The following is a 115,343-nucleotide window of genomic DNA, read 5'->3' as shown; positions in this document are numbered from 1 at the left end:
GATAGATGCTTCGCAGGATGAGATTGAAACAAATATTCGTCGTTCAAAAGCAATTACGGAATATGCTCATGAAAGAGGCGTTGTGGTAGAGGCTGAGATTGGACACGTGGGAACGGGAAATAGTTATGAATTTAAGGAAACCACGGACACCATTTATACCGAAGTGGAGGAAGCAGCACGTTTTGCGAAAGAAACCGGCGTCGATTCATTGGCAGTTTCGATAGGTACAGCTCATGGGCAATACAAAGGAACACCGAAAATCAGCTTTGAGCGGTTGGAAGAAATTAAAAATGAAGTTTCAATTCCATTAGTGTTGCATGGGGGCTCATCATCTGGTGATGAAAATCTCCACAAATGTGCTGTTTCAGGGATCAATAAAATTAATATCTTTACTGATTTTATCACAGCAGCAATGGATGTAATTAACGAAGAAAAACCAGAGGATTATTTTACACTTAAACGATTAGCGAACCAAGCGATTGCGGATACGTTAGCGCATTATTACAAAGTATTTGCAACAAAATAGAGGAGGGTTCTCATGAGAACAGTAAGAAAACCATTTTTTGTGGTTAATCCTAAATCTTATTTGTATGGTGAACAGGCATTGGAACTAGCAAAAACAGCGGATCAATTAGCTGCAGCATACGATATTGATATCATTTTTACTTGTCAACATGTTGATGTTCGGCTAATTAAAGAACAGACAACGCAGTTGATTGTGAGTGTTCAACATATCGATGGGATAGTCCCTGGTAGAGGGATGGGACACGTTTTACCTGAAGGCGTTGTAGCGGCTGGAGCAGAAGCGACCTTCCTTAATCATGCAGAACGTCCTTTATCGGTTAGTGAGCTGTGTGATGCCGTCAAGCGAGCAAAGGAACTTGGTCTATTGACTATTGTCTGTGCGAATTCTTTAGAAGAGGCGAAGCTCGTAGCTTCATTGAAGCCGGATGTAATGGTTTGTGAGCCTACGGAATTAATAGGCACAGGTCAAGCAAGTGACATTTCTTATATGATTCAAACCAATGAAGCTGTACGTAAGATGGATCCTGAAATTTTTGTTCTGCAGGCAGCAGGGATTTCAACGGTAGCAGATGTTCGCAAAGCACTTGATTCGGGGGCTGATGCAACGGGTGGAACCAGCGGGATTGTTTGTGCCAAAGATCCTGTGGACACATTGAAAGCGATGATTGAAGAAGTAAGTAAATGGAAAAAGGAGCAATCGACAAAATGATAACTTATACTGAGCAACTTGTTTTGACTTCAAATGGACAGCGAGTGACGTATCATAATATTACCGAACAAGTAAAAGAAATTGTGGCAAAAAGTGGGATAAAAAATGGCATTTGTCTTGTTCAGTCGCCACATACTACTTGTTCAGTTATTTTTGAGGAATTCATGCACGATTTAGATTTTAATGGGGATGAATTTTTACAGGTTGATTTAAATCGGATTCTTGATCGGATCATTCCTCGAGAATTAACGGAAAATACCGATTATCGTTATCCTGGTCCGAAGCATCTTGATTTCTTGCTGTCCTTAGATGATCCAGACTATGCTGGTGATGCTGGAACGATTTTAAATGGAGATGCACATATCCGAGCATCATTCTTCGGAGCAAGTGAAAATTTCATTGTCAAAGAGGAAACACTAATGACAGGAGCTGTCGGCTCCATTTATTTCATTGATTTTGATCAAAATCGTGTTAGAAATCGGAAATGCCATATTTTAGTAATGGGCGAATAGAAAAGTAATAAGAAACAAACATTTGGGAAACTAATTGAATGATCACACCTATAAAAATTAATACGAAAGATAATAGTTAGTTCATTCCGTTTTTTTGGTTAAACTACTAAAATTCATCATAGAGAAAACTATAGGGAAACAAAAACTATTTAGTTTAGAAAAAGTATAGCCAGTTATCTGATCGGTAAATAAGATCATTGGGAAGACCTTGCTTAAGGCGTTCTTCTCAGTGATCTTAATTTGTTGTTATTTAAATCCATCCTTGCTTTATTGCAAAATTTATCGCTTCAATTCGTGAACGTGATGCTGTTTTGCTTAGAATAGCAGAGATGTAATTACGTACAGTTCCCTCACTCAAAAATAGAGTTTGGGCAATTTGTTGGGTGCTGATGCCGGTTTTTAACAACGTTAAAATTTCAAGCTCTCTTGGGGTTAAAGGGTTTTTTTGAGTAATGAATGATTGAATAACCAATTCAGGTGAAAAAATCGTATCACCCGCCATGATTGAGCGGATCGAACGAATAAGTTCTTCACTGGGACTATCTTTTAGCATATAACCGTTGACATTGTTCTGTAAAGCTTGCTGAAAATAGTGTTCTTGCGCAAAGGTAGTCAGAACCATAATTCTCACATCCTGTTTTAATAAACGAAGCTGCTTAGCAATTTCCAAGCCAGTCAACTTAGGCATTTCAATGTCTAATAAAACGATATTTGGTTTCAATTTGATGATGTCAGATAATGCCGTATCACCATCTGTTGCAGAACCAATAACTTCAAAATCTGTTTCAAGATTCAAAATCATCGTTAATGCAGTGTTCAATAATTGTTGATCCTCTGCCAAATACAATTTAATCATGCTCATTCTCCTTAGGCAACGAGATGACAATCTTTACTCCTTGTGTTCCAGTGATCGTCAACTGTCCTTTTTCAGTTTGAATCCGTTCTTTCATTCCGCTGATTCCATAGCCGGTTGATTTTAGTTGAGTGAATCCTTGTCCATTATCTTGAATGGTAATAAAATAGGTGTCTATATTCTCGGTAAAATCAATCATCGCAATACTAGCTTTGCTGTGACGAATCATATTTGTGATGGCTTCTTTAATAACTGCGGATACTGTATGTTGAATGTTCGTCGGCCATTTTTCGGCTAGTTCCTCTCCTACAGAATGAAGCTGAATATTGGTAAGGACTAAATTTTTTTCTTCTTCTAGCATCGTTTGGGCAATTGTTCGCTCTTGTAAATTTGAAACGATCCCACGAACTAATGATAAGTTTTTTCGGGAAGTCTCAGCAATATCATGTAATTCATTGGTTGCTTGGCGTGAATCAATTGCTATTAATTTCTCCGCTAATTCAGCCTTTAATGAAATGATGGAAAACGCTTGGCCTAAATGATCATGGAGATCACGAGCAATACGATCTCGTTCATTTTGGCGCACAACTGCTTCTAAACGTTTATTTTGTTGGTTGAGGCGATAGATCCGCCGATAAGATTCCCCTACCGACTTAGCTGCTAGTGGTGTAATAATAGCAGCTATGATAGTGATACCTACATTAATGTAACTGGATGAATGGGTGAAACGAGTGGTCCACAACATAGCGCCAAGACTAATCATGACGCTTACATAATAACCAGTCAAATAATGATAGAATAAACGTTTGGTTACTGGCAGGGAGCCAATCTCCCAGGCAACGAAAATAAAGAGATATCCATTTTTTTGAAAGATACCAAATAAGCAGGCAATCAATAATTGAAGGAAAACGTCCCATGTTAAAAATTTATGAACTTCATAGCCATCTCGGTAAGCTTTTAAAAAAATAACTAAAAGTAATATAAATAACCAGTCAAACCAAGAATTAAGGGGGAACAATGAATAGATCGTCGGTATTAAAAATACTAACCAGAAATAAGGTGCAATGCCGAATCGTTTTGGGAAAAATATGTGCTTTTCGAAAAAACTCATATGGTAGAAACCTCACTTTTACTTTGAAAAAAGACGACTACTTTGAACAGTACGAATAAAATAATCGTCCAAACTAAGAGTACCCCAAAACTAACAAAATTAAAACGTTGATAATTGATAAATCTTCTTAAAATTACAGCTGTTTGATAAGTTGGTAGCCAGTGTCCAACCTTTTGTACCCATGGGGGCATTATGCTAAGTGGCCACCATAGTCCGCTTAAAATTGCCATGGGAAAAACGATGAGATTACTAAGCAAATTTACTACGTTATCTGAACCTAATAGAGAGATGATCATTCCAATCAATATAAGTGGGAATGATAACAATGGAATGAGGAATAAAAGACCTATTAAATGAAACCAATTAATTGTTAGCTGATTTACTAAAAGTCCAGTCATTATTAGTGCCAAAACCGAAAGTATATTTAACGATAGAAAGACGATTAACATCGATAGATAATATTGTGATTTTGAACCTGGACGTAGTGCTACAAATAAATCGAACTTTCTAGTATGATCTTCTAACAGAGTATGTGCGACTGTCATAACAGAACTAATCAATGAGCTATACACAATCATACTAATCATATAAGCGATATTCCATGTTTTCGAAGCTACTGGTTGTGTTATTACCTGAGTAAATATAAGGTAAAAGCCTGTTGGCATGGCGATACTGAATAAGAGGAAGCGCAAGTTACGGAATACGATGCGTTTATAGTTGATTTGAACTTGAAACAAGAATTTTTTCATTTACTGCTACCTCCAATTACTTTTTGAAATAAAGAAGCCAACGAATTTTGCTGAATGGCTAATTCGTCTAATTGATTAAGATAAGGAATTAAAGCTTCCATCACTACGTTTGGCTCATCAGTTATTAATTGAATATGCTGATTAGTTTTGGAACATTCTTTAACAGCTGAAATGGATGTGAATGTTTCTTTTGGTAATGGAGTGGTAAATTGGATGGTTATATGACCACTTTTTTTCCGCAATGATTTCAAGGTACCATCGTATACTAACCTAGTATCTTTTAAAATAAGGATTCGATCTGCAATCTGATCTAGTTCCTCCAGATAATGGTTAGTGATAAAAAAAGTCTTTCCATTTTGCTTCAAACGGTCAATACTTTCCCAGAATGATTGTCGACTATTACTATCCATTCCAGCAGTCGGCTCATCTAAAAAAATTAGTTGAGGGTTTCCTGCCATAGTTGTTGCAAAAGTCAACCGACGTTTTTGTCCGCCAGACAATTGATCTAAGTAACACTTCTCCTTTTCTTTTAAGTTGGCTAAGCGAATCAAGGCTTCATAAGATAATGGGTTGTGATAGTAACTACGAGCAAGATTTAAACACTCTTTGACGGTGACTCGTTCGAGTGATAAGTTTTGTTGCAACATTACACCGACTTTGTCACGGACTTTCCTGATATCTTGGGTTCCCATCACATAAGTAGTTCCTGAATTTGGTTGAATCAATTGGTTAAGTAGATTGATCAGAGTGGATTTTCCTGCACCATTTTCTCCTAATAGTGCGACAGTCTCTCCGGGTGCAATCTGAAATGAGATATTATCTAAAACGGTTGTCCTGTTATACACCTTCGATAAGTTTTGTACATCGATTATTGGATTCATATTCTTTCCTCCTGCTGATGTTATCTTAGCTATTTTTTGAGTTGTAAAACAGTCATGGATGTCATCAGTTGGACATGACAATTGTCATGTCTAAAGAACACAGAAATGTAGACTGCTGACTGAATAGTCAAAAAGTTGTTATTATTAATTAAAGAAGTGGAGAAAAGCTAAACTACCTTGTTGATTGTTCATTATGGAAACTCTTTTCACTTATATCTACTATTAAATTTCGCTAATTTTGATGTGGGGGAGGACTTTTGTTACTTGGCAACCAACTGATTTTTTTTGGAAGTTTGTGATTCATGGGGCACGTAAATTACTTTTATCAGACGTTCTACGGTATAATAAATGACGAACATGTTTCATTCATTTTCCTCTTACAACCAATTGAAAGCGTTTGTATTTTTGATTCAAGAAAGATACTTAGATGCTTGGAGTATACTTTCGTTGATATCATTGATTGGAAAACGATACCTGATGCGCTTGTCACTAAAGTTTTTCCTGACAAGTGTGCATTTGGTGGTGTTCTAACTTCGTTTACTAAAGCAATTGAAATAAATTTGAGATGAAAAAGGAGCGGATAGGATGGCTTTTCCAGAGAATTTTTTATGGGGCGGTGCATTAGCAGCCCATCAATTTGAAGGTGGTGTAATTGGAATATCAAAAGGGCTTTCGGTGGCTGACGTGATGACGGCTGGCTCACATGGTGTACCTCGAGTGATCACGGATGGAGTTGTGGAAGGTAATTATTATCCCAACCATGTAGGGATTGATTTTTATCATCGCTATAAAGAAGATATTGCACTGTTTGCTGATCTTGGGTTCAAATGTTTTCGTACATCGATTGCTTGGTCACGTATTTTTCCAAATGGAGATGAGCTGGAACCTAATGAAGAAGGGCTTCAATTTTATGACGATGTCTTTGACGAGCTGTTGAAATATGGAATCGAACCGGTTATTACATTGTCCCATTTTGAAATGCCCTATCATATTGCCAAAGAATATGGTGGATTTATGAATCGTCAAACGATCGATTTCTTTCTTAAGTTTGCAGAAGTGGTATTTAAGCGCTATCAAAATAAGGTGAAATACTGGATGACATTCAACGAGATCAACAACCAAATGAACTATTCAAATGATATTTTTGGTTGGACCAACTCAGGTGTTCATTTTGGCGATTATGAAAATCCAGAGGAGGCGATGTACATTTGTGGCCATCATACGTTAGTTGCTTCTGCTAAGGCGGTTAAACTAGGAAAATCAATTAATCCAGATTTCGAGATTGGGAATATGATTGCGATGGTGCCTATTTATCCGTTTTCTTCTCGACCAGCGGATCAAATCTTAGCGCAACAGATGATGCATGATCGTTGGTTTTTCTGTGATGTACAAGTTCGTGGACACTATCCAAATTATGCCCTTAAAATGTTTGAGCGTAAAGGGTACCAGATCGATATAACAGAAGCAGATCGACAAGCACTCGCTGAAGGCACAGTGGATTATATCGGTTTTTCATACTACATGAGTAATACGGTCGATTCGCAAGTCCATCAAGATGTTTCAACGAATGTTAGTGGTGGAAGTACGTACTCCGTAACGAATCCATTTATTAAGGAATCTGACTGGGGGTGGGCGATCGATCCAGAAGGTCTCCGCTATTCATTGAATGCTTTTTATGAGCGTTATGAACTCCCATTATTTATTGTTGAAAATGGGTTTGGTGCCATTGATGTTCTGGAGGCGGATCACACGATTCATGATCCTTACCGTATCGAATATTTACGTAGTCATATCCAAGAGATGGAAAAGGCGATCAATGAAGATGGTGTCGTGCTTTTGGGTTACACGCCGTGGGGTTGTATTGATTGCGTGTCATTTACAACAGGGGAGATGAAAAAGCGTTACGGTTTTATCTATGTTGATCGGAACAATGATGGTTCTGGTACGCTAGAAAGGTATGAAAAAGACTCCTATGATTGGTATAAGCGGGTAACAACCTCTAATGGAACAGAGCTTTAGACGAGCAAACATGTAAATAGACCACAAAAAATCAGCTGGTTGTTTTCAAATCAGCTGATTTACTATTTATTTGTATTAAATTGAGAGAGAGTAAAAAGTTTATGAAAGTTGACCAACCTTATTTATAGAACCGTTTTTATTTTTTCCCATAAGTGATCCAGATCCATTGTTCCGTACTCTGCTTTAGAAATAGCTATCACTGGTATCTGAGGGAATTTCTTCTCAATTTCTTCTTTGGCATAGGCAAACGTTGGGGTTAGTAAAATAATATCTGCTTCCGAGGCGTGTTCGTCTATCTGACTTGCTTCATATATTTTAAGAGCCCAAGATTGATTTTTTTCTCTTAAAAACTTCGCTAATTTCATTTCTAAGAACTGGGTTTGCAAACTACCATTGGTAGAAATAAAATTAAAAGACAGATCAAAAATGACAATAGTTTTCATTTTTTGTTCCGCATGTTTTTGAGGATTGTTCATCGAAGTAGTAGCCATTTGTTTTCTTCCTTTCGTTTCACCTATTCGTTATCTCTAGTATACGACAATTATTTTGTAAGCGCTATTTTAAGTTGGTGGAAATAAGTGTGCTTTTTCTTTTAATTTCATTTCACATAGCTACATAGTGAATAAATTGAATAAATATGAATAAACAGCTATTTTATGTTGAACTTTCATTATTCAGCTCATAAAAGGGGTCAAACAATGCTATACTTTATCCAATGGAAAACAGAATAGGAGAAAAATGTATGGATCAAAAAACATTTATTGTGCTATTGATTTGTGGCGTGATCGTTTTGCTCATTGCTCTAGATTTCAATGCGCGTCGAAAATTAAAAGAAAGTGTCCATCAGAAGTGGGGAAGAGTGCCTTATCAACCTCGATTTGATAAAGAAAAAAGTTTAAAGGAAGCGTGGCTCACAGAAAAAGAATTTCGTTCATGGTCAAGTGAAGTGGATGACTTGACGTGGTACGATTTGGATATGTTTGAAGTTTTTGAAGGCATCAACCTGACATACTCTAGTATTGGTTCGGAAGCTTTATATCAACGGCTGAGGAGCTTTAACTTTGGGGAAGATCAACGATTAGAAAAGTTAATTGCTTTTTACCAAGAAAACCCTCAAACAAGAGAAAAAATCCAATATCAATTTGCACGACTAGGGAAAAAAGATGGTAATTTTACGAAGCAATATTTAGCGGATGGCCAAAGTAAACAGATCGGACATGTCGGCTTTTATACTTTTTTAGGTCTCTTACCGATCATTGGTTTAATTTTATTATTATTTGGACAAGTCTTAGGTATCTATCTAGCGATTGGTAGTTTAATTTTTAACACACTTCATTATCAAGTCAAGAAACAGACATTAGAAACTGAGATCAATAGTATGGGTTACCTAGTCTCAACGATCTCAACAGCGAATCAAGTAGCAAAGATTGCTACACCGGTTCAAGATGAATTACGGCAAAATGTTAAACCGTTAAAAGATATTCCTAAATTTGGTTTTTCTTTTCGAGTTAAGAGTGGGTCGGAAGCAGAAATTTTATTTGATTATGTCAATATGATGTTCATGTTGCCGTTTATTTCTTATCACTTTGTTATTAGCAGGTTAGAGAAAAAAACGAAAGAAGCAATGAAGGTTTGGGAATTATTGGGAGAAATGGAAGTAGCGGCTGCGGTTCTCAACTATCGTACTTACATGCCCATTACCTGTCAGCCAGAATTTACGGACAATGGCGTAGAGGCAGAAGATCTCTATCATCCTCTCTTGAAGGAAGCGGTAGTGAACCCAGTAGATTGGCACCAGAACATTTTAGTGACGGGCTCGAATGCTTCAGGTAAATCTACTTATGTGAAAAGTATTGCGATCAATTGTATCTTAGCACAGACGATCCAAACAGCCCTCGCAGAAAAATTCACCTTGCAGCATGGTCACGTACTGACTTCTATGGCGATCGAAGATGACTTGTTTGCAGGAGATAGTTACTTTGTTTCAGAAATCAAATCGATTAAAAGACTACTAGATCAAGTAGAAAAAGGGGAAAGATGTTATTGTTTTGTGGATGAGATTTTAAAGGGAACCAATACGATCGAACGGATTGCTTCTTCTGCAGCAGTAGTAAGATGGTTGTCAGACTATCCATCACTAGCTTTTGTGGCGACTCACGATATTGAATTGACTGAGATCTTGAAAAATGAATGTGAGAATGTCCATTTTGAGGAACAGGTCACAGCAGAAAAAGGAATCAGTTTTGATTTTAAATTAAAGCAAGGTCCAGCAAAAACCAGAAATGCGATTGCATTATTGAAAGTCTTAAATTATCCGGAAAAACTAGTTGCGGATGCAAAAGAAGCAGCAACATTTTTTGATCAACATCGAAAATGGGAGATTTTTGACTAAAACGTACGGACTTAATATGTCAGGCTTGAATGGTTTGTCGCAAACTCATTTATATTAAAAAAGGAAGAAAGCGTGCCTTTTCCTGATGGAGAAATCATGCTTTCTTCCTTTTTGGACATGGATAAAAGAATTCATTTATTTTAGTAGAACAACTGATCGAAAGAAGATGAAATGATTGATTTTATATTGGATGCTCGAATACATAAAATTCTATTTTTATTTTGAAAACTTTATTCATTTTCTTTCAATCATTCCATGTTACAATAGAGAATCAGATGGAAAAAAGGAGATCGTTAAAAAAATGACACAGGCTCTTGAAATAAAGAATTTAAAAAAAGTATACGCAACGGGAGTTGAAGCGTTGCGAGGGATTGATTTAACGGTGGAAGAGGGCGATTTTTATGCCTTGCTTGGTCCTAATGGTGCGGGGAAATCTACGACAATTGGGATCATCACTTCACTTGTGAATAAAACTTCTGGTGAAGTAAAAGTGTTTGGTTATGACTTGGATACTGATTTGGTTCGTGCCAAACAACAAATCGGATTAGTACCGCAAGAATTCAATTTTAATCCTTTTGAAACAGTTCAACAGATCGTAGTGAATCAAGCAGGATATTATGGTGTTTCACGACAAGAAGCAATCAAGCGTAGTGAAAAATACCTTAAGCAATCCAATCTATGGGAAAAAAGAAATGTTCGTGCACGCATGCTTTCTGGTGGGATGAAACGGCGACTGATGATTGCTAGAGCATTGATGCATGAACCGAAACTATTGATTTTAGATGAACCTACTGCAGGTGTAGATATTGAACTAAGACGTGAAATGTGGGAATTCTTGCGAGAATTAAATGAACAAGGTACCACGATTATTCTAACGACTCATTATTTGGAAGAAGCCGAAATGTTGTGTCGGAATATCGGGATTATCCAATCAGGTGAATTGATTGAAAATACAAGTATGAAATCATTACTTTCTAAATTACAATTTGAAACGTTTATTTTTGACTTAGCACCGTATGAACAAGCGCCAGTTCTACAAGGGTACACTAGTACGTTTGAAGATGAGCGGACCCTTGCTGTTGAAGTAGAACGGGATCAAGGGGTCAACGGAATCTTTGATCAATTAAGTGAACAAGGGATAAAAGTGCTTTCGATGAGAAATAAATCGAATCGCTTAGAAGAATTATTCTTGAAAATCACGGAAGAAAATGGTCATGTGGAGGAAAAAAATGTTTAGTCTTTATTTTACAGCTTTAAAAAGTTTAGCCATCAAGGAAACCAATCGCTACTTGCGGATTTGGGTCCAAACACTGGTTCCACCAGTGATTACCACCTCACTTTATTTTGTGATCTTTGGGAAAATGATTGGCGGACGTATTGGTGATATGGGTGGATTTTCCTACATGGAATTTATCGTTCCAGGGTTGATCATGATGTCCGTTATCACTAGTTCTTATTCCAATGTTTCGTCCTCATTTTTTTCTCAAAAATTCCAGAAAAATATTGAAGAAATTTTAGTTGCGCCCGTTCCCACACATGTGATTATTTGGGGATTTGTGATTGGCGGACTGGGACGTAGTATCTTGGTCGGGGCGTTGGTAACGATGATTTCGCTATTCTTCGTTCCGCTAAATGTCTTCTCTTGGGGCATCGTGATTGTTACTTTGCTGATGACATCGATTTTATTTTCACTAGCGGGTTTGATCAATGGGATTTTCGCACAGTCGTATGATGATGTGTCGATCGTGCCGACCTTTGTCCTTCAGCCATTGACATACCTCGGTGGTGTCTTTTATTCGATCTCTATGTTGCCACCGATCTGGCAGGCAATTTCTAAAGTTAATCCGATCGTTTACATGATTTCAGGATTTCGTTATGGGTTCCTTGGAACGACAGATGTACCCATCATGGTTTCGATCACGATTCTTGTGTTATTTAGTTTAGTGCTTTATTCACTATGCTGGTATTTAATCAATAAAGGTAGAGGGTTAAGAAGCTAGAGTTTGTGGAATGATCAAAAAAACTTATTCGGTTTTCTACAGAAACGGATTGATTTGATCAAATTTTTGGTAATAGACAAGAAATAGTTGAGTCTAGGATAGATGCTTATCCTAGACTTTTTTTGTTCGATTAAAGGACTTCCTCATACAAATTTAGACGATCTACTCTTAAATTAACTAAATATAATATGTTAAAATGATAACTAAACTTTAGTTTTTAGTGTTTTATCTAGTATAGAAAAATAAAAAGGGGATATGGAATGACAATTGAATTTCGCGAAACGACGTTAACTGATGTGCCAGCCGTCATGAAAATCATTAATGAAGCAAAACGGTTATTAGCTTCCGCTGATAGTCCGCAATGGCAAAATGGTTATCCAAATGAAGAAACGATCAGGCAAGATATCGATAAAACATGGTCTTATGTTTTGGTAGTCGATGGAATCATTGCTGGAACATTAGCCTTACAAAAAACACCTGATAAAAATTATCAAGAAATCTTTGAAGGAAGTTGGGAAAAAGCTGATGCGCCCTATACAACAATCCATCGCATTGCACTAGCTGATGCATTTCGCGGACAAAAGCTGGCTTACCGACTCGTTGAGTATGCAGAAGCAGAAACAAAGGCCTTAGGAATGGCACAAGTAAGAGTTGATACGCACAAAAAGAATACTAGTATGCAACGTATCATGGCTCATTGTGGGTTTGAGTTACGTGGTATCGTCTATGTCGACGATGAGATAGACAATGAACGATTGGCGTATCAAAAATTGCTTTAGTAAAGGAAGCAGTGGTTTTGCTTCTTTTGTTGATTCCTAGTATAATGACTCTGTTTTTTAGAATAGTGAACGAAGAGTATTACATGGCGAAACTACAATGAAATGGAGAGTTATCAGTGAAAGAAAATTTTTGGGCAGAATTACCGAAGCCCTTTTTTATATTAGCACCAATGGAGGATGTCACAGATGTGGTGTTTCGACATGTTGTGCAGGCGGCAGGAGCGCCCGATGTGTTTTTTACAGAATTTACAAATTCCGATAGTTTCTGCCATCCTGATGGTAAAGAAAGTGTCAGAGGTCGCTTGACATTTACCGAAGATGAACAGCCGATGGTTGCTCATATCTGGGGTGATAAACCAGAATTTTTTAGACAAATGAGTATCGAACTAGCAGAAATGGGTTTTAAAGGGATCGATTTGAATATGGGATGTCCGGTTCCTAACGTTGCTGAACGTGGGAAAGGGAGTGGCTTGATTCTTCGTCCGGAAGTTGCAGCGGAACTTATCGAAGCAGCGAAAGCAGGAGGATTACCTGTAAGCGTCAAGACAAGAATCGGCTATACAGAACAAGAAGAGTTGGAAGGTTGGTTGAGTCATTTATTGAAACAAGATATCGCCAATCTTTCTGTTCATTTACGTACGAGAAAAGAAATGAGTAAAGTAGATGCGCATTGGGAGTTGATCCCTCAAATCGTAGCATTAAGAGATCAACTTGCGCCACAAACGTTGCTTACGATCAATGGCGACATTCCTGATCGGCAAACGGGCTTGGAATTAGTTGAAAAATATGGCGTAGACGGGATTATGATCGGTCGTGGGATCTTTAAAAATCCTTTTGCTTTTGAAAAAGAACCAAGGGAACATTCAGCAACTGAATTGATTGATCTTTTACGTCTGCAATTAGATCTCCAAGACCAATATGCCAAAGAAATCCCCCGTTCAATGACTGGGCTACATCGTTTCTTTAAAATCTATATCAAAGGATTTCCGGGCGCAAGTGACTTACGTGTTCAATTAATGAATACTAAATCGACCGACGAAGTCAGAGCGCTTTTAAATGCTTTTTCTAATCAAGAGTAACCGATGAAAATTTCAAGAATACTGTATTCTGTTTGTATTTTTGAATCTTATAAAAGAAATCAGAGGTAGATAAAACGCCGAATGATCCGAATGAATTTTCGTGATCATTGGGCTTTTTTTGTAAAAGTAGTTATTTAATGAGAAAATTGAATGGCAAATGAGACAAAACTTGTCACAGTCTCTTCTAGTATCTCTAAAAACGAATAAACGAAGTTCAAACATCAGCTCCTTGAAATAAGCCTGAATTTTTCAAAACATGAGAAGCTGTTTCAAAAAATTCTTTCTTATTGTCATCAGAGCTACCCGATGTTTTCACGACCTCTGATTCACGGTGTTCAAAGAGCTGACCTTCGGCGATAAGTCAAAAAATCTCAAAACATGGGAAGCTGTTTCGAGATTTCCATCCTTAATGCTCCTGCGATTACTCGTCGCAGTTTTTACTCGGTGAGCGCTCAGGTCAAAACACTCTTTTCACGACCTCTTGTTCACGGTGAGACAAAAGTAGCATCTTCGGAAAATTTGCTGAAATTTACCAAAAATTTGAGAAGCACCAAGTAGGTAACAATCAACATCAAAAACGAGTTTTTGTGTTTCTTGTCAATTTTCGGAAATTCCTTCTTATTTCTTGAGGCTAAACACTTTTGTCTCAACCTCTTTGAGCATATTATTTTATCACTTGATAAATTTTGCGTTATCATTAAATTTATCAAGTGATAAAAAAGGTAAGTAGGTGATCCCATGAAAAAAATTATTGTCATTGGGGCGGGAGTAGCTGGATTAAGTGCCGCAGTTCGGTTGCAAAAGCTAGGATATGAAGTCACACTGTACGAAAAAGATCGTCAAGTTGGCGGGAAAATGAATCAAATCAAAACGGCAGGATTTACCTTTGATTTAGGACCAACGATTGTGATGATGCCAGAAATTTATCGGGAAGTATTTGAATTTTGTGGGAAAGACCCCGATGACTACATTCCAATGAAAAAAGTTGATCCAATGTTAAAACTGTATTTCAACAAAGAGGAACCAATCGAGTTTTCCAATGATTTAATTGAATTGACAAAGACGTTGGAAAACATTTCGCCAGAAGATACACAAGGTTATTTCGCATTTTTAGCAGATATCTATCAGCGATATACGATCGCAAAAGAAGCCTTTATCACGAAATCATTTCGTGGTTTTTGGGATTTTTATAATCCTAAATCATTATGGGCAGGGATCCGCTTGCGGACATTCAGCGATGCGTATACGTCTATTTCTAAATTTGTGAAGGATGACCGTTTGCGTAAATCATTGGCTTTTCAAACACTTTATATCGGGGTATCGCCTTATCAAGGACCCTCTTTATATACGATTATTCCAATGATCGAATTATTTTATGGCGTTTATTTTATTGAAGGTGGAATGTATACGTTAGCGACTTCATTGGCTCGATTGTTTGAAGAATTAGGTGGAAAGATCGTTTACGAAACATCAGTAGATGAAATCCTAATTGACAATAAGATTGCTAAAGGGATCCGAATCGGGAAAGAACAAGTGATGGCTGATGCTATTGTATGTGGCGCTGATTTTCCTTATGCGATGAAGGAATTAATTCCTGATGAAAGAAAACGGGGAAAGTATACAAATAAAAAAATCGCTAAATTTGAATATTCATGTTCTTGTTTTTTGATGTATCTTGGCTTAGACAAGAAATACCCAGAGGAACACTTGCATAGTATTTATTTTGCAGAAGACTTTAAACAAAATGTTGATGATCTCTTTGAACGAGGAAATTTACCAGATGATCCATCTTTTTATTTGTACCGACCGTCATTGATGGATGATTCGCTTGCACCTGAGGGTCAGGAAGGCTTATATGTCTTAGTACCAGTGCCAGAATTGTCAAAATATGAGAAGTGGACGGAACAAACGATGCAAGCCTATCGCCAAAAAATCATCCGATTGCTCAAAGAAAAGACGATTTTTAAGGATATCGATGAGCATATCGTATCCGAAACATTGATCACGCCCAAAGATTTTTCTGAACGTTTCAATGCTTATAATGGAGCGACTTTTGGCTTAAAACCGACATTGAAACAAAGTAATTATTACCGCCCGCATAACAAATTTTCTGCAGCAGAAAATTTATATTTTTGTGGGAGTAGTACCCATCCTGGCGCAGGGGTACCAATTGTTATGCAAAGCGCAAAATTAGCGGTAGAGGAGCTGTTGAGAGATGATAACCATTAACAATGATCCTTTTCAAGAATACCAAAAAGATTTTGCCTATTGTGAATCAATCATCAAGAAAAATTCAAAATCGTTTTACCTGGCTTTCTCACAGTTGCCTAAACGAAAAGCTCAAAGTGTCTATGCCGTGTATGCGTTTTGCCGACGTGCAGATGATTTGATTGATCGCGACAACAATCAAGCGGGATTGAGACAGTTAGAACGGCAATTGCTAGATTTTAATGAGGGAAAGGTTCCCAACGATCCAGTCTGGCGTGCGCTATCAGTGGTCTTTGACAATTTCCCCATGGTAACCGCTCCTTTTTTTGATATGCTGACTGGTCAACGAAAAGATGCTGATTTTAAGCAACCAGAAACAAGAAAAGATCTTGAAGAATATTGTTATTACGTTGCAGGTAGTGTAGGTTTGATGTTGCTTCCGCTTTTAACTGAGCGCCCAGCTGACATCGTTGTACCAGCTAAAAAATTAGGAGAAGCGATGCAGTTAACGAATATTTTACGAGATGTTGGAGAAGATTATCAAATGGGGCGAATCTACCTGACAAAAGAAGACATGACTAGATTTGGGGTAGCAACTACCATGTTAAAAGAAAAGCAAGCCCAAACACAATTAGTCGCTTTATGGGAGTCACTGGCTCAGCAGGCTGAAACCTTATATGAAGAATCTTTTGAAATGTTTCCTCTTATTACAGAAGATTGTCGTCAAGCACTTGCCAGTGCTGCGTTTATTTATCGTGAGCAATTAAATATCGTGAGAAAACAGCATTATTCTTTATTTGATAATAAGAATAAAGTTAGTCATTATCGAAAAGTACAGCTTTTAAAAGAGGTCAAAAGTTATCTCAAAAGCTATTGAACCGTCTGATTATTAAAGAACCGAATATAAATTCAATATTGTTGTTTTCAAACGATCATTAGTTGAAAAAATTGAAAGCAATGAGCCCGAGACCAAATGATATGCTCCCCCTATATAGGACACTGAAATATAAAAGTCCTGTATAGGGGGGATTTTGTATGCCGAAAAGAAAGATGAAACTCACTCCAGAAAAACGAGTAGAACTAGTAGAAAGCTATTTGAATGGTGAAGACAGTATGACCAGCCTAGCTCGCACTGCAGGCATTAGTTGGGCTGCTTTAAGTAACTGGGTTATGCTTTATGAGAATGAGGGGCCTACTGGCTTATTAGCAAGACGAAAGAATACACACTATACGATTGAAACAAAGATTCAGGCTGTAAATGATTACCTAAATGGTTTAGGGAGTCTGTCGGAAATTACTAAGAAATACGGACTAAGACAGTCTAAACAACTACGAAATTGGATAAAGATATATAATACTCATGGAAACTTCAAAACAGAAAGCGGTGGAAGTCAAATGAGTCAATCAAGAAAAACAACCTTCAAAGAACGGGTGGAAATTGTCCACTATTGTATTGTGCATGATCATAACTATGGCAAAACGGCTATCAAGTATCAGGTATCGTACCAACAAGTACGTAATTGGGTACTAAAATATAAGGAAATGGGCGAAGCCGGCTTAAAAGATCGTCGAGGACATCGAGCTGGAACAGAACCCAGTCGGACACCAGAAGAAGAAATGCGTGATCGACTGGCTGAACAAGAACGCAAAATTAAACTGTTAGAAATGGAAAATGACCTCTTAAAAAAAGTCAGGGAGTTAGAAAGGAAGTGGGACTAGACCTCATCCGTCATATCTTTGAATACCAAGCAATTAAGGAACTCCATGATCTCAAAAATTATTCGATAAAATTAATGTGTGATTTTTTACACGTCTCCAGATCAGCGTATTACCGTTGGTTAAAGCAACCAAAATCAGCTCAAACTATCTTTAACGAGCACCTGGCAGACCTAATAAGATACATCTATGAAGCAGATAACGACAAGGGGTATCGGAGAATCCGTGACGATTTGGTTCAAAACTTTGGTTTGCACGTCAATGACAAAAGAGTCTTGCGGATTTGTCGTAGTCTTCAAATTAAATCTACCGTCAAACACCAGCCAAGCGGAATTACTAAAGCGTCCAATAATCCTTATCATATTGCCAAGAACTATCTAAATAGAAATTTCCATGCAGATAAACCAAATGAAAAATGGCTAACTGATATCAGTGAATTCAAGTACACTCTAGGAAACCAAGTAAAAAAAATTTATCTTAGTGCCATTCTAGACTTAGCAGATCGGCGTATTGTTTCTTTCGTCATTAGCGATAGAAATGATAATAAGTTGGTTTTTGATACCTTTGACGAAGCGATTCGACTTGAACCTGTGGCTCATCCGCTATTCCATAGCGATCGAGGGTTTCAGTACACCAGTAAAAACATGAGAAATAAAATCAAAAATCAAGGGATGAAACAAAGCATGTCTCGTGTAGCCCATTGTATTGATAATGGGCCAATGGAAGGGTTCTGGGGAACATTGAAACGTGAAAAATACTATCGTCGTAAATTTACAAGACGCGAAGATCTCGTATCGATGATCGAAGATTACATCAACTACTATAACAATGGCCGTTATCAACGATGCTTGAAATCCAAAACGCCATTACAAGTTCACCAACAGCTTTTAATGGCAGCGTAATAATCGTATCTCTTAGATGGGTGAAATGTCCTTTGTTTCGCACATCTGAGGGATACGCCAACCAAGCGCAGCCGAGGTTTAAACAATGAAAAACAAAAGAACTGTTTGCCACAAAATTAGCAAACAGCTCTCTAAAAATTTTATTATATTTCCGTGTCCACTTGACGGGGAGCCAACCAAAAAAGGTTGTCGGGCTTTTTATCACTGTTTTGTTACATAGGTCTTTCTATGCGAGAAAAATTTTCAGATAAAAATAAAGATTTAGCGGAATATTTTAGAACTTGTCGTATATTATTCATGACCAAGGTAATAGTTTTACCAACTAAATGCTAGGAGGATGGAAGAATGGGACCAATTGCAGTTACGCCTGATCAATTAAAATCACAAGCGAAGATCTATCAGCAATCAGCGCTCCAAATACAAGAGGCTATCCGAAAAGTAAATACGATGAACCAGCAAATTGCTCATAATTGGAAAGGACAAGCTTTTCAAGCATATCTTGATCAGTATCACCAGTTAGAAGGTAGCGTTAAACAAATGACACAATTATTTGAAAGTATTTATGAGCAACTCAACAACTATGCGAATACCGTTTCAGAACGGGATCGTCAAGATGCTCGGAATTTTGGGTTGCTATAGCGTTTATCAGTAAAAACCAATCTTCGTTTGACTTGTACCCATTAAAGCAGCAAATGTCAGTTGTTTTTTAGCTATTTTCATTTGGTTTTTGTTTTGATTCCTTGACTTTAAATGTAAAAAATAAGCCATACATGAAAAAAGGGGTAACTCAATGAAACAGGGAATAGTCATTGATATTTGTTTGCAAATCGAACAGCAAACGATCGACTTGCAAATACCTAGGGAAATAACCATTAGGCGCTTAAAGGAATTATTTGTGAACGCACTTCAGGTTTCTTCGATCGTGCTACCGGCTGCGTTCGATTTAGAAGTGACAAATAAATCAATACGATTGAATGAAGAATTTCTTTTATCAGATTATCCAATTAGTCATGGTGACCAACTGTTAATCAAGCCACGTATCCTTAATGGTGGTGACAACAAGTAATTGAAGAGCGAAAAGGATGTATTTAAAAAAGAAGGTATTAAAATAACCGATGAACGAGTGGAAATTCAGCTACAAGCGAATCAATATGCGCTGGATCAGATCGAACAATATACATTTTTTTTAAAACCTAAAAGAAATTTACTGGCAGGTGACGTTAGCCATTTATCTACAGAAAAATTAATCATTCAATACAAAAAAACAAATCAAATGAAGTGTTTCTCACAGGTTTTGATTAAATTAGATTTTTACCAACGATTATTGCTTGCCCAAAAAGTCAATCAATTGTGTGATTTTATGAATGGACCGATCCAACCATTGTTTCATCCCGATAATTTGTTTCTGTTTGGAGAAGAGATTTTTCTTGCACATCGAGGGTTTATGCAAGTTATCGCTCCATATACGGTCACTGAAAATGATTTTCTGAAGCAATATCGGGCACTGGTGTTGGCTATCTTATATCCTAATTTGAGTTATGAGAGTTTAAATGGAGGAAGTGAAGGATTAACAGATGACTTGTCGAAATTGCTCCATGGAGCAAAAAATGTAACAGAAATCAATCAGATTATTAGCGACCAAATCGAAACACAAAAGGAGATTCGAGCGACAGAATTACGTGTGGTCAGTAGGAAAAATTACTTTATTTTTAAATGGGGTAGCCTTTTATTCAGCTTGTTAACCATCCTTTTTGCTTTATTAACAGGAAATTATGCGTTTTATCAATTACCACAGATAGAACGGAGCGTGGATGCACAAGCAAAATATATAGCCAAGGATTATGCAGGTGTTTTAACGGCTTTAGCAGATGTAACCCCCAGTTTGTTTTCTCAAAGTATCAAATATATAGTGGCTGTTAGTGTCATTCAATTAGATCATTTAACTTCATTAGAAAAAACAGCTATTTTAAATCAATTATCTCAAGAGTCAAGTGAGAATCGTTTGCTTTATTGGATTTACATTGACAGAAATAATCTCCAACAGGCATTGGATATCGCTCAAAATATAGGAGATGAGCAGTATCTTTTGCATGTCTATACTAAGTTATATCTGACAGTGAAAATGAACGATCAAATGAGTGGTGAAAAAAAGCAAAAATTACTAAAAAACTATCAAGAAAAAATTAGTCAATATAGCAAAAAGCCAGGAGAGAATAAATCTGAAAATCCCACAAAATAAGACACTATGCACCGAAAATCAGATGAATATCAGTCTTTCCATCCTTTTTGATCTCTTTTATTTTGGGGAGATGTTTATTCATGAAGTATTTACTCAAAATGATAAAGAGCTGGTGATCGCCGGCAAAAAAATCTGTTATATCAAACAGCATATAAATTTTTCAGACTCTTCGATCAAAGATGATCCGAGGTTTCTGATATTAAAGCATGAAACATTGCAGAGAAAGTGGATCGATCCACCGAATCAATTGATTGATATTTCATGTGCAACGACCTCTGCTTTGATGATTGAATCAGATGCAATGATTGCGATAGATTATCAGGATAATAACTATCAATTGAGTATATATCCTAGTAAAGCACCCGTTTATTATAACCAGCAACTTGTAACAAAAGGTGTATTTACTTTCCAAGTAGGTGATCAGATCGTAGTGGATCAGTGGATTATCGAAAGGCGGGAAAAGCAGTGGCAGATCATCGGTTTAGGTCAAGCGATCCAATTAAATCCATGGGTACTTTCTGAAGTCCCTTATATACCTGAATATCCTAAGCACTTCCCCTTTTTTAGAAGAAGCCCTAGAATCTATCTGGAAGAGCCAAAAGTACAAGTGGAGGTTCGATTACCGAGACACGAAGCAGCTCAGGAGAAACAATCCTTTTTTAAATTGGTTCTCCCGTCTTTAGGTATATTTATCTTAAGCGGAATGTTTCTATTTTTTAGCAATCGAAACCTGCTTCTGATACTAGGTATGTATGGACTTAATTTATTGACGTCCAGTATCTCTACTATCAATTATTTATTAAATAAAAAGAAAATAAAACGAAAAAAAAGTGAACAAAAAATAACTATCCAACAATATAGAATCAAAAAAGCTTTTGAATTAAACAGGTTACAGCAAAGACAAAAAGAAGTTTTACAGTACATGTATCCTTCTAATGATCAATTAGCACGAATGACAAAGGAATGTCATCCAAGAATCTATGAACGTCGACCAAAGGATAAAGATTTTTTAACTGTTTGCTTAGGAATAGGCGAACGTCCATCCAGTTTTAAAATTGTTAGTTCTCATTTGGATGAGGATCAATGGAACGATGAAGTTCTATCCGATTTTATTCGTCCTTATCAGAAATTAAAGAACGCACCTATTGCGATTTCGTTTGCAACTCAGTCAGTGGGGCTTGTCGGTCCATCGAATGTTTTGCAGGAAGCTCTTCAATCTTTACTATTTCAAATTTCTGTCTTGCACTCTTACCAAGAGGTTGAGTTTATCACTCTTCTTCAAGAAAAAGAATATGAAAAAACATGGAAAAATTGGCGTTGGTTACCACATCATACGTTGCGATCCTTTCCACTTAAACAAAGAGGGCTCCTATTCAATTTAAAAAATCGAGAGTTGGTTTTAAGTGCATTTTATAAGATCCTTTCTAAAAGGAAGCAAAAACTACAACATGCTGATTATCAGAAGATAGCTTTTAAACCAACTTATGTTTTTTCAATTATCACAGAAGAAGGCTTGTGGGAGCATGAAATCAGTGAGTTTTTAACGGAAGAATTAAATCGGTATGGTGTCGTAGTTATTTGGGCGAAGGAATCTATCGATCAGTTGCCTGAAACTGTAACGACGTTAATAGCGTATCAAAGTCAAGATATTGCTATGTTGATCAATCATAAAGAACAACACATTAATCAACCATTTACACCTAATCGTTTACCAACTAGTTATCCACTTGAACAAGCAATTTTTCGCTTAGCTAACTTATTCCATGAAGAAATTGAAAATCAAAATCTGCCAGAAAAAATCAATTTATTAGAGCAATATCAAGTTCAGACTGTTGAGGAGTTAATGATTTCTAAGCGCTGGTTGAACGCAGAGCCAAGTAAGACATTACGTTCATTGATCGGCTGGCAGAGAAAAAATCAGGGAATCTACTGGGATCTCCATGAACAGGCACATGGACCTCATGCTTTAATTGGTGGCACGACTGGTTCAGGGAAGTCAGAATTTCTGATTACTTATTTAGTGGGATTAGCCATCAATTTTTCTCCTGAAGATGTAGGGATTCTAGTGATTGATTGGAAAGGTGGCGGCCTCGCACAAACAGTAAGTAAGTTGCCACATTTTATGGGTGCGATCACTAATTTAGACCGAGTTGGTACGTCCCGTGCATTGATCAGTATCAAAGCGGAGCTGGAAAAGCGACAAAGGTTACTTGCGACCTATGAAGTAAACAACATCAATGAGTATATGCAGTTATACAAACAACGAAAACAAAGGAACGTTTCTGCGTACCCTGATCAGCCGCTGCCTCATCTTTTTCTAGTATCCGATGAGTTTGCCGAATTAAAAGTCAATGTGCCAGAATTTTTGGAGGAGCTGACTTCAGTAGCGCGGATTGGTCGTTCACTTGGCGTCCATTTAATTTTAGCTACCCAAAAACCAGCTAGAGTAGTCAACGACCAAATCGAGGCGAATAGTAAAAGTAAAGTGGCATTGAAAATGGCAAGTGTTCAAGACTCAAATGAACTTTTACAAACAACAGATGCAGCTTATGTATCAAGTCCAGGGTGGGGTTATCTTAAGGTAGGAGAAAATGACGTCTATGAATTGTTCCAAAGTGGTTATACAAAAGCACCTTACGCACCAAACCAATCTCTTGAAGATGAACGGATCGTTGTTGTGAATGAATTTGGTCAAAAGGAAGCCCTCTTTGCTCCTACAGAAAAAGATTCGAGGAAAGCAGCGGGCAGTATAGTTACGCAATATGAGGCAGTCAGAAGGTTGATTGTACAAACTTTTCAACAATCAACATTTAGCCAACCATCACAACCTTGGTTACCAGAATTACCAACGTGGTTAGTAATGCCTGTCTTTAAAGGAAATGAGCGGAATACATTAAAGGTTCCCATAGGCTTGTTAGATGTACCTCATGAGCAAAAGCAAAGTCATTATTACTATGATTGCGAGAAAAGTAGTCATACCGTTGTATTCGCTAGTTCTGGATATGGAAAATCTACGTTATTACAAACAATTGTTTTAAGTCTTGCAAGACAAAATACTCCGAATCAAGTATGGTTTCATCTAGTTGATTTTGGTACTAATGGCCTTTTACCGTTGAAGAAGTTGCCACATGTCGTTGACATCGTCACTTTAGAAGAAGAAGAAAAAAGACAAAAAATGTTTGTGAGAATCAATCGATCATTGGCGGAGAGAAAACAACTGTTTAAAGAAAAGGGTGCCACAAATCTCTACCAATACCAAGAAAAAACGAGCATCCAACTACCGATCATTTTTATTATATTAGATAGCTACGAGAGTTTGGGGATAGAGGATAAACGAAAAGATTCCATCGATGAAACAATCGTGCATTTACTAAGAGATGGTGCAAGTTTAGGGATTTATCTTATTCTATCTGCCAATCGTGTCGGGAGTATTCGCCTAAATATGATGAGTCAATTTGCAACAAAGCTATTTATGTATTTACATGATGAAAGTGAAATCAAACAAGTGCTGGGAAGAGAAGCGATTGTTGCGTTACCTATTAAAGGAAGAGGTCAAGTGATGCTTGATCGACCAACGATATTACAATTTTATTTACCCACTAATGGTCGAAATGAATCAGAAATATTCGAAAAAATGGCAGAAGAAATAACAAATATAGATCAAGACTGGGTAGGAAAACGTCCTGAAAAAATCCTGATGGTGCCCGAACGGTTAACGCCAAAAATTTTCAGTCAGTTTGTGCGCAATAAAGAAAAAGACTTGGTGTATCTAGGTTTGAATAAGCAAACAGTTGAGGTGGAATCATTTGCATTTTTTCTTGGAAAGCAGCTAGGTTTATTTTTTACTTCCAATGTACAATTGCAGAGGATGTTTTCATGGTGGCTGTCACAAATGATGGATGTGGAAGAAAATGTTATTTTAATCGATGTTTCTGGAACATTGGAGCAAATAAAAAACGAAGTGACTTCGTATTTTAGCTTGCATGATGTCGCAAAACGAAGTGAGAAATTTACTCATTTCTGGGATGAACTGTGGTTCACGCCAAAAACGAGAAAAATCGTAGTTCTTAATGGACTGGCTGATTTCGTGGAAGAAATGGAGTTACTCTCGGGAGAAGTGGGCAAGTTATTAAATAGAGGAAATTCGTGTTTTCAATTCATTTTTATTGATCTGTTAGCGAAAACTGGCAATTTTTATGGTGGAATGACTCAAATAGTAAAAGAAAATGTTTCTCAGATCCTTTTTGATGGGAGTCTCCAAACTCAAGGATTTGTTGATGATTTTACATTTACAAGAGAAAATAACCCAAATAATAAAAATAGTTTTTACAGTTTAAAGGATGGAAAGTTGGAAATCATAGTAGTTCCTGTCGAAGAAGAGTGAGGGTAAAAATGATACCGCACTAAAAATAATGTACCCGAACAAGAGGGCACGGGTGCAAGGGTTAGCTCCAACAACAGAAGGAAGAATTTTTTGTAATAGCTTCTCAAGTGTTCGAAAATTCATGCGATTTCGAGGAATTAATTCTGGAATGTCTATTTGGCAAGAAGGTATGCTCACCATTTATTCATTTTTACACCTAAAAGAGTCTGGGAAGTCCTTTTTTGTCCCAGACTCTTAACGGTAATTTTTTTGAAAACTTCTTCTTATTATTGAAGTTTAAAGCATTTTTTTCTGTCTTTGGCAAAAAACTCAGGATCACTCGTAAATAACGTTGGCATAATAAATAGTTACATTTTTTTTTCGAGTAATTTTAATTCTTGGATCATTGCTTTTTTTCGCGGGTATTTTTCTTTTAATTCTTTGATCAACAATTGAACCGAGATCATGCTGTTTGGTAAAGTAGCCATTTCTTCAATATATCTCACCAGTTTATGATAATGATTCCGAGTAGTCATAGTGTGGGCTATTTTCCGCAATTCATATTCATATTTCTGTAATAGTGCTTCGGGAGTCTGTTTTTTTAAAATATTGAAATAACGATTAGCTTCTTTGATTCCAGAGGTCTCTAACACACGATTCAATAATAGATCATAGCATTTTTCCTGTGAATAAAGTAAGCCAATGTCTTGATGATTATGTAATTCTTGGAACAAACGGTTTCGCAACGATATCCATTCGTCTTTTGAACAAGTTTTTTTCAATTGGTGAACTAGATTCATATCTAATGCATCATTCTCAATCAATAACTTAAAAACTTGATTTATGTATGCTTCTTTTTTTCCTAATTTATAATAGAGTTTTTTTAGAGAATAACGATGAAGTTGAACGAGATCAGGAGATTGACGATCCAAAAGCAGACTCTCCTGTAATACTTTTTCTGCTTCTTTGTATATTCTGTTTTTAAGTAAGTAATTAACATATTGTGTCCTGATAGTAGGGGAGTGCCAGTTTTCTTGGATAGTATGTTGAATTTTTTGCTTGGAATAGTTTAAGTACTCCATTTGTTTAACAGATAAAATTTGTTTCTTTTTTTTCAATCCTCTTTTTTTGTCTGCGGGTTCTTTCTTCAACGAGGAAGCAGATTGTTTCTCATAGTATGCTTGATATTTATTGATATCAAAAGAAGCATCTGAATAAATATATTGTTGAAAACGTTTTGCTAAGTGGTCATTTTCCTTTAAAATCATCTTTAAAAAAGGACGGATTTGTGAATCTTCCGCGTAGGAAACCAAATATGCGCTGTTATTTGCATCTTTCTTTTGTAAGTATTTATTGTATTCGAATAAAACGGCTACTAAATGGGGACAATGATCGTTCGATAAGCAGGGGCAGCTACAAACCATTTTTTCTAAATAAAAGTGGTCAACGAGGTCAATGATTGCATGATAGTTTTCATTACTAGTAATGTTGGCAGTAATCTGTTTTTGCTTAACCTTAAAGTTTTTTACCTGTTCCCCAATAAAATAGGAGTATCCTAAATCTATTGTAGTTTCTAAAAAATATTCTTTCCAGTTGTTCACCTAATCTCCTCCTTTATATTAATTCTTACTTAATAAGTTTAACGGATAAATGAATGAAAAACAGTATTTTTTTGTTGATACGTAAGTTATTTAATTTTAATATAAATGGCTATTTTTAGGTATATTTTTTATAGTAAAATAATTACCAATTGTTGTTTAAAGAAATTTTTTTATTCTTTCGTGATTGTGAGGGCGTTTTTCAATTTCTAATACAGCAATTTTGTGTAGCAAAGAGTCTAACGTGATATGTGACATTTCTTCCTCTACTTTTGCTTGGAGTTGGGTATAGCTTGCCGTCAATGTTTCTTGAATATTCGCACCAACGATACAATTTGGGTTTGTTTTCGGATCCACTTGAATGAGATTAGTATTTCCTTCAATACTTTTATAAATATCTAAAAGTGAAATTTTTTCAGGAGAACGAGCTAAAGAAGGTGCAGCTTTTCCGACTTGCGTAATAATCAAATTCGCTTTTTTTAGTCGGCTCATGATTTTACGGACATTAGCTGCACTGGTTTCAATACTTTTCGCAATCATCTCACTAGATAACATATCGCTATCTTGAAAAATTGCTATGTAGGCTAAGATGTGGATCGCATCGCTCAATTGTAAAGAATATTTCATACTATCCCATTCCTTTCGACGTTTATTCTTGACTTATTTTAACATACTCTTTAAGATAATGGTGTAACTTAAAAATGTACAGGTTTTATTTAAAAAATTTATCAATGTGAAAAAAGGAGTGGTTAGAATGAATTATCTCATTACTGGAGCAACTGGTGGTTTTGGTAACTATGCTATGGAGTACTTAAAACAGCTCGTTCCTCAGGAAAATATCTATGTGTTGGCGCGGAATGAAGAAAAGGGAAAAACACTTGAAGAAAAGGGTTGGAATGTCCGTTTCGGAGATTATGCTGATTATTCTTCTATGAAAAATGCCTTACAGGGAATTGATCGCTTGTTGTTTGTGTCTGGTGCACCTGGTAATCGGCAAGCTGAGCATGAAAATGTTGTGAAGGCCGCAAAAGCAACTGGTGTTTCTTACATTGCTTATACTAGTTTTGCTGATGCCGATCACTCGACCAGTATTCTAGCGCCAGATCATCAGTTTACAGAGAAAGTAATTGCTGATTCTGGAATCGCACATACTTTTTTACGTAATAATTGGTACTTAGAAAATGAATGGCCACTCATTGAACTTGCCTTAAAGAATGGGCGCTTTATTTATTCAGCAGGTGAAGGTAAAACTGGCTGGGCATTAAAACGAGAATATGCCGAAGTTGCAGCAAAAGCACTAGCGAACTTGAACTTTCCAGAAGTTCTTGAATTATCGGGTAAACCGATTACGTATGAAGAACTAGCTAAAGAATTAAAAAAAGTGACAGGCAAACCTATTGATATTGTAGCTACCAATGACCATGAGTTCATCAAAAATTTAGAGGAGGCTGGTTATCCTGAATCTGCTGCACAAATGTTTGCAGCTATTCAAAAAGATATCAAGAATAATCAACTCGATGTTTCCTCAAAAGATTTTGAACAAGCTTTGGGACATCCACTTGTCTCTTTAAAAGATGGACTAGAAGAACTGTTGAATCAATAGTTGTAAAAAGCGGTTGAGACAACGTTATTAATTTTATGAAACAAGGGTAAATTCTCGCAAGTGACAAGAAGTATAAAAATAAGGTTTTTACGGTTGACACTTACCTGCTTACTGTTTCTTATTGAGTTTATTGCTGAAAGTTTAGTCAGTGAAAACCGTGAACAAAAGGTCGTGAAGCATCGTTTAGCTCTGATAACCATAAGAAAGATTTTTTGGAACCAGTTTTTTGGTTTTGAAAAATTCGGACTTATTTCAAAGAGTAGCTGGTTGAACACTGTTTATTCGTTTTCACACCTATTTAAAGAGTCTGGAATCAGGCTCTTTTTTTGCATTTAAGTGATAAGTAGAAGATTGACTTTTTTGAATGTAATAAAAAAAACACTTACGAGAAAATGAGAAATATGCTACGATACTTTTCGTGACAAATTTAAAGGAGTGGTATAGTTGCCTACAAACAAAAAAGAAGGAATTATTTTTACATCACTAATGTGTTTTCTCATGGTCTTAGGAATGAGTGTGTATAATCTCTGGCTTCATGGGGATTTATATTTTTCAAATCTATTGATTGGTTTAGTTCCAGGATTCATCGTGGCTTTTATTCTAGATGTCTTTATTGTTGGTGTGATTGCGAAAAAAATAGCTTTCAAGTTGCCAGTAAATTCAGAAAGTAAATTTCAAATGATCGTAACGATTTCTTGTCTGATGGTCTTAGGAATGGTTACCTGTATGTCGTTGTTTGGTGTTGTGATTGAGCAGGGAATACCTGACCAATTACTTTCAGCGTACCTTACCGCATGGAAAATGAATGTGATTGTTGCATTGCCTTTGCAATTACTAATCGTAGGTCCTATCTCTCGATTGGTATTAAGCACGATCCAAAACTAAAAAGATCTTTTAGATTATAAAAAAAGAGGATGCGACTTGTATAGCATCAAGAGATAAAAGAACTTGCCTAAAATTGCGTATACGCTTATTAGGAAGTTTCGTTTATTTTTTGAATGAGCTACTTCAGTCACATGCTCTTTTTTTTAAGAACAATTAATCAAAAAATGTTTGCATCATTTCACGAACCTGTGTACACCATTGTAGTTCTTGCTGGCAAAGTAAAATTCTTCGTTGAATAACGACATAGCGTCCAAATTCTTCTTTTTTATTTACTGAAAGATCTGCTAGTTTTGCTTGGTTTTTTTGCATGATTTTGTTTAATTGTTGTTCTCTTGTAAATAAAAGACCCGTCGCTGTTGTTTTATCTAAGGTAGAAAAAGCGTACAGTTTGGCTAAAAATTCATCTTTTTGAGTAGGAGCAGGGGTCTCTTCTTTGATCCATTCTTCTACGATCGCTTTTCCTTCATTGGTGAGGGTATAAATTTTTTTCTGCGAATGTTCTTCGATTTCCAGGACAGAAATATAACCTTTCTGGTCTAATTTAGCCAGTGTCGTGTAAATCTGACTGTGGTGAGCTTCCCAGAAAATGGTGATTAATTGTTTTAGTTCATAACCGGAACGAGGTTTAGACAAAAGAACGCATAATAAGATATAGGCTAAAGTATTCATACGATACCTCCTGACTGATTTTCTCTTATTATAGCATATTTTTTATTTTTGTTTTTACATGTGCATATTGACATGTAAAATAAATCATGTATGATGCTAGATAGAGAAAGGAATGGGGAATTTGGAGAATCAAATAGAAATCAAAGAAGAACTAACAGAGAAAGGACAGGAACAAAGTAAAGGAAAGAATTCAGCGTTAGTAGTCGCTGCGACTTGTATGTTTGCATTTATGGGAGTCGGCTTAGTAGATCCTATTTTAAAAACGATTGCTGCTCAATTAGATGCAACACCTGCCCAAACGACATTATTATTTACGAGCTACATGTTGGTAACGGGAGTAGTGATGTTGTTTACAGGTTTTTTATCGAGTCGAATTGGTTTGAAAAAAACATTGATGGCAGGTTTGGTCATTATTGTTGTATTTGCTGGCTTAGGTGGATTGTCCAATGATATTGGTACATTGATCGGATTGCGTGCTGGTTGGGGTGTAGGGAATGCTTTATTTGTTTCAACAGCACTTGCGACTATTGTAAGTATTTTAGTGGGGAACACTGAAAAAGCTATTATGATGTATGAAGCAGCACTAGGCTGTGGGATGGCTGTTGGACCATTAGTTGGCGGCATACTAGGAAGTGGCTCGTGGCGGTATCCTTTTTATGGGGTAGCTACGTTGATGTTTATTGGCTTTTTAGCATTGGCGATCCTTCTTCCAGAGGCAGGAAAACCACAAAGAAAGGTTGGTTTTTGGGAAGGGGTCAAGGCATTAAGTAATCACAAATTGCGTTCCGTTGGTCTGATTGCCTTATTATATAATTTTGGTTTCTTTACGTTACTTGCCTATGCACCATTCTTATTAGTGGGGTATAGTGAGTTAGAGGTCGGTTTTGTTTTCTTTGGTTGGGGCGTTTTATTAGCAATTGCTTCGATTTTTGTCGCACCAGTACTAGAACAAAAATTCACTACTTACCGAACGATTTTAGCAGCGTTTGTTTTCTTTATTATTTGTTTGGCGTTACTAGGTGCCGGTTCAACTATCCAAATTTTAGTGCCAATCAGCATTGTACTTTCAGGTTTTTTCCAAGGGATCATCAATACATTATTGACAACGATTGCTATGGAGATACCAGGTTTACCAAGAAATGTGGCTTCTTCAAGTTATAGCTTTGTTCGTTTCTTTGGTGGGGCATTAGCGCCATTTATTGCAGGGATCATTGGCGAAAAACTAGGTGAAAGTTATGCTTTTTATTTTGCTGCGATCATTGTCGTAATTAGTGTCTTTTGTATTATTCATCATCAAAATTATTTTGTAACAGATGAAGATCAATAAAAATGAGGTTTTGAAAGAAAGAATAAAAACCGAAAAAATAGTTAATGATGAATCAATAAAACCTTGAATTTCACATACTGTGTTTCAAGGTTTTTTTTCTGTTATTTGTGACGTTCGATCTACAGTTCTGGTAACTGGTATCGTGAGAGGATTTATTTTTAACATGTGTTTCAACGAAAAAGGTCAATGAATACACTGTTTTTGTCATAAATCATGTTATGATGAGAATAAGACACAGCCAGTAAAAAGTGAGGAAAAGCGATGATTGAAGAATATTTCAAAGAAGTAGGTATCACGTTGGTTGAACTTCCCATCGAGTTGGTGGATGATCGACCCGTTTATGGTGGTTATCTAAAAGAGCTGCCTGTAATCAATGCGACAGGAGAATCTCGAAAAATCATGCACCAGAAACTAGCGAGTATGTATCAAGCCTATCGTGAACAACTACTTACAGATATGGAAATAGAAAAAGAAAAAACAATGAATCTGTCGACAGAAGAATTGTTAAGATATTATGATGGTGAGACATTCGATGGGTTTGCTATTTTTTCTAACGATAATGAAGATCATCTTGGCTAAAATAAGCTATTATCGACTTAAAGTTACGCTAAATGCGTTTCTTTTAGTCGATAATAGCTTATTTCAATCATTGTAGTTATGAGGCATTCTAGTTAAAGCGCTTGGGTAAGTTATTTTTGTTTAATTGATATTTGAAAGACAAATGGAAAATCCCGGCAATCAATAAAGTGATCGTATAAGCAATCGAATGGTGGAACGCTAGATTGTAATTGATCACAGCTAAAATGCCTAAAGCGAGCATATAACTAACATGTAGCCTTTGAACAATGCCTTTAGGACCAATTTTTTGAAGATAAACTTGCCATTTTTCCTGAGTGGGATTAAAATTTCTTTTTTTTATTTGGAAAAAAGTGGCTAAAATCATCACTCCTATAAAGGCAGCGATGTTTAAAGAAATCAAGTATACTAAAAATATCGTGAAAATTTCGAACATAAAAGTAACCTTTCTAACTAAAAAACTTTTCAAGAATCAAAAAATAAAGAAAAATTTTGTCATATTTTTATTGTGAAGACTAAAATGTTTCGTGTGAAACATTTTAGCGGATTTGACCTTCGCCGTAAATGATATATTTCGTAGAGGTCAGTTCATTCAATCCCATCGGACCTCGAGCATGTAATTTCTGAGTAGAAATACCGATTTCAGCACCAAAACCAAAAACAGCTCCGTCAGTAAAACGAGTTGAGGCATTCACATAAACCGCAGCGGCGTCCACTTCGTTCAAGAAACGTTGGCTTGCTTGGTAACTATCCGTAACGATGGCTTCAGAATGTTTTGTATTATGGCGATTGATATGGTCGATCGCTTCATCTAAAGAATCAACGACTTTCACAGCCAGAATATAGTCTAGATATTCCGTATCCCAATCAGCTTTTTCTGCAAGGGTTGCAGTTTCTAAATATTCCATGGCACGCGTATCTGCACGTAGAGAAACCCCATGTTCTACTAATGCTTTTTCAATAACAGGTAAAAAGAAAGGGGCGATCTCTGAATGGATCAACAATGTTTCTGCAGCATTACAAACAGATGGACGAGAAGCTTTTGCATTGACGATGATATTCGTTGCCATGGTCAACTGAGCATCTTTATCGATATAAATATGATTGTTACCAGTGCCAGTCTCAATGATTGGGACTGTGGCTTGTTCCTTCACTCTTCTGATCAAATTTGCGCCGCCTCGAGGAATCAACACATCTAAGTACTCTGTTAATTTCATTAATTCAGCAGCCGTTTCATGAGATGTATCGTCCACAAATTGAACAGCGTAAGGAGACAGGCCAGCATCAGTTAACGTTTGTTGCAGAAGCTTCACTAATAATTGATTGGAAAAGAAAGCTTCCTTTCCGCCTCTAAGAATAACGGCATTTCCTGATTTAAAAGCCAAGCTGGCTGCATCAGTCGTCACATTCGGTCTAGATTCATAAATGATTCCGATGACACCAAGTGGGACACGTTTTTTTCCAATCAGTAACCCATCAGCATTCTTCCACATTTGTTCTACTTTTCCAATTGGATCCTCTAATGAAGCGATTTTACTGATTTCTTCAGCCATATCATGGATACGCTCAGGCGTTAATCGTAAGCGGTCAAGCATCGTTTCGCTCATCTGATTTTCGGTTGCTTGCTCTAAATCTTTCTGATTGGCTTCAAGTATCGCTCCTTGATTTTTTTTGAGCATCAATGCCATCTGTTTGAGAAGGTCATTTTTCTGTTCTGTGCTCATCAAGGCAAGAGTTTGGGCGCTTTGTTTTGCATTTTTTCCAAGTTGATTTAAATCAGTCATACGTGTTCCTCCTTAAATAAGGTTCCAAGTTCTTTACCGGCTAAAAGATCGAAAATAATGGTAGGATTTTTTCCGTTTGCCAGGATCATTGTACTGTTGGCTTCAAAAATACGTAATGCTGCTTGTAACTTACTAGACATTCCTCCTGTTCCAAAGGTGCTGCCAGCACCACCCGCTTGTGCCATTAAACACTCGTCAATGACCGAAACGGTTTGATACATCTTTGCATCTGGATTTTTTGAAGGATCGGCGGAATAAAATCCGTCAATATCAGATAAAACAATTAATAAATCTGCTGTGATCAATTTTGTAACGATCGCAGATAGTTGATCATTATCACCAAATTTCGTTGTATGTTCAAGTTCATCGACTGCTACAGTATCATTTTCATTAACGATCGGGATGGTTCCCATTGCTAATAACTGTTCAAGTGTGTTGATTACATTGACTCGACTTTGAGGAAAATCGATCACATCCCGAGTAACGAGGATCTGAGCTGTTTGCTGATTGTAAACACTGAAACGTTGATTATAAATGTTCATCAATTCTGCCTGCCCGATCGCAGCGATTGCTTGTTGTTCCGGGATCGTTGTGGGGCGTGTAGCTTGATTCATTTTGTGCATCCCGACACCAACAGCGCCGGATGAAACTAATACGACTTCTTTCCCTTGATTCCGAAGATCAGACAAGACAAAGGCAAGCTGATCAATCGCAGCGAGGTTGATGTTTCCATTGGGATAGATTAAAGTACTCGTTCCCACTTTAATAACAATTCGTTTGGCTTTTGTAACTTCTTTTCGCATGTGACACCTCTAACTAAATACACGTTTTGATTTCGTTCTATTCTACTTGTTTTACACCATAAAGTCATGTATAAAATTTATTTTTTTATGACAGCAGTATTTTATTCATCTTAACATAAATTAATGAAGAATTTTTTAAGTCGTCCTTTTGGTATCATGAATATGGTAAAATAAATATAGTCTATTTTGGGAGGAAATTCGGTGAGAAAAAGAGGATTTGAAGTTATTTCAACATATGCACAACAAAAGATACAATTACCTCAACGAGCAACTCATCATGCTGCTGGATATGATTTTGAGGCGGCAGAAGATATTGTTATTCCAAGTATTTGGAAAGCTGGATTAAAACAAGGGATAACAGCTCTTTCAGAGGTATTGAAAAATGAAGAAACAACAGTCGACGAGAAAAAATTAAAACCAGTTCTTGTTCCTACTGGGATCAAAGCCTATATGGGAGAAGATGAATTTTTACAATTAGCCAATCGTTCAAGTAATCCGTTGAAGCGTTTTTTAGTTTTAAGTAACGGAGTAGGTGTCATTGATAGTGATTACTATAATAATGATGCAAATGAAGGGCATATCATGTTCCAATTTACTAATTTTGGTTTGAAGGATGTTGTCATCAAAAAAGGTGAGCGAATTGGACAAGGAATTTTCTTACCATTCTTAAAAGCAGATCAAGACCAAACAGAACAGGCCCGTAAAGGTGGCTTTGGTTCATCAGATGTATAACTACTCAAGGTTTATTTAATTCAAAAATAATTATTTAAAGGAGGCGGGACAATGGCAAAAAAAGCGAAAGTCCAGTTTGTTTGCCAAAATTGTGGCTATGTTTCGCCTAAATTCTTAGGGCGTTGCCCAAATTGCGGGAAATGGAACACGATGGTCGAGGAAATCGAGCAAGATACGACTGACCGTAGAACACGAACAAGTTTGACTGGAGAAAAAGCCAAACCAACGAAAATTGCAGAAGTGATTCCTAAAAAGGAACCACGAGTCAAAACAAAATTAGATGAATTGAATCGAGTTTTGGGTGGGGGCGTAGTTCCGGGGTCAATGATTTTGATTGGTGGCGATCCAGGCATCGGCAAATCCACATTACTTTTACAAGTATCCCAACAATTAGCTGATATCGGCGGGAAAGTATTATATGTTTCTGGAGAAGAAAGTGCAGAACAAATTAAATTACGTGCCGAGCGTTTGGGCTCAATCAATACAGAATTTTACTTGTATGCTGAAACTGATATGAATGAAATTAGCCGTGCCATCGAACAGATTTCACCAGATTATGTGATCATTGATTCGATTCAAACGATGACACAACCTGATATTACGAGTGTAGCAGGGAGTGTCAGTCAAGTGAGAGAAACGACTGCTGAGTTGTTGAAAATAGCGAAAACAAATGGGATTGCGATTTTTATCGTAGGACATGTAACGAAAGAAGGATCGATTGCGGGTCCACGTATGCTTGAACATATGGTTGATACTGTTTTGTATTTTGAAGGAGAACAGCATCATAGTTTTCGTATTTTGAGAGCAGTAAAGAATCGATTTGGTTCAACAAATGAAATTGGTATATTTGAAATGCATGAACATGGATTAGAAGAAGTTGCGAATCCTTCCCAAATCTTTTTGGAAGAACGATTAGAAGGAGCAACAGGCTCAGCGATTGTTGTGGCGATGGAAGGTACCCGCCCAATTTTAGTGGAAATCCAAGCACTGGTAACACCAACAATGTATGGAAATGCTAAACGAACCACTACTGGCTTAGATTTTAACCGAGTATCATTGATCATGGCAGTTCTCGAAAAACGAGCAGGCTTACTGTTGCAGAATCAAGATGCTTACTTAAAAGCAGCAGGTGGGGTAAAATTAAATGAACCAGCCATTGATTTAGCGATTGCTGTGAGTATTGCTTCCAGTTACAAAGAAAAAGGGACACAACCGACAGAATGTTTTATTGGCGAAATCGGGTTGACGGGCGAAATTCGCCGTGTCAGTCATATTGAACAGCGTGTCAAAGAAGTACAAAAGCTGGGTTTCACAAAAGTTTATTTGCCAAAGAACAATCTAGGAGGGTGGAATCCTCCGACTGGCATTGAAGTCGTAGGTGTCGCTACCTTGGCGGAAACGTTAAAACGTGTCTTTCGTTAAAAATAGTAAAATTAAAGAAATGGAGGAAAGAGTATGCAAAAACGTGTCATCACCTTGCTGATGATTATTGTCGGTGCCAGCTTAGGTATTTCTTTTTTACCAATGGCTTGGCAGACAATTGGTCAGCAAACAAATGGATGGCTGAATAATACATTTACCAATAGCCTGTTAGGTGCACTTATTTTCTTTTTATTGTCTTTGCTATTGGCAAAACATATCTCAGCTGTTATCAAGCAAATTGAGGAAAAATTAAGTGAGGTTAGTTTAACTTACCTATTGTTTGGTGCAATTGGTGGGATTATCGGGCTAACTTTAGGTGTAATTATTTCAACGCCACTATATAATTTGAAAATTCCGTTTGTAAATAGTGTTCTTCCCATCTTATTAATGGTTATTTTAGGCTATTTAGGATTCAGGATGGGAACCACTCGAATCGATGAATGGAAAAAAATCTTTGGTTCAAGAAACAAGAAAGTGGAACAAGAAACACCTAGTCAAGTGGAGAGCCAAATACTGGAACGGAAATTAGGCGAGAACTTTCATAAATACAAGATCTTAGATACTAGCGTGATCATTGACGGACGAATCTATGACATCACCAAAACTGGTTTTTTAGAAGGCACACTGATGATTCCGAATTTTGTGCTTTATGAATTACAGTATATTGCTGATTCTGGCGATAGCCTAAAACGTGTTCGCGGACGCCGCGGGCTGGATATCCTCAATGCTTTGCAAAAAGAAGAAGGAATCTCTGTTGAAATGTATGACGGTGATTTTGAAGATATCACTGAAGTGGACAGCAAATTGATCAAATTAGCGAAACTTTTAGATGGTGTCATCGTGACAAATGATTATAACTTAAATAAAGTCTCAGAGTTTCAAAATGTACCAGTGTTGAATATCAATGCTTTAGCGAATGCAGTAAAACCGGTAGTTATTCCAGGTGAAAACATGAATGTTTTAGTCGTAAAAGCAGGAACAGAACGTCAACAAGGGGTTGCTTATCTCGATGATGGCACCATGGTGGTCGTGGAAGATGGACAGCATTATATGAACGAACATATCGAAGTGGTTGTTACAAGTGCCTTACAAACAGCTGCCGGGCGGATGATTTTTGCAAAACCAGCCCATGCAGGTCGTGGGATCGATAATAAAGACAATAAAAAAGAAACTGAAAAAAGTAAACATGCTTAACGAAAGAAAAATCGGAATATGAGTATAAAAAGTAGCCAACTGGTAAGGAAATTCAACCAGTTGGCTTTACTATTTCCCATATTAAAGGTAAAATTTGTGCTGAGTGGCTTTCATTTTAATGAAAAAGCCTTTAAGAAATATGAGGATGTAAAACAGAACATGTTTTTCGTGTTTTGTCTCATATTTTAAAGTCTAGTTTGAAAGAAGAGGAAGAAAATGACGAAAGTACGCGTACGCTATGCACCAAGTCCAACTGGGCACTTACATATTGGGAATGCTCGAACAGCATTGTTCAATTATCTATTTGCTCGCCACAACGATGGAGACTTTATTATTCGTATTGAGGACACAGACCAAAAACGAAACATTGAAGATGGTGAAAAGAGCCAATTGGAAAATTTGGCTTGGTTAGGTATCGATTGGGATGAATCTCCTGAAAATCCTGGAGAATATGGTCCTTATCGTCAATCTGAAAGAAAAGAAATTTATCAGCCTTTGATTGATCAACTTCTTGCAAGTAATCGGGCATACAAATGTTACTGTACAGAAGAAGAGTTAGAAGCAACTCGTGAAGAACAACGTGCACGTGGAGAAATGCCTCATTATGCGGGTACTTGTGCAAATCTAACACCAGAAGAACAAGCAGAAAAAGAAGCGCAAGGGATTGAACCAGTGATCCGATTCCGTGTACCACGTAATACGGAATATGCGTTCAAAGATATGGTCAAAGGGGATATCACCTTTGAATCAGATAATATCGGTGGCGACTATGTCATTCAAAAACGTGATGGTATGCCAACATATAACTTTGCTGTAGCTGTAGATGATCATATGATGAAGATTACTCATGTCTTACGTGGGGATGACCATATTGCAAATACACCTAAACAATTGATGATCTATGAAGCTTTTGGTTGGACACCACCAACATTCGGTCACATGACATTGATCATCAATACAGAAACTGGGAAAAAACTAAGTAAACGTGATGAATCGATTTTACAATTTATCGAACAGTATCGTGAATTAGGTTACTTACCAGAAGCAATGTTCAACTTTATTGCATTATTAGGTTGGTCACCAGTAGGCGAAGACGAAATTTTCAACCAAGAAGAATTGATCAACATGTTTGATCCAAATCGTTTGAGTAAATCACCTGCAGCCTTCGATGCGAAGAAATTACAATGGGTGAATAACCATTACATGAAAGAAATGGATTTAGATAAGTTAACAGACATGTGCTTGCCTTACTTGATCGCTGACGGTCGAGTACAAGAAAATCCTGATGAAAAAACGATCGAATGGGTCAAAAGAATCGTTAGTCTGTATCAACCACAAATGAGTTACGCAGCTGAAATCGTAGAAGCTTCTTCCTTATTCTTCAATGAACATCCTGTATTGAACGATGCGGCTAAAGAAGTATTAGCAGGCGAAACTGTTCCACTTGTTCTTAATGCGTTTAAAGCACAACTAGAACAAATGGAAGTCGTGGATGCCCCAACCGTAAAAGCAGCAATCAAAGCTGTCCAAAAAGAAACTGGCGTTAAAGGTAAAAATCTTTTCATGCCAATCCGAGTAGCTGTTTCAGGACAAATGCACGGACCAGAATTACCAGATACGATCGAATTGCTTGGTCGTGAAAAATCATTAGCACATTTAAATCAAGTCATCAACTAAACACGATGAACAGAAAGAAGTAAGTAATCATTGATCTCAAGAGAGGTGACGGGCGGTGGAAGTCACTGATCGATGTTTACTGAAATGCCTCTGGGAGTGGTTTCGGCGAGTGAAATAGACACATCTCTTTGTGACGAATTTCAGGTAGTCGAGAACGTATAAGCTTACGTTAACAGCTAGAGGTAATCATATCTGATTATAAATAAAAGTGGAACCACGCCAATTAGCGTCTTTTAATAAGGAAACTTGTTAAAGGCGCTTCTTTATTTGTCAGAGAACTACATAAATTATTGAGAGGAAGGAGCGATGACGATGGGGTGGTTTGCCCGAGCGGTAGAGGCAGCTAAAAAAAATGACCCGGCTGCTCGTTCAACATTAGAAATCGTTTTGACATATCCAGGGTTTCATGCCTTATTTTGGCATCGGGTGTCACATTACTTATATCAGCATAAACTTTACTTGCTGGCAAAAATCAATGCACAATTTTGGCGATTTATAACAGGAATCGAGATACATCCTGGAGCCCAGATCGGACAAGGTGTTTTTATCGATCATGGGATGGGGATCGTGATTGGAGAAACCGCAGAGGTCGCTGATGATGTAGTTCTTTTTCATGGAGTTACGTTAGGTGGTACAGGTAAAGAAACGGGCAAAAGGCATCCCACAGTGAAACAAGGGGCAATGCTTTCTGCCAATGCTCAAATATTAGGACCGGTCACGATTGGGAAACATACGAAGATTGGTGCCGGTGCAGTCGTTTTAAAAGACATTCCAGATTATGCTACAGCCGTGGGGGTTCCTGCAAAAGTAGTACGGATTAATGGAGAAAAAGTGAGGAGATCAGAATGATAAAAATTTACAATACATTGACTAGACAAAAAGAGGAATTTGTACCGATTCAAGCAGGAAAAGTCGGTATGTACGTGTGTGGTCCGACTGTTTATAACTATATTCATATTGGAAATGCCCGCAGCACGATTGCTTTTGACACGATTCGACGCTACTTTGAATATCGGGGATATCAAGTCGATTATGTTTCCAATTTCACTGATGTAGATGATAAAATCATTCGTGCTGCTAATGAATTAGGGATCACGGCGCCAGAAGTAGCCAACCGTTTTATCCAAGCATTTGAAGAAGATACCAAGGCGTTGAATGTGGAGCCAGCTACAGCGCATCCTCGTGTGATGGATCATATGTCAGATATTATTTCTTTCATCCAAGTATTGATCGAAAAAGGTTATGGATATGAATCAAATGGCGATGTCTACTACCGTACAAGAAAATTTTCAACCTATGGACAACTTAGTGATCAATCGATTGATGAGTTAGAAGTGGGCGCGAGTCAACGGACGGGAGCAGAACAAAGTCAGAAAGAAGATCCGCTTGATTTTGCACTATGGAAAAAAGCAAAACCTAATGAGATCTCTTGGGATTCTCCATGGGGACCCGGACGTCCAGGATGGCACATCGAATGTTCCGTTATGGCAACGAAACATTTAGGGGAAACAATTGATATCCATGGTGGTGGGCAAGATTTAGAGTTTCCACATCATGAAAATGAGATTGCCCAAAGCGAAGCAAAAACGGGAAAGAAATTTGCCAATTATTGGATGCACAATGGTTACGTCACGATTGGCGATGATGATCAGAAAATGAGTAAATCATTAGGTAACTTTATTACTGTCCATGAAATGATCCAAACGGTAGATCCACAAGTGTTACGCTTCTTCATGGCAACAACTCAATATCGCCGACCGATTCGTTATAGTGAGGCAACGATGAAGGAAGCAGCGACAAACTTGCAACGCTTAAGAAATACATTTGATAATCTTAAATTCCGCCTAGCAACAGCAGAAAAATCTCTGGCGGATGACACAAAGTATTTAGCTGAGCTTGAACAAATCGAACAACGTTTTATTGAAGAAATGGACGACGATTTTAATGCTGCGAATGGAATTACCGTCGTTTATGAATTGGCAAAATGGTTAAACACATATTTGGAGAAAACAACTGTTTCAGCGGATGTTCTAGCAAAAGGGGAAGCATTATTTACCCAATGGTTGGCTATTTTTGGTATTTTATTTACATCTGAGGAATTACTTGATGAAGAGATCGAGCAGTTGATCGAAGAACGTACGCAAGCAAGAAAAAATCGTGATTTTGCCCGTAGTGACGAAATCCGTGACCAATTAAAAGAAAAAGGGATCTTGCTTGATGACACACCGCAAGGAACTCGTTGGAGAAGAGAAGCATGAAAGACTATACACAATTAAACGGACTAGCTTTAGCTTATGTAGGGGATGCCATCTATGAGATCTATATCCGTGACTATTTGATCGAACAAGGGGCGACTAAACCGAATAAACTTCATAAAGCAGCCACGAATTATGTTTCAGCAAAAGCACAAGCTTATCTGATTAAAGAGATGCTAGAAGAAAAATTGATGACACCAGAAGAAGAAACTTTTTATCGTCGTGGTAGAAATGCCAAAAGTCATACAAGTGCAAAAAATGCAGATGTCACAACTTATCGAATTGCCACAGGTTTTGAAGCTTTGATGGGGTATCTGCATTTGACGAAACAAACAGAACGGTTAGAAGAATTAATTGAATGGTGTATCCAGAAAGTCGGTGAAAAAAATGGGTAGAGAACAAAAGGAACGTCATTATAACAAACGTAAAAAAGCAACGAAACAGCCAATGAACGCTTCATCACAGAAAAAATCGCAAAAAAAGCGAAACCATTATGACACTTCCTATGAACCTGTAGTTGGGGAGAAAAAAGAGGAAGCAATCGAAGATAATTTTGTCTTTGGTCATCATGCAGCAGTAGAAGCCTTACAACAAGGTAGAGGGAATAAGTTATTTTTACAAGAGGACTCACGGGGAGAAAAAACCGAAGAGTTAAAGAACATTGCTAGAGATCAAGCTGTACCAGTTAAATGGGTTCCAAAACAAAAATTAGATACCTTAAGTGATCATGGTGTACATCAAGGAGTAGTTTTAGCGATTACCCCGTATGAATATTTATCTTTAGACCAGCTTCTTCAGCAAACCAAAGAAAAAACAGAAACACCTTTCTTTGTCATTTTAGATAGTATTGAAGATCCTCACAATTTTGGTTCGATCCTACGAACAGCGGATGCAAGTGGGGTAGATGGCGTAATCATTCCTAAGCATCGGGCGGTAGGCATTACGCCAATCGTTACAAAAACCTCTACTGGAGCAGTCGAACATGTACCTGTAGCACGAGTGACCAATCTTGTTCAAGCAGTCCAACAACTAAAAGAAGCCGGTTTTTGGGTTTTTGGGACAGATATGGATGGTACAAATTTCCAAAAATGGAATGCAAAAGGCGCTATTGCTTTAGTGATTGGTAACGAAGGACGAGGAATGAGTCCTGGATTGAAAAAAGAAATGGACGAACTTTTGACCATTCCAATGGTCGGTCACGTTCAAAGTTTGAATGCGAGTGTTGCTGCTGGATTGTTGATGTATCAAGCTTTTTCTCAACGTCAAGGAGAGTGATCAGATGAAAAAGCAGCTCCTAATTGTTGATGGTTATAACATGATCGGTTCTTGGCCAGAACTCGTTTTGTTGAAAAAACAAGAAAAGATGGCGGATGCTAGAGAAGCTTTGTTGCATCGTTTGTCAAATTATGCCAAATACGAAGGAATTGAAGTGATAGTTGTTTTTGATGCACAATTGGTTCCAGGTATTCAGCAAAACTACAAGAAATACCAATTAGAAGTCGTCTTTACAAAAGAAGATGAAACGGCAGATAGTTATATTGAACGTATTGCTGGCCAATTGAATGATCGTTTAACGCAAGTAACTGTTGCCACGAGTGACTTAGCCGAGCAATGGATGATCTTTTCACAAGGGGCTTTGCGGACTTCTGCCTATGAATTATATAAAACGATCCAGAAAACAGAGAAAAACATTGCACAAGATAATATAAATATGCAATTTGATAATTTTCGTCGTAATTCGCCTTGGAGTAAAGAACAATTAGAAAAATTGTCCCAAAAGTTAGACGATTTAATGCGAAAAGATAGATAACACAGTTATATGATTAGTCAATCGGATGATTGATGGTAAGATTCCTCCATAATCGAAAGAGATGGAGGAATTATTTTATGTCTGAGGAGTTATTGCGCGCCGCACGTGACGGTGATGAAGAAGCATTCGCTATCCTATATCAAAAATATTTTCCACTTTTGTTACGTTTAAAAAATATGTACTACCTAAGAAATTATGTGTATGAAGATTGGGAACAAGAAGCAAGGATCGCCTTATACCAAGCTTTAAAGACTTATGAAAATAACAAAGGCGTTAGCTTTGGCAGCTATTATAAAAGCATTATCAGTAATCAAATTTATTCATTATTAAGAAAACAAAATGCCTTGAAACGCAGAGACCAAAAAGATGAATTATCGATTGATCAGAAGGTTGAAACAGAAGGTCCGGACTTTTTAGCAGAAATCACTACTCAAGAACCACTTGCGATGCAACGATTACTGTTAAATGAAGCCATTGAAGATTGTGAAATCAAATTTTCAAAAAAGGAAGCAAAAATATTTTATTATTATATGCAAGGAACCGATTTCAAGAGGATGGCAGAGGAACTTTCAATGGATGTCAAACAAGTCAAGAGTGCGTATAGCCGTGTGAAATTTAAAATAAAACAACATCTCAAAAATTATCATGAGGAATAATTTATAAAATTATTAATGTTTTTCTTATTTGTTTTTATTGCATTTCTTTTTTTTATATGGTAAACTTGAAAATTTTTAGAAAGTGTGGTATATTGGGTAATGAGGTGAACTGTATGCCAACAACTTTAGCTACAATCAAAAAAGATTTAGAAGGTCGTATCGGCAGCCCAATCATGCTGGTTGCTCAGACAGGAAGAAAGCGTCAAACAGAACGCCGAGGCGTTTTAACAGAAACCTATCCTTCAGTATTCGTTGTTGATTTGGATCCTGAAGAAAATTCTTTTGAACGAGTATCGTATAGCTATTCAGATGTACTTACTCGAACAGTCGAGATTGAATTTTTAACTGAAGCAGTTTAAAAAGCAAGCGAGCCTAGTTTTTTATAAGGTTCGTTTGCTTTTTTGTTTGGAAATAGGTATGCTGAAAAAAAGAGAATTGGAGGCACTTTCAAATGGAACATTATGTAAAAAAATTTGCGGATTTGACCACTCAAGAATTTTATGAGATTGTCAAAGAACGCATTGCTGTTTTTGTCGTAGAACAAAATTGTCCCTACCAAGAAGTGGATGAAATTGATAGCCAAGCTTGGCATACGTATTTCAAAGATGAAGCAGGGAAAATTTCTGCTTATACACGTATTTTTGAAGAAGATGGAACCATTCATTTTGGTCGAGTGTTGGTCAATAGTGAACATCGTAAAGAAGGGTTGGGACGTAAGATCGTGCAACGTACGATGGAAGTAATTGAAGCCAATTACCCGCAACGACCGATCGTCATTGGGGCGCAAGTCTATCTTCAATCTTTTTATGAGTCATTTGGATTCGAGGCCATTTCAGATGTTTATTTAGAAGATGACATTCCCCATATCGATATGAAAAAATCGAGCTAAAGTGATCATGACGATAGGTAGCGCAATACAAAAAGAGGTTGAGACAAAAGTGTTCAGCATCAAGAAATAAGAAGGAATTTCCGAAAATTGCTTCTCAAATTTTTGGTAAATTTCGGCTTATTTCCGAAGATGCTACTTTTGTCTCACCGTTTATTCGTTTTTAGAGATACTAGAAGAGACTGAGACAACTTTTGTCCCAGTCCCTTTTTGTATCATTTAGTTTTCTTTATTTTTCAGTTGTCTGATCAACGGTTGCTTGTGTAGTTGGTCGTCCGTTGTTTTCTGCTGTTTGTTGTGCAAGTAGATCACGAATGTCGCTCAAATAATCTTCAGCAGTTGGTTTGGCAGGTGCTTCTTCTGTTTCTTTTTCAGGACGTAATCTTTTAGCGTGGTTGGCTGCTTTCACAACTAAGAATAAGACAAACCCTGTAATAATAAATGTTATGATTGCACTAATAACATTGCCGAAAGCAAACGTAACTCCTTTAGTAGGTGACCAGTCCAAGATAGAAAGGGCGCCTTCCAAATCAGACGTGCCAGTAATCATCGCTACAACCCAGCCTACAAGAGGTGTGATCAAACCTTGAACGATCTGATTGACAATGCTAGTAAATGCACTCCCGATAACAACCCCAACGGCTAAATCTAATACGTCGCCACGCATAATAAACTCTTTAAATTCTTTAATCATTTTTCTCCTCCTTTCACTTATCCTTAGTATAACGAAGAATAAAAAAATATAAAAACGACATGCATTTATGGCTAAGGTCTGTCGTTCAAGTACTTATATGCTATACTAGAAGGTGACTCTTAAGTGATGCAAGAGAGAATTAAAGCAGTAAAAAATAGTAGCCACATATTCTTTTATCCTCCAAGATAAAATCAACCATGTCGGAGAACGAACTGCTAATAAAGGAGCATGTACTATGACATATCAACTGGCAGAAGGTGTAAACCTCCACGTCTTGCAAACAAAACAATATAAAACGGTTCGTATCTTTGTTCGCTTTACTACGCGTTTAAAAAAAGAAGTCATCACGAAACGTTCCCTTTTAAGTAGCTTGTTAGAAACGAACAGTTTAAATTATCCTGACCAGACTCAGTTAAGTGCAAAATTGGCGGATCTTTATGGTGCTAGTTTTGGAACGTCCGTGAGAAAAAAAGGCAATCTTCACTGGTTGGATGCTAGCATCAACTTTGTCAATGGCAAGTATATCAACGATACCAGCATTTTAAACCAAGCTGTTGCTTTTTTGAAAGAAGTTCTCTTTTATCCAAACATTACGGGGAAAAAATTTGATCCAGCCACTTTTGCTTTAGAAAAAAACAATTTGAAACTTTATTTAGAGAGCTTAAATGAAGACAAGCAAACGATGGCTTCACTGGCGCTTCAAGAGTTGTATTTTGATCTGTCGGAGGCGCAGAAAATACCAAGTTTTGGAACAATCGAAGATCTAGATGAACTCACAGCTGAAGTGTTAGCTGACTATTATCATCAGATGATCACAGAAGATCAGATCGATATCTTCGTAGTGGGAGATGTCTCTCCTGCAGAAGTCCAAGCAGCTTTTAGTGAATGGGCATTTCCAGAGCGAGAAAGATTACACCCGGAAATTTTTTATAGCCAACCGCAAGAAAATATCATCAAAGAGCGACAGATCGAAGAACCAGTGACTCAGGCGAAATTAAATTTGGCTTATCAAACCAATGTCTATTATGACCAACCGGATCGTTTTTCATTGATGGTCTTCAATGGATTATTTGGCGGTTTCCCACACTCTAAATTATTTATGAATGTTCGTGAAAAAGAGAGCCTAGCTTACTATGCTTCCAGCAGCATTGATACTTTTCGTGGGTTCCTAAGTGTACAAACAGGAATTGATGGACGTAAACGTAACCAAGTATTGCATCTGATCCATGAACAATTAGAAAGTCTACGAAATGGGGAAGTCACAGAACTTGAATTGACACAAACTAAGGCTATGTTACGAAACCAATATCTATTATCATTAGATGCCCCGCAAGTAGCTGTCGAGACTGCCTATTTAGAGAATTGGTTGCCAGAAACGAAATTAACAGCTGACGAATGGTTAAAACGGATGGAAAAAGTAACGGTCGAAGACATCCAAAAAATAGCTCGACAAATCGAGTTGCAGGCAATTTTCTTTTTAGACGGAGGTACAACAAATGAATAAAACAGAATATGATCAAATCAACGAAACACTGTACCATGAAGTATTACCAAATGGTTTGACTGTTTATTTATTACCTAAAAATGATTACCATAAGACATATGGTTTATTTAGTACAAATTACGGTTCGATCGATAATGAATTTATTCCATATGGTTCAGATAAAAAGATAAAAGTTCCAGATGGTATTGCCCATTTCTTGGAACATAAATTGTTTGAAAAAGAGGATGGCGATGTCTTTCAATTATTTGGACAACAAGGGGCCTCAGCTAACGCGTTTACCAGTTTTACCAAAACAAGTTATTTATTTTCAACGACAGATCAAGTTGAAAAAAATTTGACGACTTTACTTGATTTTGTCCAAGCACCTTATTTTACGGAAGAAACTGTTAATAAAGAAAAAGGGATCATTGGACAAGAAATACAAATGTATGAAGATGATCCAAATTGGCGGATGTTTTTTGGCATTTTGAATAATTTATACCCTGAACATCCTTTGCATATCGATATAGCTGGCACAGTTGAAAGTATTGAAGCAATCACTGCTGATGATTTATACACCTGCTATCGGACATTTTATCAGCCAAGTAATATGGTCTTGTTCGTAGTAGGAAAATTAGAGCCGGAAAAGTTGATGGAATTGATTCGAACCAATCAAAATGCTAAGGATTTTCCACCAGCTCAAAAAATCAAACGTTATTTCCCTGACAATAATGGTGATATTATTGCGAAAAGCTCAATGCGCTCAGCAATCACTAGAGATAAGTTTGTCTTGGGAATCAAAGGGCTAGATGTTTTACCAGCAGAAGGGAAGGAATTATTGAGATACAAGACCGCTCTCAATCTTTTATTCCAATTGTTATTAGGGAATACTTCTCAAAATTATTTGAAAATGTACAATGATGGTTTAATTGATGACAGCTTCGGTTTTGAATTTAGTTTAGATCGAGAATTTCATTTTGCTGACTTTAGCGGAGACACGGATCAGCCAGAAAAAGCAGCTGAAAAAGTGAAAGAAATTCTTCTGCATTTTGAAGAGGATCAAGAACTGTCTGAAGAAAATCTAACATTGTTGAAGAAAAAGATGTTAGGACAATATTTCCAAACATTAAATTCACTGGAATACATTGCAAACCAATTCACGCAAAGCCTATTTGGGGATCAAACATTATTTGATTTACCAGAAATTATTGAATCCATTCAATTAGCAGATGTATTAAAAGTAGGTCGTTCTTTTATCAAAGAAGAAGCGTTCAGTGAGTTTTATATGCAGCCAAATGTCTGATATAGAAGTAGAGATGACGAATGGGAAAGTAGTTAAACTCTTAAATTTCGTTATAGAGTGCATTCAATGTTACCCTAAGATAACTTCGTTTATGGTATTCTTAAGAAGATAAAGAATAAAAAATGGGCGTTGGTGTATGGCGTGTTACATTCTTAACGAAAAGGAACAATTAGACGACTAGCGTTTATACAATTGCTGGTTAGAATAAAAAGACTGGAGAAGATGAACGAGTGGCTTTTGAAACCATCGGAGAAACATTAAGGCAAGCTCGCCTAAATAAGAAAATATCTTTAGATGAATTACAGCAGATTACGAAAATTCAAAAACGTTATCTAGAAGCAATCGATAATGATGATTTTGATCAACTACCTGGAAAATTTTATGTTCGGGCATTTATTCGTCAATATGCAGAAGCTGTCGGTGAAGATGGCGATCATTTAGTTGATGTATTTGATGGGAAAAGCAAATTATCAGCTGGAGAAGTTGTCGCACGTCCTGAACCAGAAACAGTGAGTGGTTCGAGAAAAGCGATGCATCAGGAAGAAGCCAATCCAAGTAAGTTTTGGACAAGTCTACCGGTTATTTTACTTGGTTTAGTCGCTTTAGCAATTATTACTGTTGTGGGTTATATGACTTGGCAGGATCGAAAATCTGACCCGATTATTGATACAACGGCAACTTCAGTTTCGGTTGACGGTGCAATTACACAAACGACATCTAGCACTAAGAAAGAGCGTGAATCCTCTTCTTCAACAAGTACGACAACCACTTCAACAACACAAGAAGAGAAAAAGATGGCGATTACGGCTGGTGAAGACACAGGTAGTACGATCGCAGTGAATGTTACGGATGCGAAAAAACCTGTTACACTTGAATTTGCAGCGACTAACCGAATTTGGATCGGTGTATTAGTGGATAATGCCTATGTTTATCAAGGGACATTAGCAGCAAATGAAACACAAAGCACGCAATTACCGGAAACGGCAACCAATGCAACGATTCGATTAGGAGCTGCAAGTAATGCAACGGTTAAGATAAACGGGGAAGAAATCCCTGTTAATCCAGGAGCGAATAATCAAAATCCTAAAAATGTCACATTGACACTACAGTATGCAGAGTAAATCGCTTAAAATCGCTTATAAGTAGAATGATGTGAAAAAAGAAAACAAGATAAGTACCTGGGAAGGCAGATTCATCTTAGGTGCTTATCTTTTTTCACGACTGCTGATAAAAACTGATCATTATCGGTGGAAAGTTTAGAACGAGTCACGTAGAATAGGGAAGAAAGGAGTCGATAGTGTGAATTTACCAAATAAATTAACTGTACTTAGAATTTGTATGATCCCGATTTTTATTTTAGTTGTCGGATTACCCTTAGATTGGGGACAAGTAACCGTAGGAACAACATCACTTGCTGTAACACAATTAGTAGGAGCGATTATTTTTGCTTTAGCAAGTATTACCGATTGGCTCGATGGAAAAATTGCTCGTGCCAGAGGATTAGTTACCAATTTTGGAAAGTTTGCTGATCCATTAGCAGATAAAATGTTAGTGATGACCGCTTTTATCATGTTGGTGGGGCAAGGTAAGGCACCAGGATGGGTAGTTGCGATTATCGTTTGTCGAGAACTAGCTGTTACCGGTCTGCGACTATTGTTAGTCGAAGATGGGGAAGTCATGGCAGCAGCGTGGCCAGGAAAAGTAAAAACGGCTACGCAAATGGTGGCTATTATTTTATTATTCATCAATAATATTCCATTTAATCTGATCAATTTACCGATGGATCAAATCATGTTGTATGCTTGTTTGATCTTCACGATTTATTCAGGTGTTGATTATTTTATGAAAAATAGTGGTGTGTTCAAAGGTTCGATGTAAGATTCCTTACAAAGATGTACCATTTCGATAATTCGTCTTACCCCAAAATAACATTTTATATTTTGGGATAAGACGAATTTATTTATGCTGATTCACGTTTCAATCATTTATTTGATCGCCATTTTTCTAAACTAGCTAGATGCCTAGCTATCTTATGATGAAGATGAAAATGAAAATGATGAAACTCTTTATCAGAAAATGAGCAAATGATAAATGAAACGTTTAGCAAATGGCGTATACTATTAGTAGATAAAAAGAGATTGAGAAGAGACCAAAACAGGCCAACGAGAATTCGTCTGTTGTAATGAAGGAAGCGAAAAAATGAAATCAGAAATCATAGCAGTAGGGACAGAGCTTTTACTAGGACAAGTAGTCAACACGAATGCCACGTTTTTATCCGAACAGTTAGCAGACCTCGGGATTGATGTGTATTATCAAACGGTGGTTGGTGATAATCCCGACCGTTTAGAATCATTACTCCAATTAGCAGAAACTAGAAGTGACTTGATCATTTTATGTGGAGGGTTGGGACCGACAGAAGACGACCTGACGAAAGAAGTTACTGCGAAACATCTAGGGAAAGAATTGATCCAAAACACCGAAGGCTATAAAAAATTGTTAGCATTTTTTGAAACGACCAAGCGTAAAATGACTGAAAATAATTTACAACAATCACAAATCATCGATGGGGGGATTGCTTTACCTAATCGCACAGGCTTAGCATTAGGTACGTTCTATCAAACAGCGGACCATGTCTATCTCTTGTTACCTGGACCACCGAGCGAATTAAAGCCAATGTTCATTGAACAAGCTCGCCCATTATTGGAGCAAAACTTTCCATCTGAAGAAATGCTGATCTCAAAAGTTTTACGTTTTTACGGTATCGGGGAATCCCAACTAGTCACAGAATTAAAAGACTTGATTGAAACACAGATCAACCCAACGATTGCCCCTTACGCAAAAACTAACGAAGTCACTTTACGATTAACTGTGAAGACCAAAGACAAACATGCAGGAAACCAAGCTTTACTTGCTTTGGAAGAAAAAGTATTGGCGAGAGTAGGTGAGTACTTCTATGGATATGGTGATGATAATTCATTGCCTAAAGTGGTCGTAGAATTATTAAAGGAAAGAAACCAAACAATTACTGCAGCAGAAAGTTTGACTGCTGGAGCCTTTCAATCAGCTTTGGGAGAGATCTCTGGTGTTTCTCAAGTCTTCCCAGGAGGCTTCATTACCTATTCTTTAGAAACTAAAGCAGAATTTTTACACATCGATGATGCACTATTGAAGCAGCATGGAACCGTCAGCCAAGAATGTGCAGAACAAATGGCTATCCAAGCACGTAATTTAGCAAAAACAGATTATGCGATTTCGTTTACTGGAGTGGCTGGACCAGATACCTTAGAAGGACAGCCAGCTGGAACAGTTTGGATCGCGGTTGCAACAAGTGAAGGGGAGGTCATTTCGCAGAAATACCAATTTACCAGAGACCGTTCTCATATAAGGAATAGCGCAGTAATGCAAGGATTTGATCTCATTAGAAGACAACTATTAAGAAAAAAATAAATGCGAATATTTGTTCGGTTTTTTCTTGCTTTTTGTCATTAAAAACGATATGATTAGTACAATGAAATGTCGCACTGATTTGTGAATATAAGGAGGATTATCGTATTGGCAGATGATCGTAAAGCAGCCTTAGATGCTGCGTTGAAAAAAATTGAAAAGAACTATGGGAAAGGCTCGATCATGAAACTTGGCGAAAAAATCGACCAACAAGTTTCGACTATCCCAAGTGGTTCTCTTGCATTAGATGTTGCTTTAGGTGTTGGTGGTTACCCACGAGGACGTATCATTGAAGTATATGGTCCTGAAAGTTCAGGTAAGACAACCGTTGCCTTACATGCAATCGCTGAAGTACAAAAAAATGGCGGAACAGCCGCTTTTATCGATGCTGAGCACGCTTTAGACCCACAATATGCTCAAAAATTAGGGGTAAACATTGACGAATTACTTCTTTCACAACCAGATACTGGGGAACAAGGACTAGAAATCGCTGATGCGCTTGTATCAAGTGGTGCAGTAGATATCGTAGTAGTCGATTCGGTTGCCGCTTTAGTTCCACGTGCTGAAATCGATGGAGAAATGGGTGACTCTCACGTAGGGTTACAAGCTCGATTAATGTCACAAGCATTGCGTAAACTATCTGGGTCGATCAATAAAACCAAAACGATTGCTATTTTCATTAACCAAATTCGTGAAAAAGTTGGAGTGATGTTCGGTAATCCTGAAATCACACCTGGTGGACGTGCATTAAAATTCTATGCAACGATTCGTTTAGAAGTGCGCCGTGCGGAACAATTGAAACAAGGAACAGACATTGTTGGTAACCGTACGAAGATCAAAGTAGTTAAAAATAAAGTAGCGCCACCATTCAAAATTGCTGAAGTCGATGTGATGTATGGGCAAGGAATTTCTCAAGAAGGAGAATTGCTTGATATGGCGGTTGAAAAAGATATCGTTGATAAAAGTGGTGCTTGGTATTCTTACAAAGAAGATCGTATTGGACAAGGTCGTGAGAATGCAAAAAATTACATGTCCACTCATCCTGAAATGATGGCAGAAGTTTCTGCTTTAGTCCGGGCGGCTTATGGGATCGGTGAAGATGTAGAAATACCCGAAGAAACGCAAGCAGAACTTCCTTTAGAGGAATAAGACGAAGTAAGAATAGAAATAATCGAATAACTATTCAAAGGATGTTTGAGCCTCGAGAGAACTCGCATCGTTCAGAGAAAGTGTTTTCCTTTGATATGTTGTCGATTGAATCTAATAAGCCGAAATTTTTTAAAATTTCGGCTTATTTTTTGTTCTTAATTTTCATTAATGCAAAATTATTTGTTCTTAATATGTTTTGGTTATTATTTAATATTATCTTTTATTCATAAAATGACCTTTAAATGAAAATCGAGAAAGCCGTTTCTTATGTATTTAAAGTTGACACTACGGGGTACAAACATTAGAATAAACTTGTGCATGTTTTTGTACACCTATGCATAAAGCATATTAACAAGTTTAGAGTACTTTATCATAAAAGTTATATAGATGATAAAAATGAAAAAGATAGTATGGAGGTGGATTTTATGGTATTCAATATTCTCCTCGCTATCATCGGTTTAATTGTCGGTCTTGGTTTAGGGTTTATGGTTGCAAAGTCACGTCATGAAAAAGAAATTGCAGGTGCTCAATCATCAGCAGCTGGAATTATTGATAGTGCAAAGAAAGAAGCAGAAACTCTAAAAAAAGAAGCATTGTTAGAAGCTAAGGAGGAAAACCAGAAATATCGTTCTGAAGTGGAGAGTGAGTTGAGAGAAAGCAAGTTAGAATTAAAATCTCAAGAAAATCGTTTAATTCAGCGTGAACAAACGTTGAATCGTAAGGATGACTCATTGGAAAAACGTGAGACCTCACTTGAAAGCAAAGAAGAAGCACTTAGTTCAAAACAGCAATTGATTGAAGAGCGAGAAAAAGACGTTGAAAAGTTGATTGAAGAACAACAAAGAGAATTAGAAAAAATTGCTGGTTTATCTAAAGAAGATGCAAAAGATGTCATCATGAAATCAACTGAAGAAGAATTGAATCATGAATTGACGTTAATGGTCAAAGAATCGGAACAACGTGCAAAAGAAGAAGCAGATCGTAAAGCCAAAAATCTTTTATCGTTAGCGATTCAGCGCTGTGCGGCAGACCAAGTATCTGAAACAACTGTATCTGTAGTAACTTTACCAAATGATGAAATGAAAGGACGCATCATTGGTCGAGAAGGACGAAATATCCGTACACTAGAAACATTGACTGGAATTGACTTGATCATTGATGATACACCAGAAGCAGTGGTCCTTTCAGGTTTTGATCCAATTCGTAGAGAAATCGCTCGGATGACTTTAGAAAAACTGATCCAAGATGGACGGATCCATCCTGCACGAATCGAAGAAATGGTCGAAAAATCGCGTAAAGAAATGGATGAACGAATCCGTGAGTATGGGGAAGAAGCGGCGTTTGAAGTTGGTGCGCATACCCTTCATCCAGATTTGATCAAAATCATGGGTCGTCTTCATTTTAGAACTAGCTATGGACAAAATGTTTTGAAACATTCAGTAGAGGTTGCTAAATTGTCAGGTATACTAGCCGCTGAGTTAGGCGAAGATATCCAATTAGCTAAACGAGCTGGTTTGCTTCATGATATCGGGAAAGCATTAGATCATGAAATCGAAGGTTCTCACGTAGAGATCGGCGCAGAGTTAGCTGCTAAATACAAAGAAAATCCTGTAGTGATCAATGCGATTGCATCTCATCATGGAGATGTTGAAGCAACGTCAGTTATTTCTGTCTTGGTAGCTGCTGCAGATGCCTTATCCGCTGCACGACCAGGAGCTAGAAGTGAATCCTTGGAAAATTATATCCGTCGCTTAAGAAGCTTAGAAAACATTTCAAATAGCTTTGCCGGAGTAGAATCTAGTTTTGCTGTTCAAGCTGGACGAGAAGTTCGGGTTATGGTAAAACCAGAAGAGATCTCTGATTTAGATGCAGTTCGTTTAGTACGAGATATCCGTAAACGAATTGAAGAAGAATTAGATTATCCAGGGCATATCAAAGTCATCGTTATTCGTGAAACGCGTGCGACAGACTACGCTAAGTAAAAAATAAAAGAACGTTACGATTAGTTAGGATAATCGTAGCGTCTTTTTTTTTTAAACCACTATTTAATCAAGCTTGATCGTTTTAACATTATTTTGATAAGAGGTTGAGCAGCTATAAACATGGTGTGTTAACTTTGAGTTCTAAATTAGCTTCTTAATAAGAAGTAGGCATAATCTAACTAGAGACGATTATTCTATCATTAAAGTAGATCAAAATTATTCTTAATGACTACTAGAAAATCAAACTAGGATGAAGAATAGTTAGGAAATAAAATTTGTTGCATTAGTGTACATTTTGTTAACGAGAAATAAAAGTTGTATAAACTAGTAATATATTGATCTATGAGTTTGAAATCAATTTTATGTACAATTTTTTACTAGGATTTATTGGGTAGAAAGATATAGTTTTTGTTCTTGAAAACACAAGTAATTGATTCTATATGATCTAAATATAGATGAGGTGGGGTAAGCAGATGGATAATTATGAGTTGTTGGAATACAATTTAGCAGAATTTATGACTTCAGATATGCAAGAGGAATTTTTACAATTTTTTCATTTTCAGAATATTAATGAATTTAAGGAACAGTATGTTCATTCAAAAAAACTGCTAAAAGATCAGAACGAAGAGATGTTGAATGAACTAAAAGAATGGAGACAAGTTGATTCAATTGAAAAATTCTCGCAACAAGTAACAATAAAGCTAACTGAGCAATATTTTATGAAGTACCCAAATCTAATAAAATACAAAAATGTTAGCAATAACATTAATGAAAACCTTTGCAAAGATATTCATGAGATTCTTTTGCGAACGATTGTTTATGACTTTAATCTATTAAAGTCACAGTTACAAAAACTCTCTGTGAAAAGTTATATTAGAAATTATTTATCTAATGAGAAATACGTCACAGGTTTGTTTCAAAGATTTCCTGTTTTATTCAATTTAATAGATAAAAAAATCAAAGAAACAATCTGTTACATTTCTGAAGTTATCCAACATGTAGAGTATGATTCAAAGGAAATTAACGAATTGTTTGGTATTCAACTTGATCAAGAAATAGGAGTTGAATTTTCTTCGGGTGATCCGCATCTGTCAGGAAAATTTCCACTCGTGATAACAGGTAAAAAGAATAAAATTATTTATAAACCACGAAGTAATTACAATGATTTATTATTTGGAGAATGCGTTGCTTTATTTAATAAAATTAATTTTAACAAACAACTAGCACAAATAAAATTATTGAATCGTAAAACGTATTCTTGGTCAGAATTTATTGTAAGTGATCCTTGTCAATCAGAAGAAGAAGTTCAAGATTTCTATTATAAAATGGGGGCAATTATTGCAATTCTTTTCTATTTAAATGCTTCGGATATTCATCTTGAAAATCTAATTGCAAGTGGTGGTTCACCCATGCTCATTGATTTAGAATGCTTGTTTAACAATTTAGATCGTATGGAAGCATTATCTGTAAATGATAAGATACATGAAATTTTGACTAATTCTGTTCTTAATTCTGGAATTGTACCTATGTACAACGAATTTTTTAAAGATGATATTTCGGCTTTAGGAAGCCATGAAAACTTATTCCAACGTTTTTCAGTACCACAATTGATTGTTTCAGAAGATGATTTAGAAATTAAATTCACTGAAAATTCTGATGAATTTAAATATTCATATTCTAATGTTCCGATGTATCATGGACAAAATTATCGTTTTTTAGACTATAAGCAACAGATCTATCAAGGATTTACAGAAACATTTCACCTATTTTTGGATAAAAAATCAGAGCTGATTGATATTGTTGAGCGCTATAAAAATGATATTACTATCCGACATTTAATAAAACCAACAGCAACTTACAGTAAAATAGCGACTTTAAGTTATCATCCTAGGTTCTTGACAGCACCGTTTGATCGCTTGTTATTTGTCTATTCTCAAATGGCAAGATTTGGTTCTACACCATTTCTTACCTATGAAATTGAGGACATACTAGAGGGGGATATCCCTTATGTTTTTTCAAAACTTAACTCAAATACACTTAACATTTCAAAAAAAATGACATTTACGAATAACAGTCGTATAGATTTCTTAACACTATGGAAAAAAAAGATCCATTCTCTTAGTGAGAAAGATTTAAACTACCAATTAAATATTTTGCAAAAAAGCTTTGGAGATAAAAATATTACGTTAGAAGATCTTTTTATAATTGGAGAAAAAAATGATGAGATCAAGACTTTAGAATCTTACATCCATAGTAAAAGGATAGTACACAATAAGCAGGTGACGTGGCTTCATACCGGTTATGAAGATTTAACAAAAGACAAAGATTTTAAAATTCGTTTAAAACTGCAGCCAATGAATAACAGTTTGTATAATGGGAAAATTGGTGTAGCAATCACTTACTATTATTTATGGAAAACAAAAAATGATTTTGATTACAAAAACAGATTTCTATTAATATTGAATGATTTACTTGATCATTTTGATTTATCTAATCAAAAAAATTATGATATAGGGGTTTTTTCTGGATTAGGTGGTTATATCTATTTATTTAATTTGATTGCTCCATCCTTGCGAACATCAAAACTGATCGCAATTGAGCAAGATATCCTTCAATATCTGGGACAAAAAATAAAAAAAGACAAAATTCTGGATATTATGAGTGGTACGGCGGGGTTATTACTACTTTTTTGTAATATTTATAAAAAGAGCCCTAATAAAGAATTAAAAAAATTAATTGGACTTTGTGTGGAGAATTTATTAAATAATTTAATAGAATCAGAGGGAAAAGGAAGTTATTGGGAATCCTCTGTAGAAAAGAAACTTATTTTAGGTTTTTCTCACGGAACATCAGGTATTCTTTATGCTTTAGCGATTTATGAAGAGTTATTTTCGGTAACCAAAATAAAAGAAACGATTGGCGCAGTTACCTTATTTGAAAACCAACATCGTAAAAACGGTGTGTGGTTTGATACAAGAGGAGAAAAATGGATTGAGCAAAATACTTTTTATTGTAATGGTCTTGTAGGAATGCTTACTCATCGATATCTTATGGAAGGAGAAAGCCCAGAGGAGCTATTATATTTTGCTCGATTAAAAGAAGAATTAAACAAAGAACGTGTAGATAGTTGCTTATGTCATGGCTTTTTAGGAAATATGTGGCTTTACCGTCATTTCTTCATTCATCATAATATAAAGTCATATGCGTTCTTACTCGATGATTGGAATGCATACTTAGACAAACGAACAATTAATGAAAGTTGTTTAGAAGACGAGTTTCTAGATGTTGGTTTGATGACCGGTCTTTCCGGGGTGATTTTGGGATTGTTAGCGTTGGAGAACCCTAACATACCAAACATACTTTTATTCGATTTATAGATAAATCCTTCAATCGAAAATACGAATGAAGAGATAGGATCTGATTGAATAATAGATTGATAAGTGTAACAAACAGTTGATGACAATAAAAAATGATTGATCAACTTGAAAGGAGGTGAAGAAAATGGCAGTAGGACTATTAATGAAAGCAGGCAATGTTTCTGAAGAATTAGCAGTATTAAACAACGAACATAGTTTGAATGCTTCGCTAGATACCATCTGCGGAACAATGGGTAGCCTTGGTTGTGGTAGTTTTGGTTGTGGCTCTTTATCTAGCTGTTGCTAAAATATATACGGATGAAAGGTTTCAGAGGTTTTATTGTGAATATTGAAAAATAATAATTCAGAATGAAGAGTCTGAATCTGGGACATTAATCAGAAAAAATCTGATTAATGTCCTACTTTTTTTAGTAAAAAGATTCCTTCAGACTCATTCGTTTTATTTCTTATCCAGCATTTCTCGATCTTTTTCGATCGTTGTATTGATCCCTTTGATAATAGCAGGAATGAAGCCAGCTTCTTCTAAAGCCACAACACCTGCAACGGTTGTTCCGCCAGGGGAAGAAACCTGGTCAACTAGCTCCCAAGGGTTTTCATCACTTGCTAGGAATTTTTGACAAGATCCCATAATAGCTTTGGCAGCGATCTCGGTTGCCATTTTTTTAGGTAAGCCATTAAAGACACCCGCACGACCCATGGCATCGATCAACATATAAATAAATGCTGGTGAACTACCGGCTAACCCAATAAACGTACTGAAATCACCTTCTGCCAGTGGATAGACACTGCCGATCGCTTCAAAGATTTGCGTTGCTTCTTTGAATTCCTCATATGTGACATGATGATTTTTACAGATAGCAGAGACACCTGCACCCACACTAACGTTTACGTTTGGCATGACACGAATGATTTTCGCTTCGGGGTCATTTAGGGCTTTTTCCAGATCATGTAATGATTTTCCTGAAGCAATTGAAATAAAGAGACATTTCTGACTATATTTTCTTAAATCCTTCAGTACTTGGTCAATGATTTTAGGTTTGACTGCCAGTAAAATGACATCTACTTGTTTTGCGACTTCTTGATTTGTTTGACAGGCGGTTACACCAGTTGCTTCTGCAAAACGTTGTGCATTTTCGAAATGACCACTTGAGACAAAAATATCTTCTTTAGCCACTGTTTCGTGTTCAATCAAGCCGTTAATGATTGCTTGCGCCATATTACCTGTTCCAATGAATCCAATTTTCATGTTATCCTCTCCTTTTGTTTTAGCATAGCTTTCTTTTCAATGAAGGGCAAGCAAAGAATAAAGCGTGTGGATAGATACATAAACAGGTGAAACTAGTGCATAAGTGGTAAAAATAAGGTAAATAAGCTAACATTGATTTATAAATTGAAAGTTTTCAAGTAAGGATGGTAAAGTGTGAAAAATAAAAGTCATACGGCATTTCAGTGGTTGAAAAATCATAGCTTGATTTTAAAAATGATTTTTTTTGGATCTATTATAGTTTTCGTTGCCAATCAAGTCGTAAATATTGCAAATGGAATGAGTTGGCAAGATATTTGGCAAACTATGCGACAACAAAGTTATGTTACGCTGTGTTTAATGGTTTTAGTGGGGTTGATCGGTGTTTTGCCAATGTTGTTGTATGACTGGGTGACGATTCGCGTGTTGGAAAAACAAGGGAAACCTAAAATGAAGCGTCACGATTTTTTCTTAGCTGCTTTTATTACGAATACAATTAATAATTTAGCGGGCTTTGGAGGAATTGTTGGAGCTAGTCTTAGAGCAAATTTTTATGGAAAAGAAACAAATCGGAAAATGGTACTTGCTACTGTTTCTAAAGTTGCATTATTTATGTTGACTGGTTTATCATTATGGTCATTTCTAACGTTCATTGATGTTTTTTTTCTACAAACTACTAGTATTTTTAGAAGTTATTGGATTTGGTTACTTGGCGGTAGTGTGATAGCACCGGCTATTTTTTTCTTTGCTTATTTAAAAAGAAGAACATTATTTGCGGAATTCTATCCTAAGGGTCTAGTCGGGTTACTGTTAGCTTCTGTGGGGCAATGGACTGGAGCATTGGTCGTTTTTTTAGCGATTGGTTATTTGATGGATGTAGATATTTCCTTATTTTCGATTTATCCAATGTTTATTATCGCTACGTTAATCGGTATGTTGACAATGGTTCCTGGGGGTGTCGGGACATTTGATGTGTTGATGATCTTAGGTATGAGTCAGTTAGCTGTTCGACAAGATATTGCAGTGGTTTGGTTACTTTATTACCGTTTGTTTTATTATGTGGTTCCTTTTGCGGTTGGCTTATTTTTATTTCTGTCACATACTGGAGTAAAAGTGAATCGTTTTTTAGACAATATACCACGACTGCTCTTTCAAAAAATCGCGCATTTTATTTTGGTCACAGCCGTTTATTTTGCAGGGATCATGATGGTGTTACTATCTACGATTACGAATCTTTCTGCGATCAGTCGATTGTTTCAGATTTTATTACCTTTCTCGTTTAATTTTTTAGACCAAACGTTGAATCTATTGATTGGATTCTTATTGCTTGGGTTGGGAAGAGCGTTAGCAATGAAAGTGAAGAAGGCTTTTTTACCAACTATTGCTTTATTAGCTTTTGGAATCATTAACACAGTTACTCGAACATTATCTTGGCAATTGATTTTAGTGTATATCTTGATTCTTCTGGCTGTCTGGCTAGCTCGGAAAGAATTTTACCGTAAGAAATTTGTTTATTCATGGGGTGCCATTCTTTTTGATCTATGTTTGTTTGGGTTTCTATTTATCGTCTATGCAATTGCAGGGTATCATAGTGGACGTTTTTGGGTAAATCGATTGACAGCTGATCGCTTTCTCCTGTTCCCATCCGATGAAGTTTGGTTTTCAGGCTTGATTGGTCTAGGGATCTCGCTGTTGGCATTAGTAGCATTGTATCAGTACCTTGCTTCTGAAACGAATGAGTTAGGGTCAGATTTACAAATCGAAAGATTCAAACAGATGTTGACCGTCTATCAGGGGACATCTGCTAGTCATTATCTTCGTTTACCAGGATATAAATATTATTACTATCAACAAAATGGAGAGGATCAAGTCGTCTTTGGTTACCAGATCAAAGGAAATAAATGCTTTGTTTTGGGAGACCCGATTGGCAACCCACAAATGATTCGTCCTGCTATTACAGAATTTATGCAAAAAGCTGATTGCTTAGGGTATCAAATTGCTTTTTACAAGATCTCAGAAAAATATGTGGTAATGTTGCATGAATTAGGTTTTCATTTTACAAAAGTCGGCGAGGTAGGAATGGCAGATTTGACTACAGAAGAAATGCCTTGGGTCAATCAACAGCTAGAGTACCAGCGTCTAACTAATGAAGGCTATCATTTCACTTGGTACGAACAATTACCTGAGGAACTATTAGCTGCGGTGAGTGAGGTTTCGGATCAGTGGTTACATGGTGCGAGAGAAAAGCATTTTTCTGTTGGCCGTTTTGACGAATCTTATCTGTTAGCCAGTGGTGTTGGAGTGGTACGCAAAGAACAAAAAGTGGTCGGATTTATTACAGAGCAACCAATATCTGAGAGCCAAGCAGGCTATGATCTATTACGTGTATTGCCAGATGAACCTGCTGAACTATCCGATTATTTATTAGTCAATCTATTTGTTGTCTACCAAGAAAAGGGCTATCTTGAGGCAAATCTTGGTTTAGCTCCGTTAGCAAATGTAGGGGAAACAGACTTTGCATTCTTTCAAGAGCGCATCATGCATATTGTTTATAATTATGGTAGTTTCTTTTACTCCTTTCAATCGACCTATGAAGAAAAACTGCGCTATGTCACTCGCTGGGAAGGTCGCTATTTTGCTTACATGAAGGGAAGCAGTTTTACATTTGCCACATTACAGTTGTTTATACTAATTGGGAAGGGAAAAGAAAAAAGTATCAGTTTTGCAGAAGAAGTATTAACGGAATTGTAAATTGCGTAAATAGAGGAATAACTGGTGACGTGTTTTAGCTACCTATAGTTTAAAACGTGAAAAAGCGATTGACGGTAGCTAGAGAAAATGAATGTGGTCGAAGGATGGTTTGTTTTATCTGTAGACAGAAAAGGTCTGAGAAAACCGCTAAGATCGTAAACACGTCACTCGTATGAGCTATACTTTTATTTTTCTCTGTGATAGAATACTTGCGACTTAGACTTTTTGAATGGGTGAGAGGATGGAACTGATAGAAAAAGCACCAGCTAAGATCAATTTGGGATTAGATGTCTTGTACAAGCGTCCCGATGAGTATCACGAGCTGGAAATGGTAATGTCGAGTGTAGATTTAGCAGATCACTTATTCTTTGAAGAGATACCTGAGGATCGAATCATCGTAGAAACGAATAAGGCATTTTTGCCAGTAGATCAACGAAATAACGTTTATCAAGCAGCAACATTGCTTAAGAATAAGTATCATATCAAAAAAGGCGTAAAAATATTTGTGAAAAAAAATATTCCAGTTGCAGCTGGACTGGGTGGGGGCAGCACAGATTGTGCAGCTGCACTGAGAGGGATCAATCAACTATGGAATCTCGGTTGTTCTCTGGAAGAATTAGCTGAGATTGGTTTGGAAGTTGGTACGGATGTGCCTTATTGTGTTTATGGTAATACTGCGTTTGTTGGCGGCAAAGGAGAAGTGGTCCAAGTTCTCCCTTCAATGCCTCAGTGTTGGGTAATCTTGGTGAAACCTAAAATGAGTGTTTCGACTAGGACCGTCTTCAAAGAAGTAGATGCGCAAAAAATCCAGCATCAGAACATTCCTAGACTAGTGGAGGCAATCCAGCAACAAGATTACCATACGATGATTCAATACATGGGAAATAGTTTAGAAGATGTTACCGGCAAACGTCATCCAATTATCCATCAAATCAAAGAACGCATGTTAAAGTATGGGGCAGATGCCGCTTTGATGAGCGGAAGCGGACCGACAGTCTTTGCCTTATGTCAACATTATTCAAGAGCACAAAGAGTCTATAACGGGCTGAAAGGTTTCTGTGATGAAGTATATTTAGTACGCACGTTGTAAAATAGGCCAGAACTAGTTGTTGCTAAGAGATGAAGAATAAAAAATCTCAAAACAGAAGAAGCTGTTTTGAGATTTTTTTGAGTTGGTTGCAGCTTAGCTACTCTAAACGTTATTTATTCTATTTAGAAATTGGAAAAAATGGACTAGAAAGCTTGTTTTGCTCTCAGTAACATGAACAAACTATCATTCATTTTACGGTTTACATTGAATTTGTTCGTATAAATCAGAAATTGAAGGATTTCTATTGACTCTATTTTTTTATTCTGATACATTAAGTTCCGTTGATAAATCGTAATTTTACGATTTGTTCGAAAGGAGAGTCTTATGAAAAAATATATGATTGGTATAACACTAGCTGTAGGGATGTTTTTATTAGCGGCTTGTGGTGGTACGAACCAAAAGGATTCAAAGAAAAATGAGTTAACGATTGTTACGACCTTTTATCCGATGTATGAATTTACGAAAGAAGTAGTTGGAAATGAAGGAAACGTCAAGTTGTTGATCCCGTCTGGGACTGAACCGCATGATTTTGAACCTAGTGCAAAACAACAAGCAGAAATCGCTGATGCGGATGTGTTTGTTTATAATAGTCCAGATATGGAATTTTTTGTTGACTCATTGAAAGATTCTGTCGATACGAATAAAACATTGATGATTGAAGCAGCTAAAGGAATTGATCGTCTGAAATCAGCAGAAGAAGACCATGACCATGATCATGAACATGAAGAAGCTTCTTCTGAAAGTCATTCGCATGAGTATGATCCACATATTTGGTTAGATCCTGTGTTAGCAATCAAAGAGGTCAAAACAATTGCTTCAGAGCTTGGGAAAAAGTATCCTGATAAAAAGGCAACTTTTGATAAAAATGCGGATGCTTATATCAAAAAATTAGAAAACCTGAACCAAAAATATACGGATGCACTCAAAGATGCCAAAAACCGCACGTTTGTGACGCAACATGCCGCATTTGCGTATTTAGCGAATCAATATGATTTACACCAACAAGCGATTGCAGGGGTAACGCCTGATCAAGAACCCACACCAAGCCGCTTAGCTGAACTAAAAGATTTTGTGAACAAAAATAAGATTAAAGTGATTTATTTTGAAGAAAATGCGTCATCCAAAGTGGCGGAAACATTGTCGAAAGAAACGGGTGTTAAATTAGAAGTATTGAATCCATTAGAGAGTTTGACAAGTGAACAAATCAAAGCCGGCGAAAATTATATTTCGGTAATGGAAGAGAACTTAAAAGCGTTAAAAGAAAGTATTAATTAAGAACGGAGGCATTTCGCGTGCATTATATCGAAATATCCGATTTGACTTTTTATTATGATGAAGAACCTGTATTAGAAGATGTGTCTTATCACGTTGATGCAGGAGAGTTCGTTATTCTAACAGGAGAAAACGGTGCAGCAAAATCAACATTGATCAAAGCTTCCTTAGGCTTGTTAAAACCTTCTAAGGGAACAGTGAAAATCGCCCCCAAAAATCAAGAAGGACAAAAATTAAGTATTGGTTACATTCCCCAACAAGTGGCATCTTTTAATGCTGGCTTTCCAAGTACAGTCTTAGAATTGGTTCGTTCGGGTCGCTATCCGAGAGGACGTTGGTTCAAACGACTTTCTGAAAAAGATCATCAGCATGTTAAACGAGCTTTAGAATCTGTTGGAATGTGGGAGATGCGTCATCGACGGATCGGAGAATTATCCGGTGGACAGAAACAACGGATTAGCTTAGCCCGTATTTTTGCGACTGACCCAGATTTATTTATATTGGATGAACCGACAACGGGAATGGATGAAGAATCTCGTAATGAATTTTATCGACTATTGCGTCATAGTGCCCATGAACATGGCAAGGCAATTTTGATGATTACTCATGATCATGAGGATATCAAGCAATATGCAGATCGACAAATTCGTTTGGTAAGAAAGGAGGATTCTCCATGGCGTTGCTTTCATATGAATTCATGAGACGAGCTTTTTTAGCAGCCATTTTTATTGCGGGGATTGCTCCAATGTTAGGTGTCTTTTTAGTGATCCGAAGACAATCATTGATGGCAGATACACTGTCACACGTTTCACTGGCAGGGGTGGCATTGGGTTTCTTTTTGAATATCAATCCAACGTTGACTACGATGTTCGTAGTAATATTAGCTGCGGTGATTTTAGAATATTTACGTACGATTTATCGTACTTACTCAGAAATTTCAATTGCGATCTTAATGGCTGGCGGACTGGCGCTGGCATTAGTTTTGATGAATCTTAGTGGTGGAAACTCAGCCACAAGTATCCAATCGTACCTCTTTGGCTCGATTGTGACGATTACTTGGGATCAAGTTATCTTTTTGGGTGTATTATTTGTTATTATTGGTTTCTTATTCTTTTTGTTCAAGCGACCAATGTACGTGCTGACTTTTGATGAAGATACCGCCCATGTTGATGGTCTGCCTGTTCACCGTATGTCAATGCTGTTCAACGTGATCACGGGTGTTGCGATTGCTGTCATGATCCCAATTGCCGGGGCATTATTGATTTCAGCAATTATGGTCCTGCCTGCAGCGATCGGTATGCGCTTAGGCAAAAGTTTCAATGTGGTGATTGCCATTAGTATCGGTGTTGGCTTTATCGGCATGTTATCGGGACTAACAAGTTCCTTTTATCTAGATACGCCACCGGGTGCGACGATCACACTAGTCTTTATCGTGTTGTTTCTTGTGGTCAATTTGTTCAAGCGGGTGCTTGTTTCCATTAAGCGAAAAAATAAATAAAAAATCAAAAAGAAAAGCGATGAAAACGAAAAATTTTCATTGCTTTTTCTTATATTTAGATAAATACCGAACTATTTAACTTATTTTCTTACAAAATGCTCGAATTTTTAAATGAAAACTTATATAATGTAAAACGATATAATTTCTTAAAAGGAGCTGAAATATGTGAAAGTACGTCGCAGTGAACGTCTTGTTGATATGACTCAGTATTTATTAGATCATCCTCACGAATTAATTTCATTGACAAGTTTTGCCGAACGTTATGAATCTGCTAAATCTTCGATCAGTGAAGACTTGGCAATTATCAAAAAAACATTTAAGGAACGAGGGTATGGTACCCTAGAAACAATTCCAGGTGCCGCTGGTGGGGTTTTATTTATACCAGAGATTTCTTACGAAGAAGCCAAAAAATACATTGAGTCGTTAGCTGAACGATTGTCTGAACAAGATCGTTTGTTGCCTGGAGGTTATGTTTATCTATCCGATTTACTAGGTGAGCCCGAATTATTGCGCCAAGTTGGAAAAATCATTGCTTCTAAGTATTTAGGTGAAAAAATCGATGCAGTGATGACAGTTGCTACGAAAGGCGTACCGATCGCGCAAGCTGTGTCCTATTATTTAAATGCACCGTTTGTTATCGTACGCCGTGATTCAAAGATCACAGAAGGATCGACAGTTAGTGTGAATTATGTTTCTGGTTCTTCTGAACGAATCGAAAAGATGGAATTATCAAAAAGAAGTCTTAAACGTGGTTCTCGTGTCCTAGTCGTTGATGATTTTATGAAAGGCGGCGGCACGGTCAATGGAATGAAGAGCTTGATCGAAGAGTTTGAATCTGAACTTGTAGGAATCACCGTTTTTGCAGAATCCAAATTTAATGGTCATCGTGCAATTGACGATTATACTTCATTACTATACGTGAAAGATGTCGACACGAAGACCAAAAACATTACAGTTGTACCAGGAAATTATTTCAAAGATTAGAGATTGAAAATTTATCTATTTGCCGATCAATAATAGCTGGAAGAGATTGTGACAGAAGTGTCCAGCTCTGAGAAATAAGCCGGAGAATCCGAAAATAGTTTCACCTATTTTGGGAATTCTTTGGCTTATTTTCGATAGAAACACTACAGCAACCAGCAACAACAAATCAGATATCCAGCTGTTATCTGTCAGATGAGAGAAATTCGTTCTCCTTTTTCATACAACCCTATTTTTCTCTCACTATTGTTGATTGACTAATTGATTTTTGAACCCCCAAGATAAAAATGGTCTAGTTACAAATATAGTCTGCTTGGTTGAAAAATTGAGTAGAGTGGGCTAAACTTAAAACCATCAAATACAATTAGGAGTGACGCAGTTGGACGCACGTTATGCAATCATTTTGGCAGCGGGAAAAGGAACTCGCATGAAGTCAAAATTATATAAAGTTTTACATCCAGTTTCAGGACAGCCGATGGTGGAACATATTATCAATCGAGTAAGTGAAACCAACCCAGATCAAATCATCACGATCGTCGGGCATGGCGCTGAGCAAGTAAAGGCACAGTTGGGTGAACGTAGTGAATACGCTCTGCAAGCAGAACAACTTGGTACAGGTCATGCAGTATTACAAGCCGCATCTTTTTTACAAGGGAAAGAAGGCACGACACTGGTGATCAGTGGCGACACACCACTTTTAACCACTGAAACATTGAACAATTTATTTGAGTATCACCAAGGAAAAAATGCGAGTGCCACGATTCTAACCGCACAAGCCGAAGATCCAACTGGATATGGCCGTATCATTCGTGACCATATTGGGATCGTTGAAAAAATCGTTGAGCAAAAAGATACTACACCAGAAGAAGCATTGGTCCAAGAAATCAATACAGGAACTTATTGTTTTGACAATCAAGCTCTGTTTGAAGCATTGAACAAAGTAGGAACAGACAATGCACAAGGGGAGTACTACTTGACCGATATCATTGAAATCCTCAAAGATGCTGGAAAAACAGTAGCAGCTTATCAGACAGAAGACTTTGATGAATCAATGGGAGTCAATGATCGTATTGCATTAGCTAAAGCTAATGAATTGATGCGCCAAAGAATCAACAAAATGCATATGGTCAATGGTGTAAGTTTTGTTGATCCAGCAACGACTTATATTGATGCCGGGGTAGAGATTGGTTCTGATACAGTGATCGAAGCAGGCGTCCAACTTCAAGGTAAAACCGTCATTGGATCAGATTGCGTGATCGGTGCCCATTCTCGAATCGTAGATAGTGTGATTGAAGATCATGTGGTAGTTGAACATTCTGTGATCGAAAAAAGTCTTGTGAAAAGTCATGCGGACGTGGGACCATTTGCTCATTTACGACCAAAAGCAGAAATTGGTGAAGGTGTCCATATTGGTAATTTTGTGGAAGTCAAAAATGCTGAAATTGGTAAAAATACCAAAGTTGGTCATTTGACTTATGTCGGTGATGCCACATTAGGCGAAGAAATCAATGTTGGTTGTGGCGTGGTCTTTGTGAATTACGATGGGAAAAACAAGCACCGCACGACAATTGGTGATCATAGTTTTATCGGTTCTAATGCAAATATCATTGCCCCAGTGGAAATTGCTAAAAATACATCAGTAGCTGCAGGGTCAACAATCACAGAGGATATCCCTGAATATGCTATGGCAATTGCCCGTGCAAGACAGGTCAATAAAGAAGATTATGCTAAAAAACTCCCTTATTTAAACTAAGACTTTTGTAAAACCCCTTGATTTATTCAGAAAATATGACTAGTATTTAATAGGTAGAATTCTAGAGTTGTGAAAAAGAAAGTGGAGGTCCCCATGTCAAAACATTACTTTGACCCAAGATTAAAAATTTTTGCGTTAAATTCAAATCGCCCGTTAGCAGAAAAAATTGCTGCAGCTGTCGGTGTCGAATTGGGTAAATCATCGGTTACTCAATTTAGTGATGGAGAAATCCAAGTGAATATTGAAGAAAGTATTCGCGGATCACATGTTTATGTTATTCAGTCAACGAGTAGTCCTGTAAATGATAATTTAATGGAATTGCTGATCATGATTGATGCCTTGAAACGTGCCAGTGCAAAAACGATTAACGTAGTAATGCCTTACTATGGATATGCACGTCAAGATCGTAAAGCTCGTGCCAGAGAACCAATCACTGCAAAACTTGTGGCGAACATGATTCAAAAAGCTGGAGCAACTAGAATGTTGACGCTAGATTTGCATGCTGTCCAAATCCAAGGATTCTTTGATATTCCTGTTGATCACTTGATGGGTGCACCATTGATTGCAAATTATTTCTTAGAAAAAGGGATTAAAGGGGACGATGTAGTAGTTGTATCACCTGACCATGGTGGTGTAACTCGTGCGCGTAAATTGGCTGAATTTTTAAAAGCACCAATTGCGATCATTGATAAACGCCGTCCAAAAGCAAACGTAGCAGAAGTAATGAATATTATTGGGCAAGTAGAAGGAAAAACTTGTGTATTGATTGATGATATGATCGATACAGCAGGGACGATTACCTTAGCGGCTAATGCACTAAAAGAAGCAGGCGCAGTAAGTGTCTACGCATCATGTACACATCCAGTATTATCTGGACCAGCTTTACAGCGTATTGAAGATTCTGCGATTGAACGCTTAGTTGTAACAGATTCGATCTATCTGCCAGATGACCGTAAGATCGAAAAAATCGATGAAGTAAGTGTCGGTGGTTTGATGGGTGATGCAATTAAACGTATCCACGAAAACAAACCTGTTAGTCCATTGTTTGAAACAAAAAAATAAGAATTAAAAAATTGAATAGTATCACAAAGGGGAGCCTTATGAGGCTGAGATTGAAGTTTTTCTAAACCCTTCGTACCTGTATCGGTTATGCGAGCGTAGGAATTGTGACGATCAATTGACGTTAGTCATGTAACGTTAGTTGTAGAAGTATGTTGTATTTACTTCCTCCTTTGTGATTTCAAATGAACGGAGGAAGTTTTTTTATGGAGAAAAAATATAAAGTATGGATTGAGGGGACACTTGTAGCTGCACTAGCGATGGTGTTATCCTTTATTCCTCTTCAAATAGGTAGTAGCTTTGAGATTTCATTAGGACAGATTCCACTGACATTGTTTGCGTTAAGAAGAGGCTGGAAGGCAGGGATTTTATCAGGATTTATTTGGGGGATTTTACATTTTCCAACAGGACAAGTGTATTATCTCAGTGTCATTCAAGTATTGATCGAGTATCCGATTGCTTTTACCTTTGCAGGATTTACAGGAGTGTTCGCTAAAAGGCTGCAAAACAGTCTAACGATGGGCAATAAAAAAGGGATGACAACCACTATTATATTAGGAACTTTAGTTGGTGTTGGTGCTAGATATTTCTGGCATTTTGTCGCAGGCGTCGTTTTTTGGGGAAGTTATGCTTTGTGGGGAATGAATCCATGGCTCTTTTCTTTAGTCATGAATGGTGCAAGTGCCTTGGCTACAGGAATTGTTACAATGGTTGTTTTGCTTGGGATCGGTCGGACAGTTCCAGCTTTGTTCATCGGGAAAAAATAAACGAAAAGAGCCTCAGTCACTATAAAAGTGTCTAGGCTCTTTTTTTATAAGTATAAAATGATGGAACATCCAAGCATCAGCTTAAAGGAGTATAGTTGAGTTCCGCAGCTTCTCCTACAAGCTCCCAGCGTTTTTCTTCTGCATGATAAACTAAGGTGCCAATTGCTTCTTCATCAAGGTATCTTGTTCCTTTTAGCTTCCAAATATAATCTTCAATGACATAGATCGGGATATGATAATCGTTATCGATCAATCCACCTTGTTCAAAAGAAAAAATGATTCCTTCTTGCATCAAATTACGCATATTCTTCAGTAATTCCACACTAATTTTTTCGACCGGAATATCTCGTTTGAAAAACGATTTTTTCTCATTGATTTTTTTTGACAAGATGATACTTAGTTTATTGGCAAAGATCCGATAAAATTCATCTAAATAGCGATAATAGATTCGTTCTAGTTGATCGTTAAGATCGAAGTAGACGAAATTATTTTGTAATTTATAAAAAAATGGGGAGTGAAGATGGGTCTTCATGTGTCCAAAATATAACAATTCTGAAATTTCTAATGGCGTTAATTCTTTCAGCATCGTTAAGTCGTTAAAATCGATCCATTTTAAATCACTCGAATGATTACGATTACGTGCAGAAGAGAAAAAGCGTTGGATATTTTCTGTTCCACGAATCACTTTCAACCCAGTATGGGATTCGTATTCACCAGCATTTTCTGAAGGATCTAATAACAATAAATTTTGTGGGAAATGCACGATGTTGTTTGAAAAATCACTAATAGTCAGCCCCTTAGTCACAACCGCATTGCTAGTAGTATCAATATGTACATAAACTGACTCAGACATCATGCTCCTCCTCTCACTCATTATCACTTTCATTTTACAACATTTATTAAAAAAAAGCTTGTTTCTTTTATTTTAAAATTCCATTACAAAATCACTTTTTTTGTGATAAACATGGACATTTTCATTGTTTTTGTATAAATGGATGGAATGGATTTTGTTATAGCTTTTACAAGAACAATGTATTCATTTTAGTATTTCTCAAAAAAATAGTATACTTTAAAAGAATATATTTGTCTTGTTATAATAAAAAAGGAGAAGATTATGCTGATTCAACAAGTGTACGGTTCAGAAAAAACAGTCCTCTACTCTACACTTCAACGAGCCAAACAATTGCTACCCTTTTATGCTACCCATCAGGAAAGCCGTGATGCCTTTTGGTTGGCAACAAAGAAAAGGCAAGCTTGGCGGATGATCGGTAACAAACATACCCTTTATTTTATTGCCGAACGAACCAGTGAACAATGGCTGATTAAAAATGTGCTAGTGGTGGGTGACATGCCTGGTTGGACGCTCTTTTTTAAAGAGATAGAGTGGTGTTCCCGTTTTTATTTCAAAAAATATTGTTCTTTTCAATGGATTGAACCACTGTCGACATATTGGCAGACACTCCTATCTCATCATGGTTATACGCAAGACAATCAGTTGGCTCAGACAATTTGGCAAAAAAAACTGACCTATCATATTGGTTTAGTATTAGGTGGCGGTGGCGCTCATGGTGCCTATCAAATCGGTGTTTGGCAAACGTTAAAAGAACATCAGATTCATTTTGAAGTAATTACGGGAACTTCAGTTGGTGCGTTAAACGGTGTATTGATCTTGCAAGATGATTTATCGCAAGCTCTTTCTTTATGGCAATCCCTCGCAACGAATCAAGTATTACAGCTACCAGAAACTGCATTATCAGAAGATCTACGGAAAAGGTTTATCCAAGAAACACGGCAAATGACGAGAGCAGCAATTATCAAGGGGGGAGCCTCAATCACCCCTTTGGAAAAGTTACTCAAAAGTAAATTAGATGCTGAGAAGATTTTAAAAATGAAAAGTCCTCGTTTATTTACCGTTTCGACTCGACTTCCTGATTTTAAAGAAGTGGTGACACCGATCCAGCAATTGGCAAGCAATGAAATTGCTGATTGGATCCTAGCTTCGGCTTCGTTTTATCCCGCTATGAGTTATCGAAACATTGCTGGACAAAAATATATTGATGGTGGTTATCGAAATAATTTGCCTGTGGATGTAGCAATTAAAGAAGGGGCAACGGAGTGCTTAATAGTAGATGTGGATGGTCCCGGAGTGACTAAGAAGATTACGATACCAGAAGAGACTGTTCCATGGCTCTGCCGCTCTAATTGGTCATTGGGAACCTTCTTGATTTTTGATCGGCAGAGAAACCAATTCAATCTCCAATTAGGCTATCTGGAAATGAAAAAAAAGTTAGGTGATTTTGAGGGGAATTGGTATACGTTCTATTCAACGAAACTTGCAGAACAATATTGGCGTAAATTTTTAAGCTATCTAGTGAATGATCTTCAGCTAGAAACAACTTTTGTTCAACAACCAAAATTTTGGCAAACTCTGCGTAATATATATAAAGACAGGGTAGTAATTGAAACATGCGGGGTGGCGATGCTTGAACTATTAGCCAAAAAAAAGCTCGTTTTACCGAATAAAGTTTATGATGTAGATGAATTGATCGAACAGATCATTCAAAAAGAATCAAGTTCATTTTTCGATCAAATGATTCGAGAGGTCGGACAATTAAATAGTAATGAGTGGCGCAGAGTCCAAAAATACCAAAAAAAGCAAAAGAGTGAACAGGAACAAATCAATGAAATTGCTCATTTAGTTAAACAAAAAAAGAACGAGCAACTTCAATCTAAGCTTCATACGCAGTTATTTGACACCCTATTGAATTTATATTTACTTTATCTAAAGGAGGAACAACCATGGCACAAGAATTTTCCTACGAAATCATAGAAGAGATCGCTGTTTTATCCGAAAATAATAAAGGATGGCGAAAAGAGCTGAACCTAGTCAGCTGGAATGGCCGCCCACCTAAATTCGATCTTCGTGACTGGGCGCCCGAACATGAGAAAATGGGTAAAGGGCTTACTCTAACCAATGAAGAATTTGAGGCATTACAAAAAGCTATCGAAAATATGTAACAGAAAGGACCCTGTTGAATGAAAAGTATGACTGGTTTTGGTAAAGCCACCCATGAAACCGCAGAGTATCAAATAGAAGTTGAGATCAAAAGTGTCAATCAACGCTTTTTAGATATGCAAATACGTAGTCCTAAATTGTTAAATTATCTCGAAAATGATATTCGCCAATTGATGAAACAACATTTAAGTCGAGGTCGAGTCGAAGTTTTTATCAATCTGACGTATTTGGGACAAAATCAAAAACAAGTTTTTGTTGATTGGAATTTGATTGACGAGCTGATGACGAACTTAACTGAAGGAATAACCCAACGTTATGGAGAGAAACAGCAATTACAGATTGGACGTCTATTAGAGACTTTGACAACGAATGAATCTTTTGTCGTGATTGAAGAAAAAAATGAAAACAATATGGATGAACTGACAGCTTTGGTTTTAGAAACGGTCCATGAAGCACTAGCTGAAATTGAACAAAGTCGCCAAAAAGAAGGGACAGCCTTAGAGGCGATCATTCAGAAAAACAGTGATGAACTGAAACAAGTATTAAATGACTTACAACAATTTGTTGAGTTATACGAACAAGAGTATCAGGAAAAATATCAAAAGAAACTAGAAGATTACTTGGGAGCAACGGTCGATCAACAAAGATTGCTGACTGAACTCGCTATTTTATTAGAGCGAGGAGATATTCATGAAGAATTGGATCGCTTAGTGATCCATATCGGCAAATTGGATGAATTACTTCAAGTAAAACAGCCAGTTGGCAGAGAACTCGACTTTTTGATCCAAGAAATGAATCGAGAAATCAATACGATTGGTTCAAAATCAAGTGCGATTGAAATCAAAAACCAAGTGATCCAGTTAAAAACGATTTTAGAAAAAATCCGAGAACAGATCCAAAATATTGAATAGCAAGGAGACGAAAAAAATGAACTATTATGATATCACGTTTCATGAATTAAGTGGGAAAACGGTCATCAAAAGAAATGTTCCTTCTGAAAAAGCAGGATTTGAAGCTTGGCAAGATGCCTGTGCGCAAGTGACGGAGAAAGAAATCCAATTGTTAGTTAACGATGGGACTTATGTGACGATGAATCGTCAATTTATTGTGAGAATCGATGCAGAAGAAGTGAAAGACCCAACTGAAAAAGCACTCTCTCGAAAAGATGAGATCATGGGTGTTGTCAATACCTTGTCAAACATGGGTTTTTAAAAACGACGGTAATCGGCATGTTAGTGAGAAGAGCTGCAACCATATGTTGCGCTTCTCACTATTTTTTTGAAAAAGAATGCTGCTCAGTTAGAACCTGTAAAGTGAGAGGGACCTTTTTTTGAACTTTTGAATGAAGGATGAACTTGATAGTTAATCACTATCATCAAAAGCCCGAGTGAAAAGCAAAGGTTTTGCCAGTCAAAGGCGCTTTTTTTTGCTATAATCAAAGATGCCCTTGAAAGTTGTCGAAAAAAAGTGCAAAATAAACGTTAGTATAAAAAGACTAGTTGAAAGGACGTCGTCATGTCAGAGCGTGGATTATTAATCGTGTTGTCTGGACCATCAGGTGTAGGAAAAGGCACAGTGCGAAAAGCAATTTTTGAGAGTGAGGATAATGATTTCCAATATTCGATTTCAATGACTACTCGTAAGATGCGTGAAGGAGAAGTCGAAGGAGTCGATTACTACTTTAGAAGCAAAGAAGAATTCGAAGCAATGATCGAAGCCGGAGAAATGCTGGAATATGCTGAATATGTAGGGAATTATTATGGAACACCTTTGTCTTATGTCAATAAAACATTGGACGAAGGAAAAGATGTATTTTTAGAAATCGAAGTCCAAGGTGCTCAACAAGTCAAAGAAAAAGTACCAGATGGCGTATTTATCTTCCTAACTCCTCCCGATTTAGCCGAATTAAAATCAAGAATCGTTGGCCGTGGGACAGATGCAGATGAAGTAATCGAAGAACGAATGAAAGTTGCCAAAGAAGAAATTGAAATGATGGCACTATATGATTATGCCGTAGTCAATGACCAGGTACCCCTGGCGGTAGAACGAATCAAAAATATCATTGCCAGTGAACACTTTCGTGTCGACCGTGTGATCGGCAAATATATCAAAATGTTAAAGGAGATGTAGTCTTATGATGTTAAAACCTTCAATCGACTCATTGTTAGATCGCGTAAATTCAAAATATTCTCTAGTTATCTTAGCAAGCAAACGTGCACACGAGCTAGATGCAAAAGCACAACCTACGATGGATTCATTTGAATCAGTAAAAAGTGTTGGACAGGCATTAGAAGAAATCGAAGCAGGAAATGTGATCAATGATCCTCATCCTGAATTAAAACGGGAACGCTTGAGAATGGAAGATGAAGAGCGTAAAGCCAAAAAAGATCGTGAACAACAAGAGTTAGAGTCACGTATCCGTGAAGAGCAAAACCAATAAAAAGTGCTAGATTCTTTGGATAAGCCGAAATTTCCGAAATTTGTATTCTCAAATTTTTGTGGAATTTCGGCTTCTTTTTAGGATCACGTTTTAGCATATAAGAATGACTTTTCTGCGGAATGCTGCTGCGCCGTTAATTTTTTGTAAGGATTCATCAGAAAATAAGACAAACCAAGCAATCTCTAGTAAAATAGGCAAGAACGATTTTGTCTATTTGATAGAGTAACTAAAGGAGGAAGGAAACCATGCCAATCACAGCTGATGTTATCGTCGATGTACCCACTATGCAAACCGATCAGCCTTTCACCTATCTGGTTCCTTCTGAAGTAGAAACGGCGATTCAAGTCGGGATGCGAGTAGAAGTTCCTTTTGGTAACGGCAACCGTCATGTTCAAGGGTTCGTTGTAGGTTTGCGAGTACAAGATAGCATCGAACAAAAAAATTTAAAAGCGATTGTTCAAGTATTAGATTTAGCACCTGTGGTTAATCAAGAACTACTTCAATTGGCTGATTATATGAAGACGATCACTTATGCGTTTAAGATCACTTGCTTACAAACGATGCTTCCTGCTGTCATGAAAGCATCCTATGACAAACAAATCTATCCTGTAAATGAAGCGGCGGACGTCCAGGCATTCTTTAAAGGACGAACAGAAATCTCCTGGAAAGAAGCGCAAGAAGAGGGCATTTTATCCCAATTGATCCGTTGGCGTCAGGACAAGTTAGTAGATATCAGATATGAAGTACACACTAAGAACAAAGTCAAAACGATTCGTTTGATCCGCTCAAATTTGAATAGTGTCCAGCTTGAGAAAGAGTGGGGAAAGTTAAGAGCGAATGCGAAGAAACAAAAAGAACTTCTGCTTTGCTTATCTGAGCAAAAAAAGGCTGAACCAATTAGCTATTACAAAGAAAAAGGTATCAGCACGGCAACTTTGAATCAAGGAAAAGACAAAGGCTGGTTAACTTTTGAAGAAGTAGAAAGTTATCGTGATCCTTATAAAAATCGCACGTTTGAACAAACACAAGCATTCCAGCTAAATAAAGAACAACAACATGCAGTAGAACGTATCATTGAAGCAGGGCAACAAGAGAAGAGTCACACTTTTTTATTAGAAGGAATTACTGGAAGTGGAAAAACAGAAGTTTATCTACAGGCCATTGCTGAGGTATTAGCTCAAAATAAAACAGCGATTATGCTTGTTCCTGAAATTGCTTTGACACCACAAATGGTAGAGCGTTTTAAAGGGCGTTTTGGAGAGGCGGTCGCTGTCTTACATAGCGGGCTATCTCAGGGAGAAAAATACGATGAGTGGCGTAAAATCGAAAGAAATGAAGCCCAGGTTGTTGTTGGCGCCCGCTCGGCAATTTTTGCCCCTTTAGAAAATATCGGATTGATCATCATTGATGAAGAACATGAATCAAGCTATAAACAAGATGAAACGCCACGTTATCATGCCAGAGATCTAGCGATTTGGCGTGGAAATTATCATCATTGTCCAGTAGTACTAGGAAGTGCGACACCATCTCTTGAATCACGTGCTCGAGCACAAAAAGGGCTGTATGAATTACTCCATTTGAGTCAAAGAGCCAACTTGTCTGCTCAACTTCCAACAATTGAAGTTGTTGACATGCGACAAGAATTGCAACAACATAATACGTCCACATTTTCCAAACAGTTACAAGCAAAAATCCAAGACCGTTTGGCGAAAAAAGAACAGATTGTGCTGTTACTAAATCGGCGAGGATATTCTTCCTTTGTGATGTGTCGGGATTGTGGTTTTGTTTTACCTTGTCCCAATTGTGATATTTCTCTGACCCTTCATATGGACACCCACTCCATGCGTTGTCATTACTGTGGACATGAAGAACCAATCCCACACCGTTGTCCTAACTGTGGAGGGAATAAAATTCGTTACTATGGAACAGGGACCCAAAAAGTCGAAGAAGAATTAAAGACCCTTTTCCCAGAAGCTGGTGTTTTACGTATGGATGTTGATACGACCAGAAAGAAAGGTGCGCATGAACGTATCTTGCAACAATTCGGTCAAAAAAAGGCGAATATCTTACTGGGGACGCAAATGATTGCCAAAGGGTTGGATTTTCCTGATGTGACGTTGGTCGGCGTTTTGAATGCTGATACTTCCCTTAACTTGCCTGATTTTCGTTCAAGCGAGCATACGTTCCAATTGCTTACGCAAGTTTCGGGAAGGGCAGGCCGAGCCGAAAAAGCAGGCGAAGTGATTATCCAAACCTTTAATCCGCAACATTATGCAATTGAATTAGCAAAAGAACAAAATTATGAGCGATTCTATCAACAAGAAATGGCCGTCCGACATCGTAGTGGATACCCACCTTATTATTTTACTGTCAAAATCACGACCAGCCATGAGGAAGAACAAGTTGCTGCTAAGAAGATTTTTGAGGTTGCGAATCAGTTACGGCAAGTGTTAGGAAATCAAAGCTTGTTATTAGGACCGACCCCTAGTACAGTGAATCGGGTAAAAAATCGGTACTATTACCAGTTGATCATTAAATATAAACAGGAGCCTAATTTAGCGAATATCTTAAAAAATATTTTAGACCAGAGCCAAAAAGAACAACGACAAGGATTATTTGTCGCGATTGATAATGAACCATTACACTTTATTTAAGAAGGGAATTTACATGCGCTATCCTATATTGATCCACCCCAATGATAAATTGAAACGTGTCGCACAACCAATCGATGTGATCACAGATGAAACAATTACTTTACTAGATAACCTATATGAAACGATGGTTGCTAACGATGGTATTGGCATTGCCGCTCCACAAGTTGGTCAAAACAAGCGAGTTGCAATCGTAGAAGTAGATGAAGGTGAAAAGTTTGAATTAATCAATCCAGAAATTATTGATGCAAAGGGAGAAAGCATTGATGTAGAAGGTTGCTTAAGCATCCCTCATGTTTATGGGACCGTCAAACGGTTTGACGAAGTAACGGTTCGCTATTATGATCGTGAAGGCGAAGAAATCGAAGTAGTAGCCTTTGGTTACTTAGCTCGTGCCTTTCAGCATGAGATCGACCATTTAGACGGTATATTATTCGTTGAAAAAATGATTGAGCAAATTCCAGAAGCCGAATTAGAAGAGTATATGGAGGAACATCTTGATGACTAAATTAGTATTTATGGGAACGCCAGCTTTTTCAGTACCGATCCTTGAAGGCTTATTAGAAGAAGGGTATGAAGTAGTCGCAGTCGTGACACAACCTGATCGCCCTGTGGGACGTAAAAAAATCATCACCCCTACCCCAGTAAAAGAAGCAGCCGTGAAACACGGTTTATTGGTTTTACAACCTGAAAAAATCTCTGGTTCAGAAGAAATGGAAAAAATCATTGCCCTCCAACCAGATGTGATTATCACAGCTGCATTTGGTCAATTTTTACCAGAAAAATTATTACAGGCACCTGTTCACGGAGCTATAAATGTACATGCATCTTTATTGCCAAAATATCGAGGAGGGGCGCCAGTTCATTACTCGATTATCAACGGGGAAAAAGAAACCGGTGTAACGATCATGGAAATGATCAAAAAGATGGATGCAGGGGGTATTTATGCTCAAGAAAGTTTACCAATCACTAAACAAGACGATGTGGGAACCATGTTTGAAAAGTTAAGTGCATTAGGGAAACAACTATTACTTAAAACATTACCTGATATTTTGAATGGAAATTTGAGTCCACGTCCACAAGATGAATCAAAGGTAACTTTTTCGCCAAATATCACACGGGAGCAAGAAGCAATTGATTGGAACAAGACAGCAGAAGAGATCGACAACCAAGTCCGTGGGATGCGACCATGGCCGATTGCATTTACGACATACGAACAAACTCGTTGGAAACTTTTAAATGTAGAAGCGTTAGCTGAGAAAACTACGGCGGAGCCAGGGACCATCATCAAAAAAGATAAGAAAAATCTGTGGATTGCTTGTGGTAAACAAACGGTGTTGGCAATCAAAGAATTACAGCCAGCAGGTAAAGGAAAACAAGCAGTCAATGAGTTTTTGAATGGTAGTGGACAACAGGTAATGATTGGGCAGCAGGTGAAATAATGGCAAAAATACCAAAAAAAATGAAAAAATCTGTTCGTTATATGGCACTGATCACCCTTGAAAGAGTAAACAAGGGCGGTGCTTATTCTAATTTATTATTGAACGAAATGATCAATCAAGGGGATTTAAATCAAAAAGATGTTGGCTTGTTTACTGAATTAGTTTATGGAACGATCAGTCGTCAACTTTTACTGGAATTTTATGTCGCTCCATTGATAGCAAAAGCAAAAAAAGTGGATGATTGGGTTAAAACATTACTTTATTTGTCAGTTTATCAGTTGGAATTTCTAGATAAAGTTCCAGCTCATGCGATTTTAAATGAAGCGGTCGAAATTGCTAAGATCAAGGGAAATCCTGGTACTGGGAAATTTGTAAATGGTGTTTTAAGAAATTATCAACGACAAGGTAAACCAGATGTTGAACAAATCAGTGATCCGATTGAACGCTTATCCGTAAAAATCAGTTTACCGATCTGGTTAACCAAGCGATTGACTGATCAAATCGGTTATGAAGAAACGGAAAAATTAGGACTTTCACTCTACCAGCCAAGTCACGTCAGTGGTCGAGTAGATATCAGAAAATACCCTAGAGAACAAGCAATCGAGACACTCCAAGCAGAAGAAATTTCAGCGACAGCAAGTAAACTTAGTCCTTATGGGGTAATTGCTGAAAAAGGACATTTAGCATCTAGTTCCTTATTCCATGACGGGGTCATGACGATCCAAGATGAAAGTTCGATGCTGGTCGCACCCGCTATGCAAATCGAGCCAGAACATCATGTTTTAGATGCTTGTGCGGCACCAGGAGGAAAAACAACGCATATTGCCACGTTTTTAGATCCAACATGTGGTGGTGAAGTTACAGCACTGGATGTTCATGAACATAAAGTAAAACTCATCGAAGAAAATGCGGAACGCTTAGGTGTTTTTACAACTGTTTATGCACAAAAAATGGATGCACGTGAAGTGAAAGAGGAATTTTCAGCTGAAACATTTGATCGTATCTTAGTTGATGCCCCATGCTCAGGATTAGGACTATTGAGAAGAAAACCGGATATTCGTTATAAGAAAAATGCCAGCGAGTTAGCTAATTTACCAGCGATCCAATTGGCGATTTTGGAAAGTTGTGCATCTGTGTTAAAATCTTCTGGAATATTAACTTATAGTACTTGTACGATTCTTAAAGAGGAAAACCAAGAAGTCATTGAAACATTTTTACAGCGACATACTGATTTTGAAAGGATTGATGTTTTAGTTGATCCTGTGCTACAATCATCAATCGAAGATAAAATGTTGACTTTATACCCACATCAGTTCTATACAGATGGGTTTTTCATTTGTTGTTTGCGTAAAAAGTAATGAGGTGAAAGAATGCAGATTGAATATCAATCAGATGTAGGAAGACGACGTAATACAAATCAAGACTATGCGAGTGTTTTTACGAATCAAGCTGGGATTAAACTAGCAGTATTGGCAGATGGAATGGGCGGTCATCGTGCAGGTGATATCGCGAGCCAGATGGCAGTGACAAACTTAGGAACTGCTTGGGAAAATCTAAGTTTAAGTGATGACGAAAAAGTAGCGCAATGGTTCATCCAAACGATCCAAGAAGAAAATACTCGTATTTATCAACGTGGCCAAGAGCAACCAGAATACAATGGGATGGGAACGACGATCGTAGCAGCAGCTTTATCAGAAGATCAGTTTACTATTGCTCATGTGGGGGATAGCCGTGCCTACTTGATCCGTGAAGATAAAATCATTCAACTGACAGAAGATCATTCTTTAGTGAATGAACTAGTAAAATCTGGAGAAATCAGTGAAGAAATGGCAGCGAACCACCCACGAAAAAATATTTTAACTCGTTCTGTAGGAATGCCAGGATCTGTAGAAGTCGATGTATCGACTTATATTTGGCAATTAAAAGATCGTTTGTTGTTGTGTTCGGATGGGTTAACGAACATGTTATCTGAAGAAACGATTGGAACGATTATCAATCAAGAAGGGGCTTTGTTCGACAAGGTAACAGAATTAATCGAACGTGCAAATGAAGCAGGCGGAGCAGATAATATTACCGTTCTTCTGATCGAATACAAGGAGGACGTAGCATGATTGAGTTAGGCAAAAAGTTGAATGGTCGTTATCAAATCACTGGAAATATTGGTAGTGGGGGCATGGCAAATGTTTTTCTAGCCCATGACCTTATTTTAGATCGTGATGTCGCAGTCAAAGTGTTACGATTCGATTTCCAAAATGATCAAACGGCAATTAGACGATTCCAACGAGAAGCACTAGCTGCGACTGAACTAGTTCATCCTAATATTGTTAGTGTGTATGATGTTGGAGAAGAAGACAACATGCAGTATCTCGTGATGGAATATGTAAAAGGAATGGACCTGAAACGCTATATTCAAACCCATTATCCTGTTCCTTATGATACAGCAGTCAATATTATGCAACAAATTTTATCAGCTATTTCTTTAGCACATACGCACCAAATCATTCATCGTGATTTGAAACCACAAAATGTCTTGATCGATAATGAGGGCGTGGTCAAAATCACTGATTTTGGTATAGCAATCGCATTATCTGAAACATCGATCACACAAACGAATACGATGTTAGGCTCTGTCCATTACTTATCTCCTGAACAAGCTAGAGGAAGTATGGCTACGAAACAATCAGATATCTATGCCTTAGGGATCATTCTTTACGAATTATTAACTGGCAGTGTTCCTTTTGATGGTGAGTCTGCAGTGACGATTGCTTTGAAGCATTTCCAAGATGAGTTACCTTCAATCAAGGATCTAGACCCAACAACGCCGCAAGCTTTAGAAAATGTGGTATTGAAAGCTACTGCAAAAGAACCGGCAGATCGATATAAAACAGCAGAAGAAATGTCAGAAGACTTAGCAACAGCGCTGTCTCCTGCTCGGGCAAATGAAGCCAAATGGGTGCCACAAGCAATGACCAAAGAAACTCAAGTGATCACACCATTAGAAGAAGATACACCAATGCCAGAGTCATTTAAATCCATGCCATTACCTAAAGAAAAATCAGAAGAAACTCCTGTGATGGCAGAAGAGACAGTTCCTGATCCAAAGAGTAAAAAGCATAAAAAATGGTGGATTATTTTATTGGTGATCTTAGCCTTATTAGGAATCGGAACAGCCGTCTTTTTTGCTTCTGGAGGTCGTGGAGAAGTCGAAATTCCTGACGTTTCGGGATTATCAGAAGCGTCTGCCAGAGATACTTTAGCAAAAGCTAAATTAGAAGCAGCAACAAAAACCGAAGAGATCCCTGATGAACAAATCGAAGAAGGAGACGTTGTCAAAACGGACCCGGCAGCGGGAACTACAGTGAAACAAAACCGTGAAGTTACCCTTTACGTCAGCACAGGTAAGAAAAAAATCAAGTTAGATGATTATACTGGGATGAATTTTGACGAAGTAAGTAGCCGATTGAAGAAGCTTGGTTTTCCAGCTGATAGTATCGAGAAAAAAGACGAGTTCAGTGATGAAGTAGAAAATGGACGAATCATTTCCCAGTCGGATGAAGAAGGAACGGAAGTCGATCCAACGACAGATAAGATCACATTTGTTGTAAGCCAAGGCGCGCAACCAACGATGGGGGATTATACTGGTCAAAATTATGACACCGTTCGTGGGATATTGAGCTCAAATGGTTATAAAAGGATCAGTGAGACGTATGATTACAGCGATACGGTTCCAGCTGGTTCAATCATTAGCCAATTACCTAGTTACGGTGAACCATTGACTGAAAATAGCTATATCAGTTTTGTCGTTAGTCAAGGACCAAATGCGAAAACATTAAATGATATTTCAGGCTATACGAAAAGTGATGCACAAAGTTATTTATCAAGTATTGGCGCAGAATACATCGGACATGAGTCTTATGAATATTCTGATACCGTAGAAAAAGATAAAGTAATCCGAACAGCTCCTGGCGTGGGGGCATCGATCACTCCAGGAACGATCGTCAATGTCATTTATTCAAAAGGACCAGAACCAACCAAAGAATCAAAAGAATCATCAAGTTCAACCAAAGAATCGTCAAGCAGCAAAGAAAGTTCAAGTACTGCTACGTCTAAAGAAGAAAGCACGTCGTCTTCATCCAAATAGTAATAACAATAAAAAATAGCAGAGCGTTTCTAAACGTGCTCTGCTATTTTTTATTGAGTTTCGCTAAGTTTCTTGTCAGGAACGCCACATGATTTTTCTTTCCTGTGGTAAAATAAGGAAAACTGGAGGTGGCATACATCAAAGGACAAATCAGAAAAGCAATTAGTGGGTTTTATTATGTACACGCAGACGGTGAGACCTATCAAACGAGAGGACGAGGAAACTTTCGTAATCGAAAAATCACTCCGTTAGTGGGTGACCAAGTACTATTTGAAAGCGAAAACAAGACGGACGGTTATTTGTTAGAAGTGATGCCTCGTAAAAATCAACTGGTGCGTCCACCGGTAGCAAATGTCGATTTAGGTGTCGTAGTTACAAGCTTGGTAGAACCAAATTTTTCTTATAATTTATTGGATCGCTTTCTAGTGACTTTAGAATATGAATCCATTGAACCTGTCATATTTTTGACAAAAACAGATCTTGCGTCAAACGAACAGCAAATCGATGAGATCAAGCAAACGTATGAAACGATCGGTTATCCAGTGATTGTTCCGAAATATCCTGGAGATACTGCAGAATTAATTCGTTACTTCCCAGAACGATTGACCGTTTTTATGGGCCAATCTGGTGCTGGAAAATCTACACTCTTAAACCAAATTTCGCCAGATCTAAACTTAGAAACGGGGGAAATCTCTGATTCTTTAGGACGTGGGAGACATACAACGAGACATGTGGAATTACTCCCATTGTATGATGGTTTAGTAGCAGATACACCAGGATTCAGCTCGATCGATTTTTTGACGATCGAAACGACTGAATTACCAAAACAGTTTCCTGAATTTGTCAGTGCATCGAACCATTGCCGTTTTAGAGAATGCATGCATGCTAAAGAGCCTGGGTGCGAGGTGAAACGCCAGGTCGAAACAGGTGAGATTGCCCAAACACGTTATGAGAACTATTTGCAATTTTTACAGGAAGTCGAAAATCGAAAACCAATCTATTCTAAAAAAGAAGGTAAACGAAAATAGGAGGAAGCATTGATGAAAATAGCACCATCTATCTTAAGCGCAGATTTTTCTAATTTACAAAGAGACATCGAACTAGTAGAAAAAGGAGGGGCAGATTACATCCATGTAGATGTAATGGATGGACAATTTGTTCCAAATATTACATTTGGTCCCAATATCGTACAAGCCATTCGACCAATTACTAAGTTGCCACTAGACGTACATTTGATGATTGTTGACCCGGAAAAATATATTCCGGCGTTTGCGAAGGCTGGAGCAGATATCATCACGGTGCATGTGGAAGCCACTCCACACATTCATCGGGCATTGCAAATGATGAAAGATCTAGGCGTGAAATCAGGAGTCGTGATTAATCCAGGCACACCTATAACGATGATCAAACATGTTTTACCGATAGCAGATCAGGTCTTAGTGATGACTGTTAACCCAGGATTTGGCGGACAAAGTTTCATTGAAGAAACGGTAGAGAAAATTGCTGAATTATCAGAATTACGCGAGCAAAATAATTGGCATTATTCCATTGAAGTAGATGGCGGTATCGTTCCTGAAACCGCACAAATTTGTCAAAAAGCTGGAGCAGATGTTTTCGTTGCCGGTTCTTATATCTATAACTCAGAAGATCCAGTGGGACAAATCAATCAGTTAAAAGAGGCATTGAAATAAATGCAGGTTTTATTAGTGGCAGGAGGTTCTCCTGGAAATTGGCCAGAACTACAAAACAGTTATGACTGTTATATAGGCATTGATCGTGGTGCATGGTATCTTCTTCAAAACAATTTTCCCTTGGATTTAGCAATCGGTGACTTTGATTCGTTATCGGTAGATGAAAAAAAACAAGTTGAACAAGCAGCGAATGAACTGATCCAAGCACCAGCAGAAAAAGATGATACAGATACGCAGTTGGGGTTGTGTCAAGCCATTGAACGATATCCAGAAGCAACAATCACGATCATTGGCGCAACTGGTGGGCGATTGGATCACCTGCTTGCTAACCTTTGGCTACCGTTAGAACCAAGATTTAAACCACATGCTCAAAAGATCATTATTTGGGATCGTCAAAATCATGTCACCTACTATTTACCTGGCAAACATGTGATTACCAAAATGGATAAAATGCGTTATTTGGCCTATTGTTGTTTGACGCCTGTAACAGAGCTGTCCATCCAAAAGAGCAAGTATGAACTGGAAACAACTGATGTGAGCCAAGCAACTTCTTATGCAAGCAATGAATTTGTTTCAGATACGGCTGATTTTTCCTTTTCAACTGGGATGGTCGCAGTGATTCAAAGTAAAGATTAAGTTTGCTCTAACCGAGTAAATACAACAGAAATAGTTAAAAATGACAAGTCAAATTATTTACTAAAAAAAAGCTTAAGAGAGGTGTCATACCTTTTGTTTCGCCTCAATTAGTGATAAAATTGACCATAAGAGTCTAATTAATTCGAGGTGTCTTTGTGAAGAAGTTCAATCCTAATAAAAATATTATTATTACCTTAATCATTGTTATCATTGTGGTGACAATCTTAAGTGTGACTGCCGCGCAACGAGCGAATGAAGGAAAACCTAATTTCTTCCAGTCTTTTGTCAATGACAGTGTTTCATTTGTTGACCGTGCAATCTCTGCGCCCGTAAGATGGGTCGAAAATGGAGTGGATTCAGTCCATAATCTTTTCACGACTTATTCTGAAAATGAGCGATTAAAAGAGAAAATCGATAGTTATGATGAATTAGCATTAAAAAATAAAAATGACCAAAAAGAAATCGAAGCATTAAAGAAAGAACTTAACTTAAATCAAACATTGACTAACTATGAAAAAGTAACGGCGAATGTGATTACACGCTCACCAGATACTTGGCAAGATATGTTGATCGTTGATAAAGGATCAAAAGATGGCATTGAAGTGAACATGGCGGTAATGGCACAAAAAGGATTAATTGGTCGAGTAGTTGAAGTCAATCGTACTTCTTCTAAGATCGAGCTGCTGACTTCGTCAAATGAAAGTTCGAATCATTTCCCAGTTCGGGTATCTTCTTCTAGTGGAGAAGCGTTTGGATTATTGAAAAACTATGACGAAAAACTGCAAGCGTTAGTCGTGACACAATTAACTGGAGATACGAATATCAAAGAAGGCGACGTCGTTCAAACTTCTGGCTTAGGTGGGAACTCACCAGCAGATCTGCCGATCGGAACAGTCATCAAGACCAAACCAGATAGTTATGGCTTGGATCGTGAAGTATATGTGAAGCCTTACGCTGGAATGTATGATCTGCCAGTTGTGACGATCGTGCAACGACTGGTGGAGGATTAACCTATGCTGAAAAAAGATACAATGAAATATTACTTGCCAGTTGTATTGTTCTTATTGATGTTGATTGATGGGCATTTGACTAGAATGTTTGTCGAGTGGTCAAATGGGCAATACATGGCTAGTGCCCATTTTCTCATTTTGGCTTTGCTGTTTTGCAGTATGAAATTTCCTAAAAGGTATTTATTGATTACAACGGTCGTCCTTGGAGCAATCTTTGATACCTACTATATCGGTGTAATCGGGATCTATGCGGTGGCATTACCACTGATGGTCTTTATTATGTATTCGATGAGTTCTTATATCCACTTTAATATCTTTACAGAATTTTTTAGTATGATTATTTTTGTTACGGGGTATGAGTTGTTCACTTTAGCTGTACAATTGATTTTCAAATTAGTATCTGTAAATAACACTTACTTTATTACTAGATATCTTGGGCCAACTTTATTATTAACGATGATTCTATTCGCAGTTTTTGTTTTTCCATTCAAGAAATTATTCAGTGATGAATAATTTCTTTTTTTTGTACTGATTTCTGAAATAAATGTCATATTTTGTGAATAATCATTGAAACTTACATGTTTGTCATTTTAAGATTTTATTTTGAAATGTTTTTGTAACATAACTATTATATCGTTGACATACTGCTATGGTACAATTTTTATATCGTTAAGAAAGACTTAAATATATTTAGATATTTATTAAATTAAGCCAGTCGGAGGAATGAAGAGTGAAAAAGAGTTTATTATCAGCGGTAATGCTAAGTTCAATCGCTTTAACTGCCGTAGGATCACCGATCGCTGCCGCGGCGGACGATTTTGATTCTCAGATACAACAACAAGACAAAAAAATTGCAGACTTACAAAACCAACAAGCAAGTGCACAATCACAAATTGAAGCATTAGAAGGTCAAGTTTCTGCTATTAACACAAAAGCGCAAGATTTATTAACTAAACAAGATACATTGCGTAAAGAATCTGCTCAATTAAAACAAGAAATCAAAGATTTACAAGAACGTATTGAAAAACGTGAAGCAACAATCCAAAAACAAGCACGTGAAACACAAGTAAAAAATACTAGTTCAAACTATATTGACGCTGTGTTAAATGCAGATTCATTAGCAGATGCTGTTGGTCGTATCCAAGCAATGTCTACAATCGTTAAAGCAAACCAAGACTTAGTACAACAACAAAAAGAAGACAAACAAGCAGTAGAAGCGAAAAAAGCTGAAAATGAAGCAAAACAAAAAGAACTTGCTGACAACCAAGCTGCTTTAGAGTCACAAAAAGGCGATTTATTAGCAAAACAAGCTGACTTAAATGTCTTGAAAACTTCATTGGCTGCTGAACAAGCAACAGCAGAAGATAAGAAAGCTGACTTGAACCGTAAGAAAGCTGAAGCTGAAGCAGAGCAAGCACGTATCCGTGAACAAGCTCGCTTAGCAGAACAAGCTCGTCAACAAGCAGCTCAAGAAAAAGCTGAAAAAGAAGCACGTGAACAAGCTGCTGCACAAGCTGCACAAACACAAGCTTCATCATCAGCATCAACTACAACAGAAAGCTCATCAGCTGCACAATCTTCAAGTGAAGAATCAAAAGCTCCTGAGTCTTCAACAACAGAAGAATCAACATCTACTGAATCTTCTACAACAACAGAAAATTCATCAACTGGCTCTTCTTCTACTGAATCATCTTCAACAGAAGAATCAACAGTTCCTGAATCTTCTACACAAGAGTCAACACCTGCGAATACAGAAAGCAGTTCAAGCAGCTCTAATACAAATGTAAATAATAATACAAACAATAGTACTAATAACAGCACTAATAATAGCACTAATAACAGTACAACAAATAACAACAATAACAATAATACTGTAACACCAGCTCCAACACCTACACCAACGCCTGCTCCAGCACCAGCACCAAATCCTTCTGGTAGTGTGAACGGCGCTGCGATTGTAGCAGAAGCTTACAAATATATTGGTACTCCATATGTATGGGGTGGTAAAGATCCAAGTGGCTTTGACTGTTCTGGATTTACACGCTATGTATATTTACAAGTAACTGGCCGTGACATCGGTGGTTGGACAGTACCTCAAGAATCAGCTGGAACAAAAATTTCAGTTTCTCAAGCAAAAGCTGGAGACTTATTATTCTGGGGTTCTGCTGGCGGAACTTATCACGTAGCTATTTCATTAGGTGGCGGACAATATATCCATGCACCACAACCAGGTGAAAATGTTAAAGTTGGTTCAGTTCAATGGTACACACCTGATTTTGCAGTAAGTATGTAATAATAAATAGAATGAACAGGAGGAGAAATCTTCCTGTTCATTTTTTTTTGTGGCTCTATTCTTTTTGATGTTGGTGAAATTCACCAACATCTTTTTTATAGTTTAAAAAGTATAAAAATGATACCCTATGATTCTAAGGTTTCTTTTTACCAATATCCTTTGACAACGTGTCTTTTTTAGTCTGTAATGCAATCAGTGAGTAAAGAATGAAGTTTATATGTAGCTATAAAATAGTAGGGGACATTGGTGATTTTCACAAAAAATGATCATGGATGTTTGGAATGAGAGACGAAGCAACCAAAATAAATGAGCTAGAGTGAAGAAGGTTGGTGTAAACCAATCACTATTCTCTCTAGCTCATTTGGACTTATTAGTCAAAATAGGATTTCCAATGAATGAAAAAACTGCTATTTTTACTGTTTATGAATCGATCATTTTATCTAGTAATGATTTAGCTTGATCAATTAATGTACATATTCTTCAGAAAGTGTCATGAAACTATTGATATCCTCTAAAACCATATCGATGCCAGCTTGCCAGAAATCTGGTTTCGTTAAGTCAACACCTAAATGTTTTTGAGCAAGTTCTTCGGTTGTCATTGAAGCTGTATCTCTTAATAACTCAATGTATTCTTGCTCAAAACTTGTTCCTTTTTTGTTTGCATAAGCATAAATACCTAAACTAAATAAATAGCCAAACGTGTAAGGGAAGTTATAAAAAGGAACATCATCAATAAAGAAATGCAATTTAGCTGCCCAGAAGTGTGGGTGGTAAGTAGCTAAGGCATCATGATAACCTTCTTTTTGAGCTTCAACCATCATTTGAGTGATTTCTTCTTCTGAAACAAGTCCTTCTTGTCGCGCAGAATAGAAACGATTTTCGAAAATGAAACGAGAATGGATATTCATAAACATGGCCAAAGCATTTTGTAATTTAGTATCTAATAAATTGATTTTTTCTTCTTTCGTTTTGGCTGCTTTTAAGGTAGCATCAGCGACAATCAATTCAGCAAACGTGCTAGCAGTTTCTGCAACATTCATTGCGTAATCACGGTTCAATGCTGGCAGATCCCACATGACACTACTATGAAAGGCATGACCTAATTCGTGGGCTAGCGTAGCTACTTCATTGACTGAGTTACTATAGGTCATAAAAATTCTGGATTCTTGGGTTTCTGGCAGCTCAGTACAATACCCGCCAGGTCGTTTTCCCGGACGATCCTCTGCTTCAATCCAACTTTTTTCAAATGCAGATTGTGCAAAGGTTGCCATTTTGGGACTGAATTTTTGGAAATTCTCAATGATAAAAGAGGCAGCTTCGTCAAAGGTAAACGTCTTTTCCTTTAGATCTCCTAAAATAATTGGTGCATCTTGATCTTGCCACTCCATTTTTTCTTTACCGAAAAGATTGGCTTTTCTTGTTAAGTAATCAACTAACGGTTGTTTATTTTTTTGGATAGTTGCCCACATCACATCAAGTGTTTCTTTTTTCAAACGATTGTATTCTAATGGTTTTTGTAAATAGTCGTTCATACCATGTAGTTTATAGGTTGATAAACGGAAACCATCTAAGTGATTTAATGTGTCCGATAGTAAAGACGTTTTTTCTTGCCAAGCTTTTTCCCAGGCAATAAATAACTTTTCACGTACGAGTGGATCTGGATCACCCATCATTTTATTGAAGGCTTGACCTGCTGACAAGTCAGTTACCTTGCCATTTTCTTCAAATGGAATCACGATTGTTCCCACAATTGTGTCGTAATGACTGCTCCACGCGTTCAGCCCGTCTAATGAGAGTGTATTGATGATGTTTTCTTCTGCTTCGGACAATAAACGATGACCGTCTCTGCGAATCTCATTCATACGAAAAGCAATCAAAGAAAATTCATCTGTTTGGAGCAATGTTTGCCAATTATTGTCAGATATTTCTGCAAATTTTTTCGATAAAATCGTATCGGCTGATTGCCAACGTGGTAATAGTGCATATAATTTTCCTGATAAAAGCTTTGCTTGGGTATCTTTGACATTCGCAGATAACAAAGCCGTAATATAACTATTACATTGAGAAAAACCTTCTGTAATTGTTTCTTGTTGTTTGATCAGTGTCGTAAGTTCATCATTTGTACTGACTGAATGATCCCATTGATTAACGCATTGATAATAGGTATTGATTTGTTTTTCTAATTGTTCTAAGCGTTCATTTAAGGCTGGGGAATCACTTCCACCTGAAAAAATTGAATCAAGATCCCAATTTAGTGAATATGTCATGAAAAAGCTCCCTTCAATTTATAATACAATTAGTATAGCATTATTTTCTTATTTAAGTCTCTAAGAAAAGTTTGTTGTTTCGTAAAAAAAGAGCTATTATAAATGGCAGAGGTGACTTATGAATTCAATAAAAAAACAAATGAAAAATGGCAACTTTTATTTAGTTGTTGCAGTACTCATCATGGCTCTCTTATTTTACAGTTCATCGCAAACTTACGGACAACAATCCCAAGTCTCCAGGATCGAAGAGTGGTTTCCCAATCATCCGTTTAAACAAGTATTTGATAATATTCGTTTTACTTATGGCGATGGTGTAGTGAGTGTAGATCATTTAGGTTATGGTAAATTCGTTGAATTTTTCTTACGAAAAGGTGCTCATTTTGGGGCTTATTTTATTTTAGGTGGTAGTTTGTTTTTAGGGGTCTTTCCTAAAATGAAAATCTGGTGGTTAACAAGTGTCTTAGCTTGGTTATCGGCGACCGGTTATGCTGGGTTAGATGAATTTCATCAGATGCTTACAGGGGATCGAACACCGTCTTTCCAAGATGTCATGCTCGATTCAATGGGGGCATTGACAGCGATTGTCTTATGCTTGATCGTTGGTTTTGTGAGAAAAAAATTTTAGGTAGAAGGATCAATTAGTGTACATGAAAAAATGAGTTATAGAAGTAATTAAAATTGAGTATGAAGCCGAAAAATCCTAAAATAGTTTTCTATTTTAGGATTTTTCGGCTTCATTTCGTAGTATACTTGTGATTCATTTTTATAAAATAGAACTTGTGGATCAAAGCCAGCTGTTGTTTATTTATGGATAGATTGGATTGGAATTTATTTTAGGAGTGGTTGATTTTATCCTTGAATCATTATCTGTACCTCTCTTTGGGCACTAGTTTTTTATACGGTGACGCCTTTTGTGTATCGCTGTATAATCCTTTCATTATTTCTTCAAACAGAAGTTCATATGTATGTAATAATTTCTGGTGATTAGCTTCGCGATCGTAGTATGAATATTATCCAGTTGCTGAAGGATTGAACAGAGGAGGCCCTTACCATTTAAAAATGATTGCATTTTTCTCTTGTCACTAGCTAGTTTTTTGACTAAAATCTTTTGTTCAAATTCATTATTCTCTGGTTTGACGAGTAGTTTTTGCTGGTCTGCGATACTAGCGGTTAATTCTAAGATCTGTTGCTCAGTGTAACCAAGAAACTGTTGATAATAAGTTTTTTTAGCTTGTAACTTATCGTCCATGTTATTCCCCCTTTGATAGTGATAGACGTAAAAAAACTGGTCTCTCTAAAGTTTAAGATAAACTTTGTTGAGAAACCAGTTTTTTTATGAATTCATTTTTTATTGAAGCTATCAGAAAATGATTACTGGTGTACCTTTTTCTACCATGCCAAACAATTCTTTCATGACACTTGGTGGCGTATTGACACATCCATGAGATCCACGAGTTTTCCAAAGATCGCCACCATATTCAGGTTGCCAGTCGGAATCATGGATACCAACGCCTGTCCAGTCAACTGGCATCCAGTAGTTTACAGGACTTGCATAAGGGGTTCCATCATCATTCGTTCCTTTTAATGTGGCATTTTCCTCTTTGTTCCAAACATAGAAAACACCAGCTGGAGTAGGGGTCTTAGGTTTTCCAGACACGATGTCAGTTTCTAGCGCAACTTTACCATCCTTGTAATACCACATATGCTGGTTTTTTAAATCAACTTCGATATAGGTATCTTCTATTAAAGGATGATCAGCTGTTGTGGCACCTTGAACAATTGGTGAACGGGTAAAGTCTTTACCTGCCAAAATGGCTGACTTCAAAGCTTCTGTTTCTGCATCAGTTTTGATTGACCAACTATAGGTACCAACAGGAACCGTTACTTCACCACGTTTTGTACTTTTAAATTTCGTGTCATTCGTACTCGTGTTATATTTTTCTCCTAAACCTGTTACATAGTTTTTAACTTGTGTTGTATCTAAATCAACTTTACCATCTGTATAAGTTAGCCAGTTAGCAATTTCAGAACGAGGTATCTGGAAAGTATTGCCGTTGATACTATAGGTTCCTTTGATATTAGCAATGGCATTCATTTCATCGACTTGTTTTGTTAAATTTTTATCGGTCGCTGTCACTTTTGGTTTTGTTTGAAATTTAGTTAAATCAATTTTGTTTTTGCCATCCTTCACACTGGTTTTCAGCGCGTTGATAGCTGCTGTCACATCAATCGTATCGCCAGTTACTTCTGGTTTTATTTTGAAAGAGTCACCAGATTTTTCAATCGTCGCATCTTGTGTCTGTGTCCGATCTTTATTTAATTCGGTTAGCTTATTCGTCGTGGAAGCCAGCGTTTCATCTAGTTTTTGATGATCAGTATCTTGCGGATCAATTTCTTGTTTTTCACTAGCGGAAACATAGTTCATGCCCCATGACCAAGCATTTTGTTGGTTTAACAATCGAGATAAATCTGCTGAAAAGTCATCTTTATAACCAAGCTCAGATTTTGCGATCTCTTCCCAAACTTTCCCATTTTCTTCAATCGTCAGCTTTTTATTGGAAAAGGTGTCTTTTAATTTGTCATTTGCCTGTTGCACGGTCAGGTTACTTACATTGATGGAATTAATTTCCGTGTTAGGTAAAAAATGATTGGTGTAATATGTACTGCGGTAAGCGTAAAAGCCGATTAATGCAAGGAATACGCCTAGCGTAGTTAATAGACCAATGTGTAGCGATTTCGATTTTTTATGATGAGAAGATCTTGTCATGCGGGCAGCTCCTTATTTGATAGTTTAGCGTATAACGAACTAATCATAGCATATTTTGAGAAAAAAGACGAAGGGGACAAATGATTTAGCAAAAATTTAACGATCGTTAAGTAAAAAAATCAAGCAGAATGCTGATATTCTGCTTGATTAAGTGGTTAAATTTATTCTAATTATTCAGCGTCTAATTTAGAAAAAGCTTCATCTAAGATTTCTTTTAATTGTTTAGCTGAAGCAGCCATACGATCTTGTTCGCTGTCACTTAGAGGGATTTCGATAACTTTTTGGATACCTTGACGGTTGATTACTGCAGGGGCACCAATGTAGATATCGTTCAAGCCGTATTCACCATTCATAAATACAGATAGTGGAAGTACAGCATTTTCATCATCTAAGATGGCACGAGTGATACGTGCTAAGGCTACAGCGATACCATAGAAAGTAGCGCCTTTCTTTTCAATGATTGTGTAAGCAGCATCACGTACACCAAAGAATAAGTTAACCATTGCTTCTTCATCAACGTCTGGATTGTTTTTAACCCATTCATAAATTTGTAAACCAGCAACGTTAGCATGTGACCAAACAGGAAATTCTGAGTCACCGTGTTCACCTAAGATATAAGCATGGACGTTACGTGCATCAACATCAACTAATTCTGCAAGTGCTTGACGGAAGCGAGCTGAGTCAAGTGAAGTACCTGAACCGATTACGCGTTCTTTAGGGAAGCCTGAGAATTTCCAAGTTGAGTAAGTTAAAATATCTACTGGGTTAGCAGCAACTAAGAAAATACCATTGAATCCTGATTCAACAATTTGTGTTACTACATCGCGGTTGATTTTTAAGTTTTTATTTACTAAGTCTAAGCGAGTTTCACCTGGTTTTTGTGGTGCACCAGCAGTGATAACTACTAAGTCAGCATCATGTGCATCTGCATAAGTAGCAGAGTAGATTTTTTTAGGTGAAGTAAATGCTAGAGCATGTGATAAATCAATAGCATCTCCTTCAGTTTTTGCTGTGTTGATATCTACGATACCTACTTCTTGTGCAATGTTTTGAGTAACTAGAGCAAAGGCATAGCTAGAACCTACGGCGCCATCTCCAACAAGAATTACTTTTTGATGATCTTTTTTTTCTGCAGCTGCAGTCATTATATATCAATCCTTCCATTGATTTTGTTTTTTCCCATGCCTATGCTAACATTTATCAAGCCCGCTGTCACGCTATTTGGCTATAAAATATAACAGATAACAAGGTTGTATTATATGTAAAAGCTTACATGTGCGTGATTTCACTATTTTTAAAAGGTTATTAATTTATTAGACTTTGAAGAAAATTTTAATTTCTTTATCATTTGTTAAACATTCTCTTTTTGTTGAAACAGGTACTTGTGTGTTATACTTAATAGTAGAAAGTAAAAAAATGAAAAAATGAGTCAAAGACTGGATTGCTTTAGGGCGCTCCAGCCTTTTGTGCTGCTTTTTTCAATTAGGTGGTAGAACAAATGAAAATGATCGTAGGGCTTGGAAACCCAGGAACCAAATATGCACAAACCAAACATAATATCGGCTTTATGGTCGTTGATCGCATGGCTGAAAAGCAACAAGCTGTGTTTAAAAAAAATACATTTGAAGCGGAAGTTGCAGAGTTTTTCTATCAAGGAGAAAAAATCTTATTAGTGAAGCCGCAAACTTTTATGAACGAATCTGGTCGTGCTGTAGGACCATTAATGACTTATTTCGGTATTTATCCGGAAGAATTAGTTGTTGTTTATGATGATTTAGATCTTGTAACTGGCAAGATCCGCTTGCGCCAAAAAGGGAGTGCTGGAGGGCATAATGGAATAAAAAGTATCATTTCTCACTTGAATACAAATGTATTTGACCGTATCAAAGTAGGCATTGGTCGACCAGAAGGAAACAAAACTGTTGTTCAACACGTGCTAAGCCCATTTAGTAAAGAAGTTCAACCATTGATTGAAGCAAGTATCGATCAGTCAGTGGCAGCACTCGAGTTTATGCTGGATGGTCATTCGTTTATCGATACGATGAACAAATTCAATTAGCGAAGGAGGAAAAAAATGGATATCGTTCAATTAATTGGTAAAGATCCACAGGTAAAGGAATGGCTCAACCAGATAGAAGAAAAATCACCAAGACAATTGATCACTGGTTTAGCTGGTTCAGCCAAAACTCTTCTCTTTGCTCGAGCGTTCAAAAAAACAAAGAAAAACTTAGTCGTATTAATGCCTAATCTGTATTATGCGAATCAACTAGCAGAAGATTTGCAACATGTTTTGCCAGCAGAACAAATACATTCTTTTACAGTAGATGAAGTTCTTTCTGCGGAAATGGCTTTTTCTTCCCCAGAAGCAAGAAGAGAAAGAGTTGCTACACTAAATGCCCTGCAACAAAAACAACCAGGGGTCTATTTATTACCAGTAGCAGCATTGCATAAACGATTACCCAGTCCAAAAGTTTGGAAACAAGCCCAATTGACTTGGCGAACGGGAGAGGAAATAGCCGTTGACGATCTGCCTCGTCTATTGACTTTATTAGGCTACGAACGAGTTGAGATGGTGGCAAAAACAGGAGAGTATAGTATTCGTGGCAGCATCATTGATATCTATCCGATCAATCTCGAACATCCCGTACGTATCGAATTATTTGATGTAGAGATTGACTCCATGCGATATTTTGAAGTAGAAACTCAACGCTCGATCGAAAAAGTAACAGAAATTTGGATCGCACCGACAAGTGAACAGGTCTACGACCAAGCTGATTTACTTCATGGGATCGACCGACTGGAAAAGTTGTTAGAAAAGAAACTAGCGACGATTTCAGAAGAAACAGACCGCCAATTCGTGCAGGATTATTTTGGACAAGTGATCGCGCAATGGCAAGCAGGAAATCCGACAGAAGACGCGAAACTTTATGCTGATCTTCTTTATCAAGAAGAAACGACGATCCTTGATTATTTTCCAACAAGTAGTTTATTCATTGTGGATGATTATCAACGAATCATGGAAACAAATCGGGAGATCGAAAGAGAAGCAGCTGAATGGCAAACACAAAAAATTAGTGAATTACGTGTCTTCTCAGAGCAAGTCTTTGTCAATGATGTGCATAAATTAGTTCAAAAAGAAAAATTTGTGACGACTTTTTTTGCGCTTTTTCAAAAGGGTATGGGGAATTTACGTTTTCAAGCGATTCACAATTTTCAATATCGTACGATGCAACAATTTTTCGGTCAAATGCCATTATTGAAAACAGAAATGGACCGATGGCGTAAGCAAGAACAAACAGTAGTCATCTTTATTCCTACGAAAGAACGGATTAGAAAAGCGGAGCAGATGTTACGTGATGAAGAGATCCTAGTCGTGGAAACCGAAAAAGAAAAACTGATCAGAGGACAAGTGCAACTAGTGGAAGGGGCGCTGCAAACAGGGTTCGAACTTCCTCAAGAGAAAATAGTCGCGATTACGGAAAAAGAAATTTTCCAAAAAACGACGAAGAAACAAACACGGCGACAAACCGTAACGAATGCGGAACGTTTAAAAAGCTATAATGAACTAAAAGCAGGCGACTATGTCGTTCACGCAAATCACGGGATCGGTAAATATATTGGGATGGAAACGTTAGAAGTGGATGGTGTCCATCAAGACTACATGACGATCCTTTATCAAAATGACGATAAATTATTTATTCCGGTTACCCAGCTGAATTTGATCCAAAAATATGTTGCTTCTGAATCAAAAGCACCTCGTATCAATAAATTAGGCAGTAGTGAATGGACGAAAACCAAAAGAAAGGTTTCGTCTAAAATTGAAGATATCGCAGATGATCTGATCAAACTATATGCTGCCAGAGAATCAGAAAAAGGGTATGCGTTTGGACCGGATGATGGGTATCAAAAAGAATTTGAAAATGCCTTCCCATACTCTGAAACGGATGACCAATTACGGAGTGCCGCAGAGATCAAACGAGATATGGAAAAAGAAAAACCGATGGATCGTTTGCTCGTTGGTGATGTTGGCTACGGTAAAACGGAAGTGGCTTTACGAGCTGCTTTTAAAGCCGTCAAGGAAAGTAAACAAGTTGCCTTTTTAGTTCCTACGACCATTCTCGCCCAACAACACTATGAAACGATGTTGGAACGTTTTGAAGGATTTCCAGTAAATGTAGGTCTATTGAGTCGTTTCCGAACGAAAAAACAACAAAAAGAAACGATTGAACAATTACGTACTGGACAAATCGATATCGTAGTCGGAACGCATCGTATCTTATCTAAAGACATTGAATTTAGTGACTTAGGGTTATTGATCGTTGACGAAGAACAGCGTTTTGGTGTAAAACATAAAGAACGTTTGAAACAACTACGTGCCCAAGTGGATGTCTTGACGTTGACAGCGACACCGATCCCACGGACACTCCACATGTCAATGCTCGGGGTTCGTGATTTATCAGTGATCGAAACACCGCCTGCCAATCGTTATCCGATTCAAACTTACGTGATGGAAAAAAATCCTGGAGCGATTCGTGAAGCTATCCATCGAGAAATGGGGCGTGGCGGTCAAGTGTTCTATCTCTATAATCGAGTAGAGACGATCGAACAAAAAGTGGAAGAAATCCAAGAACTTGTACCAGAAGCACGGATCGGTTATGCGCATGGTCAAATGACTGAAGCACAATTAGAAAATACATTGTTTGATTTTATTGAAGGACAATATGATGTGTTAGTCACAACGACGATCATTGAAACGGGTGTCGATATTCCAAATGCGAATACGCTCTTCGTTGAAAATGCTGATTACATGGGGCTATCGACTCTTTATCAATTACGAGGTCGTGTGGGACGAAGCAACCGAGTGGCGTACGCCTACTTCATGTATGAACAACAAAAAATCTTGAATGAAGTCAGCGAAAAACGTCTTCAAGCCATTAAAGATTTCACCGAACTAGGCTCTGGTTTTAAAATCGCTATGCGGGATTTATCGATCCGAGGAGCAGGAAATCTGCTAGGTGCGCAGCAGCACGGCTTTATTGATGCTGTCGGATTCGACATGTATTCGCAAATGTTAAGTGATGCTGTTTTACGTAAACAAGGAAAGAACAACCAAGTGGAAAAAACAGCAGTTGAAATCGATCTTGGGGTCGATGCTTACTTGCCAGAAGAATATGTTTCGGACCAAAGACAGAAAATTGAAATTTATAAACGGATCAGGGAACTTGATTCACAAGAAATGCTTGATGAATTAGAAGATGATCTTTTAGACCGTTTTGGGGAATACCCTGAAGAGGTGGCACATCTCTTAACGATTGGCCAAATCAAAATGGATGGCGATCGCGCCTTGATTGAAACAATTCGCAAGCAACAGCAGACTATCGTCTTTAACCTAAGTAAAGCAGGAACAAAACGCTATACTGTAGAACAGTTATTTGAAGCTTTGACTGCAACAAAACTAAAAGCAAGTTTAGGTGTAGAAAAAGAAAAAATGGTGATTCGACTAACGGTTCCTAACAAGACCGATGAAGCAGTTTGGTTGCAAGAAATCCAACGTTTTGTCAAAGCTTTACGTGAACAAAAATATCTGTCTGCTTAGGAAGGAGCGAATACTTTGGACCATAAAGAGATGCGTCGCGTGATGCATGGCGCATTTATATTGACGATTGCTTCTTTCATAGCAAAAGTCCTAAGTGCGCTGTACCGCATTCCGCTCCAAAACTTAGTTGGTGATGAAGGATTTTATGTATACCAACAAGTATACCCAATCTATGGGATTGCCATGACTTTAGCGTTGTCTGGTTTACCGCAATTCATTTCAAAATATGTCGCTGAACGAAAAGATCCAATTCAGCGAAAAGAAGCACTGCAACGGCTTTATCCATTAGTTTTTTGGACAGGGATTGTTCTGTGGCTGTTTACTTTTCTCTTTAGCCGTTGGATTGCTTGGATGATGGGGGATCAGCAATTACGACCGCTGATCCAAATCGTTTCATTTACTTTCTTACTGATGCCAGGACTATCTTTTTATCGAGGAAATTTCCAAGGCAGATTTTTGATGGAACCGACAGCTGTTTCACAAGTCGTTGAACAATTTGTGAGAGTGGCGATCATCGTTTTCAGTGCCTTTGCTTTTCGACTATTTGGCTGGTCAGTTTACCAAACAGGAACTGCGGCTATGAGTGGTGCAGTCATCGGGGGACTTTGTGCCTATGGTGTGTTGCGCTATTATGAACAAAAGATCCATGGTGGGGCGTTAAGTTTTCGACATTTTTCGGTCACGAAACGACCTGACAAACGATTGATCCGGCGTTTTTTAGTTGAAGGGGGCTTAGTGTCAATCTATAGTGGTCTGCTGATTTTCTTTCAGCTGATCGACTCATTTTTTGTAAAAAATGCGCTTCAAGTTTATGGATTATCTGAACAAAGTGCAAAAATTGCAAAAGGAGTCTATGATCGTGGGCAACCGTTAGTTCAATTAGGACTAGTGATTGCGACTGCATTAAGTGCGACTTTCTTACCTGCATTGACGAAGTACTTGATGACGGCTGTGCATAGTCAATTTCTAAAGACTGCCAAAATCTATTTACGGTTAACAACGACTTTAGCATTAGCTGCTTCTGTAGGACTAGCTATGCTTTTACCGTATATCAACTATGCGCTATTTAAAGATTACGCTGGGAATGCAGCGTTGGTGCTATTCGTCTTTGCAATTGCTTTAACAGCAATCATCCAAACCTATCAAAGTATTGCCCAAAGTAAAAATTCTTTTCGTCCCTCTTTGAAAGGTGCAGGCTGGGGGCTGTTAGCCAAAGCTTTGGCAACCCCGTTTCTAACTGGTTATCTAGGGACAGTAGGAGCTAGTTTGTCGACCTTGCTAGGATTGGCTGTCACTCTATGGTATTTTGTCCACACGGAGACTAGTGAAATCAATCAGTTCTGGAAAGAACGTCGCTTTGGAAGTAAATTGCTTCAATGTTTGGGATGGATGATCTTAGCCTTACTGATTTATTATGGCGGACTGACGATGATTTTTGGCCCGGTTGCTCATCGGTCTTCTGCATTCTTTGCCAGTTTAGCAGGTGTAGGAATCGGAGCGTTCGTCTTTGTGAATGCTGTGATCTGGACAAAATTATTTACGGTTAGAGAATGGTTGATGTTACCGTTTGGAAAAAAGATTTTACGATTTAATAAACTTATAAAAAATAAAAGTGAGGAATCCTAATGCGATTAGATAAATTTCTTAAAATTTCCCGAATTATCAAACGCCGCTCTGTAGCAAAAGAAGTGGCAGATAAAGGAAGAATTCAAATCAACGGAAAATTGGCTAAATCTTCTAGTGATGTCAAGGTAGGCGATCAATTGAAGATCCAATTTGGAAACAAAACAATGGAAGTAAAAGTCAATGAATTACATGAGTCGACGAAAAAAGAAGATGCTCAAAAAATGTATGAGATCATTTCGGAGATTCGCAAGCAAAACACTGACGAAATAGATTAGACAACCCTCAATGATATTGGTATAATGAAAACGACAATCAAAAAAGATTGGAGCGAAGAGAAGTGACAAAAAAAAGCAACAAAATTGCTGCTTTAGATACAGAGTATGCAAAGAAAAAATATGTCGAATTTCAAGAACAACAACGCCAGTTGATTTTTCGTAGACGTCGATTAGCAGTTATTTTTATAGGTGCTTTGGTCATTTTCGCAATTTTAGGTTTTCAAATTTTTCGTGATATGCAAAGAATGAATCAATTAAACGAATTGAAAGTTGAAGCAAATACGGAATTAAGCCAAGTCAATGCTGATGTGGATCAGCTAACACAGGATGTCTCATTATTGAAAGATGATGACTATGTGGCGAAACTTGCGAGAAGCAAATACTTTTATTCAAAAGAAGGCGAGCAGGTTTATCCAGTATTAGAATCAAATACGGATGACACAGACCAAACAACTAGTTCAACAACTGCAAAATAAGCAGTATTATAAATAGGTTAATAATTAGGAGGAACATTTTTTTTATGTCAATCGAGGTAGGAGCAAAACTGCAAGGGAAAGTATCAGGAATTACAAATTTTGGCGCGTTTATTGATTTAGGAGCTGGAAAAACTGGTCTAGTTCATATCAGTGAAGTCTCAAATGGCTATATCAAAGATATTCATGATGTTTTAAGTGTCAGTGATGAAGTAACTGTTAAAGTTATCTCAGTTAATGATGATGGTAAAATTGGATTATCAATCCGTCAAACACAACCAAAACCAGCGGAATCAACAGAATCAGATGATGATAAGCGTCCAAAAAAATACCAACAAAGAGATCCTCGCGATAATCGAGGTCGTTCAACACAGAAAAAACCTTTTTCTCGCAGTCAATCTTCTAATAACCATAAAGAAGACTTCGATTCATTAATGAGTTCATTTTTAAAGGATAGTGATGATCGATTGACTTCCTTGAAGCGCAATACAGAAGGTAAACGTGGCGGACGCGGCGGACGTCGCAGCTAACCAAAAACTTAAGAGCAGGCAATTGTCGCAGACTTTTGTCCGCTCTTTTTTTCATTGGAATCTTTGATGGTAGGTTGATCGAAGCCGAGAAGGAACAAGGAAGTGATTCGATGGAAGAAGAACAAGACGCAAGGAAGATCAGACAACGTTTTTTGACAAATTGTGAAATCAATGGTTATTTGAATGAAAAAACAAGAGCGCTACTGGCGGTTTCTGGGGGAGTAGATTCTATGGTTCTTCTGGATTTAATGATGGAAGCGCAAAAAAAATGGGGTTTCTTTTTGGCAGTGACCCATATCAATCATCAATTAAGAGAAGAATCTGTTCATGAAGTTGCGTATTTAAAGAAGTATTGTCAACAACATCAACTCCCGTTACAAGTGGAAGTTTGGGAAAAGCCAACAAAAAAGGGCATTGAAACAGCGGCTCGAGAGTTTCGTTATCAAGTGTTTGCGAAGCAGATGCAAAGCGGCAGCTATGACTGCCTAATGACGGCACATCATGGGGATGACCAAATGGAAACGGTTTTAATGAAGTTGTTGCGTGGGGGGCAACTTAGTACCTATGCTGGGATCAAAGAAGCCCAACCCTTCTCCAATGGTCGATTGATTCGTCCGTTACTAGGATTTAGTAAGGCGCAATTATATCAATATGCTTCAGAGCGAGAGCTGGTTTATTTTGAAGACCATACGAATCAAGAGTTGGATGTTCAACGTAATCGCCTTCGTCATTTGGTTCTGCCTCAACTAAAACAAGAAAATCCACAAGCAATGGTTCATTTTCAACGTTTTTCGCAGCAGATCCAATGGGCAGATCGATTGATTCAAACACACATGAAGAAAGTCTTGATGGAAAATGTCGTAGAAGAAAACGAACGGGTGCATTTTCCTTGGAAACTATTAGCGGAGATGCCAGAAGAAGAAAGCTATTATTTCTTATACGCATTCTTTGATCATTTTTTTGAAAAAACAGCGATCGTGATCAAAGAAAAACAAATCCAACTGATTTTACAACAGTGTCAACAGAAAAAAGGCCAATGGAAAATTACTCTTGAACGAGGGTGGGTTCTGCAACGTAGCTATGAAAAAATCTATCTTATCCAAGAGAAAGCTGATCCCTCAAAAACAATACAAGAACGAACAGAGGCGTATAAGTTGGAGTTGAATCAACGCATCAGGTTAGATGAAAGCTGCTGGATCGGCTTGTTTACACCTGAAGCAGCCGAAGAAGCTAGAAAAGCAGATGATTGGGACGAGTTTTCTCATGATCTTTGGCTATCTTCACATCAAGAACTGTTTGTAGGAAAGAGACAAGCAGGAGAGCGTATCCAGCTAAATAGCAAACTAAAAAAGAAAATATCCAGATATTTGATTGATAACAAAGTACCTGATTCACAAAGAAAAGAGGCATGGGTCGTGAGGGATCAAAATGAAAATATTTATAGTTTGGTCCCATTTACCTATTCCTATTTGAGTATTGGTGTAGAAACTGATAAAATACACTACATACTTCTTTACAAATATCACAAAGAAGCAATTGGAAGGAGAACCTGATGTTAGAAAAGGATATTGAAAAAGTTTTGATTACAAGAGAAGAAATACAAGTTCGTTGTGAAGAACTAGGCAAAGAATTGGCAGAAACTTATAAGCATAATAATCCACTCGTTGTTGGTGTTCTAAAAGGCGCTGTTCCATTCATGGCAGATATCATACGTTCGATTGATGCTCACTTGGAAATAGACTTTATGGATGTTTCAAGTTATGGAAATGCAACGGTTTCATCAGGAGAAGTCAAAATCGTCAAAGATTTAGATACCAATGTTGAAGGCCGTGACTTACTGATCGTTGAAGATATCATCGATAGTGGAAGAACACTCGCTTATTTGGTTGATCTATTTAAATACCGTAAAGCAAAATCAGTGAAAATTGTCACATTGCTTGATAAACCAGAAGGTAGAGTAGTTGATATTGAAGCAGACTATGTTGGATTCAATGTTCCTAATGAATTTGTAGTGGGTTACGGATTAGATTATGCAGAAGCTTACCGTAATTTACCATACATCGGTGTATTGAAGCCTAGCGTTTATCAATCAAATTAGTGCTGTATCTACTATAAATTGTGTTACAATAGAATGGTCAGGATTGATAAAAAAAATGCTAAATTAAAATAACGCATAGGGAGGGCAACTATGAACAAAAAAAACAATGGCATGATGAAAAATGCCTTGTATTATGTCCTCGTAATCTTAGCGATGGTTATGGTCGTATATTTTATCTTTGGTAATAACGGCCAACGATCGTCAGATATCGAGTACACAAAATTTACAGAACAATTACAAGCAGGTAAAATCAAAGAATTTGAAGTACAACCTGCAAATGGTGTATATAAAATTTCTGGAGAGTATAAAGAACAGCAAACCGTCTCTAACAGTGGTGGACTTGCTATCTTAGGATCGACAGATACAAAAACGACACACTTTACAACGATTATTTTGCCAAACGATACCACACTTAGCCAAGTGACTGATTTAGCGAAAGAACATAACGTAGCTACAACAGTCAAAGAAGAATCAAGCAGTGGCGTATGGGTATCCTTATTGCTAAGCTTCTTACCAATTATCATCCTTGTGTTCTTCTTCTATATGATGATGGGGCAACAAGGTGGTGGCGGAGGCGGCGGTGGCCGTGTCATGAACTTTGGTAAATCAAAAGCCAAAGAAGCCGACAAAAAAGCTAACCGTGTACGCTTCTCAGATGTCGCTGGTGCAGAAGAAGAGAAACAAGAGTTGGTTGAAGTTGTTGAATTCTTAAGAGATCCGCGACGTTTTGTTGAGTTAGGCGCACGTATCCCAGCTGGTGTTCTTTTAGAAGGACCTCCAGGAACTGGTAAAACATTGTTAGCAAAAGCTGTAGCTGGAGAAGCGGGTGTACCGTTTTACTCTATTTCAGGTTCTGACTTTGTAGAAATGTTTGTGGGTGTTGGGGCAAGTCGTGTTCGTGACTTATTTGAAACAGCGAAGAAAAATGCTCCAGCAATCATCTTCATCGATGAAATTGATGCTGTTGGTCGTCAACGTGGCGCAGGCATGGGCGGTGGACATGATGAACGTGAACAAACACTGAACCAATTGCTAGTTGAAATGGACGGATTTGATGGGAATGAAGGTGTTATCGTCATTGCTGCAACAAACCGTTCAGATGTACTTGACCCTGCACTTTTACGTCCAGGACGTTTTGACCGTCAAATTTTAGTTGGTCGTCCAGATGTAAAAGGCCGTGAAGCAATCTTACGTGTTCACGCACGAAACAAACCGATGGCAGATGACGTTGATTTGAAAGTCGTGGCACAACAAACACCAGGTTTTGCTGGTGCAGATTTAGAAAATGTCTTAAACGAAGCAGCTTTAGTTGCGGCTCGTCGTAACAAGAAGAAAATCGATGCTTCAGATATTGATGAAGCAGAAGATCGCGTGATTGCAGGTCCAGCTAAGAAAGATCGCGTAATCAGCAAAAAAGAACGAGAAATGGTGGCTTATCACGAAGCAGGTCATACGATCGTTGGTTTAGTCTTGAGTCGGGCACGTGTGGTTCATAAAGTAACCATTATTCCACGTGGACGTGCAGGTGGTTATATGATCGCCTTACCAAAAGAAGATCAATTCTTAATGACAAAAGAAGATATGTTTGAACAAATCGTTGGTTTGCTTGGTGGTCGAACAGCAGAAGAAATCATCTTCAACGTTCAATCAACTGGGGCTTCTAATGACTTTGAACAAGCAACAGCTTTAGCACGAAGCATGGTAACTGAATATGGAATGAGTGATCGTTTAGGTCCAGTTCAATATGAAGGAAATCATCAAGTATTCGTTGGTCGTGACTATGGTCAAACGAAAGCTTACTCTGAACAAGTGGCCTTTGAAATTGACCAAGAAGTGCGTAAGATTTTGATGGAAGCTCATCAAAAAGCGCATGAGATCATCGAAGCACATCGAGCACAACATAAATTGATCGCTGAAAAACTGTTAGAATTTGAAACACTCGATGCGAAAGCAATCAAATCTTTATTTGAAAAAGGTGTTATGCCTGAAGGTTCAGAATCTGCTAACTATCCTAGTGAAAAAGAAGCGCAAACTTTTGAAGAAGCAAAACGTGCTTTGGAAGAAAAAGACGCAGAAAAACAAGCGGAAGAAAAACAAGATTTTGAGCACGATAAGAAAGAATTTGAAGAAGAGAAAAAAGAATTAAATGAAGAAGAACATCAAACTTCTTCAACAGATGATTCGGATGATCAACCGAAATAATCGCTAAAAAATGAGAGCTACGACAAAAGTCGTGGCTCTTTTTTAGTAGTTGTTTTATTTTTTATTATAGAATAGGCAAATAAAAGAAAAGATAACATTCATAAGTTGAAAATTATCAGCGTAACTAGTATGATTCACTATGAATTTAAAAATCGGAAAAGAGGTACATAAATAAATGGAAGATTATTTGATCAAGGCACTGGCCTATGATGGCTATGTACGTGCTTATGCAGTTCAAGCAACAAACACTGTTGCAGAAGCCCAAAAGCGACACGACACTTGGCATACATCATCGGCTGCATTAGGTCGTACGCTTGTTGGCGGACTTTTACTAGGTTCGACGCTAAAAGGCGAAGACAAGTTAACTGTGCGGATTCAAGGGAATGGTCCGGCTAATGGGATTGTGGTAGATGCGAATGGCAAAGGAGAAGTCAAAGGCTATATCCAAAACCCTCATTTGAGCCTACCTTTGAATGAAGCAGGAAAAATTGATGTGCGTGGTGCTGTGGGAACGCAAGGGATGTTCAGTGTTACTAAAGACCTCGGTTTGAAAGAACCATTTTCGGGACAAACACCTATTGTTTCTGGAGAAATTGCGGAAGACTTTACCTATTATCTTGCAATCTCAGAACAGATTCCTTCAGCAGTTGGATTGAGCGTTTTAGTTAACACGGATGACAGTATCAAAACAGCTGGTGGATTTATGATCCAAATCATGCCTGGTGCAGATGAAGAAACTATCAGTAAAATCGAAGAACAATTAAAAACGACACCACGTATTTCTACTTTATTAGACGAAGGATTAACACCTGAAAAAATTCTTGAAGGTTTACTAGGAACTAGTGAGTTGAATATTTTAGAGAAAATGCCGGTACAATTCAAATGTGATTGCTCAAAAGAAAAATTTGGGGAAGCAATTATTGCTTTAGGGGCAGAAGAAATCCAAGCGATGATTGATGAAGATCACGGAGCAGAAGCCGTTTGTTCATTCTGCAACAACAAGTATGAATACAGTGAAGCAGAATTATCCGAGCTAAAAGCAGAAGCGCTGGGAGGAAAATAAGTGGAACATACATGGAAAATCGGACATGTTGAAATTCCCAATCGAGTAGTTGTCGCACCGATGGCTGGAATCACTAATTCAGCTTTTCGTGTGACCGTCAAAGAGTTCGGTGCTGGATTAGTCGTCTGTGAGATGATCAGTGACCAAGGAATCCATTTTAGAAACAAGAAAACATTAGAGATGCTGCATATCGAAGAAACAGAACATCCACTAAGCTTGCAAATTTTTGGTGGAAACAAAGATACTTTGGTCGAGGCTGCCCAATTCGTTCAAGAAAATACAGCGGCTGACATCATTGATATCAATATGGGTTGCCCAGTGAACAAAATCATCAAAGCAGAAGCAGGTGCTAAATGGTTATTGGATCCAGATAAAGTTTATGAGATGGTACAAGCTGTCTCTTCTGCTGTTGATGTACCAGTTACTGTGAAAATGAGAATCGGTTGGGATGAACAACATGTTTTTGCTGTGCAAAATGCTTTAGCGGCTGAAGCAGCTGGCGCCAGTGCAATCGCCATGCACGGACGTACGAGAGTACAAATGTATGAAGGTAAAGCAAACTGGGAAGTATTGAAAGAAGTTAAAAGTCAGCTCAAGATCCCATTTATGGGCAATGGAGATGTCAAAACTCCGGAAGATGCTAAAAGAATGTTAGAATACGTAGGAGCGGATGGTGTGATGATTGGGCGTGCAGCGTTAGGCAATCCTTGGATGATCCATCGCACCCAGCATTACTTAGAAACCGGCGAGTTAATCCCTGAACCAACACCAAGAGAAAAAATCGAGACCGCTAAATTACATTTGAAACGTTTAGTCGATTTAAAAGGGGAGGTTGTTGCGTGCCGAGAATTTCGGACACATGCTTCCTATTATTTAAAAGGAATCTCTCGAGCAGCAAAAGTAAAAGTTGCAATCAATCAAGCAGAAAAACAAGTAGAAATCAATGAATTGCTTGACCGCTTTTTAGAGAAAACAGAAAAAGTATCTGTGAAATAATCTAGTGATTTTCTAAGTTTTTCGTGAATTTTCAAGTCGAACTTTAAGTTCGGCTTGCTTTTTTTGTGTTTCATTGGCATTATAGGAAAGAGAATAACATGAGAATGGAGGAACTTTTGTGACACAGGAACAACAACATCAAGTAGAAGATTTAAACGATCAAATGCTTGTTCGCCGTCAAAAAATGGAGCAATTAAGAGAAAATGGGATTGATCCTTTTGGTAAACGATTTGAACGTACGCACAATTCAGAAGAATTACATGAATTGTTTGATCCAAGAACAAAAGAAGAATTAGCAGAGATGGGGCTAACTGCAAGTGTAGCCGGTCGAATGATCACTCGTCGTGGTAAAGGAAAAGCTGGATTTGCTCACTTACAAGATCGTGAAGGCCAAATCCAAATTTATGTACGTAAAGATCAAGTAGGTGATGAAGCCTATGATGTATTCAAACATGCTGATTTAGGAGACTTCTTTGGCGTAACAGGTGAAATCATGAAGACTGATACGGGCGAAGTTTCAATCAAGGCATCAGAAATCACTATTTTATCAAAAGCTTTACGTCCGCTACCAGATAAATACCATGGATTGACTAATATCGAACAACGTTATCGTCAACGTTATCTTGATTTGATCAGTAACCGTGAAAGTTTTGATCGCTTCATGAAACGTAGCCAAATTATTAGCGAAATCCGTCGTTACTTAGATGGTAATGGCTATATTGAAGTAGAAACACCAGTCTTACACAATGAAGCCGGTGGTGCTGCAGCTCGTCCATTTATTACACACCATAACGCACTAGATATTGATTTATACTTACGTATTGCGTTAGAACTTCATTTAAAACGCCTAATTGTGGGTGGAATGGAAAAAGTTTACGAAATCGGTCGCGTTTTCCGTAATGAAGGGATCGATACAACTCATAATCCAGAATTTACGATGTTAGAAGCTTACACCGCTTATACAGATTTCCAGGATGTCATGAACTTGACTGAAGGAATCATTCGTAATGCAGCCCAAAAAGTTCTTGGTACAGCAGAAATCACTTATGATGGCCAAGCAGTTGATTTGGAAAGTGACTTTAAACGTATCCATATGGTAGATGCGATCAAAGAGCAAACAGGTGTCGATTTCTGGAAAGAAATGACATTAGAAGAAGCATTAGCACTTGCTGAAGAGCATCACGTAGAAGTGACCGAAGCAATGGGCGTAGGTCATGTCATCAATGAGTTCTTTGAAACTTTTGTGGAAGAAACATTGACACAACCAACTTTTGTTTACGGACATCCAGTAGAAGTATCTCCATTGGCGAAAAAGAATCCAGAAGATCCACGCTTTACCGATCGTTTTGAATTGTTTATCGTTGGTCGGGAATTTGCGAATGCCTTTACCGAATTAAATGATCCGATTGATCAAAGAGAACGTTTTGAAGCCCAAGAAAAAGAACGTGAGCTAGGAAACGATGAAGCACACGGTGTCGATGAAGACTTCTTGGAAGCTTTAGAATATGGTATGCCACCAACTGGCGGTCTAGGTATCGGAATTGACCGTTTAGTTATGTTATTGACGGATGCACAGTCGATCCGTGATGTTTTACTATTCCCAACGATGCGTTAGATATGGTGAATATGAATAAAAAAGAAGCCAAGAACTGTTGGCTTCTTTTTTTATAATCTAGTAAAAGAGAGAAGTTAAAGGATCACTCTATTTTTAATAGATAGCGTAAAACTTACACCACTTTTTGTCAGTTTCTTTTTTGAAATAATGAGGTACGGTAAAAAAATGCAAGGCGAGGATAATCGAGAAATTTATTATGTGGAGGCATAGATAAAGGAATTGCTTGCTTGTATTTGAGTGGATTGATTAAACGATCTTCTTATTTATAACGAATATTAAAGAATAAGGGAGGAGTAATATCGCAGGAAAACTATTAAAATACGAATGATTATTTTTAAAATTACAGAAATGATCGTCCAATGAAAAAAACTTGAAAAAATACAAAAAATTCGTTGACCGTTAAAGGTTTAGTTGGTATATTATTATTTGTTCAAAAGTTATCACTAAATAACTTCTGACAAAAATAAAAAATAACTTCAAAAAGTTCTTGACGTGTGAGAGATCACATGATAAGATAACTGAGTCGTTAAAAAACAACAGCTTACGAAGCTTGATTCTATCGAAAAAAACTTCAAAAAAGTTGTTGACAAATAACAAACGATGAGTTATGATAAATGAGTTGCTGAAACACTTCCGAAAAATGAAGTTAAAAAACTTTTAAAAAAAGAGTTGACAAACAAACGACACTCTGATATGATATAAAAGTTGCTACGGCAATCTCAAATGATTAGCTTTTAATCAAGTAGACCTTTGAAAACTGAACAAAGCAAAGACAAACCAAATGTGTAGGGCGTCTTGATTGATTCAAGACAACAAACATTTTTAACAAGCAAGCAATATGCTAGCAAACAATTGAGCTTAACAATCGTAAGATTGTTCGAACTTTTTATGAGAGTTTGATCCTGGCTCAGGACGAACGCTGGCGGCGTGCCTAATACATGCAAGTCGAACGCTTCTTTTTCCACCGGAGCTTGCTCCACCGGAAAAAGAGGAGTGGCGAACGGGTGAGTAACACGTGGGTAACCTGCCCATCAGAAGGGGATAACACTTGGAAACAGGTGCTAATACCGTATAACAATCGAAACCGCATGGTTTTGATTTGAAAGGCGCTTTCGGGTGTCGCTGATGGATGGACCCGCGGTGCATTAGCTAGTTGGTGAGGTAACGGCTCACCAAGGCGACGATGCATAGCCGACCTGAGAGGGTGATCGGCCACATTGGGACTGAGACACGGCCCAAACTCCTACGGGAGGCAGCAGTAGGGAATCTTCGGCAATGGACGAAAGTCTGACCGAGCAACGCCGCGTGAGTGAAGAAGGTTTTCGGATCGTAAAACTCTGTTGTTAGAGAAGAACAAGGATGAGAGTAACTGTTCATCCCTTGACGGTATCTAACCAGAAAGCCACGGCTAACTACGTGCCAGCAGCCGCGGTAATACGTAGGTGGCAAGCGTTGTCCGGATTTATTGGGCGTAAAGCGAGCGCAGGCGGTTTCTTAAGTCTGATGTGAAAGCCCCCGGCTCAACCGGGGAGGGTCATTGGAAACTGGGAGACTTGAGTGCAGAAGAGGAGAGTGGAATTCCATGTGTAGCGGTGAAATGCGTAGATATATGGAGGAACACCAGTGGCGAAGGCGGCTCTCTGGTCTGTAACTGACGCTGAGGCTCGAAAGCGTGGGGAGCAAACAGGATTAGATACCCTGGTAGTCCACGCCGTAAACGATGAGTGCTAAGTGTTGGAGGGTTTCCGCCCTTCAGTGCTGCAGCTAACGCATTAAGCACTCCGCCTGGGGAGTACGACCGCAAGGTTGAAACTCAAAGGAATTGACGGGGGCCCGCACAAGCGGTGGAGCATGTGGTTTAATTCGAAGCAACGCGAAGAACCTTACCAGGTCTTGACATCCTTTGACCACTCTAGAGATAGAGCTTCCCCTTCGGGGGCAAAGTGACAGGTGGTGCATGGTTGTCGTCAGCTCGTGTCGTGAGATGTTGGGTTAAGTCCCGCAACGAGCGCAACCCTTATTGTTAGTTGCCATCATTTAGTTGGGCACTCTAGCAAGACTGCCGGTGACAAACCGGAGGAAGGTGGGGATGACGTCAAATCATCATGCCCCTTATGACCTGGGCTACACACGTGCTACAATGGGAAGTACAACGAGTCGCAAAGTCGCGAGGCTAAGCTAATCTCTTAAAGCTTCTCTCAGTTCGGATTGTAGGCTGCAACTCGCCTACATGAAGCCGGAATCGCTAGTAATCGCGGATCAGCACGCCGCGGTGAATACGTTCCCGGGCCTTGTACACACCGCCCGTCACACCACGAGAGTTTGTAACACCCGAAGTCGGTGAGGTAACCTTTTGGAGCCAGCCGCCTAAGGTGGGATAGATGATTGGGGTGAAGTCGTAACAAGGTAGCCGTATCGGAAGGTGCGGCTGGATCACCTCCTTTCTAAGGAATATTACGGAGACTACACTGTTTGTTTTATACTTTGTTCAGTTTTGAGAGGTCTACTCTCAAAAATAAATCGGGGCCTTAGCTCAGCTGGGAGAGCGCCTGCTTTGCACGCAGGAGGTCAGCGGTTCGATCCCGCTAGGCTCCATTAACAACATTAGTTGTTAAAACATTTTGTTCATTGAAAACTGGATATTTGAAGTAAATTAGTAATACAAACCGAGAACACCGCGTTGAATGAGTTTTTTAATAAGTTCAATTGCTTATTTTCTTGATCGGACTTCTATCGCTAGAAGAAAGATCAAAACCCAACCGCAAGGTTGATAAGGTTAAGTGAATAAGGGCGCACGGTGGATGCCTTGGCACTAGGAGCCGATGAAGGACGGGACTAACACCGATATGCTTTGGGGAGCTGTACGTAAGCTATGATCCAGAGATTTCCGAATGGGGGAACCCAGCATCTTTTATAGGATGTTACGTTTGCGTGAATACATAGCGCATTCGAGGTAGACGCAGAGAACTGAAACATCTAAGTACCTGCAGGAAGAGAAAGAAAATTCGATTCCCTGAGTAGCGGCGAGCGAAACGGGAAAAGCCCAAACCAATGAGCTTGCTCATTGGGGTTGTAGGACTCCGATATGGTAGTTCTTTCAGATAATCGAATGACTTGGAAAAGTCAGTCAAAGAGGGTAAAAACCCCGTAGATGAAATTTGGAAGGCACCTAGGAGGATCCTGAGTACGGCGGAACACGAGGAATTCCGTCGGAATCCGGGAGGACCATCTCCCAAGGCTAAATACTCCCTAGTGACCGATAGTGAACCAGTACCGTGAGGGAAAGGTGAAAAGCACCCCGGAAGGGGAGTGAAATAGAACCTGAAACCGTGTGCCTACAACAAGTCAAAGCCCGTTAATGGGTGATGGCGTGCCTTTTGTAGAATGAACCGGCGAGTTACGATTGCATGCGAGGTTAAGTTGAAGAGACGGAGCCGCAGCGAAAGCGAGTCTGAATAGGGCGTTTGAGTATGTAGTCGTAGACCCGAAACCATGTGATCTACCCATGTCCAGGTTGAAGGTGCGGTAAAACGCACTGGAGGACCGAACCCACGTACGTTGAAAAGTGCGGGGATGAGGTGTGGGTAGCGGAGAAATTCCAAACGAACTTGGAGATAGCTGGTTCTCTCCGAAATAGCTTTAGGGCTAGCCTCGGAATTGAGAATGATGGAGGTAGAGCACTGTTTGGACTAGGGGCCCATCTCGGGTTACCGAATTCAGATAAACTCCGAATGCCATTCATTCATATCCGGGAG

General features: G+C 37.7%; 100 protein-coding genes, 1 tRNA gene, 2 rRNA genes, 1 riboswitch and 1 other annotated feature (2 of these 105 cut by a window edge). Of the genes, 85 read left to right on the top strand and 18 right to left on the bottom strand.

Going from position 1 to position 115,343, the window contains the following annotated elements; genetic code table 11:
* The 3 genes in view from IGK21_RS12560 to IGK21_RS12550 are tightly spaced (at most 12 nt apart) and all read left to right on the top strand, a layout consistent with a single transcriptional unit that may run on beyond the window.
* A protein-coding gene (locus tag IGK21_RS12560; protein WP_094940711.1) for a class II fructose-bisphosphate aldolase crosses the window boundary here: on the top strand, window positions 1-526 show its 3' portion. The gene continues 302 nt to the left of window position 1, outside the view; only the last 526 of its 828 coding nucleotides appear in the window; the start codon falls outside the window, past its left edge; the stop codon is at window positions 524-526.
* A gap of 12 nt (window positions 527-538) precedes the next feature.
* Window positions 539-1,234 (top strand): triose-phosphate isomerase, encoded by a 696-nt coding sequence (locus IGK21_RS12555; protein ID WP_034700111.1) that lies wholly within the window; start codon window positions 539-541, stop codon window positions 1,232-1,234.
* Window positions 1,231-1,746, top strand: a complete 516-nt coding sequence (locus tag IGK21_RS12550) for a YjbQ family protein (protein ID WP_034700170.1) — start codon at window positions 1,231-1,233, stop codon at window positions 1,744-1,746. Before IGK21_RS12555 ends, IGK21_RS12550 begins: the two co-directional genes overlap by 4 nt.
* Window positions 1,747-1,996: 250 nt before the next feature.
* On the opposite strand, the gene IGK21_RS12545 is transcribed toward IGK21_RS12550, so the two are convergent.
* Genes IGK21_RS12545 through IGK21_RS12530 form a run of 4 tightly spaced genes read right to left on the bottom strand, consistent with a single transcriptional unit; the run spans window position 1,997 to window position 5,340 of the window.
* Window positions 1,997-2,602 carry a response regulator transcription factor gene (locus IGK21_RS12545; RefSeq protein ID WP_034700108.1) on the bottom strand — a complete coding sequence of 202 codons (606 nt, stop codon included), beginning with the start codon at window positions 2,600-2,602 and terminating at the stop codon, window positions 1,997-1,999.
* Entirely contained in the window at window positions 2,595-3,710 is a 1,116-nt protein-coding gene (locus IGK21_RS12540) for a sensor histidine kinase (RefSeq protein ID WP_034700105.1), read from the bottom strand. The genes IGK21_RS12545 and IGK21_RS12540 overlap by 8 nt, the downstream gene beginning before the upstream one ends.
* Window positions 3,707-4,459 (bottom strand): ABC transporter permease, encoded by a 753-nt coding sequence (locus IGK21_RS12535; RefSeq protein ID WP_034700102.1) that lies wholly within the window; start codon window positions 4,457-4,459, stop codon window positions 3,707-3,709. Before IGK21_RS12535 ends, IGK21_RS12540 begins: the two co-directional genes overlap by 4 nt.
* Window positions 4,456-5,340 (bottom strand): ABC transporter ATP-binding protein, encoded by an 885-nt coding sequence (locus tag IGK21_RS12530; RefSeq protein WP_034700100.1) that lies wholly within the window; start codon window positions 5,338-5,340, stop codon window positions 4,456-4,458. The genes IGK21_RS12535 and IGK21_RS12530 overlap by 4 nt, the downstream gene beginning before the upstream one ends.
* Window positions 5,341-5,925: 585 nt before the next feature.
* Here IGK21_RS12530 and IGK21_RS12525 point away from each other — a divergent pair.
* Entirely contained in the window at window positions 5,926-7,359 is a 1,434-nt protein-coding gene (locus tag IGK21_RS12525) for a 6-phospho-beta-glucosidase (RefSeq protein WP_034700094.1), read from the top strand.
* Between the two features lie 122 nt (window positions 7,360-7,481).
* On the opposite strand, the gene IGK21_RS12520 is transcribed toward IGK21_RS12525, so the two are convergent.
* Window positions 7,482-7,850, bottom strand: coding sequence for a hypothetical protein (locus tag IGK21_RS12520; protein ID WP_010737245.1), 369 nt, complete (start codon window positions 7,848-7,850; stop codon window positions 7,482-7,484).
* A 251-nt stretch (window positions 7,851-8,101) separates the two neighbouring features.
* Between IGK21_RS12520 and IGK21_RS12515 the strand changes: the two genes are divergently transcribed.
* The 13 genes from IGK21_RS12515 to essC all read left to right on the top strand — a co-directional run bounded on the left by IGK21_RS12515 (window position 8,102) and on the right by essC (window position 25,058).
* Window positions 8,102-9,751 carry a MutS-related protein gene (locus IGK21_RS12515; protein WP_181914727.1) on the top strand — a complete coding sequence of 550 codons (1,650 nt, stop codon included), beginning with the start codon at window positions 8,102-8,104 and terminating at the stop codon, window positions 9,749-9,751.
* A gap of 301 nt (window positions 9,752-10,052) precedes the next feature.
* Window positions 10,053-10,988 carry an ABC transporter ATP-binding protein gene (locus IGK21_RS12510; protein ID WP_010720660.1) on the top strand — a complete coding sequence of 312 codons (936 nt, stop codon included), beginning with the start codon at window positions 10,053-10,055 and terminating at the stop codon, window positions 10,986-10,988.
* The gene (locus IGK21_RS12505) at window positions 10,981-11,751 is read left to right on the top strand and encodes an ABC transporter permease (protein WP_010720659.1); all 771 of its coding nucleotides are present in this window, start codon (window positions 10,981-10,983) and stop codon (window positions 11,749-11,751) included. The genes IGK21_RS12510 and IGK21_RS12505 overlap by 8 nt, the downstream gene beginning before the upstream one ends.
* A 260-nt stretch (window positions 11,752-12,011) precedes the next feature.
* Entirely contained in the window at window positions 12,012-12,530 is a 519-nt protein-coding gene (locus IGK21_RS12500) for a GNAT family N-acetyltransferase (protein ID WP_034700089.1), read from the top strand.
* 116 nt (window positions 12,531-12,646) lie between these two features.
* Complete coding sequence (locus tag IGK21_RS12495; protein ID WP_181914726.1) at window positions 12,647-13,609, top strand: tRNA dihydrouridine synthase; 963 nt, start codon at window positions 12,647-12,649, stop codon at window positions 13,607-13,609.
* A gap of 738 nt (window positions 13,610-14,347) precedes the next feature.
* On the top strand, window positions 14,348-15,838 hold the full coding sequence (locus IGK21_RS12490; RefSeq protein WP_034700086.1) for a phytoene desaturase family protein: 1,491 nt from the start codon (window positions 14,348-14,350) through the stop codon (window positions 15,836-15,838).
* Window positions 15,825-16,694 (top strand): phytoene/squalene synthase family protein, encoded by an 870-nt coding sequence (locus tag IGK21_RS12485; RefSeq protein ID WP_034700083.1) that lies wholly within the window; start codon window positions 15,825-15,827, stop codon window positions 16,692-16,694. The genes IGK21_RS12490 and IGK21_RS12485 overlap by 14 nt, the downstream gene beginning before the upstream one ends.
* 158 nt (window positions 16,695-16,852) lie before the next feature.
* The gene (locus IGK21_RS12480) at window positions 16,853-17,536 is read left to right on the top strand and encodes a helix-turn-helix domain-containing protein (RefSeq protein WP_034700759.1); all 684 of its coding nucleotides are present in this window, start codon (window positions 16,853-16,855) and stop codon (window positions 17,534-17,536) included.
* Window positions 17,527-18,435 carry an IS3 family transposase gene (locus IGK21_RS12475; protein WP_197538272.1) on the top strand — a complete coding sequence of 303 codons (909 nt, stop codon included), beginning with the start codon at window positions 17,527-17,529 and terminating at the stop codon, window positions 18,433-18,435. The genes IGK21_RS12480 and IGK21_RS12475 overlap by 10 nt, the downstream gene beginning before the upstream one ends.
* 345 nt (window positions 18,436-18,780) lie before the next feature.
* Complete coding sequence (locus IGK21_RS12470; RefSeq protein ID WP_010720654.1) at window positions 18,781-19,074, top strand: WXG100 family type VII secretion target; 294 nt, start codon at window positions 18,781-18,783, stop codon at window positions 19,072-19,074.
* Window positions 19,075-19,225: 151 nt separating this feature from the next.
* Window positions 19,226-19,501, top strand: a complete 276-nt coding sequence (locus IGK21_RS12465) for an EsaB/YukD family protein (RefSeq protein WP_010720653.1) — start codon at window positions 19,226-19,228, stop codon at window positions 19,499-19,501.
* Window positions 19,502-20,674, top strand: coding sequence for a type VII secretion protein EssB (gene essB, locus IGK21_RS12460; protein WP_034700076.1), 1,173 nt, complete (start codon window positions 19,502-19,504; stop codon window positions 20,672-20,674).
* Window positions 20,675-20,744: 70 nt separating this feature from the next.
* On the top strand, window positions 20,745-25,058 hold the full coding sequence (gene essC / locus IGK21_RS12455; protein WP_438719439.1) for a type VII secretion protein EssC: 4,314 nt from the start codon (window positions 20,745-20,747) through the stop codon (window positions 25,056-25,058).
* Window positions 25,059-25,405: 347 nt separating this feature from the next.
* On the opposite strand, the gene IGK21_RS12450 is transcribed toward essC, so the two are convergent.
* Together IGK21_RS12450 and IGK21_RS12445 are read right to left on the bottom strand one after the other, a co-directional pair.
* Window positions 25,406-26,638: an SWIM zinc finger family protein gene (locus tag IGK21_RS12450; protein WP_034700067.1), complete on the bottom strand. Its 1,233-nt coding sequence runs from the start codon at window positions 26,636-26,638 to the stop codon at window positions 25,406-25,408.
* A 156-nt stretch (window positions 26,639-26,794) separates the two neighbouring features.
* Window positions 26,795-27,262: an Rrf2 family transcriptional regulator gene (locus IGK21_RS12445; RefSeq protein WP_010737255.1), complete on the bottom strand. Its 468-nt coding sequence runs from the start codon at window positions 27,260-27,262 to the stop codon at window positions 26,795-26,797.
* Between the two features lie 127 nt (window positions 27,263-27,389).
* On the opposite strand from IGK21_RS12445, the gene IGK21_RS12440 reads away from it, so the two are divergent.
* Together IGK21_RS12440 and IGK21_RS12435 are read left to right on the top strand one after the other, a co-directional pair.
* On the top strand, window positions 27,390-28,238 hold the full coding sequence (locus tag IGK21_RS12440; protein WP_034700065.1) for an SDR family oxidoreductase: 849 nt from the start codon (window positions 27,390-27,392) through the stop codon (window positions 28,236-28,238).
* 444 nt (window positions 28,239-28,682) lie between these two features.
* A complete protein-coding gene (locus tag IGK21_RS12435) occupies window positions 28,683-29,123 on the top strand; it encodes a DUF2798 domain-containing protein (protein WP_010720646.1) in 441 nt (146 codons plus the stop codon).
* Window positions 29,124-29,276: 153 nt separating this feature from the next.
* On the opposite strand, the gene IGK21_RS12430 is transcribed toward IGK21_RS12435, so the two are convergent.
* Window positions 29,277-29,792 carry a PadR family transcriptional regulator gene (locus IGK21_RS12430; protein WP_010720645.1) on the bottom strand — a complete coding sequence of 172 codons (516 nt, stop codon included), beginning with the start codon at window positions 29,790-29,792 and terminating at the stop codon, window positions 29,277-29,279.
* Between the two features lie 112 nt (window positions 29,793-29,904).
* On the opposite strand from IGK21_RS12430, the gene IGK21_RS12425 reads away from it, so the two are divergent.
* Together IGK21_RS12425 and IGK21_RS12420 are read left to right on the top strand one after the other, a co-directional pair.
* Window positions 29,905-31,119 carry an MFS transporter gene (locus IGK21_RS12425; RefSeq protein WP_034700062.1) on the top strand — a complete coding sequence of 405 codons (1,215 nt, stop codon included), beginning with the start codon at window positions 29,905-29,907 and terminating at the stop codon, window positions 31,117-31,119.
* A 261-nt stretch (window positions 31,120-31,380) separates the two neighbouring features.
* A complete protein-coding gene (locus IGK21_RS12420; protein ID WP_010737260.1) occupies window positions 31,381-31,698 on the top strand; it encodes a hypothetical protein in 318 nt (105 codons plus the stop codon).
* A gap of 88 nt (window positions 31,699-31,786) precedes the next feature.
* Here the strand turns inward: IGK21_RS12420 and IGK21_RS12415 are convergent, their stop codons facing one another.
* From IGK21_RS12415 to proB, 3 genes are all read right to left on the bottom strand, one after another.
* Window positions 31,787-32,131, bottom strand: coding sequence for a hypothetical protein (locus IGK21_RS12415; protein ID WP_010720642.1), 345 nt, complete (start codon window positions 32,129-32,131; stop codon window positions 31,787-31,789).
* 103 nt (window positions 32,132-32,234) lie between these two features.
* Complete coding sequence (locus IGK21_RS12410; protein WP_034700060.1) at window positions 32,235-33,479, bottom strand: glutamate-5-semialdehyde dehydrogenase; 1,245 nt, start codon at window positions 33,477-33,479, stop codon at window positions 32,235-32,237.
* On the bottom strand, window positions 33,476-34,282 hold the full coding sequence (gene proB / locus IGK21_RS12405; protein ID WP_010720640.1) for a glutamate 5-kinase: 807 nt from the start codon (window positions 34,280-34,282) through the stop codon (window positions 33,476-33,478). The genes IGK21_RS12410 and proB overlap by 4 nt, the downstream gene beginning before the upstream one ends.
* 201 nt (window positions 34,283-34,483) lie before the next feature.
* Here proB and IGK21_RS12400 point away from each other — a divergent pair, with 201 nt between their 5' ends.
* The 12 genes from IGK21_RS12400 (at window position 34,484) to IGK21_RS12345 (ending at window position 44,917) form a co-directional block, all read left to right on the top strand.
* Window positions 34,484-35,014 (top strand): dUTP diphosphatase, encoded by a 531-nt coding sequence (locus tag IGK21_RS12400; protein ID WP_010720639.1) that lies wholly within the window; start codon window positions 34,484-34,486, stop codon window positions 35,012-35,014.
* A gap of 51 nt (window positions 35,015-35,065) precedes the next feature.
* Window positions 35,066-36,436 (top strand): DNA repair protein RadA, encoded by a 1,371-nt coding sequence (gene radA / locus IGK21_RS12395; RefSeq protein ID WP_010720638.1) that lies wholly within the window; start codon window positions 35,066-35,068, stop codon window positions 36,434-36,436.
* A gap of 33 nt (window positions 36,437-36,469) precedes the next feature.
* Window positions 36,470-37,630, top strand: a complete 1,161-nt coding sequence (locus IGK21_RS12390; RefSeq protein ID WP_010720637.1) for a PIN/TRAM domain-containing protein — start codon at window positions 36,470-36,472, stop codon at window positions 37,628-37,630.
* 216 nt (window positions 37,631-37,846) lie between these two features.
* Complete coding sequence (gene gltX, locus IGK21_RS12385) at window positions 37,847-39,307, top strand: glutamate--tRNA ligase (RefSeq protein WP_010720636.1); 1,461 nt, start codon at window positions 37,847-37,849, stop codon at window positions 39,305-39,307.
* Window positions 39,304-39,544: a binding site (T-box leader), on the top strand. Its footprint overlaps the gene before it by 4 nt.
* Window positions 39,545-39,619: 75 nt before the next feature.
* Window positions 39,620-40,156 (top strand): serine O-acetyltransferase EpsC, encoded by a 537-nt coding sequence (gene epsC / locus IGK21_RS12380; RefSeq protein WP_010720635.1) that lies wholly within the window; start codon window positions 39,620-39,622, stop codon window positions 40,154-40,156.
* Window positions 40,153-41,565 (top strand): cysteine--tRNA ligase, encoded by a 1,413-nt coding sequence (gene cysS, locus IGK21_RS12375; RefSeq protein ID WP_034700057.1) that lies wholly within the window; start codon window positions 40,153-40,155, stop codon window positions 41,563-41,565. Before epsC ends, cysS begins: the two co-directional genes overlap by 4 nt.
* Entirely contained in the window at window positions 41,562-41,957 is a 396-nt protein-coding gene (locus tag IGK21_RS12370) for a Mini-ribonuclease 3 (RefSeq protein ID WP_010720633.1), read from the top strand. Before cysS ends, IGK21_RS12370 begins: the two co-directional genes overlap by 4 nt.
* Window positions 41,950-42,837, top strand: coding sequence for a 23S rRNA (guanosine(2251)-2'-O)-methyltransferase RlmB (gene rlmB / locus IGK21_RS12365; RefSeq protein WP_010720632.1), 888 nt, complete (start codon window positions 41,950-41,952; stop codon window positions 42,835-42,837). Before IGK21_RS12370 ends, rlmB begins: the two co-directional genes overlap by 8 nt.
* A 4-nt stretch (window positions 42,838-42,841) precedes the next feature.
* Window positions 42,842-43,372, top strand: a complete 531-nt coding sequence (locus IGK21_RS12360) for an NYN domain-containing protein (protein ID WP_034700055.1) — start codon at window positions 42,842-42,844, stop codon at window positions 43,370-43,372.
* 77 nt (window positions 43,373-43,449) lie between these two features.
* Entirely contained in the window at window positions 43,450-44,028 is a 579-nt protein-coding gene (locus tag IGK21_RS12355) for a sigma-70 family RNA polymerase sigma factor (RefSeq protein ID WP_034700053.1), read from the top strand.
* Between the two features lie 113 nt (window positions 44,029-44,141).
* Complete coding sequence (locus IGK21_RS12350) at window positions 44,142-44,387, top strand: Veg family protein (RefSeq protein ID WP_005875105.1); 246 nt, start codon at window positions 44,142-44,144, stop codon at window positions 44,385-44,387.
* A gap of 92 nt (window positions 44,388-44,479) precedes the next feature.
* Window positions 44,480-44,917, top strand: a complete 438-nt coding sequence (locus IGK21_RS12345; RefSeq protein WP_010720628.1) for a GNAT family N-acetyltransferase — start codon at window positions 44,480-44,482, stop codon at window positions 44,915-44,917.
* A gap of 226 nt (window positions 44,918-45,143) precedes the next feature.
* On the opposite strand, the gene mscL is transcribed toward IGK21_RS12345, so the two are convergent.
* Window positions 45,144-45,608, bottom strand: a complete 465-nt coding sequence (mscL, locus tag IGK21_RS12340) for a large conductance mechanosensitive channel protein MscL (RefSeq protein WP_010720627.1) — start codon at window positions 45,606-45,608, stop codon at window positions 45,144-45,146.
* 235 nt (window positions 45,609-45,843) lie between these two features.
* Between mscL and yfmF the strand changes: the two genes are divergently transcribed.
* The 9 genes from yfmF (at window position 45,844) to IGK21_RS12295 (ending at window position 58,632) form a co-directional block, all read left to right on the top strand.
* A complete protein-coding gene (gene yfmF / locus IGK21_RS12335) occupies window positions 45,844-47,112 on the top strand; it encodes an EF-P 5-aminopentanol modification-associated protein YfmF (RefSeq protein WP_034700051.1) in 1,269 nt (422 codons plus the stop codon).
* Window positions 47,105-48,394 carry an EF-P 5-aminopentanol modification-associated protein YfmH gene (gene yfmH / locus IGK21_RS12330; protein ID WP_010720625.1) on the top strand — a complete coding sequence of 430 codons (1,290 nt, stop codon included), beginning with the start codon at window positions 47,105-47,107 and terminating at the stop codon, window positions 48,392-48,394. The genes yfmF and yfmH overlap by 8 nt, the downstream gene beginning before the upstream one ends.
* Before the next feature lie 230 nt (window positions 48,395-48,624).
* The gene (locus tag IGK21_RS12325; protein ID WP_010720624.1) at window positions 48,625-49,515 is read left to right on the top strand and encodes a RodZ domain-containing protein; all 891 of its coding nucleotides are present in this window, start codon (window positions 48,625-48,627) and stop codon (window positions 49,513-49,515) included.
* Window positions 49,516-49,693: 178 nt separating this feature from the next.
* Window positions 49,694-50,272, top strand: a complete 579-nt coding sequence (gene pgsA / locus IGK21_RS12320) for a CDP-diacylglycerol--glycerol-3-phosphate 3-phosphatidyltransferase (RefSeq protein WP_010720623.1) — start codon at window positions 49,694-49,696, stop codon at window positions 50,270-50,272.
* Window positions 50,273-50,593: 321 nt separating this feature from the next.
* Entirely contained in the window at window positions 50,594-51,841 is a 1,248-nt protein-coding gene (locus IGK21_RS12315; RefSeq protein WP_034700048.1) for a competence/damage-inducible protein A, read from the top strand.
* Between the two features lie 105 nt (window positions 51,842-51,946).
* A complete protein-coding gene (gene recA / locus IGK21_RS12310) occupies window positions 51,947-52,987 on the top strand; it encodes a recombinase RecA (RefSeq protein WP_010720621.1) in 1,041 nt (346 codons plus the stop codon).
* 425 nt (window positions 52,988-53,412) lie between these two features.
* Window positions 53,413-54,969: a ribonuclease Y gene (rny, locus tag IGK21_RS12305; RefSeq protein ID WP_010720620.1), complete on the top strand. Its 1,557-nt coding sequence runs from the start codon at window positions 53,413-53,415 to the stop codon at window positions 54,967-54,969.
* Window positions 54,970-55,442: 473 nt separating this feature from the next.
* Window positions 55,443-58,346, top strand: coding sequence for a type 2 lanthipeptide synthetase LanM (lanM, locus tag IGK21_RS12300; RefSeq protein WP_034700046.1), 2,904 nt, complete (start codon window positions 55,443-55,445; stop codon window positions 58,344-58,346).
* A gap of 124 nt (window positions 58,347-58,470) precedes the next feature.
* Complete coding sequence (locus IGK21_RS12295; protein ID WP_010720618.1) at window positions 58,471-58,632, top strand: hypothetical protein; 162 nt, start codon at window positions 58,471-58,473, stop codon at window positions 58,630-58,632.
* A 153-nt stretch (window positions 58,633-58,785) separates the two neighbouring features.
* On the opposite strand, the gene proC is transcribed toward IGK21_RS12295, so the two are convergent.
* Window positions 58,786-59,592 (bottom strand): pyrroline-5-carboxylate reductase, encoded by an 807-nt coding sequence (gene proC, locus IGK21_RS12290; protein WP_010720617.1) that lies wholly within the window; start codon window positions 59,590-59,592, stop codon window positions 58,786-58,788.
* A gap of 234 nt (window positions 59,593-59,826) precedes the next feature.
* Between proC and mprF the strand changes: the two genes are divergently transcribed.
* The 9 genes from mprF (at window position 59,827) to thiT (ending at window position 70,760) form a co-directional block, all read left to right on the top strand.
* Entirely contained in the window at window positions 59,827-62,340 is a 2,514-nt protein-coding gene (gene mprF, locus IGK21_RS12285) for a bifunctional lysylphosphatidylglycerol flippase/synthetase MprF (protein ID WP_220381049.1), read from the top strand.
* A gap of 241 nt (window positions 62,341-62,581) precedes the next feature.
* Window positions 62,582-63,430 (top strand): 4-(cytidine 5'-diphospho)-2-C-methyl-D-erythritol kinase, encoded by an 849-nt coding sequence (gene ispE / locus IGK21_RS12280; protein ID WP_014834412.1) that lies wholly within the window; start codon window positions 62,582-62,584, stop codon window positions 63,428-63,430.
* Window positions 63,431-63,754: 324 nt separating this feature from the next.
* Window positions 63,755-64,705, top strand: a complete 951-nt coding sequence (locus IGK21_RS12275; RefSeq protein ID WP_034700042.1) for a metal ABC transporter substrate-binding protein — start codon at window positions 63,755-63,757, stop codon at window positions 64,703-64,705.
* 17 nt (window positions 64,706-64,722) lie between these two features.
* Window positions 64,723-65,403, top strand: a complete 681-nt coding sequence (locus tag IGK21_RS12270) for a metal ABC transporter ATP-binding protein (RefSeq protein WP_010737272.1) — start codon at window positions 64,723-64,725, stop codon at window positions 65,401-65,403.
* Window positions 65,376-66,200, top strand: a complete 825-nt coding sequence (locus IGK21_RS12265) for a metal ABC transporter permease (protein WP_010720612.1) — start codon at window positions 65,376-65,378, stop codon at window positions 66,198-66,200. Before IGK21_RS12270 ends, IGK21_RS12265 begins: the two co-directional genes overlap by 28 nt.
* Before the next feature lie 165 nt (window positions 66,201-66,365).
* On the top strand, window positions 66,366-67,184 hold the full coding sequence (purR, locus tag IGK21_RS12260; protein ID WP_010720611.1) for a pur operon repressor: 819 nt from the start codon (window positions 66,366-66,368) through the stop codon (window positions 67,182-67,184).
* Between the two features lie 376 nt (window positions 67,185-67,560).
* The gene (gene glmU / locus IGK21_RS12255) at window positions 67,561-68,934 is read left to right on the top strand and encodes a bifunctional UDP-N-acetylglucosamine diphosphorylase/glucosamine-1-phosphate N-acetyltransferase GlmU (protein WP_034700040.1); all 1,374 of its coding nucleotides are present in this window, start codon (window positions 67,561-67,563) and stop codon (window positions 68,932-68,934) included.
* 93 nt (window positions 68,935-69,027) lie between these two features.
* Window positions 69,028-69,996 (top strand): ribose-phosphate diphosphokinase, encoded by a 969-nt coding sequence (locus IGK21_RS12250; RefSeq protein WP_010737274.1) that lies wholly within the window; start codon window positions 69,028-69,030, stop codon window positions 69,994-69,996.
* 17 nt (window positions 69,997-70,013) lie between these two features.
* Window positions 70,014-70,115: riboswitch (TPP riboswitch) on the top strand.
* Window positions 70,116-70,199: 84 nt separating this feature from the next.
* Window positions 70,200-70,760 carry an energy-coupled thiamine transporter ThiT gene (gene thiT, locus IGK21_RS12245; RefSeq protein WP_034700038.1) on the top strand — a complete coding sequence of 187 codons (561 nt, stop codon included), beginning with the start codon at window positions 70,200-70,202 and terminating at the stop codon, window positions 70,758-70,760.
* Between the two features lie 76 nt (window positions 70,761-70,836).
* On the opposite strand, the gene IGK21_RS12240 is transcribed toward thiT, so the two are convergent.
* Complete coding sequence (locus tag IGK21_RS12240; RefSeq protein ID WP_010720607.1) at window positions 70,837-71,613, bottom strand: hypothetical protein; 777 nt, start codon at window positions 71,611-71,613, stop codon at window positions 70,837-70,839.
* A 261-nt stretch (window positions 71,614-71,874) separates the two neighbouring features.
* On the opposite strand from IGK21_RS12240, the gene IGK21_RS12235 reads away from it, so the two are divergent.
* From IGK21_RS12235 to IGK21_RS12150, 18 genes are all read left to right on the top strand, one after another.
* The gene (locus tag IGK21_RS12235) at window positions 71,875-73,590 is read left to right on the top strand and encodes a patatin-like phospholipase family protein (protein WP_034700036.1); all 1,716 of its coding nucleotides are present in this window, start codon (window positions 71,875-71,877) and stop codon (window positions 73,588-73,590) included.
* Window positions 73,560-73,778, top strand: coding sequence for a YdbC family protein (locus IGK21_RS12230; protein WP_010720605.1), 219 nt, complete (start codon window positions 73,560-73,562; stop codon window positions 73,776-73,778). Before IGK21_RS12235 ends, IGK21_RS12230 begins: the two co-directional genes overlap by 31 nt.
* Window positions 73,779-73,796: 18 nt before the next feature.
* A complete protein-coding gene (locus tag IGK21_RS12225; RefSeq protein ID WP_034700034.1) occupies window positions 73,797-74,687 on the top strand; it encodes a YicC/YloC family endoribonuclease in 891 nt (296 codons plus the stop codon).
* Between the two features lie 16 nt (window positions 74,688-74,703).
* Window positions 74,704-74,988, top strand: a complete 285-nt coding sequence (locus tag IGK21_RS12220; protein WP_010720603.1) for a hypothetical protein — start codon at window positions 74,704-74,706, stop codon at window positions 74,986-74,988.
* Window positions 74,989-75,291: 303 nt separating this feature from the next.
* Entirely contained in the window at window positions 75,292-75,906 is a 615-nt protein-coding gene (gmk, locus tag IGK21_RS12215; protein WP_010720602.1) for a guanylate kinase, read from the top strand.
* A 4-nt stretch (window positions 75,907-75,910) separates the two neighbouring features.
* Complete coding sequence (rpoZ, locus tag IGK21_RS12210; RefSeq protein WP_010720601.1) at window positions 75,911-76,216, top strand: DNA-directed RNA polymerase subunit omega; 306 nt, start codon at window positions 75,911-75,913, stop codon at window positions 76,214-76,216.
* Window positions 76,217-76,461: 245 nt separating this feature from the next.
* Window positions 76,462-78,870 carry a primosomal protein N' gene (gene priA / locus IGK21_RS12205; RefSeq protein ID WP_034700032.1) on the top strand — a complete coding sequence of 803 codons (2,409 nt, stop codon included), beginning with the start codon at window positions 76,462-76,464 and terminating at the stop codon, window positions 78,868-78,870.
* A 13-nt stretch (window positions 78,871-78,883) separates the two neighbouring features.
* Window positions 78,884-79,375 (top strand): peptide deformylase, encoded by a 492-nt coding sequence (def, locus tag IGK21_RS12200; RefSeq protein WP_010720599.1) that lies wholly within the window; start codon window positions 78,884-78,886, stop codon window positions 79,373-79,375.
* Window positions 79,368-80,309, top strand: a complete 942-nt coding sequence (gene fmt / locus IGK21_RS12195; RefSeq protein ID WP_034700030.1) for a methionyl-tRNA formyltransferase — start codon at window positions 79,368-79,370, stop codon at window positions 80,307-80,309. The genes def and fmt overlap by 8 nt, the downstream gene beginning before the upstream one ends.
* Window positions 80,309-81,667 (top strand): 16S rRNA (cytosine(967)-C(5))-methyltransferase RsmB, encoded by a 1,359-nt coding sequence (gene rsmB / locus IGK21_RS12190; RefSeq protein WP_010720597.1) that lies wholly within the window; start codon window positions 80,309-80,311, stop codon window positions 81,665-81,667. Before fmt ends, rsmB begins: the two co-directional genes overlap by 1 nt.
* Before the next feature lie 12 nt (window positions 81,668-81,679).
* Window positions 81,680-82,420, top strand: coding sequence for a Stp1/IreP family PP2C-type Ser/Thr phosphatase (locus IGK21_RS12185; RefSeq protein ID WP_010720596.1), 741 nt, complete (start codon window positions 81,680-81,682; stop codon window positions 82,418-82,420).
* The gene (gene pknB / locus IGK21_RS12180) at window positions 82,417-84,450 is read left to right on the top strand and encodes a Stk1 family PASTA domain-containing Ser/Thr kinase (RefSeq protein WP_034700028.1); all 2,034 of its coding nucleotides are present in this window, start codon (window positions 82,417-82,419) and stop codon (window positions 84,448-84,450) included. Before IGK21_RS12185 ends, pknB begins: the two co-directional genes overlap by 4 nt.
* 128 nt (window positions 84,451-84,578) lie before the next feature.
* On the top strand, window positions 84,579-85,478 hold the full coding sequence (gene rsgA, locus IGK21_RS12175) for a ribosome small subunit-dependent GTPase A (RefSeq protein ID WP_010737282.1): 900 nt from the start codon (window positions 84,579-84,581) through the stop codon (window positions 85,476-85,478).
* Window positions 85,479-85,490: 12 nt separating this feature from the next.
* A complete protein-coding gene (gene rpe / locus IGK21_RS12170) occupies window positions 85,491-86,141 on the top strand; it encodes a ribulose-phosphate 3-epimerase (protein ID WP_010720593.1) in 651 nt (216 codons plus the stop codon).
* Entirely contained in the window at window positions 86,142-86,777 is a 636-nt protein-coding gene (locus IGK21_RS12165) for a thiamine diphosphokinase (protein ID WP_034700026.1), read from the top strand.
* Window positions 86,778-86,932: 155 nt separating this feature from the next.
* A complete protein-coding gene (mreC, locus tag IGK21_RS12160; RefSeq protein ID WP_010720591.1) occupies window positions 86,933-87,787 on the top strand; it encodes a rod shape-determining protein MreC in 855 nt (284 codons plus the stop codon).
* Window positions 87,788-87,790: 3 nt separating this feature from the next.
* Window positions 87,791-88,300, top strand: a complete 510-nt coding sequence (mreD, locus tag IGK21_RS12155) for a rod shape-determining protein MreD (protein WP_010737284.1) — start codon at window positions 87,791-87,793, stop codon at window positions 88,298-88,300.
* A gap of 217 nt (window positions 88,301-88,517) precedes the next feature.
* Window positions 88,518-90,080: a C40 family peptidase gene (locus tag IGK21_RS12150; RefSeq protein ID WP_034700024.1), complete on the top strand. Its 1,563-nt coding sequence runs from the start codon at window positions 88,518-88,520 to the stop codon at window positions 90,078-90,080.
* A 464-nt stretch (window positions 90,081-90,544) separates the two neighbouring features.
* Here IGK21_RS12150 and IGK21_RS12145 read toward each other — a convergent pair whose 3' ends face one another.
* A complete protein-coding gene (locus IGK21_RS12145) occupies window positions 90,545-92,347 on the bottom strand; it encodes a M3 family oligoendopeptidase (RefSeq protein ID WP_034700022.1) in 1,803 nt (600 codons plus the stop codon).
* 118 nt (window positions 92,348-92,465) lie between these two features.
* Here IGK21_RS12145 and IGK21_RS12140 point away from each other — a divergent pair, with 118 nt between their 5' ends.
* A complete protein-coding gene (locus IGK21_RS12140) occupies window positions 92,466-92,972 on the top strand; it encodes a VanZ family protein (protein ID WP_181915160.1) in 507 nt (168 codons plus the stop codon).
* Between the two features lie 312 nt (window positions 92,973-93,284).
* Here the strand turns inward: IGK21_RS12140 and IGK21_RS12135 are convergent, their stop codons facing one another.
* The 3 genes from IGK21_RS12135 to IGK21_RS12125 all read right to left on the bottom strand — a co-directional run bounded on the left by IGK21_RS12135 (window position 93,285) and on the right by IGK21_RS12125 (window position 96,259).
* On the bottom strand, window positions 93,285-93,596 hold the full coding sequence (locus tag IGK21_RS12135) for a hypothetical protein (protein WP_181915159.1): 312 nt from the start codon (window positions 93,594-93,596) through the stop codon (window positions 93,285-93,287).
* A gap of 111 nt (window positions 93,597-93,707) precedes the next feature.
* The gene (locus IGK21_RS12130; protein WP_010720585.1) at window positions 93,708-95,114 is read right to left on the bottom strand and encodes a L,D-transpeptidase family protein; all 1,407 of its coding nucleotides are present in this window, start codon (window positions 95,112-95,114) and stop codon (window positions 93,708-93,710) included.
* A 170-nt stretch (window positions 95,115-95,284) separates the two neighbouring features.
* Entirely contained in the window at window positions 95,285-96,259 is a 975-nt protein-coding gene (locus IGK21_RS12125; RefSeq protein ID WP_005875171.1) for an L-lactate dehydrogenase, read from the bottom strand.
* Between the two features lie 353 nt (window positions 96,260-96,612).
* Here IGK21_RS12125 and pth point away from each other — a divergent pair, with 353 nt between their 5' ends.
* From pth to IGK21_RS12050, 15 genes are all read left to right on the top strand, one after another.
* Window positions 96,613-97,173 carry an aminoacyl-tRNA hydrolase gene (pth, locus tag IGK21_RS12120; RefSeq protein ID WP_010720584.1) on the top strand — a complete coding sequence of 187 codons (561 nt, stop codon included), beginning with the start codon at window positions 96,613-96,615 and terminating at the stop codon, window positions 97,171-97,173.
* Between the two features lie 15 nt (window positions 97,174-97,188).
* Window positions 97,189-100,710 (top strand): transcription-repair coupling factor, encoded by a 3,522-nt coding sequence (gene mfd / locus IGK21_RS12115; RefSeq protein WP_438719427.1) that lies wholly within the window; start codon window positions 97,189-97,191, stop codon window positions 100,708-100,710.
* A gap of 15 nt (window positions 100,711-100,725) precedes the next feature.
* Complete coding sequence (locus IGK21_RS12110; RefSeq protein WP_010720582.1) at window positions 100,726-102,336, top strand: putative polysaccharide biosynthesis protein; 1,611 nt, start codon at window positions 100,726-100,728, stop codon at window positions 102,334-102,336.
* On the top strand, window positions 102,336-102,611 hold the full coding sequence (locus IGK21_RS12105; RefSeq protein WP_010720581.1) for an RNA-binding S4 domain-containing protein: 276 nt from the start codon (window positions 102,336-102,338) through the stop codon (window positions 102,609-102,611). Before IGK21_RS12110 ends, IGK21_RS12105 begins: the two co-directional genes overlap by 1 nt.
* 62 nt (window positions 102,612-102,673) lie before the next feature.
* Window positions 102,674-103,087, top strand: a complete 414-nt coding sequence (locus IGK21_RS12100) for an FtsB family cell division protein (protein WP_010737290.1) — start codon at window positions 102,674-102,676, stop codon at window positions 103,085-103,087.
* Window positions 103,088-103,131: 44 nt separating this feature from the next.
* Window positions 103,132-103,614, top strand: coding sequence for a S1 domain-containing RNA-binding protein (locus tag IGK21_RS12095; protein WP_010720579.1), 483 nt, complete (start codon window positions 103,132-103,134; stop codon window positions 103,612-103,614).
* Between the two features lie 110 nt (window positions 103,615-103,724).
* Window positions 103,725-105,167, top strand: a complete 1,443-nt coding sequence (tilS, locus tag IGK21_RS12090) for a tRNA lysidine(34) synthetase TilS (RefSeq protein ID WP_034700014.1) — start codon at window positions 103,725-103,727, stop codon at window positions 105,165-105,167.
* Complete coding sequence (gene hpt / locus IGK21_RS12085; RefSeq protein ID WP_010737292.1) at window positions 105,167-105,712, top strand: hypoxanthine phosphoribosyltransferase; 546 nt, start codon at window positions 105,167-105,169, stop codon at window positions 105,710-105,712. Before tilS ends, hpt begins: the two co-directional genes overlap by 1 nt.
* 90 nt (window positions 105,713-105,802) lie before the next feature.
* The gene (ftsH, locus tag IGK21_RS12080; RefSeq protein WP_010720576.1) at window positions 105,803-107,914 is read left to right on the top strand and encodes an ATP-dependent zinc metalloprotease FtsH; all 2,112 of its coding nucleotides are present in this window, start codon (window positions 105,803-105,805) and stop codon (window positions 107,912-107,914) included.
* A gap of 175 nt (window positions 107,915-108,089) precedes the next feature.
* Entirely contained in the window at window positions 108,090-108,977 is an 888-nt protein-coding gene (gene hslO / locus IGK21_RS12075) for an Hsp33 family molecular chaperone HslO (RefSeq protein WP_010720575.1), read from the top strand.
* Entirely contained in the window at window positions 108,978-109,973 is a 996-nt protein-coding gene (gene dusB, locus IGK21_RS12070; protein ID WP_034700012.1) for a tRNA dihydrouridine synthase DusB, read from the top strand.
* 118 nt (window positions 109,974-110,091) lie between these two features.
* Window positions 110,092-111,588: a lysine--tRNA ligase gene (lysS, locus tag IGK21_RS12065; RefSeq protein WP_010720573.1), complete on the top strand. Its 1,497-nt coding sequence runs from the start codon at window positions 110,092-110,094 to the stop codon at window positions 111,586-111,588.
* An 884-nt stretch (window positions 111,589-112,472) separates the two neighbouring features.
* Window positions 112,473-114,032, top strand: a 16S ribosomal RNA gene (locus tag IGK21_RS12060).
* Between the two features lie 78 nt (window positions 114,033-114,110).
* A tRNA-Ala gene (locus IGK21_RS12055) sits at window positions 114,111-114,183 on the top strand.
* A gap of 179 nt (window positions 114,184-114,362) precedes the next feature.
* Window positions 114,363-115,343 (top strand): 23S ribosomal RNA (locus IGK21_RS12050) (it continues 1,933 nt past the right edge of the window).
* Together the 16S and 23S rRNA genes with 1 tRNA gene alongside form the textbook arrangement of a ribosomal RNA operon.

Origin of the sequence: Enterococcus sp. DIV1421a (assembly GCF_051711025.1) — a bacterium.
In the GTDB taxonomy this organism is placed as follows: Bacteria; Bacillota; Bacilli; order Lactobacillales; family Enterococcaceae; genus Enterococcus_B; species Enterococcus_B hirae.
The sequence above is the reverse complement of the archived record's forward strand: the minus strand, read 5'-3'. Positions and strand labels throughout refer to the sequence as shown.

Bases quoted from the DNA above. Each gene is read 5' to 3' on its own strand.
- IGK21_RS12555 (WP_034700111.1), top strand. From the start codon at position 539: ATGAGAACAGTAAGAAAACCATTTTTTGTGGTTAATCCTAAATCTTAT.
- pknB (WP_034700028.1), top strand. From the start codon at position 82,417: ATGATTGAGTTAGGCAAAAAGTTGAATGGTCGTTATCAAATCACTGGA.
- ispE (WP_014834412.1), top strand. From the start codon at position 62,582: ATGGAACTGATAGAAAAAGCACCAGCTAAGATCAATTTGGGATTAGAT.
- cysS (WP_034700057.1), top strand. From the start codon at position 40,153: ATGATAAAAATTTACAATACATTGACTAGACAAAAAGAGGAATTTGTA.
- IGK21_RS12165 (WP_034700026.1), top strand. From the start codon at position 86,142: ATGCAGGTTTTATTAGTGGCAGGAGGTTCTCCTGGAAATTGGCCAGAA.
- IGK21_RS12540 (WP_034700105.1), bottom strand. From the start codon at position 3,710: ATGAGTTTTTTCGAAAAGCACATATTTTTCCCAAAACGATTCGGCATT.
- IGK21_RS12240 (WP_010720607.1), bottom strand. From the start codon at position 71,613: ATGTCTGAGTCAGTTTATGTACATATTGATACTACTAGCAATGCGGTT.
- IGK21_RS12490 (WP_034700086.1), top strand. From the start codon at position 14,348: ATGAAAAAAATTATTGTCATTGGGGCGGGAGTAGCTGGATTAAGTGCC.
- rpoZ (WP_010720601.1), top strand. From the start codon at position 75,911: ATGATGTTAAAACCTTCAATCGACTCATTGTTAGATCGCGTAAATTCA.
- mprF (WP_220381049.1), top strand. From the start codon at position 59,827: ATGATTTTTTTTGGATCTATTATAGTTTTCGTTGCCAATCAAGTCGTA.
- IGK21_RS12525 (WP_034700094.1), top strand. From the start codon at position 5,926: ATGGCTTTTCCAGAGAATTTTTTATGGGGCGGTGCATTAGCAGCCCAT.
- IGK21_RS12230 (WP_010720605.1), top strand. From the start codon at position 73,560: ATGGCACAAGAATTTTCCTACGAAATCATAGAAGAGATCGCTGTTTTA.
- rpe (WP_010720593.1), top strand. From the start codon at position 85,491: ATGAAAATAGCACCATCTATCTTAAGCGCAGATTTTTCTAATTTACAA.
- IGK21_RS12295 (WP_010720618.1), top strand. From the start codon at position 58,471: ATGGCAGTAGGACTATTAATGAAAGCAGGCAATGTTTCTGAAGAATTA.
- hslO (WP_010720575.1), top strand. From the start codon at position 108,090: ATGGAAGATTATTTGATCAAGGCACTGGCCTATGATGGCTATGTACGT.
- IGK21_RS12415 (WP_010720642.1), bottom strand. From the start codon at position 32,131: ATGTTCGAAATTTTCACGATATTTTTAGTATACTTGATTTCTTTAAAC.
- tilS (WP_034700014.1), top strand. From the start codon at position 103,725: ATGGAAGAAGAACAAGACGCAAGGAAGATCAGACAACGTTTTTTGACA.
- epsC (WP_010720635.1), top strand. From the start codon at position 39,620: ATGGGGTGGTTTGCCCGAGCGGTAGAGGCAGCTAAAAAAAATGACCCG.
- IGK21_RS12130 (WP_010720585.1), bottom strand. From the start codon at position 95,114: ATGACAAGATCTTCTCATCATAAAAAATCGAAATCGCTACACATTGGT.
- gltX (WP_010720636.1), top strand. From the start codon at position 37,847: ATGACGAAAGTACGCGTACGCTATGCACCAAGTCCAACTGGGCACTTA.
- IGK21_RS12470 (WP_010720654.1), top strand. From the start codon at position 18,781: ATGGGACCAATTGCAGTTACGCCTGATCAATTAAAATCACAAGCGAAG.
- hpt (WP_010737292.1), top strand. From the start codon at position 105,167: ATGTTAGAAAAGGATATTGAAAAAGTTTTGATTACAAGAGAAGAAATA.
- lanM (WP_034700046.1), top strand. From the start codon at position 55,443: ATGGATAATTATGAGTTGTTGGAATACAATTTAGCAGAATTTATGACT.
- IGK21_RS12515 (WP_181914727.1), top strand. From the start codon at position 8,102: ATGGATCAAAAAACATTTATTGTGCTATTGATTTGTGGCGTGATCGTT.
- IGK21_RS12140 (WP_181915160.1), top strand. From the start codon at position 92,466: ATGAATTCAATAAAAAAACAAATGAAAAATGGCAACTTTTATTTAGTT.
- essC (WP_438719439.1), top strand. From the start codon at position 20,745: ATGTTTATTCATGAAGTATTTACTCAAAATGATAAAGAGCTGGTGATC.
- mscL (WP_010720627.1), bottom strand. From the start codon at position 45,608: ATGATTAAAGAATTTAAAGAGTTTATTATGCGTGGCGACGTATTAGAT.
- IGK21_RS12315 (WP_034700048.1), top strand. From the start codon at position 50,594: ATGAAATCAGAAATCATAGCAGTAGGGACAGAGCTTTTACTAGGACAA.
- IGK21_RS12095 (WP_010720579.1), top strand. From the start codon at position 103,132: ATGTCAATCGAGGTAGGAGCAAAACTGCAAGGGAAAGTATCAGGAATT.
- yfmF (WP_034700051.1), top strand. From the start codon at position 45,844: ATGACATATCAACTGGCAGAAGGTGTAAACCTCCACGTCTTGCAAACA.
- radA (WP_010720638.1), top strand. From the start codon at position 35,066: ATGGCAAAAAAAGCGAAAGTCCAGTTTGTTTGCCAAAATTGTGGCTAT.
- pth (WP_010720584.1), top strand. From the start codon at position 96,613: ATGAAAATGATCGTAGGGCTTGGAAACCCAGGAACCAAATATGCACAA.
- ftsH (WP_010720576.1), top strand. From the start codon at position 105,803: ATGAACAAAAAAAACAATGGCATGATGAAAAATGCCTTGTATTATGTC.
- rny (WP_010720620.1), top strand. From the start codon at position 53,413: ATGGTATTCAATATTCTCCTCGCTATCATCGGTTTAATTGTCGGTCTT.
- fmt (WP_034700030.1), top strand. From the start codon at position 79,368: ATGACTAAATTAGTATTTATGGGAACGCCAGCTTTTTCAGTACCGATC.
- proB (WP_010720640.1), bottom strand. From the start codon at position 34,282: ATGCGAAAAGAAGTTACAAAAGCCAAACGAATTGTTATTAAAGTGGGA.
- IGK21_RS12265 (WP_010720612.1), top strand. From the start codon at position 65,376: ATGGCGTTGCTTTCATATGAATTCATGAGACGAGCTTTTTTAGCAGCC.
- IGK21_RS12545 (WP_034700108.1), bottom strand. From the start codon at position 2,602: ATGATTAAATTGTATTTGGCAGAGGATCAACAATTATTGAACACTGCA.
- proC (WP_010720617.1), bottom strand. From the start codon at position 59,592: ATGAAAATTGGATTCATTGGAACAGGTAATATGGCGCAAGCAATCATT.
- IGK21_RS12360 (WP_034700055.1), top strand. From the start codon at position 42,842: ATGAAAAAGCAGCTCCTAATTGTTGATGGTTATAACATGATCGGTTCT.
- mreD (WP_010737284.1), top strand. From the start codon at position 87,791: ATGCTGAAAAAAGATACAATGAAATATTACTTGCCAGTTGTATTGTTC.
- IGK21_RS12225 (WP_034700034.1), top strand. From the start codon at position 73,797: ATGAAAAGTATGACTGGTTTTGGTAAAGCCACCCATGAAACCGCAGAG.
- IGK21_RS12145 (WP_034700022.1), bottom strand. From the start codon at position 92,347: ATGACATATTCACTAAATTGGGATCTTGATTCAATTTTTTCAGGTGGA.
- IGK21_RS12390 (WP_010720637.1), top strand. From the start codon at position 36,470: ATGCAAAAACGTGTCATCACCTTGCTGATGATTATTGTCGGTGCCAGC.
- IGK21_RS12355 (WP_034700053.1), top strand. From the start codon at position 43,450: ATGTCTGAGGAGTTATTGCGCGCCGCACGTGACGGTGATGAAGAAGCA.
- priA (WP_034700032.1), top strand. From the start codon at position 76,462: ATGCCAATCACAGCTGATGTTATCGTCGATGTACCCACTATGCAAACC.
- def (WP_010720599.1), top strand. From the start codon at position 78,884: ATGCGCTATCCTATATTGATCCACCCCAATGATAAATTGAAACGTGTC.
- IGK21_RS12480 (WP_034700759.1), top strand. From the start codon at position 16,853: ATGCCGAAAAGAAAGATGAAACTCACTCCAGAAAAACGAGTAGAACTA.
- rsmB (WP_010720597.1), top strand. From the start codon at position 80,309: ATGGCAAAAATACCAAAAAAAATGAAAAAATCTGTTCGTTATATGGCA.
- IGK21_RS12420 (WP_010737260.1), top strand. From the start codon at position 31,381: ATGATTGAAGAATATTTCAAAGAAGTAGGTATCACGTTGGTTGAACTT.
- IGK21_RS12445 (WP_010737255.1), bottom strand. From the start codon at position 27,262: ATGAAATATTCTTTACAATTGAGCGATGCGATCCACATCTTAGCCTAC.
- IGK21_RS12430 (WP_010720645.1), bottom strand. From the start codon at position 29,792: ATGAATACTTTAGCCTATATCTTATTATGCGTTCTTTTGTCTAAACCT.
- IGK21_RS12105 (WP_010720581.1), top strand. From the start codon at position 102,336: ATGCGATTAGATAAATTTCTTAAAATTTCCCGAATTATCAAACGCCGC.
- IGK21_RS12235 (WP_034700036.1), top strand. From the start codon at position 71,875: ATGCTGATTCAACAAGTGTACGGTTCAGAAAAAACAGTCCTCTACTCT.
- IGK21_RS12370 (WP_010720633.1), top strand. From the start codon at position 41,562: ATGAAAGACTATACACAATTAAACGGACTAGCTTTAGCTTATGTAGGG.
- IGK21_RS12410 (WP_034700060.1), bottom strand. From the start codon at position 33,479: ATGACTGATTTAAATCAACTTGGAAAAAATGCAAAACAAAGCGCCCAA.
- IGK21_RS12345 (WP_010720628.1), top strand. From the start codon at position 44,480: ATGGAACATTATGTAAAAAAATTTGCGGATTTGACCACTCAAGAATTT.
- IGK21_RS12505 (WP_010720659.1), top strand. From the start codon at position 10,981: ATGTTTAGTCTTTATTTTACAGCTTTAAAAAGTTTAGCCATCAAGGAA.
- IGK21_RS12485 (WP_034700083.1), top strand. From the start codon at position 15,825: ATGATAACCATTAACAATGATCCTTTTCAAGAATACCAAAAAGATTTT.
- IGK21_RS12185 (WP_010720596.1), top strand. From the start codon at position 81,680: ATGCAGATTGAATATCAATCAGATGTAGGAAGACGACGTAATACAAAT.
- gmk (WP_010720602.1), top strand. From the start codon at position 75,292: ATGTCAGAGCGTGGATTATTAATCGTGTTGTCTGGACCATCAGGTGTA.
- IGK21_RS12425 (WP_034700062.1), top strand. From the start codon at position 29,905: ATGGGGAATTTGGAGAATCAAATAGAAATCAAAGAAGAACTAACAGAG.
- IGK21_RS12510 (WP_010720660.1), top strand. From the start codon at position 10,053: ATGACACAGGCTCTTGAAATAAAGAATTTAAAAAAAGTATACGCAACG.
- IGK21_RS12125 (WP_005875171.1), bottom strand. From the start codon at position 96,259: ATGACTGCAGCTGCAGAAAAAAAAGATCATCAAAAAGTAATTCTTGTT.
- IGK21_RS12275 (WP_034700042.1), top strand. From the start codon at position 63,755: ATGAAAAAATATATGATTGGTATAACACTAGCTGTAGGGATGTTTTTA.
- IGK21_RS12500 (WP_034700089.1), top strand. From the start codon at position 12,012: ATGACAATTGAATTTCGCGAAACGACGTTAACTGATGTGCCAGCCGTC.
- IGK21_RS12350 (WP_005875105.1), top strand. From the start codon at position 44,142: ATGCCAACAACTTTAGCTACAATCAAAAAAGATTTAGAAGGTCGTATC.
- IGK21_RS12530 (WP_034700100.1), bottom strand. From the start codon at position 5,340: ATGAATCCAATAATCGATGTACAAAACTTATCGAAGGTGTATAACAGG.
- IGK21_RS12550 (WP_034700170.1), top strand. From the start codon at position 1,231: ATGATAACTTATACTGAGCAACTTGTTTTGACTTCAAATGGACAGCGA.
- thiT (WP_034700038.1), top strand. From the start codon at position 70,200: ATGGAGAAAAAATATAAAGTATGGATTGAGGGGACACTTGTAGCTGCA.
- IGK21_RS12220 (WP_010720603.1), top strand. From the start codon at position 74,704: ATGAACTATTATGATATCACGTTTCATGAATTAAGTGGGAAAACGGTC.
- IGK21_RS12465 (WP_010720653.1), top strand. From the start codon at position 19,226: ATGAAACAGGGAATAGTCATTGATATTTGTTTGCAAATCGAACAGCAA.
- IGK21_RS12535 (WP_034700102.1), bottom strand. From the start codon at position 4,459: ATGAAAAAATTCTTGTTTCAAGTTCAAATCAACTATAAACGCATCGTA.
- IGK21_RS12135 (WP_181915159.1), bottom strand. From the start codon at position 93,596: ATGGACGATAAGTTACAAGCTAAAAAAACTTATTATCAACAGTTTCTT.
- IGK21_RS12520 (WP_010737245.1), bottom strand. From the start codon at position 7,850: ATGGCTACTACTTCGATGAACAATCCTCAAAAACATGCGGAACAAAAA.
- IGK21_RS12440 (WP_034700065.1), top strand. From the start codon at position 27,390: ATGAATTATCTCATTACTGGAGCAACTGGTGGTTTTGGTAACTATGCT.
- rlmB (WP_010720632.1), top strand. From the start codon at position 41,950: ATGGGTAGAGAACAAAAGGAACGTCATTATAACAAACGTAAAAAAGCA.
- yfmH (WP_010720625.1), top strand. From the start codon at position 47,105: ATGAATAAAACAGAATATGATCAAATCAACGAAACACTGTACCATGAA.
- IGK21_RS12250 (WP_010737274.1), top strand. From the start codon at position 69,028: ATGTCAAAACATTACTTTGACCCAAGATTAAAAATTTTTGCGTTAAAT.
- mfd (WP_438719427.1), top strand. From the start codon at position 97,189: ATGGATATCGTTCAATTAATTGGTAAAGATCCACAGGTAAAGGAATGG.